This window comes from Streptomyces sp. NPDC057702, assembly GCF_042799315.1.
GTDB lineage: Bacteria > Actinomycetota > Actinomycetes > Streptomycetales > Streptomycetaceae > Streptomyces.
On record NZ_JBHVJC010000010.1, the window covers coordinates 114,503 to 214,825 of the forward strand.

The 100,323-nt window shown below is 74.3% G+C and carries 65 protein-coding genes and 5 pseudogenes (1 of these 70 running past the window's edge); 39 read left to right on the forward strand and 31 right to left on the reverse strand.

Going from position 1 to position 100,323, the window contains the following annotated elements; translation table 11 throughout:
- Positions 1-1,625 carry the 5' portion of an MMPL family transporter gene (locus tag ACFVFR_RS09710; RefSeq protein ID WP_383699271.1) on the reverse strand. 598 nt of this gene lie to the left of the window's left edge, so 1,625 of the gene's 2,223 nt are visible here — the first part of the coding sequence; the start codon lies at positions 1,623-1,625; its stop codon lies beyond the left edge, outside the window.
- Positions 1,626-1,869: 244 nt separating this feature from the next.
- Between ACFVFR_RS09710 and ACFVFR_RS09715 the strand changes: the two genes are divergently transcribed.
- Entirely contained in the window at positions 1,870-3,081 is a 1,212-nt protein-coding gene (locus tag ACFVFR_RS09715) for a sensor histidine kinase (RefSeq protein WP_383699273.1), read from the forward strand.
- On the opposite strand, the gene ACFVFR_RS09720 is transcribed toward ACFVFR_RS09715, so the two are convergent.
- The 3 genes from ACFVFR_RS09720 to ACFVFR_RS09730 all read right to left on the reverse strand — a co-directional run bounded on the left by ACFVFR_RS09720 (position 3,062) and on the right by ACFVFR_RS09730 (position 5,669).
- Positions 3,062-3,736, reverse strand: coding sequence for a response regulator (locus ACFVFR_RS09720; RefSeq protein ID WP_383699275.1), 675 nt, complete (start codon positions 3,734-3,736; stop codon positions 3,062-3,064). The genes ACFVFR_RS09715 and ACFVFR_RS09720 overlap by 20 nt on opposite strands.
- Positions 3,737-3,912: 176 nt before the next feature.
- Positions 3,913-4,767, reverse strand: a complete 855-nt coding sequence (locus tag ACFVFR_RS09725) for a helix-turn-helix domain-containing protein (RefSeq protein WP_383699277.1) — start codon at positions 4,765-4,767, stop codon at positions 3,913-3,915.
- Entirely contained in the window at positions 4,764-5,669 is a 906-nt protein-coding gene (locus ACFVFR_RS09730; protein WP_383699279.1) for a helix-turn-helix domain-containing protein, read from the reverse strand. The genes ACFVFR_RS09725 and ACFVFR_RS09730 overlap by 4 nt, the downstream gene beginning before the upstream one ends.
- A 454-nt stretch (positions 5,670-6,123) precedes the next feature.
- On the opposite strand from ACFVFR_RS09730, the gene ACFVFR_RS09735 reads away from it, so the two are divergent.
- From ACFVFR_RS09735 to ACFVFR_RS09775, 9 genes are all read left to right on the forward strand, one after another.
- Positions 6,124-6,528 carry a hypothetical protein gene (locus ACFVFR_RS09735; protein ID WP_383699281.1) on the forward strand — a complete coding sequence of 135 codons (405 nt, stop codon included), beginning with the start codon at positions 6,124-6,126 and terminating at the stop codon, positions 6,526-6,528.
- A gap of 1,817 nt (positions 6,529-8,345) precedes the next feature.
- Complete coding sequence (locus ACFVFR_RS09740) at positions 8,346-10,280, forward strand: non-ribosomal peptide synthetase (protein ID WP_383699283.1); 1,935 nt, start codon at positions 8,346-8,348, stop codon at positions 10,278-10,280.
- Positions 10,277-14,761, forward strand: a complete 4,485-nt coding sequence (locus ACFVFR_RS09745; protein WP_383699285.1) for an SDR family NAD(P)-dependent oxidoreductase — start codon at positions 10,277-10,279, stop codon at positions 14,759-14,761. The genes ACFVFR_RS09740 and ACFVFR_RS09745 overlap by 4 nt, the downstream gene beginning before the upstream one ends.
- The gene (locus ACFVFR_RS09750; protein ID WP_383699287.1) at positions 14,758-15,291 is read left to right on the forward strand and encodes a 6-pyruvoyl tetrahydropterin synthase family protein; all 534 of its coding nucleotides are present in this window, start codon (positions 14,758-14,760) and stop codon (positions 15,289-15,291) included. The genes ACFVFR_RS09745 and ACFVFR_RS09750 overlap by 4 nt, the downstream gene beginning before the upstream one ends.
- The gene (locus tag ACFVFR_RS09755) at positions 15,288-16,100 is read left to right on the forward strand and encodes an alpha/beta fold hydrolase (RefSeq protein ID WP_383699289.1); all 813 of its coding nucleotides are present in this window, start codon (positions 15,288-15,290) and stop codon (positions 16,098-16,100) included. Before ACFVFR_RS09750 ends, ACFVFR_RS09755 begins: the two co-directional genes overlap by 4 nt.
- 15 nt (positions 16,101-16,115) lie before the next feature.
- The gene (locus ACFVFR_RS09760; RefSeq protein WP_383699291.1) at positions 16,116-17,378 is read left to right on the forward strand and encodes an MFS transporter; all 1,263 of its coding nucleotides are present in this window, start codon (positions 16,116-16,118) and stop codon (positions 17,376-17,378) included.
- 21 nt (positions 17,379-17,399) lie between these two features.
- Positions 17,400-20,639 carry an amino acid adenylation domain-containing protein gene (locus ACFVFR_RS09765; RefSeq protein ID WP_383699293.1) on the forward strand — a complete coding sequence of 1,080 codons (3,240 nt, stop codon included), beginning with the start codon at positions 17,400-17,402 and terminating at the stop codon, positions 20,637-20,639.
- Complete coding sequence (locus ACFVFR_RS09770) at positions 20,636-24,703, forward strand: amino acid adenylation domain-containing protein (protein ID WP_383699295.1); 4,068 nt, start codon at positions 20,636-20,638, stop codon at positions 24,701-24,703. Before ACFVFR_RS09765 ends, ACFVFR_RS09770 begins: the two co-directional genes overlap by 4 nt.
- Before the next feature lie 230 nt (positions 24,704-24,933).
- Entirely contained in the window at positions 24,934-25,707 is a 774-nt protein-coding gene (locus tag ACFVFR_RS09775) for a glycosyltransferase family 2 protein (protein WP_383699297.1), read from the forward strand.
- A 232-nt stretch (positions 25,708-25,939) separates the two neighbouring features.
- Here ACFVFR_RS09775 and ACFVFR_RS09780 read toward each other — a convergent pair whose 3' ends face one another.
- Positions 25,940-26,551, reverse strand: coding sequence for a TetR/AcrR family transcriptional regulator (locus ACFVFR_RS09780; RefSeq protein ID WP_383699299.1), 612 nt, complete (start codon positions 26,549-26,551; stop codon positions 25,940-25,942).
- A gap of 86 nt (positions 26,552-26,637) precedes the next feature.
- Here ACFVFR_RS09780 and ACFVFR_RS09785 point away from each other — a divergent pair.
- Both ACFVFR_RS09785 and ACFVFR_RS09790 read left to right on the forward strand, forming a co-directional pair.
- Positions 26,638-27,064: pseudogene (locus tag ACFVFR_RS09785) on the forward strand (nuclear transport factor 2 family protein).
- Complete coding sequence (locus tag ACFVFR_RS09790; protein WP_383699301.1) at positions 27,061-27,900, forward strand: NAD(P)H-binding protein; 840 nt, start codon at positions 27,061-27,063, stop codon at positions 27,898-27,900. Before ACFVFR_RS09785 ends, ACFVFR_RS09790 begins: the two are co-directional and overlap by 4 nt.
- Before the next feature lie 441 nt (positions 27,901-28,341).
- On the opposite strand, the gene ACFVFR_RS09795 is transcribed toward ACFVFR_RS09790, so the two are convergent.
- A complete protein-coding gene (locus ACFVFR_RS09795; RefSeq protein WP_383699303.1) occupies positions 28,342-29,775 on the reverse strand; it encodes a lamin tail domain-containing protein in 1,434 nt (477 codons plus the stop codon).
- Positions 29,776-30,176: 401 nt separating this feature from the next.
- On the reverse strand, positions 30,177-34,103 hold the full coding sequence (locus ACFVFR_RS09800; RefSeq protein WP_383699305.1) for a protein kinase: 3,927 nt from the start codon (positions 34,101-34,103) through the stop codon (positions 30,177-30,179).
- Between the two features lie 254 nt (positions 34,104-34,357).
- Between ACFVFR_RS09800 and ACFVFR_RS09805 the strand changes: the two are divergent.
- A pseudogene (locus tag ACFVFR_RS09805) lies at positions 34,358-34,546 on the forward strand (transposase family protein); the annotation flags it as partial.
- 86 nt (positions 34,547-34,632) lie between these two features.
- On the forward strand, positions 34,633-34,866 hold the full coding sequence (locus tag ACFVFR_RS09810; RefSeq protein ID WP_383699307.1) for a hypothetical protein: 234 nt from the start codon (positions 34,633-34,635) through the stop codon (positions 34,864-34,866).
- A 324-nt stretch (positions 34,867-35,190) separates the two neighbouring features.
- On the opposite strand, the gene ACFVFR_RS09815 is transcribed toward ACFVFR_RS09810, so the two are convergent.
- From ACFVFR_RS09815 to ACFVFR_RS09845, 7 genes are all read right to left on the reverse strand, one after another.
- Positions 35,191-39,876, reverse strand: coding sequence for a glycosyl hydrolase family 18 protein (locus tag ACFVFR_RS09815; RefSeq protein ID WP_383699309.1), 4,686 nt, complete (start codon positions 39,874-39,876; stop codon positions 35,191-35,193).
- Between the two features lie 1,112 nt (positions 39,877-40,988).
- On the reverse strand, positions 40,989-41,957 hold the full coding sequence (locus ACFVFR_RS09820; protein ID WP_383699311.1) for a pirin family protein: 969 nt from the start codon (positions 41,955-41,957) through the stop codon (positions 40,989-40,991).
- A 237-nt stretch (positions 41,958-42,194) separates the two neighbouring features.
- Positions 42,195-42,962, reverse strand: a complete 768-nt coding sequence (locus ACFVFR_RS09825; protein WP_383699313.1) for a phosphatase PAP2 family protein — start codon at positions 42,960-42,962, stop codon at positions 42,195-42,197.
- A 173-nt stretch (positions 42,963-43,135) separates the two neighbouring features.
- Positions 43,136-44,068 (reverse strand): M56 family metallopeptidase, encoded by a 933-nt coding sequence (locus tag ACFVFR_RS09830; protein WP_383699315.1) that lies wholly within the window; start codon positions 44,066-44,068, stop codon positions 43,136-43,138.
- Between the two features lie 544 nt (positions 44,069-44,612).
- Complete coding sequence (locus ACFVFR_RS09835; protein ID WP_383699317.1) at positions 44,613-44,786, reverse strand: DUF6191 domain-containing protein; 174 nt, start codon at positions 44,784-44,786, stop codon at positions 44,613-44,615.
- A gap of 456 nt (positions 44,787-45,242) precedes the next feature.
- Positions 45,243-45,635 (reverse strand): VOC family protein, encoded by a 393-nt coding sequence (locus tag ACFVFR_RS09840; RefSeq protein ID WP_383699319.1) that lies wholly within the window; start codon positions 45,633-45,635, stop codon positions 45,243-45,245.
- 305 nt (positions 45,636-45,940) lie between these two features.
- The gene (locus tag ACFVFR_RS09845) at positions 45,941-46,624 is read right to left on the reverse strand and encodes a glycerophosphodiester phosphodiesterase (protein WP_383699321.1); all 684 of its coding nucleotides are present in this window, start codon (positions 46,622-46,624) and stop codon (positions 45,941-45,943) included.
- A 433-nt stretch (positions 46,625-47,057) separates the two neighbouring features.
- Here ACFVFR_RS09845 and ACFVFR_RS09850 point away from each other — a divergent pair, with 433 nt between their 5' ends.
- The 3 genes from ACFVFR_RS09850 to ACFVFR_RS09860 are packed head-to-tail and all read left to right on the forward strand — an operon-like array spanning position 47,058 to position 50,337.
- Positions 47,058-48,455 (forward strand): DUF6421 family protein, encoded by a 1,398-nt coding sequence (locus ACFVFR_RS09850; RefSeq protein WP_383699323.1) that lies wholly within the window; start codon positions 47,058-47,060, stop codon positions 48,453-48,455.
- Positions 48,456-48,490: 35 nt separating this feature from the next.
- Positions 48,491-49,270, forward strand: coding sequence for an SDR family NAD(P)-dependent oxidoreductase (locus tag ACFVFR_RS09855; RefSeq protein ID WP_383699325.1), 780 nt, complete (start codon positions 48,491-48,493; stop codon positions 49,268-49,270).
- Complete coding sequence (locus tag ACFVFR_RS09860; protein ID WP_383699398.1) at positions 49,267-50,337, forward strand: threonine aldolase family protein; 1,071 nt, start codon at positions 49,267-49,269, stop codon at positions 50,335-50,337. The genes ACFVFR_RS09855 and ACFVFR_RS09860 overlap by 4 nt, the downstream gene beginning before the upstream one ends.
- Positions 50,338-50,490: 153 nt before the next feature.
- On the opposite strand, the gene ACFVFR_RS09865 is transcribed toward ACFVFR_RS09860, so the two are convergent.
- The gene (locus ACFVFR_RS09865) at positions 50,491-51,213 is read right to left on the reverse strand and encodes a lysophospholipid acyltransferase family protein (protein ID WP_383699327.1); all 723 of its coding nucleotides are present in this window, start codon (positions 51,211-51,213) and stop codon (positions 50,491-50,493) included.
- Between the two features lie 225 nt (positions 51,214-51,438).
- Between ACFVFR_RS09865 and ACFVFR_RS09870 the strand changes: the two genes are divergently transcribed.
- The 7 genes and pseudogenes from ACFVFR_RS09870 (at position 51,439) to ACFVFR_RS09900 (ending at position 57,086) form a co-directional block, all read left to right on the forward strand.
- Entirely contained in the window at positions 51,439-51,753 is a 315-nt protein-coding gene (locus ACFVFR_RS09870) for a thioredoxin family protein (RefSeq protein WP_383699329.1), read from the forward strand.
- Positions 51,754-51,845: 92 nt separating this feature from the next.
- Positions 51,846-52,326 (forward strand): annotated as a pseudogene (locus ACFVFR_RS09875) (flavin reductase family protein); the annotation flags it as partial.
- A gap of 188 nt (positions 52,327-52,514) precedes the next feature.
- Complete coding sequence (locus ACFVFR_RS09880) at positions 52,515-53,300, forward strand: electron transfer flavoprotein subunit beta/FixA family protein (protein ID WP_383699331.1); 786 nt, start codon at positions 52,515-52,517, stop codon at positions 53,298-53,300.
- A gap of 146 nt (positions 53,301-53,446) precedes the next feature.
- Positions 53,447-54,409: an electron transfer flavoprotein subunit alpha/FixB family protein gene (locus tag ACFVFR_RS09885; RefSeq protein WP_383699333.1), complete on the forward strand. Its 963-nt coding sequence runs from the start codon at positions 53,447-53,449 to the stop codon at positions 54,407-54,409.
- Between the two features lie 310 nt (positions 54,410-54,719).
- Positions 54,720-54,965, forward strand: a pseudogene (locus ACFVFR_RS09890) (DUF6986 family protein); the annotation flags it as partial.
- An 88-nt stretch (positions 54,966-55,053) separates the two neighbouring features.
- Positions 55,054-55,260: pseudogene (locus ACFVFR_RS09895) on the forward strand (DUF6986 family protein); the annotation flags it as partial.
- A gap of 368 nt (positions 55,261-55,628) precedes the next feature.
- Positions 55,629-57,086 carry an AAA family ATPase gene (locus ACFVFR_RS09900; RefSeq protein ID WP_383699335.1) on the forward strand — a complete coding sequence of 486 codons (1,458 nt, stop codon included), beginning with the start codon at positions 55,629-55,631 and terminating at the stop codon, positions 57,084-57,086.
- A 65-nt stretch (positions 57,087-57,151) separates the two neighbouring features.
- Here ACFVFR_RS09900 and ACFVFR_RS09905 read toward each other — a convergent pair whose 3' ends face one another.
- Together ACFVFR_RS09905 and ACFVFR_RS09910 are read right to left on the reverse strand one after the other, a co-directional pair.
- Positions 57,152-57,805, reverse strand: a complete 654-nt coding sequence (locus ACFVFR_RS09905; RefSeq protein ID WP_383699337.1) for a hypothetical protein — start codon at positions 57,803-57,805, stop codon at positions 57,152-57,154.
- Between the two features lie 80 nt (positions 57,806-57,885).
- Positions 57,886-58,959 carry a LacI family DNA-binding transcriptional regulator gene (locus ACFVFR_RS09910; RefSeq protein ID WP_383699339.1) on the reverse strand — a complete coding sequence of 358 codons (1,074 nt, stop codon included), beginning with the start codon at positions 58,957-58,959 and terminating at the stop codon, positions 57,886-57,888.
- A 215-nt stretch (positions 58,960-59,174) separates the two neighbouring features.
- On the opposite strand from ACFVFR_RS09910, the gene ACFVFR_RS09915 reads away from it, so the two are divergent.
- The 3 genes from ACFVFR_RS09915 (at position 59,175) to ACFVFR_RS09925 (ending at position 64,099) form a co-directional block, all read left to right on the forward strand.
- A complete protein-coding gene (locus ACFVFR_RS09915; protein ID WP_383699341.1) occupies positions 59,175-60,158 on the forward strand; it encodes an ROK family protein in 984 nt (327 codons plus the stop codon).
- Between the two features lie 114 nt (positions 60,159-60,272).
- The gene (locus ACFVFR_RS09920; RefSeq protein ID WP_383699343.1) at positions 60,273-62,387 is read left to right on the forward strand and encodes a protein kinase; all 2,115 of its coding nucleotides are present in this window, start codon (positions 60,273-60,275) and stop codon (positions 62,385-62,387) included.
- A 662-nt stretch (positions 62,388-63,049) separates the two neighbouring features.
- Complete coding sequence (locus tag ACFVFR_RS09925) at positions 63,050-64,099, forward strand: NUDIX domain-containing protein (protein WP_383699345.1); 1,050 nt, start codon at positions 63,050-63,052, stop codon at positions 64,097-64,099.
- 1,240 nt (positions 64,100-65,339) lie between these two features.
- Here ACFVFR_RS09925 and ACFVFR_RS09930 read toward each other — a convergent pair.
- The gene (locus tag ACFVFR_RS09930) at positions 65,340-66,731 is read right to left on the reverse strand and encodes a dipeptidase (protein ID WP_383699347.1); all 1,392 of its coding nucleotides are present in this window, start codon (positions 66,729-66,731) and stop codon (positions 65,340-65,342) included.
- Between the two features lie 169 nt (positions 66,732-66,900).
- Between ACFVFR_RS09930 and ACFVFR_RS09935 the strand changes: the two genes are divergently transcribed.
- The gene (locus ACFVFR_RS09935; protein WP_383699400.1) at positions 66,901-68,112 is read left to right on the forward strand and encodes a geranylgeranyl reductase family protein; all 1,212 of its coding nucleotides are present in this window, start codon (positions 66,901-66,903) and stop codon (positions 68,110-68,112) included.
- A 337-nt stretch (positions 68,113-68,449) separates the two neighbouring features.
- Here ACFVFR_RS09935 and ACFVFR_RS09940 read toward each other — a convergent pair whose 3' ends face one another.
- Positions 68,450-69,031: a nitroreductase/quinone reductase family protein gene (locus ACFVFR_RS09940; RefSeq protein WP_383699349.1), complete on the reverse strand. Its 582-nt coding sequence runs from the start codon at positions 69,029-69,031 to the stop codon at positions 68,450-68,452.
- 161 nt (positions 69,032-69,192) lie between these two features.
- On the opposite strand from ACFVFR_RS09940, the gene ACFVFR_RS09945 reads away from it, so the two are divergent.
- Genes ACFVFR_RS09945 through ACFVFR_RS09955 form a run of 3 tightly spaced genes read left to right on the forward strand, consistent with a single transcriptional unit; the run spans position 69,193 to position 71,870 of the window.
- The gene (locus ACFVFR_RS09945; RefSeq protein WP_383699351.1) at positions 69,193-69,900 is read left to right on the forward strand and encodes a TetR/AcrR family transcriptional regulator; all 708 of its coding nucleotides are present in this window, start codon (positions 69,193-69,195) and stop codon (positions 69,898-69,900) included.
- Between the two features lie 57 nt (positions 69,901-69,957).
- The gene (locus tag ACFVFR_RS09950; protein ID WP_383699353.1) at positions 69,958-71,211 is read left to right on the forward strand and encodes a sensor histidine kinase; all 1,254 of its coding nucleotides are present in this window, start codon (positions 69,958-69,960) and stop codon (positions 71,209-71,211) included.
- The gene (locus ACFVFR_RS09955) at positions 71,208-71,870 is read left to right on the forward strand and encodes a response regulator (RefSeq protein ID WP_383699355.1); all 663 of its coding nucleotides are present in this window, start codon (positions 71,208-71,210) and stop codon (positions 71,868-71,870) included. The genes ACFVFR_RS09950 and ACFVFR_RS09955 overlap by 4 nt, the downstream gene beginning before the upstream one ends.
- 84 nt (positions 71,871-71,954) lie before the next feature.
- Here ACFVFR_RS09955 and ACFVFR_RS09960 read toward each other — a convergent pair whose 3' ends face one another.
- From ACFVFR_RS09960 to ACFVFR_RS09970, 3 genes are all read right to left on the reverse strand, one after another.
- Positions 71,955-72,881, reverse strand: a complete 927-nt coding sequence (locus ACFVFR_RS09960) for a DUF2797 domain-containing protein (protein ID WP_383699357.1) — start codon at positions 72,879-72,881, stop codon at positions 71,955-71,957.
- A gap of 644 nt (positions 72,882-73,525) precedes the next feature.
- Positions 73,526-74,305 carry a maleylpyruvate isomerase family mycothiol-dependent enzyme gene (locus ACFVFR_RS09965; protein ID WP_383699359.1) on the reverse strand — a complete coding sequence of 260 codons (780 nt, stop codon included), beginning with the start codon at positions 74,303-74,305 and terminating at the stop codon, positions 73,526-73,528.
- An 837-nt stretch (positions 74,306-75,142) separates the two neighbouring features.
- On the reverse strand, positions 75,143-76,423 hold the full coding sequence (locus tag ACFVFR_RS09970; protein WP_383699361.1) for an MFS transporter: 1,281 nt from the start codon (positions 76,421-76,423) through the stop codon (positions 75,143-75,145).
- A gap of 17 nt (positions 76,424-76,440) precedes the next feature.
- Between ACFVFR_RS09970 and ACFVFR_RS09975 the strand changes: the two genes are divergently transcribed.
- Positions 76,441-77,706, forward strand: a complete 1,266-nt coding sequence (locus ACFVFR_RS09975) for an ROK family protein (protein WP_383699363.1) — start codon at positions 76,441-76,443, stop codon at positions 77,704-77,706.
- Between the two features lie 123 nt (positions 77,707-77,829).
- Here ACFVFR_RS09975 and ACFVFR_RS09980 read toward each other — a convergent pair whose 3' ends face one another.
- Entirely contained in the window at positions 77,830-82,944 is a 5,115-nt protein-coding gene (locus ACFVFR_RS09980; protein ID WP_383699365.1) for a trypsin-like peptidase domain-containing protein, read from the reverse strand.
- A gap of 23 nt (positions 82,945-82,967) precedes the next feature.
- Positions 82,968-83,273: a trypco2 family protein gene (locus ACFVFR_RS09985; RefSeq protein ID WP_383699367.1), complete on the reverse strand. Its 306-nt coding sequence runs from the start codon at positions 83,271-83,273 to the stop codon at positions 82,968-82,970.
- Positions 83,274-83,571: 298 nt separating this feature from the next.
- Between ACFVFR_RS09985 and ACFVFR_RS09990 the strand changes: the two genes are divergently transcribed.
- The 3 genes from ACFVFR_RS09990 to ACFVFR_RS10000 are packed head-to-tail and all read left to right on the forward strand — an operon-like array spanning position 83,572 to position 87,253.
- Positions 83,572-83,871: an SHOCT domain-containing protein gene (locus ACFVFR_RS09990; RefSeq protein ID WP_383699369.1), complete on the forward strand. Its 300-nt coding sequence runs from the start codon at positions 83,572-83,574 to the stop codon at positions 83,869-83,871.
- Entirely contained in the window at positions 83,868-84,686 is an 819-nt protein-coding gene (locus ACFVFR_RS09995; RefSeq protein ID WP_383699371.1) for an ABC transporter ATP-binding protein, read from the forward strand. The genes ACFVFR_RS09990 and ACFVFR_RS09995 overlap by 4 nt, the downstream gene beginning before the upstream one ends.
- Positions 84,683-87,253, forward strand: coding sequence for an ABC transporter permease (locus ACFVFR_RS10000; protein ID WP_383699373.1), 2,571 nt, complete (start codon positions 84,683-84,685; stop codon positions 87,251-87,253). The genes ACFVFR_RS09995 and ACFVFR_RS10000 overlap by 4 nt, the downstream gene beginning before the upstream one ends.
- Before the next feature lie 64 nt (positions 87,254-87,317).
- On the opposite strand, the gene ACFVFR_RS10005 is transcribed toward ACFVFR_RS10000, so the two are convergent.
- Entirely contained in the window at positions 87,318-88,421 is a 1,104-nt protein-coding gene (locus ACFVFR_RS10005; RefSeq protein ID WP_383699375.1) for a PLP-dependent cysteine synthase family protein, read from the reverse strand.
- 180 nt (positions 88,422-88,601) lie between these two features.
- On the opposite strand from ACFVFR_RS10005, the gene ACFVFR_RS10010 reads away from it, so the two are divergent.
- Entirely contained in the window at positions 88,602-88,928 is a 327-nt protein-coding gene (locus ACFVFR_RS10010; RefSeq protein WP_383699377.1) for a hypothetical protein, read from the forward strand.
- A 181-nt stretch (positions 88,929-89,109) separates the two neighbouring features.
- Positions 89,110-89,664 carry an ATP-binding protein gene (locus ACFVFR_RS10015; RefSeq protein ID WP_383699379.1) on the forward strand — a complete coding sequence of 185 codons (555 nt, stop codon included), beginning with the start codon at positions 89,110-89,112 and terminating at the stop codon, positions 89,662-89,664.
- A gap of 263 nt (positions 89,665-89,927) precedes the next feature.
- Here ACFVFR_RS10015 and ACFVFR_RS10020 read toward each other — a convergent pair whose 3' ends face one another.
- Positions 89,928-90,767 (reverse strand): DeoR/GlpR family DNA-binding transcription regulator, encoded by an 840-nt coding sequence (locus tag ACFVFR_RS10020; RefSeq protein WP_383699381.1) that lies wholly within the window; start codon positions 90,765-90,767, stop codon positions 89,928-89,930.
- A gap of 333 nt (positions 90,768-91,100) precedes the next feature.
- Here ACFVFR_RS10020 and ACFVFR_RS10025 point away from each other — a divergent pair, with 333 nt between their 5' ends.
- A complete protein-coding gene (locus ACFVFR_RS10025; RefSeq protein WP_383699402.1) occupies positions 91,101-93,593 on the forward strand; it encodes a hypothetical protein in 2,493 nt (830 codons plus the stop codon).
- Positions 93,594-93,606: 13 nt separating this feature from the next.
- Here ACFVFR_RS10025 and ACFVFR_RS10030 read toward each other — a convergent pair whose 3' ends face one another.
- The 5 genes from ACFVFR_RS10030 to ACFVFR_RS10050 form a co-directional block, all read right to left on the reverse strand.
- The gene (locus tag ACFVFR_RS10030; protein WP_383699382.1) at positions 93,607-96,042 is read right to left on the reverse strand and encodes a right-handed parallel beta-helix repeat-containing protein; all 2,436 of its coding nucleotides are present in this window, start codon (positions 96,040-96,042) and stop codon (positions 93,607-93,609) included.
- Between the two features lie 310 nt (positions 96,043-96,352).
- On the reverse strand, positions 96,353-96,775 hold the full coding sequence (locus tag ACFVFR_RS10035; RefSeq protein ID WP_383699384.1) for an ATP-binding protein: 423 nt from the start codon (positions 96,773-96,775) through the stop codon (positions 96,353-96,355).
- Entirely contained in the window at positions 96,769-97,578 is an 810-nt protein-coding gene (locus ACFVFR_RS10040; protein WP_383699386.1) for an MEDS domain-containing protein, read from the reverse strand. The genes ACFVFR_RS10035 and ACFVFR_RS10040 overlap by 7 nt, the downstream gene beginning before the upstream one ends.
- Before the next feature lie 209 nt (positions 97,579-97,787).
- Positions 97,788-98,618 carry an MOSC domain-containing protein gene (locus ACFVFR_RS10045; RefSeq protein WP_383699388.1) on the reverse strand — a complete coding sequence of 277 codons (831 nt, stop codon included), beginning with the start codon at positions 98,616-98,618 and terminating at the stop codon, positions 97,788-97,790.
- A gap of 219 nt (positions 98,619-98,837) precedes the next feature.
- On the reverse strand, positions 98,838-99,296 hold the full coding sequence (locus ACFVFR_RS10050; protein ID WP_383699390.1) for a DUF6643 family protein: 459 nt from the start codon (positions 99,294-99,296) through the stop codon (positions 98,838-98,840).
- 206 nt (positions 99,297-99,502) lie between these two features.
- Between ACFVFR_RS10050 and ACFVFR_RS10055 the strand changes: the two genes are divergently transcribed.
- On the forward strand, positions 99,503-100,323 hold an 821-nt coding region (locus tag ACFVFR_RS10055; protein WP_383699392.1), incomplete at its 3' end, for a TerD family protein.

Below are 100,323 nucleotides of genomic sequence, written 5' to 3' on the forward strand. Positions count from 1 at the left end.
GAGCGGAACACCAGGATCAGGACCAGCACCGCCAGACCGACGACGAGCGCGAGGTAGGGGACCAGCGCCTGGCTGAACTTGTCGGAGGTGTCGATGTTGAGGGCCGTCGTCCCGGTGACCATCGAGCGTGCCCCGGCGTCCCGCTCGACGTCCTTCGCCGTCGCCCGGATGTCACCGACCAGGTCCTTGGTGGCGTCGCTGGACGGCGCGCTGGTGGGGACGACCGTGATGACGGCGGTGTCACCGGCCTCGTTGAAGACGGCCGGGGCCACGGTCGCCACGTCGGGGAGCTTCGTGAGTGCCGCGCCCATCCTCGCGGCGCCCTCGCGCGCGGCGCCCGGGTCCCGGTTGTCGACGGTCACCGTCAGCGGACCGTTGAAGCCCGGGCCGAAGGACTCCGACAGCATGTCGTACGCCTTGCGCTGGGTGGAGGAGGGGGCCTTGGAGCCGTCGTCCGGCAGGCCGAGTTCGAGCTTCGCGGCGGGGACGGCGAGCACGCCGAGGCCGACGACCGCCAGCAGCAGAACCCGTACGGGCCTGCGCAGGACGTGGGCGATCCACCGCTGCCCCAGCCCCCGGCGACCGGCGGCCTGGCGTCGCTTCGGCGGGCGGGCCCTGCCCCGCACGCGCTCGCCGAGGAAGCCGAGCAGCGCGGGGACGAGGGTGACGGCGACCAGTACGGCGACGACGACGGCGCCGGAGGCGGCGAGGCCCATGGTGGTCAGGACGGGGAGGTTCACCACGGCCAGCCCCGCCAGGGCGATCACCACGGTCAGGCCGGCGAACACGACGGCCGAGCCGGCCGTGCCGTTGGCCCGCGCCGTGGCCTGTCTGGCGTCGTACCCCGCGGCGCGTTCGGCGCGGTAGCGGGAGACGATGAACAGGGCGTAGTCGATGCCGACGGCGATACCGAGCATGGTGGCCAGCGCCGAGGTGTTGCCGCTCAGGTCCAGCGGCCCGCTCAGCACCGTGATGGCGGTCATGGTCACACCCACCCCGACCAGCGCGGTGATCAGCGGCAGCCCGGCCGCGACCAGGGAGCCGAAGGTGATGACGAGGATGACGGCGGCCATGGCGAACCCGACGGCCTCGGCCAGGTGACTCTCCTCCGGAGCCCCCAGCGCGTTGCCGGACGCCTCCACCGCCAGCCCGCGGTCGCGGCCGGACTCCAGCGCCGCGTCGAGGCCGGAGTGGTCGTCGTCGGTCAGATCCGTGTCCGCGACGGTGTACGTGACCCGCGCGTAGGCGGTGCTTCCGTCAGCGCTGACCGTCTTGTCCGCGAAGGGGGCGCTGACTTCCGCTATCCGGGGAGAGGACGCTTTGACGCCGGCCAGCGTCGCGTCCAGCGCCCGCTTGTTCCCGGCGTCGCCGACCTTCTCCCCACCGGGGGCGCGGACCACGACCCGCGCGGAGGCCCCGTCCGTGCTCGCGGTGGGAAACGTCCGCGCCAGCAGGTCGTTGGCGCGCTGTGCCTCCGTACCGGGCAGCGTGACGGACGTGTTCCGCGGGCCGGAAGCGCTGGCGGCGGCGAGACCCAGGGCGCCCAGGACGAGCACCCAGAGGAGAACGACCAGCCGACGCCGCGTGAACGCGGCCCCGCCGATCCTGTGCAGGAAGGTGGCCATGAAGGGGTGACTCTCCGTGTCGGGGTGAGGCGGACGAGCCAGTGGCGATCCGCTACCTCGGACGAGCCCCCGAGGGCGCACTGGCTGGCGGTCGGCCCTGCGAGGGGCGCGGCACCGACCGCCGTGTCCACCATGGTTCCGCCGGGCCGGGGCCCCTCGCGTCAGCCCTGCGCACCAGGTGGGCCCCGGTGTGTCGGCCGTTTGGCCGACACCCGGATCGGCCCGCGCTCGTACGCTGGTCGGTGTGGACAGGAACTCCCCGCGCCTGCTGGCCACCACCGGGCTGATCGCGATCAGCAGCGTCGCCGCGTTCACGCTCACCTGGGTCGTCGACATCGTCGTCCTGGCCAGGTACGCCCCGGCAGCCGCGCCGACGGGCTGGCTGCCGGTGCTCGTCACCGGCCCGCTGATCGCGCTGATCGCCCTGGGGCTGCCGCGCTCGGCCAGCCTGGTCGCACGGGTCGTCGGCGCCGTGGCCCTCTCCCTGGCCCTCACCCTGTGGTGCCTGGTCACCAGCGCCGATCTGAAGTGGTGGGGAGCGCTGGAGAGCTGCGGGCTGCTCTTCCTCGCCGTGCGCACCACGGCCGGTCCCTGGCGGCCGGCCCGCGCGACCGCCCACACCCTGGTCCTGGCCGTCGTGGTCCTGATGCTCCCGCTGCGCGCCGGCTCGTGGAACGCGTTCGTCGGCGGCGGCTACGTGCTGACCGTGGCGCTGTCGGTCTGCGTCGCCGTCGGCTGCGCCATCCGCGCCCAGGAGGGCCGCCGGGAGCGCGCCGTGCACGACGTCCGGCAGGCCGAGCGCCTGGCACTCGCCCGGGACCTGCACGATCTGATCGCCCACCACATGACCGGCATCATCGTCCAGGCCCACGCCGCCCTGACCATCCAGGCCACCTCCCCGGAGAAGGTGGAACCCATCCTGCGCACCATCGCCGGGTCCGGCACCGAGACGCTGGAGTCGATGCGCCGGCTCGTCCGTGTCCTGCGCGAGGACAACCACGCCGCCCTGCGCCCGGGCGACCTGCTCGGCGAACTCGGCGACCTCGTCGCCACCCACTCCGCCGCGGGCGACGGCGCCGCGGACGGGACGGCCCGGCTCGAGGTCACGGCGGCGGCCCGGACCGCCACCCTCAGCCCCGAGGTCGAGATCTCCGTGGAGCGGCTGGTCCGGGAAGCCCTCACCAACGTCGGCCGGCACGCCCCGGGGGCCCGCGCCACCGTCCGTCTCGACACGGACGACGCGTGGCTGCGGGTGACCGTCACCAACACCGCGCCCACCCACCGGGCCGCGCCCCCTGTCGGCGGGCGCGGCGGCTTCGGTCTGCTGGGGCTGCGCGAGCGGGTCGAGGCCCTCGACGGGTCGCTCAGCGCCGGCCCGTTCGCCCACGGCGGGTGGCGGGTCGAGGCGACCTTCCCGCTGTCGACGTCGGCGGACGTCAGGGCCGGGAGTCGATGACCCCGTGCTGCCAGGCCCAGGCCGCGATCTCCACGCGGTTGCGGACCCCGACCTTGCCCTGGACGCGGGCCAGATACGTCTTCACCGTCGAGGGTGACAAGTACAACTCGTCACAGATCTCCCGGTTCGTACGACCCACGGCCACCAACCGCACGATGTCCAGCTCACGCTCGCTGAGCCCGGCGGGCGCCGCGTCGGCGGGCGCCCTCAGCTCCGACCAGTCATATCGCTGGAGCAGACGTACGGTCACCGCCGGCGAGACCAGCGCGTCGCCCCGGGCCGCCGCTCGCACCGCCTCCACCAGGAGCGCCGGCGAGGCGTCCTTGAGGAGGAACCCGCAGGCGCCGAAACGCAGCGCGTCCCGCACGTAGTCGTCCTGGTCGAACGTCGTGATGACCACCACGTTCGGCGCGGGGCGCCCGGCGCGCTCCCGCACCAGGAGGCGGGTGACCTCCAGCCCGTCGAGGCGCGGCATGCGGATGTCGACCAGCACCACGCGCGGCTCCAGCCCACGGGCCAGCTCGACGCACTCGACACCGTCGCTGGCCACGCCCACGACCCGGATGCCGGGCTGCGCGTCGAGGATCATCTCGAAACCGGTGCGCACCAACTGTTCGTCGTCCGCGACCACCACGTCGATCACGTCATCAGCCACCGCCCGACCCTCCGTCCCGCGACACCGGGATGCTCTCACGCCGCGCGACCCACCGCCCGAACCGCGAGGAGGAGGCCGGCCACCATGGGCTCGTCGGCGGGCGGCCGCGGCGAACCGGCGCCGGCGAAGCGGGCGAGCGAGACGACTGGGGGTGCGCCGGAGGCGGGAGCGGGCGGTCAGGGTTCGACGCACTCCCGGCCGGAGCCGCCAGCCGGCAGGAAGCACAGGCGTAGCGCGGTGCGGTCGGGATCGCCGATCATGCGGGTGAAGCCGTAGGCCGCTCTGTCCGACGCTCGCAGGACGACCAGGCGCCGCAGGCGGGCACGGGGTGCTGTGATCTCGATGGCGTCGCCGATCCGCGCGTGCCAGATCCTGCCCCAGGCGGCGGAGCACACCGTGCTGTAGCGGACCTCCACGCGCGCGTCGGTCGCGGTGCGGTGCGGTGGGCCGAGGACGATCGCTCGGCCGGGCAGGCCGCAGAACATGTCCTCGGGGTTCTTCCCGTCACAGCCCTTCCCCTGGCAGCCCGGTGCGGGATCGAGCGCGGGGGTGGGTTGGCTCGCCGGTGGCGCGGCGCCCGGGCCGCGCACCGCCGGCACCGCCAGCAGCGCCACCGCCGCCGCTACCACGCCCACGGCGGCGGCCAGCAGCCACGGGCGCCGCGCGCTCCCGGAGCCGGCCACCCCACCGTCCGAGGCACCCGCCCCGCTCGCGCCACCCGCGCCGGTGGCCGGGGCCGGGGCGGCAGGGCTGGTCCGGTCGGCGGGCCGGGTGTGCCGGGCGCGACCGCTCCACTCCGCGTCCGCCAGCTCCCACAGGGCCAGCAGCCGCGCGGCGGGCTCGCCGGCCAACGCGCACAGCGCGTCGACCGCTTGCCGGGGCACGGGACTCTTGCCGTTGAGGTACCGCTCCCAGGAGGATTTGCTGTACGCCGTCCGCTCGGCCAAAGCCGCCAGGCTCAGCCCCGTGCGGGCCTTCATGCCGCGCAACCCCTCGGCCAGCGCCACACACTCGGGTGCGGAGCCGGTCACCTACGCAACTCCTGCCACACGTGCGGGCCCACGACGCCGTCGGGTGGCAGCCCCGTCCGCTTCTGTAGGCGCACGACGGCCGCGATGGTCTGCTGGCCGTAGATCCCGTCCACGACGCCCGGGTTCATCCGGTGGTGGCGCAGCAGGCACTGGGCCTCCACCACGTCCCACCCCGGACCCGCGAGGATCGCGGTCCGCGTGGTGCTGTACCCGGCGTGCAGCCCGCCGCCGGTGCGGTCGGCGCGAGTGACCGGGCAGGAGTACGTCCTGCCGGGTACGAAGCGGTACCGCCCCGGCCCTCCCGTGGGACCGGTCGCCGAGGTGCTCGGCAGCGGACCGGTCGCCGCCGTCCGCACCGGGGGTGGCGCGCCGTCGTCCCCGCCCCAGGGTGCGGCGATCACCATGCCGGCGCCCACCCCCACGAGGGCGGCGGTCAGTACGCCGGCCACGGCGACGGACCTGCGCACGCTCAGCACCCGCGCGGTGCCCCGCGCCACGGACGGCTCCGAGGCGGGTACGGGCTCCGCCGGCGTCGGGGCGACCTCGGCCGCCCGGTCGGACCCTGGCCTTTCCCGGTCCGGTGCCTCCCGCCGCTCCGCGTTCCCCGCGCCGGTCGGCGAAGGCGCGGAAGTCGGCTGCCGCCAGGCTTGGCTGGCCACCTCGTGGAGCACCCGCAGCCGGACCGGGTCGGCTCCCGCGGCCCGCGCCAGTTCCTCCACCGCACGCTGTGGCGGCAGCGCCTGACCGTTGAGGTAGCGATCCCAGGACGAGCGGCTGTACCCGGTCTTGGTGGCGAGCGAGGCCACGCTCAGCCCGCTGCGGTCCTTCAGTATCCGTAGCTGTACGACGAGTTGCCCAACCCGCTGGTCCTGAGAGTCGGGCAACGCCTTCCAACGCGGCATGAGTTCCCCCGTCTGTCGTCAACAGCCCTCAATGCCCTCACGGTCGTGCCTCGTTGATACACCTGGCGCGGGCCACGGAACACGGACCGCCAGGCCACACCCGACGCTTTCGGCCAGGCCGTCGGCGGGCGGGGCCGCGCGTTCCGCCGCGCGTCGTCGGGTATCCCGGGACGAGCCGGCCCGTAAGTGGGCGCGGCCGTGATCCCGGGTACGCGGGGACCGGCCCCGCGACAACCCGCGAACGCCGCGACAGGGCCTGTGTCCCGTCCCGTCAGCGCCTCATCCCGCCTGGCGTCTTCGCAGGTCAGGGTGTGTCGCGTCTCGCGATGACACCACCTGCTCGGCCGGCCTTGTGGCGGCGGCGCGGTCGCGGCCAGTCTCGGTGTCATCAGCAGGACGCCGCGGTCCACACCGCGTCGTCGTCCGCTCGATCCACGGGGAAGGACAACCGGATATGAACGTTCGCAAGCGGGTCACCGTCACCAGCCTGACGGCACTCATGAGCATCAGCAGCCTGGGGCTGGCCATGGCGCAGTCGGTCTCCGCCGAGGGCACCTGCACCGGCTGGCGCACCATCCAGGTCGACCACAACGCGGCCGGCCTCAAGTACCGGGAGTGCGACCGCTACAGCGGCTCCCGTACGCAGACCAAGGCGCAGTTGTATCTGTGGGACAACAAGACCGACGGCAAGATCGCCCAGGGGTACGTCGAGACGGGTTCGAACTCGGGTGGTTCCTGGCACCGGAGCTGGGAGCGCTACTACGCGTGGGGGGACGTGAAGCACCACAGCCCGTTGGTCGACACGGGGTGGCACAAGGGCCATGACGTGCAGGTGCTCCTCAAGGCCGTGAAGGGCTGACCCTTCGGCACGGCCCGCCGAACTCCGCGGTGTCACCGCTGCCGGCCGTGACACCGCGGAACTCCTCGCGCCCGTGGGCGCGATCGCCGGGCGGCCCCGGCGTCGGGCGCGCGGCCGGGCGGGGAGGGTCGCCGACCCGCTGGGCGAGTGCTCCCGGTCCGGCCCTTCGGCCCGGCCCCTGACGGCACGCGCGGGGGGACGGTGCGCGGCCGTACCGGCTGGGTGGATCACGGGGGTGTCCACCCAACCGCCGTACCCGCACGCGGTCCGGGGAGCGCGGTCGGCGGTCGTCGCGGGACGCGCTACGGGGCGGTTCGGGGCTTGTGCCCGGACGGTTCGCCGGCCAGGGGCGAGTGCCGGCTCGCGCCGTTCCATCCGTACCGCCCCGGGTGCCGTCAGCCAGCTCCCCGACGGGCCTCCGCCCCGCCGCTCCGCGCTCCGCTCGCCCCCTGTCCGGCCCAGGGGACCGGCTCGCCAGGCGCGACTCGTCGGCGGCCAGGGCCGCCGTGGACTCGGGGCGTGCTCTTACGCCCCGCTGGTGTGGTGTGCGACTCCTCACGAAACTCAGCCGTCGATCGGTGACGCTTTTCTGCCACGACAATCCATGCCCCTGTCGTCACAGGCGTTACGCCGTCCCGCGAACGCCAAGGCCGTGGTCGCCCGCACGCCGGGGAAGTGGCACGGCCTCCTGTCGTGTCGGTGTCCGAGATCCGTCGACCCGGCCGAGCGGGAAGTGGCGAGATAGCTCCTCTTTTCTTGTCTGCCGGGTGCGATCATCCTTGGACGGTCGACTACTCGGCCATGAATCGCACAACGGGGGGAGAGCGATGGATTCGGACGACAGCGCGCCCGTGCTCGGTACCCACGAGGCGCGACGAGTCGCACGTCGTATTCCTTCCGCGCGCGGAATGGGCGAGGCAGGCGAGACCCGTGTGCGGCCGCCGGACGGGATAGCCGAGGCGTATCAGGGGTCGCTTGTCACGTGTGGGCGCGAGGTGACGGTGAATTCCGGCACCGTCGGTTATCGCGCGGCGGCGCTGGACCGCCCCTTCTCCTTCCGGTCTCTGGGTGAGCGTCGCTTGCCGTCGCCTTTCGGAGCGCCGCACGCCGGACTCGTCCGGGTCGACCACGTTCTCGCGCCGTCGGAACGCACCGGGGGTCTCGGCGCGCGCCTTCGGGACCGGCGGGAGCGGCGGCGGGGCGCCACGGACAGTGGGCCCGAGGCGGTGCGCGGACCTCGTCCGACTCCCGGCCGTTCCGTAGCGCCCGCACCGTGTCGGGGCCGTGCCGACCACCGGGCCGCGCCTCCTCGCGCGGCGAGACCTCAACCACCACCGCGACGTAGACCCGTCCACGCGTGAGCGGCCAGGCGAAGCCGTCCGCCACGAGCGCCAGCGTGTCGGCGACCTGATCCACGCCGGCCTCGGGCGCCTCGGGCGCGTCCCCGTCGGCGGTGGTCACCCGGGCCCGGCGCGGACGCCGATACCGCCCGTGCCCCCCCGTGCGCCGGGCCGGGCGCGGAGCGGGTCGGGCCCACCAGGTGAGGGCGCGGTGAAATGACTTCCCCGCCACCCTGTCGAAAATCCCGCGAAATCCGAGCCAGAACCTCATGTAGAGTCAGGGAGCCGGTGAATAGTGTTGAGTTTCGTATGGATAACGCTGTCGAAGGCCCATGCCCATGGATAGCCCTGCGTGGCACGCCGGCTTTCGGCGGGACTTTCGCGACTTTCCCCTCTTGAGTGAACCACGGAAAGGCGTGTGTGCGCGGCGGAATCCTCGCGGCCGTACGGGAAAGGACGCGAGCGAAGGAGCGGTCCGTGTCTGAGATATTCCCGGACGCTGTACCACCTGACGTGTTCGCGTTATGTCTCGACGGCGTTCTGCCCGGTGACCGGTGGCCCGGCGAGGGAACAGCGGTCAGCGACGGAACGCGGAGTCTGACCCATCGGGAGTTGGCCGAAGAGGTGATGGTCGGTGCGGCGTCGCTCGCCGACCGAAACCTTTCGCCCGGCACGCTGGTGGGCATACCGGCCCGGAACACGGTGGACTCGGTCGTCGCCGTTCTCTCGGCGCTCGCCTCGGGGACGGCGTTCTTTCCCCTCGGGGACCCGGAGGCCGTGTCCCCACGGGTACGGGCCCTGCTCGCCGGGGTCCTCCCGGTGACCGGCGCCGCACACCAGGCGACCGCCGACGCCCTGGGCGTCCCCGCGCTCACGCTGGACCGCGCCTCGGCGGAGCGGACCCGCGCCTACGTGGCACGGCGATCCGCCGCCCCGCTCCCCGACGACACCCCCGCCTACGTCATCGCGACCTCGGGCACCTCGGGCGAACCCAAGGAGCCGATGGTGACGCGCGGTGGGCTGCGCGCGGTCTTCGCCGCCCTGCGCGGACGGTTGGACACGGTGCTGCCCGTCGGCGCCCGCTGGACCCACTCCCACCCGCTCACCTTCGGGTACGCCATCTGCGAGATCCTGGGCTGCGCGGTGTTCGGCGGCGAACTCGCCGTGGTGTCGCGTGACGGACACGACGGACAGCGGACCCTGGACCTGCTGCTCGACACGGCCGCGAACGACCCCACGCGCCCGCACGTGCTGTGCCTGACCCCCTCCGAACTCGCCCTGCTGACCGACCGGGTGCGCGCCCGACCGGGCACCCGCCTCCCCTCCCATCTGCTGCTCAGCGGCGAACCCCTGCACAAGGCGCCGCTGGAGGAGGTGTTCGCCCTGCCCGGCGGCGACCAGGTGACCCTCGTCAACACCTACGCGGCGACGGAGACGTCGGGCCAGGTCACGGTGGCGACCGTCGGCCGGGACGACCTCGCGGAGGCACGGGAGGGATGGGTGGGGTCGGTGCTGCCCGGGGTGCGCGTGCGCCTGCGGGACGCGCGCGGCCGGATCGTGCCGGAGAGGGACACGGAGGTCTCCGGCGAGATCCACGTCGCCGGGCCCACCGTCGCCGCCCGCTACCTCAGCGACGAGCAGACCGCCGCGCGCTTTCGTACCGCGCCCGAGGACGGCGGCCGTGAGTACGCGACGGGCGACCTGGGACGCTGGTCCGCGCGGGGTCTGTACGTACTCGGCCGGTCGGACCGGAGCGTCAAGATCGCCGGCCGATGGCTGAGCCTGGACGCGGTGGAGCGGTGGGCGGCCGAGGTCCCCGGCGCCGAGGAGGTCGCCGCCCTGCCGGACCGGCTGGTGGTGGACGGCGAGCCCGTGTACGACTGCGTGCACGTCATCGTGCGGCCCGGGGCGGCCGGCCCGGGACAGGAGGCACGGTTGCGGGCCCGGATCGTGGGGCAGTTGCCGTTCCGGGTCGCCGTACGCCTCACCCTCGTCGACCGGTTCCCCCGGCTGCCCAGCGGAAAGACCGACCTCCGCACGCTGGCCCGGGAGTTGGCCGCCCGGCAGGCGGACCCGGAGGTGGTCGCCGGTGACCTGCGGCGGACCGTCCTCGGCGTGTGGTCCACGGCGCTGGGCGCCGGCGTGGCGACGGACACCCCGGTCCTCGACCTGGGCGTGGACTCCCTCGGACTGACGGCGGTGGCCCGCGCGCTGACGCGGGCCCTGGGCCGCGACATCCCCGTGACCTTCCTTCTTGACCATCCACGGATCGACCTCCAGATCGCGGCGCTGGCCGGCCGCTCGGAGAGCGAGGACCTCCCCGAACAGTCCCCGCGCGCCACCCGCGCCGACCACGGCGCCCGACGGCGGTCGGCTCGGCTCGGACAGCGGCGAAATGAGGAGCACGCGTGAGTGAGCACACAGTGGCGGTCGTCGGGTACGCGTGTCGCACGCCCGGTACCCGTCGGGTGGAGGAGCTTTGGGACCTGGTGGCGCGGCGCCGCGACGTGGTCACGCGGGCCGCGACCAACATCGGCGCGACCCCGGGCGGCCGGGTGCACGCCTACGGGCTGCTGGAGGACTTCGACCTCTTCGACGACGAGTTCTTCGGCTACGCGCCCCGCGAGGCCGCCGAGATCGACCCGCAGCAGCGGCTCCTGCTGGAGTGCGCGGTGGAGGCGCTGGAGGACGGCGCGGTCCGGCTGGCGGGGCTCCCGTACGAGGTCGGGGTCTACGTCTCGGTGGGCTTGAGCAGCTACCTGCTCAACACCTGGTCACGGCCCACCGGCGGCCAGGAGAACCTGACCACCCTGATCGGCGGCGACGGACACTACGCCGCGACGCGCATCGCCTACAAGCTGGGCCTGACCGGCCCCGCGCTCTCCGTCGGCTCGGCCTGCTCGTCCTCGCTGGTGGCCATCCACTCGGCGGCCCAGGCGATCCTGGGCGGCGAGTGCGACCTGGCGCTGGCGGGCGGCATGGACATCGAGTTCCCGCAGCCCATGAGCTACCTCTACCAGGACGGGGGCATCCTGGCCCGGGACGGTGTGTGCCGACCCTTCGACCAGGAGGCGACGGGAACGGTCTTCGGCTCCGGTGGCGGCGTGGTGCTGCTGGCCCTGCCCGAGGTCGCCCGTGAGCGGGGCTGGCCCGTCCGGGCCCTGCTGCGCGGCTCGGCGATCAACAACGACGGGGCCGAGAAGGCGTCGTTCACCGCGCCGCGCGGCTCCCGCCAGCGCGACGTGGTCCGGCAGGCCCTCGACGCCGCCGACGTCGCCCCCGAGCAGGTCGGATACGTGGAGTGCCACGGCACCGGCACCCTGCTCGGAGACTCCACCGAACTCAACGCCCTGCGTGAGGTGTTCGGCGAGACCGGGCTGCCCCCGCTCGGCTCGGTCAAGGCCAACATCGGCCATCTGCGGGTCGGCGCGGGCGTCGTGAGCTTCGTCAAGGCGTGCGAGGCGGCCCGTCGGGGACAGGTCCCGCCGGCCGCCAACGTCGACCGGCCACTGGACCCGGCGGTCGTGACCGGTGAGCCCGGCCCGCTCCGTACCCGGGGCGGTGACCCGACGGCGGTGGTCGCGGTCGGTGTCAGCTCCTTCGGCTTCGGCGGCACCAACGCGCACGCCGTGCTGAGCGGCCCGGACCCGGCCACGCCCGCCCCGAGCCAGGCCACCGCCGGAAAGAGCCCGGTCGTCCTCAAGGTCTCGTCCGGCGGACCGGAATCCGCCCTGGCCACCGCGCGCGGCCTGGCCGACCACCTGACGGCCCACCCCGCCCTGTCGGTACGGGACGTCGCGCACACCCTGGACCGGGGCCGGGACGACCGCCCCTACCGGTACGCCGTCGTGGGCACCGACCGCGCGGCCCTCATCGAGGGGCTGCGCGGGCCCACGCGCGGCGTGGCCGAGGGCTGGGCCACCACGGAGCACGGCAAGGTCCTGCTCGTGCTGGGCGGTCAGGGCGGTGACGCGCTGGCCACGCCGCGCGCCCTGCACGGCTGGGAGGAGGTCTTCACCGACTCCCTGGACGGGCTGTGGGCGCGGGTGCGGCGGCTGGAGCCCGACACGCCCAGCCTCGCGGACGTCCTCGCCGGTACGGCGGGGCTGCTCGGCCGGGGCGCCGGGCACGCCCTGCTGGCGGGCACCCAGCTGGCGCTCGCCGACCAACTGCGCGCCCGTGGCCTGGTCCCCGACTTCGTCTGCGGCTACTCGCTGGGCGAGTACCCGGCCGCCGCCGTCGCCGGGGCGATGGACCCGGCGGATGTGATCGCCCTCGTCCTGGAGCGCGGCCGACTCCTGGACGCGGCCCCCGCCGGCGACATGGTCGTCCTGGACGCGACCCGCCAGGAACTCGCCGAACTGCTGCCCGGGCGGGAACCCGCGATCACCGTCTCGGACCGCCGACAGGTCCTCTCGGTGACCGCAGCGGAGCTGCCCGAACTGCTCGACCAGCTCAGCGACGCCGGGATCGGCCACCGGGCGCTGGGCCTGGACGTGCCCTACCACAGCGACCTGCTCGCCGGGCCGGCCGCGGAACTCCGGGCCCGCGCCGCCCGCTACCCCTGGACCCCCTCGGACGCCCTGCTCCTCACCGCCGGCGGCGGACTCCCGCAGGGGCCCGCCTACTGGTCGGCGCACCTGAGCGGGCCCGTCGACTTCTCGCAGGTCGGTCGGGTCGCCGGCGCGATCAGCCAGATATCGGGGTGCACGGTGGTGGACCTCAGCGGCGACGGCTCGCTGGCGCGGGCCGTGGGCGCGGGAGCGGGCGAGGAGGTGCGGGCAGCCGCGCTGACGCTGTTCCGGCCCGGCCGCGCCCTGCGCGAGAGCTATCTGCTGGCCCTGGCGTCCCTGTGGGCCCGGGGCCACTCCGTTGACCTGAGCACCCCCGGCCCGGGGGAGCGGGCCTTCACCGCGCTGCCGCCGCGCGCCTTCGAGCGTCGCCGCCACCTCAAGGACCCCGCGCCCCGTCAGGAGGCCGGCGGGAGTCAGGCGGTCCGGCGGACGATCCGGCGCGAACCGTCCCTGGAGACCTGGGCGTACTACCCGAGCTGGAAGCTGCGCCGCCGCGTCCCCGCCCGCACCGACCCCAGGGGGGAGCGCTGGCTGGTCTTCGCCGGCGACGGCGAGCACGACGCCCGGGTGATCGCCGGACTGGAGGAGCGGGGCGTGGAGGTCGCGGCCGTCCGCATGGCCACGGACGCGGCGCCGCCGACCGGCGCGGGTCCGCGCGTCGTGCCCGGTGACGAGCGGGCGACCAAGGCGTACATCGCGGAACTCGGCCTGGACGAGCGGCCCATCAGGCGGATCGTCCACCTGTGGTGCCTCGACGACGTCGACCACGGCGACCGCCTCGACACCCGGCTGGACGCCATGAACACCGAGCTGGCCAAGGGCTTCTACACCCTGCTGTACGCCATCCAGGAGATCGCCGTCCGCCAGGGGTCCGAGCCCGTCCAGGTCGACCTCGTCGCCAAGGGCGTCCACCCGCTGGGCACCCGGCCCGAGGACATCGCGCCCGAGCGGTCGCTGCTGCTGGGCCCGGCCCTGGTGATGCCGCAGGACCTCCCGTTCACCACCGCCCGCACCATCGACGTGACCGGACTCGCCTCGCGGGACCTGGCGACCGAGATCCTGGGCGAACTGCGCGCCGAACCCCTGGACCGGGCGGTGACGTTCGGCGGCGGTCAGCGCTGGAGCCGCGCCTACGAGCGGGGCGAGCTGCCCCGGCCGACCGGCGACCGGCGCCCGGCACGCCTGCGGGAGCGAGGCGTCTACCTGATCACCGGGGGCCTCGGCGGTATCGGCATGACCCTGGCCGAGTACCTGGTCACCACCTGTCGCGCCCGGTTGGTCCTGACCGCGCTGGAGTCCGTGCCCGACGCCGAGCTGTGGGAGGACCCCACCCGCGAACTCCCCGAGGACGCGGCACTGGCCGAGCGGGTGGTACGGCTGCGCAAGCTCGTCGAACTCGGCGGCGAGATCCTCGCCGTGCGCTGCGACGCCGCGTCCCACGAGCAGACCTCGCGGCTGTTCGCGCGCATCGACGAGCGCTTCGGCGCCCTGGACGGCGTCGTCCACGCGGCCGGGGTGTTCGAGGCGCAGCGCGCGTTCCGGGGGCTGGAGGACACCACCGCCGAGGACTGCGTGCGACGGCTGCGGCCCAAGGTGGACGGCACGCTCGTGCTCGCGGAGTGCCTACGCGGCCGGAAGCTGGACTTCGTCCTGATGCAGTCCTCCCTCTCCGCGCAGCTCGGCGGCCTCGGCTTCTACGCGTACACGGCGGGCAACGCCTACATGGACGCGTTCGCCGAGCGGCACCGCAGCGACGACATCCCCTGGATGAGCGTCAACTGGGACGGCTGGATCTTCCGGGAGCGGAGCGACGACGACCAGCGGCAGTCGGTGGTCGCGCCCTCGTTCGCCTCGCCCGACTTCGGCGTCGTCGCGGAGATCGCCGTACGGCCGAGCGAGGGCGCCGAGATCTACGCGCGCCTGATGGACCTCGCCGAACCGGCCCAGGTCCTCATCTCCACCGCCGACTTCGTGGCCCGCCACGACCAGTGGGTGGGCCGCCCGCTCGGCGCGCCGGGGCCGACCGCCCCGGCACCGGCCGCACCCGGGGACCCCGAACTCGCCGACGAGGTGACGACGGTGGTCGCCCGGGTCTGGCGCGAGGTACTGGGCGTCACCGAACTCACCGGCGCCAGCAACTTCTTCGACCTGGGCGGGGACTCCCTGCTCGGCGTCACCCTGGCGCACCGGCTCGGGCAGACCTTTGGCGTGGTGATGTCCGTCATCACGATGTTCGACAAACCGACGGTACAGGCGATGGCCGAGGAACTCCGTCGGCTAGGCGGCCGGGTGCCCGTGGAACTGGGAGGAAACACGTGACCGGGACGACCGAGACGGCCGAGGCGAGGGTGACGGAATCACCGGAGGTCCGCCTCCTGTCCGCCCACCGGCCGACGGCCTTCAGCGTGCGCAAGCTCTTCGACGACCTCCCGTGCTGTCACCGCTCGTGGGCCCACGCGGGCAAGTGTGCCTTTCTCCACGGCTACGAGCGGTCGTTCGTCGTCGAGTTCGGCTGCGCGCGGCTGGAGCCGGACACCGGGTTCGTCGTCGACTTCGGCGAGCTCAAGAGCGTACGGGCCGCGTTACAGGAGCAGTTCGACCACACCACGCTCGTCGCCGAGGACGACCCGCAGCGCGCGCTGTTCGAACAGCTCGCCGCCCAGGGCGTCGTCGACCTGCGGATCATGGCGAACACCGGCATGGAGGGCGCGGCGGCCTGGGTGCTCGCCACCGCCGACCGGATCATCCAGGAGAGCACCGGGGGCCGGGTCTGGGTCACGGCGGTCGAGGCGCGGGAGAGCCGGAAGAACGCGGTGACCCTCACCTCGCACCGGCACCCGACGCCATGACACCTTCGCCCGACACCACGCGGGAGCGGGCCGCGGACCTGCCCGCCGTCCTTTCCGGCTGGTCGGGGCCCACGCGCGGGCGGCTGCTGGTCCTGCACGGCTGGGGCCAGGGCGCCGCCCACTGGGCACCGGTGGCCCGCCGGACGGCCGCCGAGGGGATCACCCTGCTCTGCCCCGACCTGGCCGCCCTCGCCGACTCCTGCCAGGCCGCCGCTGGCTCGGCCGAGCGGCTCCGGGAGGTGGTCCGGCGCCTGGCGGTGGCCGCGCGCCGGGCCGAGGTCCCGGCGATCGTGGCGCACTCGGCGGGCGCCGCCGTCGGGGTGCTCCTCGCGCACGAGGTCGCCACCGTCTCGGTGCTCGTCCTGGTCGACCCGCTCGCCCACCAACTGGGCCTGGCCGCGCCGCCACCACCACGACCGGGGCCCGCCACGGCGGACCCCGGCCCGTGGCCGGGGACGCCGCTGGAACGGCTGCGCGCGCGGTACCCCTTCGCGGCCGAGGAGACCCTGCGGACCATCGCCGCCCACCCCTCCGGTGCCGACCCGCCCGACGCGGCCGGCCCCCAACGGGCCGCCACCGACCCCGACCGGGCCGCGGCCGTGCGGAGCGCGCTGCGTACGCTCCCGGCGGAACTCCTGCTGCTCCGTGGCGCGTACTCGGCCCTGCTCCCGGCCGAGGACGCCCGCCGCGTCGTGGCCGCGGCCCCCCGGGGCGGCTGCCGGCTCGTCCCCGCGGCGGGCCACTCGGTCCACGTCGACCAGCCCCGCGCCACGGCGGAGCTGCTGACGCGCGCCATGACCCACCGATAGACGACGAGGAACGACGTGTCCGAGCAAGTGACTGACCTGTCGACCGACCCCGCGCCGGAGCGCAAGCCCAAGACCCTGGAGGCCCTGAGACACCGCGACTTCCGCCTGATCTTCCTGGGTCAGGCCCTCTCGGTGGTCGGCGACGGCGCGTATCTGACCGTGCTGGCGTGGTTCACGTTCCGGATGACCGACTCGGCCGGCGCGGTGGCCGCGGTGCTCGGCGTCATCACGACCTCGAAGCTGCTGGTCCTCCTGGTGGGCGGGGCCCTCGCCGACCGGTACGACCGGCGCGCCCTCATGCTCGCCTCCGACCTGGTCCGTGGCGTCGCGGTGCTGATGCTGACGCTGGCCACCTGGCAGGGCGTGCGGTCGGTCGCGCTGCTGATCGTGATCGCCGCGCTCGTCGGCATGTTCGACTCGGTGTTCAACCCCGCCTTCATGGGCATCGTGCCCTCGCTCGTGGACAAGCCGCTCTACCCGTCGGCGAACGCGCTCATCGGCTTCGTCCGCTCCTCGCGCGGAGTGGCCGGCCCCGCCCTGGGCGGCGCGCTGTACGCCGCGCTCGGCCCCACCGCGGTTTTCGGGCTCAACGCGGCCACGTTCTTCCTCGCCGCCCTCCTGGTCTCCCGCACCCGCCCGAGCCGACAGGAGCGGCCCACCGGCGGGGGAGCGAGGAACACCTTCCGGCAGATCGCCGAGGGTTCGGCGTACGTCCGGTCGATGCCGATCCTCGCGATCTCCATCCCGGTGGCGGCCGTGGCGATGATGCTCGCCGACGCCCCGACCCAGACCCTGCTGCCCAAACTCGTCAGGGAGACCTTCGGCGGCGGGGCGCTCACCCTCGCCGCCTTCGAGACCGCCATCGGCCTCGGCATGGCCTCCGGCGCCCTGCTGTGCGCCCGGATCAACCCCACCCGCAGGCGCGCGATCGTCGTCTACGGCGCCTGGACCGCCAGCCACGTGACCTGCGCCGTGCTCGTGCTCTCGCCCTGGGTGCCGCTGGCCACCGCGCTGTTCTTCCTGCGTGGTCTCCTCACCGGCTTCGGCATCGTGTTGTGGGAGACGCTGCTCATGGAGCTGGTTCCCGCGGACAAGCTCTCGCGGGTGTTCAGCGTCGACACCTTCGGCTCCACCGGCATGCTCCCCCTCGGCTTCGCGCTCGCCGGGGTCATGGCGCCCCTGGCCGACGCCGGGGTGCTCATCGGGGTGGGCCAGGCCGTCGCCGCGGTCCTGATGATCAGCCTGCTGGCCGTCCGCCGCATTCGCAGCGTCCAGTAGCCCTCCCATGAGGAAGTGATGATGAACGACGGTGTGTACGAGAACGTCGCCGCCCTTCCCGAGGCGCAGGCGCGCGCCCTCTTCGCCCAGCTGCGCAGAGACCCGGCGACCGCGCGGAAGCTGGAACTGTCCTTCGCGCAGCGCCGGGTCTGGTTCCTCCAGCAGACGGCGCCGGGCAGCCCCGCCTTCAACCTGCCCGAGGCGTTCCGGCTCACCGGGCCCGTGGACCCGGTGGCCCTCCAGGCGGCGCTGCGCCGGGTGGTGGAGCGCCACGACGTACTGCGCTCACGCTTCCCGCACCCGGGCGGCGCGCCGGTGCGCCTGGAGTCCGCCACCCCGGTGAGCCTCGACGTCGTCACACCCGAGGTCCCCGCCGGCGAGTCCGCCGACGCCACGGCCCACCGCCTGGCCGAGGAGGAGGCCGGGCGCGCGTTCGACCTCGCGGTCGACCCGCTCATCCGCTGCCGCCTGTTCGTGCTCGCGCCCGGCGACCACGTGCTGACGGTCACCGCGCACCACATCGTGGCCGACGGCCTGTCGCTGGCCATCCTCTTTCGCGAACTGAGCGCCTTCTACGCGGAGTTCAGCGGCGGAGCGCCGGCCGGCCTGCCCGAGCCGAAGGGCCGCTACGCGCAGTACATCGCCCACCAGCGTGCGGCCACCACCGGCGAAGAGCTGGAGCGCGAACTCGACTTCTGGCGCACCACCCTGGCCGGCGCCCCCGGCAGCCTCGACCTCCCCACGGACACGGCCCGACCCGTCCGCCAGGGACTCGTCGGCGGGCTGCTGCGCCGGCCCGTACCCGCCGAGGTGATGCGGGGGCTGCGCGAGCTGGCCGGGCGCGAGCGGGCCTCGCTGTTCATGACCCTGCTCGCCGCGTACGCCGTGCTGCTGTACCGCTTCTCCGGCCAGGACGACATCCTGATCGGCACCCCGGTCGCCGGCCGGGACTCCACCACCGACGACCTCATCGGGCTCTTCGTCAACACGACCGTCATCCGGGTCGACCTCGCCGGCAACCCGTCGTTCGCCGAACTCGTGCGCCGCGTGCGGGCCGCCGCGCTCGACGTCTACGCCCACGCCGACCTGCCCCACGACCTCCTGGTCGAGCACCTGCGACCGCCGCGCGACCCCAGCCGCAACCCGCTCTTCCAGTCCTTCTTCGCCTACGAACACGGCCAGGCCACCCTCGCCGGCCTCGGCGCGACGCCCGCCACGCGCATCGAGGTGGACACCCGCATCTCGGCCCGGTTCGACCTCAGCCTGGCCGTGGCCGAGTCGGACGAGGGCGCTACCCAGGCCAAGCTGGGCTTCCCGACCGACCTCTTCCAGGACAGCACCATCACGGCGCTGCTCGACGCCTACCGGCACCTCCTCGCCGCCGTGGTCGCCGATCCCGACGCCCCGATCGACACCGTCGCCCTGCTGGCGGCCGAGGACCGCGCCGCGCTCCTGGAGCGCTGGACCGCCGACCGCGCGCTGGAGCACATCGCCCGCCCCACCCTGCACGCGCTCGTGGAACGGCAGGCACGCCGCACCCCCGAGGCCGTCGCCCTCGCCCGGGGCCAGGAACGCCTCAGCTACGCCGAACTCGACGCCGAGGCCAACCGCCTCGCCCATGTCCTGCGCGCCCGGGACATCGGAGTCGGCAGCGTGGTGGGCGTGGCCCTGGAACGCCGGCCACGGCTGGTCGTCACGCTGCTGGCCGTGCTCAAGACGGGCGCCGCCTACCTGGCGATCGACCCGCACTACCCGCTGGAGCGCTCCCGCTTCATGCTCGCGGACTCGGGCACCTCGCTCCTGGTCACCGAGGACCGCCACGCCGCCGCCTTCGAGGGCTGGGCCGGGCCGCTCCTTCGCGTCGAGGAGGTGGCCGAGGAGGCGGCCGGCCGACCCCCCACACCCCCGGCCGCCACGGGCGCGGGCGAGGACCTGGCCTACCTCGTGTACACCTCGGGCTCCACCGGCCAGCCCAAGGGCATCGCCGTGGAACACCGAGGAGTGGTCAACCTGGTGGAGGCCCGCGCCACGGTCTACGGCGCCGAACAGTTCCGCGTCACCTACGCCTCCAGCTCGATCTCCTTCGACAGCTCGGTGTCGGAACTGTTCGTGGCGCTCACCACCGGCGGCGCGGTCGTCCTCGCGGACACCCTGCTCGACCTCGTGGACACCGCGCCCGCCCTGCCGGTCACGATGCTGGAGACCGTGCCCTCCCTGCTGCGCGAACTCCTGCGCCGCACCGCGCCACCGCCCTCGGTCCGCGCGGTCTGCCTCGGCGGTGAGGCCCTGCCGGCCGACCTGGTGGAGGCGTTGTACGCCACGGGCACCGTCCAGCGCGTCTACAACACCTACGGCCCCACCGAGGCGACCGTCTCGGCCACCCGCGCGCTGGTCCCGCGCGGCGCCACCCGCCCGACCATCGGTCGGCCCATCCCCGGGGTGCGCACCTACGTGCTCGACGGCGGGGGCCACCCCGTGCCAGCCGGCCTGCCGGGCGAACTGCACATCGCCGGCGTGGGCGTGGCCCGCGGCTACCTCGGCCGGCCCCAGCTCACCGCCCGCCACTTCCTCCCCGACCCCTTCGTACCGGGCGCGCGGATGTACCGCACCGGCGACCTGGTCCGCGAGCTTCCCGACGGCGCACTCGACTGGCTCGGTCGCACCGACCGACAGGTCAAGATCCGTGGCGTGCGCGTCGAACCCGGCGAGATCGAGCAGGCGCTGCTGCGCCAGCCCGGGGTCACCGCCGCCGCCGTGGTCGCCCGCCCGGACGGAGCCGGCGCCGAACTGTGCGCGTACGTGGTCGCCGACCCGGCCCCCGACCCGGCCGCGCTCCGCGCCGGACTGCGGACCGTCGTCCCGGCGTTCCTGGTGCCGACCGTGTTCGTCACGCTGGACCGGCTGCCACTGACCCCCAGCGGCAAGCTGGACGTGGCCGGTCTGCCGAGCCCGCCGGCCCACGACCCGGTGGCCTACCGGGCGCCCACCACCGCCACCGAGACGGCCATCGCCGCCATCTGGGCCGATCTGCTCGACCAGCGGACCATCGGCGCCCGCGACGACTTCTTCGCACTCGGCGGCCACTCGCTCCTCGGTATCCAGGCCGTCTACGGGATCGAGCGGAGCCTGGGCGTCCGGGTCGACGTCGCGACCCTCTTCGAGGCGCCGACCGTGGAGAGCCTGGCCGAGGCCGTGGACACCCTGATATGGGCCCGCGACAGCACCGGCCCCGGCGAAGGCCACCAGGTGGGCGAGCTGTGAGCGCCCTGGAGCTGCTGGCCCGGGCGCGGGGCCTCGGCATCCGACTGTGGATCGACGGCGAACGGCTGCGCTACTCCGCGCCCCGGGACGTCCTCGACCCCGACCTGCTGACCGAACTCGCCGCGCACAAGGCCGACCTCGTCGACCTCCTCAACCGGGTGCGAGCCGCCCACAGCCCCGGGCTGCCGCCGCTCAGCGGCACGGGGACCGCGCCCGACGGCCCGTTCCCCCTGTCCTACGCCCAGCGCCGGATGGTCTTCCTGGACCAGCTCTGCGCCGGCCGCCCCGTCTACAGCCTCCCCACCACGCTGCGGCTCAGCGGCCCGGTCGACCCGCACGCCCTGGCCCGGGCCTTCGCCGAGCTGCTGGAGCGGCACGAGATGCTGCGCTCCCGGGTCGTCACCGAGACCGCCGGCGACGCGCAACGCGTTGTCGACGGCCCGACACCCTGGCGCGCCGTGCGGCTGACCGCCGGCACCAGCGCCGAACGGCGGGCCCGCGCCGAAGACCTGATCGCCGAGGACGCCGGCCGCCCCTTCGACCTCCGCGCGGACCCCCCGGCCCGCGCCCTGCTCGTCTCGACCACCCCCGAGGACCACCTGTTCCTCCTGAACGTCCACCACGCCGTCGCCGACGGCTGGTCCATCGACCTGCTCGTCGACGAACTGGCCCACCTGTACGAAGACGTACGCGCCGGCCGGCCGATCCCCGCGCCGTCGCCGACGGTGCGCTACGCGGACTACGCGCACTGGCAGCGGCGCACCTGGCAGGGCGCGCTCCTGGAGCGCGAACTCGCCTACTGGCGCCGGACCCTGGCCGGCGCCCCCGCCCTCATCGACCTGCCGACCGACCGGCCGCGCCCGCCGCGCCCGAGCTTCGCCGGGCACACCCGGACCCTCCCGGTGCCGGCCGCGACCAGCGCCACGCTGCGGGAACTGGCCGGGCGGGAGCGGGCCACGGAGTTCATGCTGCTGGTCGCCGCCTACGCCGTCCTGCTCCATCGCTGGTCCGGCCAGGACGACATCCTGATCGGCACCCCCACGGCCGGTCGCGGGCCGGACACCGAGCGTCTCGTCGGGCTCTTCGTCAACACCGCCGTCCTGCGCGTCGACCTCTCCGGGCGACCGGACTTCACGTCCGTGCTGCGCCGGGTGCGCCGGGCCGCGCTGGAGATGTACGAGCACGCGGAGCTGCCGTACGACCTCCTCGTCGACCACCTGCGGCCGGCACGCGACCTCGGCCGCAACCCGCTCTTCCAGGTGTTCTTCTCCCACGAACGGGCCGGGGGCGGCATGCCGGACCTGGCCGGCGCCAGTGTGGAGCGCGTCGACACGCCCCACTCCGAGGCCAAGTTCGACCTGACGCTGACCGTCCTCGAACGCGAGGGCGAGGAGACCCGCCTCGCGCTCACCGCCGCCCACGACCTCTTCGACCCCGCCACCACCGAGCGCGCGCTCGCCCAACTGGCCGGCGTGCTGGCCACCGTGGCCGCCGACCCCGCCACCCCGGTCGACCGGATCCGGCTCACGGACCGGGGCCCGGCGCGGGCCCGCGCGGTCGACGCCCGGCACGGCGCCGGGTTCGCCCCGCTGCACCAGCTCCTGGCCGAGCGGGCGGCCCGCACCCCGGACGCCGTCGCCGTGGTCGCCGAGGACGCCCGGCTCAGCTACCGCGAGCTCCTCGCGCGCGCGGACCGGCTCGCGGCGGCCCTGGTCCGCCGTGGCGCCGGGCGCGGCACCGTCGTGGCGGTCGCCGTGCCCCGCTCGGCCGAACTCGTCGTGGCCCTGTGCGCGGTGCACCGCACCGGCGCCGCCCATCTGCCGCTGGAGTGCGAACTGCCGCCCGAGCGGGCCGCGTTCATGACGCGGGACGCGGGCGCCCTGCTCACGCTGACGGCCGAGACCGTACGGGAGCTGACGGCGGAGGGCGCCACGGCCGTCGCCGCCCCCACGCTCGCCGCCTCACACCCCCAGGACACCGCCTACGTCATCCACACCTCCGGCTCCACCGGTGTGCCCAAGGCCGTCGCCGTGCCGCACGCCGCCCTGGTCAACCGGCTGCTGTGGATGCGGGACGGGTTCGGCCTCACGGCCCACGACCGGGTGCTGCACAAGGCCCCGATCGGCTTCGACGTCTCCCTGTGGGAGCTCTTCGCCCCGCTGGTCAGCGGCGGAACCCTGATCCTCGCCCGGCCCGGTGGGCACCGCGACCCCTTCTACCTGGCCCGTCTGATCGAGCGCGAGGGCGTGACCGTCGCCCACTTCGTCCCCTCGATGCTGCGCGCCTTCCTCGCCGAACCGACCCTTCCCACCACCTCCGCCCTACGCGCCGTCGTGTGCAGCGGCGAGGCCCTGCCCGCCGAGCTCCGCGACCGCTTCCACGCCCGCCTGCCCATCCCCCTGCACAACCTCTACGGCCCCACGGAGACCGCCATCGAGGTCAGCCACTGGCGGTGCGAACCGGGCGACGACACCCCCACCGTGCCGATCGGCACCCCCCTGTGGAACACGGGCCTGTACGTCCTCGACGCCGGGCTGGCCCCCGTCCCCCCGGGCGTCCTGGGAGAGCTCTACATCGCCGGAACCCAGCTCGCCCACGGCTACCCCGGCCGCTCCGCGCTCACCGCCGAACGGTTCGTGGCCGACCCGTACGGCCCACCCGGCACGCGCATGTACCGCACCGGGGACCTGGCCCGGCTGCTGCCCGACGGCGCGATCGAGTACGCCGGGCGCGCCGACGACCAGGTCAAGATCCGTGGCCTGCGGGTGGAGCCCGGTGAGACGGCGGCCGTGCTGGCCGAGTGTCCGGCCGTGGCCCAGGCCGTGGTCCTCGCCCGACCCGACGAGGACGGGAACACCCGCCTCGTCGCCTACGTCGTGCCGTCCCCCGGCGAGCCCGACCCGGTCGCCAGCGCCCGCTCGCTGGCGCGCCGCCGACTCCCCGACCACCTGGTCCCCTCGGCGTTCGTCGTCCTGGACGCGCTGCCGCTGACCGCCAACGGCAAACTCGACCGCGCCGCGCTGCCCGCGCCCAGCCGCCCGGCGGGCACCACCGGACGCGGCCCGGCCACCCCGCGCGAGGAGGTGCTGCGCGCGATCGTCGCCGAGGTGCTCGGCGTCACGGCGCCGGGTGTGGACGACAACTTCTTCGACCTGGGCTGTCACTCGCTGCTCGCCGTCACCCTCGCCCTGCGCGTACGCGAGACCTTCGGCACCTCCACGGGCGTGCGGACCGTCTTCGAGGCCCCCACCGTGGCCGCGCTGGCCGAGCGCCTGGAGGACGACGCGGGGGAGGAGGACCTCTTCGACACCCTCCTCCCGCTGCGACCCGGTGGCTCCCTGGCGCCGCTGTTCTGTCTGTCGCCGGCGGCCGGCATCGGCTGGTCGTACGCCGGACTCCTGCGCCACCTCGACCCCGACCGCCCCCTGTACGCCCTCCAGGACGCCCGGCTGGCGGGCCGTGACCCGGCGCCCGAGACCGTGGAGGCGATGGCCGACGCTTTTGTGGAGACCCTCCGCGCGGCGCGCCCCCAGGGCCCGTACCACCTGCTCGGCTGGTCCTTCGGCGGGCTGCTCGCCCACGCCGTCGCCACCCGACTGCGCGCGGCGGGCCACGAGGTGGGGGCCGTCGCCATCCTCGACACCTTCCCGGCGGACCCCACCGACACCGCCGCGTACGCGCCGCCCGACCGGCAGACGGCGCTCACCGAGATCGTGCGCTCACTGGGCCACGAACCGCGTGGGCCGGTCGCGGACGCGGCGGAGTTCATCGCGGTCCTCAGACGGGACGGCAGCGCCCTGGCCGGCCTCGGCCCCGCGCACGTCGCGGCGCTCGCCGCGTCCTTCACCAGCGCGATGGCACAGGCCCAGCGCTACCGGCCGCAGGTGTACGACGGGGACGTCGTGCTCTTCTACGACGCGGACCGGGACAGCACGGTGCCACAGCGCTGGCTGCCCTACGTCGGCGGCCGGCTGACGTCCCACCCCATTCCGGCCCGGCACGAGGACTTCACGCGACCGGAGCCGCTCGCGCGGATCGCCGCCCTGCTCGCCGCGCGGCTGTGACGCGCGCGGTCCGCCCCGGCCCCCGGTAGCGGGGCGGGCGGGCGTGATGATCGGCGTGTGCCCCTTTCGCGGTCGCCGGCCTCGGGTCTGGTGCGCCGTGCCCGGCCCACGAATGCCGACGCGCGCCGGCGACGAGCCCGTCGGGGCCGGCACCCGGCGGCCGTGGTCGGCCCTACCCGATCGCGGTGCTTGAATGGACCGTCGTTCCCGGTCGGAGAAGGAGATGCGCTGTGCCCCTGGTGTCTGTCGTGATGCCTGTGTACAACTCGGCGGCGACGTTGAGTGCGGCGGTCCGGTCGGTGCTCACCCAGACCCATACCGATCTGGAGCTGCTGGTCACCGACGACCAGTCCAGCGACGACTCCATGGACCTGCTGCGCGAGTTCGCCGCGCGGGACGAGCGCGTCCGGCCGGAGTCGGCACCCGAGCGGGGCGGCGCCGGACGGGCCCGTAACCTGGCGATCCAGCGGGCCCGTGGGGACTACGTCGCCTTCCTCGACAGCGACGACATGTGGCTGCCGGAGAAGACCGAGAAGCAGCTCGCCTTCGCCGCGCAGGGCGACGCACCGCTCACGTTCACCTCGTACTTCAAGATGGACGCCGACCACGACGGCGAGAGCACCGACTGGGTCGCGAACGGGCGGGTGGTCCACGCGCGGGCGCACGCGGACTACCGCGCGATGCTGGTCCGGGACCACATCGGCGCCCTCACCGCCATGTACGACCGCAAGGCGCTGGGCACCAGACTGATGCCGGAGATGCGCAAGCGACAGGACTACGCCCTGTGGCTGTCGATCATGCGGGACGGCGCCGTCGCCCGGGGCCTGGCCGAACCGCTCGCGGTCTACCGGGCCCACCAGGCCGGTTCCCTGTCCTCCAACAAGCTCTCGCTCGTCCCGTACAACTGGAACCTGTACCGCGAGCACGAGCACCTGTCCGTTCCGCGAGCGACACGCGCACTGGCCGGCGCCGTGTGGCAGTCGGTGCGCAACTCGCGCATCTGACCCGGGCGCGGGCCGGAGACACCGGCCCGCGCGACCGCCCCCCGTCGCGCGGAGCGTCCGGACCACCGTCGCCGCCTCCGCCCCGCTACCGGCGTCCCGCCAAGGGGGGGAAGCGGTTGCCTGACGTCGCTTCGGTGACGTCGGGGTGGGGCGGGCGGCTGGCCGGCCGGCCGCACCGTCGTTGTCGCTCCCTCGCGAGGCTTCGCCGATCAAGGACTGGCCCGCTCCCGGATCACTCCTCGGCGGTCAGCCCTCGCGGTGGACCGGAGGCCAGGACTGTGGTGGCGAAGTCGGCCAACTGTGCCCGCATCCTCTCCCGTGGCACGCGCCCTTCGGTGGCCAGGTGCTCGACGAGGTCGGCTCGTGTGGCGGCGAGCAGGGCGTGGGCGGTGAAGTCGCTGTCGGTCAGGCCGGGGATCTGCTCCAGTACGGATCGGAGCAGGCGGTGCCAGCGCGCGTAGTGCTCCGCCTGGTACGGGCTGCCGCTCCCGCCTTCCTCCAGGGCCAGCGCGAGGCGCCGGTTGTCGAGCTTGAAGCACAGGACGGCGTCGAGCAGGGCGGGTACGCGATCCCGTGGTGGGGTCGCGGGTCCCAGGGGTGGTGGGCCGGACTCGACGGCCTGCCTGACCGGTTCGAGCCGTGCCGCGTACAGCGCGCGGAGCAGTCCGGCGCGATCGCCGAAGGCCCGGAAGAGCGTGCCCTTGCCGACGCCGGCCGCTGTCGCGACGTCGGCCATGGTGATGTCCTCGGGGCTCTCGCGGCGAGTGAAGAGGGCGTCGGCGGCTGTGAGCACGGCCTCCCGGTTGCGGACGGCGTCCTTGCGGGACGACTGGCGTTCGGGCATGTCGCTCCTTCCCCTTGCACAGCGGACCCGTGGTCCATATCGTCGAAGCGGACTCAGGGTCCGGATTCTGTCACGGGAGGATACCCATGTCCGCACCGACCCGGCCGGCGGATCTCCACCGCCACAGCCTGCGACTGCTGCTCGACAAGGGCAGGGCCACCTCCCTCGCCCCGTGGGCCGAGGACGGTCTCATGGAGTTCCCCTTCGCCCCCGACGGCTGGCCCCCGGCGTCCGGGGCGCGAGGAGGCCCTCGCCGCCCACATGCGCCACTACGCCGACCACATCGACCCGTACGACTTCCGCGACCCGCGGATCCACCAGACCAACGATCCACGGACCATCGTGGTCGAGACGCGCGGCGCCGGCCGCCTGGTGGAGAGCGGCGCGCCCTTCGGCACGACCTACAACGCCGTGGTGACCGTTCGGGACGGGCGCACCGCTCCCTCCCGCGACTACCGGAACCCTCTCGCCGCCCAGAGACCCGACACCGACCTCACCGGGAGCAGCCGATGACCACCACCGGCACCACGTTGGTCATCGGCGCCACCGGCACCACCGGAAGCCGCACCGCCGCACAGCTCACAGCCGCGGGTCACCGCGTCAAAGCCGCCAGCCGCCGGGCCACCCCGATCGCCGGCGCCGAGCCGGTCCCCTTCGACTGGTACGACCCCGCCACCCACACGGCCGCCCTCGACGGCGTCGACCGCGTCTACCTCATACCGCCCCTGGGCGACTCCGACCCCGCGGCGACCATGCTGCCCTTCCTCCGACAGGCCCGCACCGCCGGCGTGCGCCGCGCGGTGCTGCTGAGCTCCTCGGCCATCCCCGAGGGCGGCCCGGCGGTGGGAGCGGTGCACCAGGTCCTGCCCGACCTCTTCGCACAGTGGGCGGTACTGCGGCCCTCGTGGTTCATGCAGAACTTCACCGGCACGCACGCGCACGCGCGCGGCATCCGGGACGAGGGCGTCATCCGGACCGCCACCGCGAGCGGTCGGGTCGGCTTCGTCGACGCCGAGAGCATCGCGGCCGTCGCCGCGCGCGCCCTCACCGACGAGCACGCCCCCAACACCGATCTCGTCCTCACCGGACCCGAGGCACTCAGCCACGACGACATCGCCGCGATCATCACCGAGGTCACCGGTCGGCCCGTGGTCCACCGCCGCCTGTCCTACGAGCGGATGCGCGACCACCTCGCGACGCGGATGCCGGTGGAGTTCGCCGCGATGCTGGCCGGCATGGACCGTGCCATCGCCGAAGGGGCGGAGGACCGCGTCACCGACACCGTCCAGCGCCTCACGGGTCGGCCCCCGCGCACCTTCCGGGCCCTCCTCGCGGACACGACCGTCTGACCAGCCATGACCAGGCCGCGGCGGATGCCGCGGCCACGCCTGCACGTCCTCACCGACCAGCAGACGAACCGGGCGCACCCCGCCGACCACACCGAGCGATGACCTCACCCCACGGACGCGCACGACCGGCCGCACCAGCGCGCCGTCCTCAGCGACCAGGACGCGACCCCGATGTTCCAGGCGTCCCACCCGTCTCCACCGGCCCCGAGCAAGCGACCACGGTCACCGTCGCGGGCCTGCTCGGCACCGGGCTCCTGGTCCGCGCCGACGACGGCACCGCTCTCTCGGCCGACGGCCTCCGACACGGCCTCCGCCTCGCCGGCGCCGCCCGACGCCGTCCGACCGCCTCGGTTCGAGGTGTTCGGGCACACGGAGCTACGGATCGAACGTGCGCCGATCCCGCTGTGCGTCGGCGTCGAGAGGGTGCCTCGCGGGGCCTGGTCAGCAGGTGACGGTGCCTCGGCGCAGGGCATGGCCGTCGTCGTTGGCGTCGTCCGACCAGTAGACGGGCTTGCGCCCGGCCACGCACTCGCCGGCGCCGGCGCCGGCGAGGGAGAATCCCTCGTTGTTGTAGTTCGGCATGCCGCTCGGCCGGTTGTAGACGGCGATGGTGGCGAACGTACCTCCGGAGTCGATCCGCAGGGTGCGGTGCTGGCCGTCGCAGGTGTCGTCGCACACCGCCCACAGACGCGAAGCCTGCGGTTCCCACTGCAGTTCCATCACACCGGACATGCCGCTGCTGAAGGAGGCCACACGGGTGTACGCGCCGGAGTCGGCCAGGACGTAGCCGTAGATCATGCCGGTGCCCTCGACGCCGACGAAGAACACGCCGCCGCTGTGCGTACCGTAGCGGGCCGGGTCGTAGGCCGCGCCCGTCGAGGCGTCCTTGAACCCGGCGCCGGTCAGCGCGGCGTCCGGGACCCAGGTGATCCCCTCGAAGCCGGCGTTGGAGCCGGTCGCGGGCAGGTCGGAGGTGAGGTTCCACTCCCTGACGGCGGTGAGCGACGACGCCGAGCCACGGACGTCGTACCTCAGCACCGACAGCCGGCTGGTGCCGGAGGCGTCGCCGTCGCGCTCGCTGGCGACGAACGCCCCGCCGGCCGAGCCCGCCCCGGTCAGGGTGACGCCCTCGCTGTCGGGACGGCCGGAGCCGCCGGGCAGGCGCAGGCTCTTGCCGGTGGACCAACCACCCGCGGTGTCCGGCTTCCAGCCGCCGGACCCGTCCCGGACCAGGCGCCACAGCTTCCCGCTGTTCTGCGCGCCCCACAGCACGCCGTCCTCCTGGTAGAGCCCGCTGAGGTCCTCGCCGAACACGTGGGAACCGTCCGCGGTCGTCACGCCGCTGCCACCGGGCCAGGCCACCGGCGTCATCGAGTCACCGCCCCCACCGCAGGCGTTCGCGCGGCCCAGGGTGACCGTGGCCACCGTCGTGAAGGCTCCCGTGCCGTTCGTACAGCGCGACCAGGACGGATCGGAGTGCTTGCTCCAGGCGAAGCGGTCGACCAGGGTCTTGCCGTCGGCGAGGTAGAGACGGGCCTCGTCCTTGGACCCCAGACCGAACGCGCCGCTGACGTCGAACGCCCGGAACCCTCCCGGAGCCAGCGTGGTCCCCGAAGCGATCGTGTAGGAGTGGCTCCTGTCGTCGTCCCTGAGGATCCAGCCCGAGACGTCGATCGTGGCGGCGCCCTTGTTGTACAGCTCGATCGAGTCGTTGACGTCACCGGTCGTGACGACCTCGTTGACGCGGATGTCGTCCGCCGTGGCGCCCGCGTGTGCCGCGGGCGCGCCGGTGAGGGCGCCCGCGGCGAGGAGCGGCGCGGCGACGAGGAGTCGGGAAAGAGCGGGGCGTCGACGACGAGCGGTCGATGCGGTCACTGGCGTCCATCCTTGAGTTGTCATGGGCAAGGCGGCCGGCCCGAGGGTCCCGGGCCCGGCCGAACGGGACTCCTCCGCCCAGGGGGACGGTTCGCGAACGATGGGCGAAATCCCCCGCCGCCGCCATCCAGCGCGGCGGCCAGACCCAGCACCGACCGTGACTCCCCTCCTTCCCCCGGCCCACCACCGAACCGGTGGTGGGCTCCCGCGCGCGCTCGATTCCGCCGCCCCCACGGCGAGTGGGTGTCCCGGGGCGACGGCTGGAGCACTTCCGGCGTCGCTGCCTCGCGGGGCCTCCGCCGCGCCGTAGGTCGCGTCCAGGTTCGCCGTGGCGCAGTGGCGGGCCCCGCCAGCGGTGGGGGCCTCGGAGGCATGACCGGCCGGGCGGGGTGAAGGTGGGCTCAGTCGCAGAGCTTCCGATAGGGGGCGTCGGGGATGTTCTGTCGCCATTCCGCTCGGGTGAGGTTGTTCGGGCGGTTCAGGCGGGTGCAGATCCTGTTGGCGAGAGTGTCCGGGTCGAGGGACATGCCGTACGAGCGGATGTTCTGGCCAGCGAGGTGGAGGTTTCCCTGGTCGTCGAAGGCCACGTCGTGGAGGGTGTCTCCGCTTCCTGGCAGGGCCGCGCCCAGCGGTCGGCGGGACGGTACGTCCCAGAGCCGGAGTTTCTCCGAGCGCTCGACGCCGGCGAGTGAGTGCCCGTCCGGGGAGAACCGCAGGAGCGTGACCGGGGGGCCGGGCATGCGGTCCAGACGTCGGGTGGCGTCCGCGTTCCAGAGGGAGATGCCGTTGGGGTCGCTGACGGCCAGGGTCTTTCCGTCAGGGCTGAACGTGACGGCGTAGAGGTCGGTGTTCCCCAGGGCGTTGCGCGTTGCTCGGCCCGTGCGCAGGTCGACCCTGTCGCTCGATGTCGTGACGAGGACCAGGTCGTCGCCGGATCCGCCGAGTGCCGTTCCGGATCCGCCGACGTCGGTCAGGGTGCGGGATATGCGGCCCGTTGTGGTGTCGATGATGTCGGTGGACCAATCGGCGCGGTCCTCGGATGCGTTTCTGCTCGCGGCGAGAGTCCGACCGTCCTCGCTGAACGCGAGCGCGGCGACCGGGCCGGCCAGGGTGACGGAACGGCGGATCTTTCCGGAGTGCGCGTCCTGGAGGACCAGGCGGTGCGGCTTTCCGGTCCGTGCCGGGCCGGAGTAGGCCAGTGTCGTGCCGTCGGGACTGAGCGCGGACCGCGTGTTCTCCCCGCCGGTCGCGCCCTGGTGTCCGTGGAGCGCGGTGGGGAAATCCCGCGTCTGCCTCGGCACCGTCGCCCTTGCCGGGGGCTCAGGGGGGTCCGCGGCGTGCGTGCCGGCGGGCACTGCCCAGGTCCGTATGCGGGAGGCTCTGTTCACGGTGTTGAAGGTCAGGAGACTTGCGGCTTTCGGGCCGTAGTGGCCGACGTCGTTCGTGGCCTGCCGGGGAAGGTCCAGCAGGCTCAGGTCCAGCGTGTGCACCACATTGCCGTCGAGGTAGCGCAGTGCGCGTGCTGCGGAGTCGATGGCGAGCGGCTGGTTGGCGTCCTCCAGCAGGCTCCCGTGGCTTTGCTCCGGGTGCAGGAGCAGTGAGGTGGCCAGGTCGTCGCTCGCGCTGACGTCGATCCAACCGTTTCCCATGACGGCCACGAACCTGCCGTCCGGGCTCATGCGCATGAGCGTTCGCTGGGTCGGGTCGTCCTGGCCCACCTCCGCCAGCGACTCGAAGGTGGTGGACAGCAGCTTCCCGGTGGAGGTGTCCCATGTGGACAGGTACCTGCCGGTGAAGACTGCCAGCCTGCCGCTGTCCGCGCTGGAGGACACCAAGGCCGCGTCGCCGCATGTGGCACCGTCCTTCATGCCCCGCAGCGGCTGCGAGCCGCCAGAGTCGACGTCGTACAGGACCGGGTCCCGCCCCTCGGGGCAGGACACGAGGTAGCGCCCGTCCTGGGTGAGGCTCGCGTCCTGTGCGTCGGGGACCTGGAGCAACGGGTCGCCGGTGCGGGTGTCGATGACGGCGAACCCGGTCTCCTGGGGGTCAAAGCTGCTGGTGAGCGCCCGCTTGCCGCCGGACGCAAGGGCGTCGATCAACCTGTCGCCGGGGTCACCGTAGACACCGACACCCGGTACTTTCCCGACAGACCTGCCAGTGTCGAGGTCCCGGACCGTATCGCCCTCCGTCGCGAACCGGCCGTCAGGTGCCAGTGACTCGATCCGGCTCCTGGACTCCGCGGGAAGTGGTCTTCCGGTACGCGCGTCGAAACGGTGCAACTCCCAGGTCTTCGACTCGCGTACCTCCGTCACGAGGACGCGGCCGTCCTCGGACAGCGAGCGGGCCATGGCCGACGTGCCGCCCTGCGGTGACTTCGTCGGATCCTGGAAGACGGTGGTCTCCTGCTGCCAGGCCGACTGGTACAGGGCCCCCCGTGCCTCCTCTGTGGGGGCGATGCGCCATGCGGCGATGCTCAGCAGGGCGGCGGTCTCCGGGTCGTCGGCACGCATGCCGTCGGCGGCCGACGCCACGTTCCGGGCGGTGGCGAGGGCCTGGTGTTCGGCGTTGGTCCGCTGGAGCTGCCAGGCGATGCCGCCTGCGGTCAACGCCAGCGCCAGGAGTACGGCGATGCCGACACGCAGCCGGTTGCGCTGGCGCTTCCTGCGGGACTCGTGGGCACGGGAGGCCGCCAGGAACGCCCGTTCCAGGTGGCTCGGGCGGAGTGCGGCCGGGGCGGTCGCGGCCTGGTCCAGGGCGGTGCGCAGGATGCCGCCGTGCTGGAGGTGGTCCGGGCTCCGCCCGGCCAGATCCCAGGCGCGGGCGTCGTCGCCCGTCCTGCGCAGCACGCGGAGGCCGTCGCGGTGCTCGGCCGTGAGTGCCCGCAAGCGGGGCCATGCCCGGTGGAGTGCCGCGCCGACCGGGCGGACCGAGGCGAGGGCGGAGGCCGGGTCCGGGCCGGCCGGGGTCGGGGGGAGGGTGGTGTTGTCAGGGGTGGTGGCGTCGGGGGCGGGGGTGCGGATCAGGATGCCTTCGGCGGCGAAGGCGTCCAAGGCCCTCTGGAGAGCGGCTTCCTCGTGGGCGGGGCGGCCGTCGAGGAGTTCGGCGTACGAGGCGGTGCGCACGCCGTCCTGGGAGCCGTCCGGGGCGTCGCCGGGCACGACAAGCCGGAGGAACAGTTCCTCGGCGGTGGCCTGGACGGCGGGCTCCAGCGCGGTGAAGACGCGCTCGGCCAGGGCACCCCACTCGGGCAGCGCGCCCATGGTGGCGGCGCCGACGCCGCCCGGGGCCGCGGCATGCGAGGGGGCTGCCGGGTACGCCGCCGCGCGGGCGCCTCGGGCGAGCAGCTCCGCGGCGGGGAGCGCGGTCGCCGGGGTCCGCGGTGTCGGGGGCCAGTGCCCGGTCTGAGTTTCCAGCTCGTGGAGGTCCGGGCCGTGGGGTCCCGAGGCCTCGGACACGGTGGCCTGGGCCTGCTCCCGGCCCCGCGATGCCTGACTGCCCGCCGGGGGCTCCGTTCGGCCCTGCGGCACCCCGGTCAACAGCCCGAGCAGCAGCTCCGACGACGTCGGCCTGGCTGCCGGGTCCTTGGACAGCGCGGCGCCCACGAGAGGTCGTATCCGCTCCGGCAGCGGGCCCAGGTCCGGCTCCAGACTTGCGATGCGGAAGACGATCTCGCCGAGGTTCTCACCGAGGAACGGCGCCCGGCCGGTCGCCGCGAAGAGCACCACGGCGCCCCACGCGAACACGTCGCTCTTCCCGTCCGCCCTGCCGCCCCGCAGCACCTCGGGTGCCATGTAGCTGGGCGTGCCCATCAGCTTGCCGGTCTCGGTCAGCGACATGTCCTGCGTACGGGCGATACCGAAATCGATGACACGGGGCCCGTCCGGACCGAGGAGCACATTGGCCGGCTTCAGGTCCCGGTGCACCACGGACGCCGCGTGGATGGCGGTCAGCGCCGTGGCGATACCGGTGGCCAGGCGGATGAGCGCGTCTCCTCCGACGGGACCGTCGTCCCGTACCACGGCCTCCAGGTCATGCCCGTTGATGAGTTCGCTGACGAGGTACGGCGGGTCCGCTTCCGCGTCGGCGTCCAGCACCCGGGCCGTGCAGAAGGAGTCCACCCGCCGCGCTGCCGCGGCCTCCTTGCGGAACCGGGACCGGGCGAAGTCGTCGGCCGCGGACCCCGTCCGCAGGATCTTCACGACGCAGCGCGCCCCGGCTCTGTCGTACGCCTCGTAGACGACCCCCTGCCCGCCGGCGCCGAGGCGTGAGGCCAGCCAGTAGGGGCCGACGCGCTGCGGGTCGTCAGATGTCAATAGTTTCCGGTTCAATGCTTCCTCGTCTGCTGCGTCCGCGACCGTCGCGGGTGTGCCTGTTACGGGTGTGGAATCCGTTGTAGGGGTCCGCTGGGTTCTCAACGGCTCAGACACCCATCAGCCCGGCTGGCGTTCCAGATTCTGGGCACTTTCGACGGGCCGCACAACGTCGGCTGGGAAGCCCATAGCCTTTGCCAACTAGCCTCGCGGGCTGACCAGTTGGTTCGACAGATGAGTGGAGCCCCTGGTGGAGGGGGCAGATCAAGAGCCGCCGGCGCCGACTCCCGGCCGGCCGTCAAGCCCTGCCGGTGTTGGCGCATCCACGGAACGGAACCACGTACGCCCAGCTCGCGGCGGGTCACAGGGTCGGGACGAGCACGGTCCACCGCTACGTCAGCGAGGTCGTGGACCTGCCGGCCGCACTGGCACCGACCCTCGACGAGGCCGTCCGGGCTGCCCCGGCTGGGCCGCCTTCATCGGCAGAGCGGCGCCCGGCCGGCCCTCTGCCCGATCCCTCGCTCGCCGGTCCCAGAGGAGGCTGTTCGTGCTGCCCCGCGAGATGACCGTTGGTGATCTCATCGCACTGCTGTCCCCCTGCGACCGGCAGGCTGTCGTCCGCCAGGCCATGAACCCGTTCTTCCCGATGGCGCACCAGCTGGCGCGGGTCGTGCAGTCCGCGGACGAGGCCGGCGAGAGCGTCGTCTATCTCGCCGAGGGACGTGCGGAGGGTACGCAGCTCGGGCATCTGCCGCCCGAGGCCGCCGTGGCCCTGACCTGACAGGGGCCCGTCCAGGCGCCAGCGCGACGCCCCCGCCGTCGCGCTCGCGGCAACTGGATCCGCACCGAGCTCTCGGAGTCGCCCTGTGCCCGGACCTCCTCCGACGCACGCGGCCCGGCGCCCCTCACTGAGAGGACGCCGGGCTGCTCGTCACCCAGGCCGGGAGGAAACGAACGCAGGTCTGCGGTCAGGACATCGCGCTGTCGTGACCGGGGCGGCCAACACCTCCGCGAAGAGCTGGGTGATTCTCATCGGTGCAGGCCAGAAGCACTCTCCGTACGGTTGATCGCGACGTGGAGTGTCAGACCGGGTGGTCGGGAACGGTCAGCCGGCGCTGCCGACCAACTTCCAGGGCTCGTGGTCGGCGTCGGCCCCGGTGCCTGGGGCGCTGGCCTTCGTCTCCCACTTGGCCTTCCACACCTTGCCGTTGTACTTGACCGTGGTCTGCTCGATCGGCTGGCTGGCCGGAGAATAGGTCTTGGTGGCGTCCCAGTTCGCGGCACTGCAGCCACCGGCCGGCGGTGTCGCCGTACCGAGTCCCTTGAGGTTGTCGGTCACCGGTGCGTACGCCGTGTCGCCGATCGACAGGCTCGTGTTCACCGGACCGGTGATCGGGAGGAAGTAGATGATCGGCAGGTCGAGCGACTTGCCGGCCGGGATGATCTGGCAGTAGTCCAGCGTCGTGCTGACCCGGTGGAACGTCGCGCCGGGCGCCAGCTTCCACTGGCCACCTTGCGCGTCGGTCTGCCAGTTGGCGTCCTTGACCAGCGGTGACGTCGAGGCCGGAATGTCGAACGACAGCTTCGTGTCCTTGCCGCCGCCGAGCGTGCGCCCGGTGTTGTTGGTGATCCGGACGGTCGGCTGCAACGGCCACAGGTTCGCCGTGGCGGTCGGGTAGTCGACCATCTCGACGCTCAGGTTGGCGGTCACCTTCGGCGCGACACCGCTGCTGCCGGTGCGCGGGTTGTTGTCGTAGGCGCCGGTGTTGCCGAGTTTCTCGTTCAGCCGGGTGGTCAGTGTGTACCCCATCCCACAGGGGGTGTCCGGTTGGACCTCCGCCGGGCAGTCGTAGTCGCCGCCGAGCTCCCACATCATCACGCCGCCCGCGCCGGTGGACTTGACCAACTCGGCGGTCGCGTCGATGCCCTGCTCGTCCTCGGTGGACAGGAACACCTTTTTCTCCGCGTTCCACAGCCACGACGTCTTCGTGGCGTCGTCCCAGTGCCGGGTGTACTGGCCCGTGCGCCGGTCGGTGCTGTCGGTCTCCGGCTTCAGCCCGACGCTGGGTGCGTAGAGCGGGGTGATGTTCTTCTCCAGGTTCTTGGTGTGCCACAACGGGTTGGTCCCGGAGCCGAGTTCGCTGCCGTTGTTGGTCTCGTCGTGCCAGATGTTGTCGATGCCGAAGGCGCCGTCACCACACGGCCGCTTGACACCCGTGCCCGGCTCGCAGCCGTTCGGCTTCCGCGAGGTGCCCCACAGGCCGTTCGTACCGCCGGTGACGTTCTTCCAGCCGCGCGTGTAGTAGGGCACACCGATGTTGACGCGTCCGGCCTGCATCGCGCCGCGCAGGTACTTCATCGCCCAGTCGGTGTTGAAGTACCCGATCTTGCCGTACTCCGGAGTGGCGTACTGATCGGCCAGTTCCGGGTCCTTGCCGTCATCGAACAGCGCCGCGTTCGGACCCACGACGTCGTTCCAGGTGCCGTGGTAGTCGTAGGCCATCAGGTTGGTGAAGTCCTGGTGGTCCAGCGAGGTCTGGTTCGCCATTCCGCGGGCCAGGTAGCCGGAGGCGGAGGACGCCGAGGTGAGCAGGTAGTACGTGCTGTCCGCGACCGAAGCCCGGTTCAACGCGTCCCGCAGCGTCTTCATCAACGCGGTGTACGCCGTGGGCAGCCCCTTGCGACGCGGATTCGACACCGCCCAGTCGGTCGGGTTGCCGGTGTCCTCCAGGACCGTGGGGTACTCGAAGTCGATGTCGGCACCGTCGAACCCGTAGGTCCGCAGGAACTCCACGACCGAGTTCGCGAACGTGTCGATTCCGCCCTGGTTGACCGAGCCGTCGGCGTTGGTGGTCATCGCGTAGAAGCCACCGGAGCCGGCCCAGCCGCCAACCGAGATCAGTGTCTTGACCCGCGGATGCAGGCGCTTGTACTTCGTCAGCAGGTTGAAGTGTCCCTTGTAGGGAAGGGAGGGGTCCATCTCGGCGCCGGCCTCGCCGGGCCACTCCTTCTGGGTGGCGTTCGCGTCGACCTTGATCTGGTTGTTCTCCACCGACGCGAAGGCGTAGTTGAGGTGGGTCACCTTCGACCACGGGATGTTCTTCACCAGGTAGTGCGGCGTGCCGTCGGCGCCCGTGCGGCCACTGTTGAAGTAGCCCACGACCCGACGGTCCCGGCCCTGACCGAGCCATTCCCGGCCGTCACTCTGGTAGACCTCGCAGTACGGCGTCGCTACGCCCGGCGTGGCCGCCAAGCCCTCTGGCCGGCAGTCGCCGGACGCGTCCGGCCGGGGGCCGCCGTCGTCGCCACCGGGGTGCGACTCCATCGGGTCACCGACACCACCGTTGACACTGAGGTCACCGGCACCGCCGTCGGTGCGGCTGCCATCGCCATAGCTGGGTACCAGCCAGCCCTCGACGTCACCGTCACCGCTGGCCACGGCCGACGTGGCGGCGGTCTTCGCCGTCGTACCGGAGCGGGCCAAGGCGAAGTCCTTGATCCCGTCGCCGTCAAGGTCGGCGAAGGCCCCGACGGTGCCTGGGAACGGATCGTCGGCGCGGATGGTGCCCAGCGATTTCCACCCGGTGGTAGCGGTCCACGGAGCGCCGGTGTTCTCCCAGGCCCGGACCTCACCGGTCATGTACTCGACCCGGACCGTGTCGGCCTTGCCGTCACCGGTGATGTCGGCGAAGGCGACCTGCGCGGCGGGTGACTCACCCGGAGTGCCAAAGCCTTCGACGTCCTCCCAACCGCCCGGTGTCGGCATGCCCTTGCCCTTGTTCAGCCAGGCGCTGGGGAAGCTCATCCGGTTCAGCGTGATCAGGTCGGCGCGGTCGTCACCGTCGAGGTCGCTGAAGTACATCTCCGGCTCGTAGCCGAGGTTGTTCGCGACGATGGTCACGCCGTCCCAGCTCACCTTGCCGCCACTGCTGGTGTTCCGGGACATCCGCATCTGAGGGACGCCCGTCGGCGAGTCGGCCTGCGGCAGGATGCGGATGTAGTCGTCCTTGCCGTCACCGTCCAGGTCGGCGAAGTAGACCTTGTCCGGATCGTTTCCGCGGTCGGCCGGGCTGATGTCGCCCAGCGAGACCGCCGGCTTACGTGGGTCGTCATTGCGCCAGCCGGTGACCTTGCCGTCCGTACCGACCACCGCGTAGTCAGCCTTGCCATCACCGTTCAGGTCGGGGAACGCGATCTTCGAGCCGGCCGGTGCGGCGTCCCGGATCTTGCCGATCGGCTCCCAGTCGTACGAGCGGCTGCTGAGCATGTGCTGCAGGACCGCGATCTTCAGGCCCTGGGCGAAGGCGTGCGCGATCTTCTGGTGTCCGGCGTCGGTCGGGTAGATCTCGTGGGTGATGTCCCGCGGGGTGACCTCGCCCAGCTCGACCAGCACCAGCCGGGCGCCGCTCTTGACCTTGGCGTAGGCGATCGTGCGGAGCGTGCTGTTGTAGTCGTCGATCCGGGCCTGGTACGTCGGGTTCGTCGACGGCGGCAGGGTCCCGAGCAGGACCGTGGTCGTCGGCGCGGCCCGGTAGATCTCCTCCAGGAAGCCCTGCGTCTTCCGGGCCGTCGCCGCACCGTCGGCACCGCCGGCGAGGTCGACCGTGCCCGCGATCAGGGTCATCACGTTCGGCCGCAGCCTACGGAGCGCGGGGATCGTCTCGGCCTTGATGTCGTCGATGCCCTTGCCGTCGAACCCCATGTGGTCGGGGTCGCCGCTCTCGCCGCTTTTCAGCTCACCGACGAGATCCGTGCGCGTGAAGAGTGCGTAAGCCGCACCACCGAGCAACGCCAGAAAGGTCATTTCCCCCGCGGAGCTCTTCAGGTCGTTCCGGAAGCCACTGTGGTTGGTGCTGTGCACACCGGCCGTGATTCCATCGCCGGTCGCCATCAGGCCGAGGGGGTGGGCCGTGGGGGTGGGGCCGTCCACGTTGAGCTGGCCATACAGGACCGGCCAGTGGTCGGAACCGCGCCCGGTCTGGACCGTGACCGACCGCGCATCGTTGTGAGTGGTGACGAAGTAGTCCAGCTCACCACCACCTTGGTGGGTCGCCCGACCCGAGTTGCGGACCCGCATGCCCAGCGGGAAGTTCGAGCGTCCGGCGAGGGTGTCCGGATCGACGTTGAAGTCGCCGCCGACCGTCACGTGATAGAGGACGTGACGTCGGTCCTCAAGCTCGTCGATCTGGTTGTCGATGGCGGCCAGCAGCGCTGCGGAGTCACCGCCACCGCCGGAGAGGCCGTGCACGGTGAAGTACCACTCGTTTCCGAACCGCGCACCGAGCGCGTTCCGGCCGGCGTCGACCGGGTTACCGACGACGATCAGCTCGTCGGGTGCCTCGCGCAGGACGAGGGCGATGTTGACCCGGCCGCCGATGAGGCGCGGGTTGGTCTGATCGTCGGTGGTCGGCAGGAAGTAGACCTCACGGGTCGGAACGGCGTTGCGGGAACCGGCGCCGATGGTCCAGGTATGGTGCAGCACGGTGTGCTGATGCGCCGCGCCCTGACTATCGACCGTGGTGAAGGTCTGGCTGGGCTGCGCGGTGCTGTTCGACGGCGGATGCGGGCCAGCCTCCTGGACCATCACGATCGGCGCCTGCGTCGCCAGCAGCCGGACCCCGTTGTTCCACTTGCCACCGTCCGCAGCGTCGTTACTGCCCCCTTGCATGTTCCAGGACATCAGGGGCGTGCGGGCCGCGGGGAAATCGGTGGCATGGGCGGTGGCGGGAACGACAAGTGCCGCTGCCAGCCCGGCGATCACCACCGTTGCGGCGACTAATCGACGGAACAAGAGTTCCTCATTTCTCCCGTAGATCGGGAACGATCGAATCGTTGGACTCCAGACAGCTTCGGCACTGTAGCCCTCGATCGCTCACGAAATCCGGTCAGCTTGCTGACCCCTTTGTGGTGCGTGTTGCCGGTGGTTTCTGGGTACACGCGTGCCCAGCGCGGCCGAGTCGGATGGGGCCGAGTCGGAGGGACGCGGGTTCAACGGTCCAGTGCGCACGGTCTGCTCGCCAGGACGGGAAGGCGCTGATCGACCGAGGCCCGAGAGGGCGGGAGGCCGGCCTGGGGCGTCGGTGGGGACGACGGGCTGCTTGCGGGCATCATCGTGCCCTCGACCCGGTCGTGGCTGGGCACTCGGAGATCCGGCGGAAGGAAGTCGTCGATCCCGGCCGTCTGCTCGATGTGCTCCGGGCTCGGCCGGATGTTCTCCGCTTCCTGGCGGGACCTGGTCCTGCGGCGGTGCCGATAGCTCGGTGAACCGAAGGTGCTCCTAGCTGGGTTGGTGGGTTCGACGGCGTGGTCGGTGAAGCGCCCTCGTTCTCCTGTGCGTAGTCCTGCGCTCGCGCCATGATCGCGCCTGACACGTTCGGGGGCTTCGACTCACACCGTCCGCAGTCGCCTTCGAGCAGGTCACATGGGTGTCGGCGGTGCTCGTCTCGTCAGTGGCGCGAGTCAAGGGGCCTGCGCTCGCGACCCTGACTCGGCGGGAGGGCGAGGGGATGAGTACCCGCCGCTGGGGCAAGGCGGCCGAAGAGAGAGCTGTTCACTTCCGACAACGCCCCCTCGGGGCGTGTTGGGCGCGTCCCGTCACGTGCGCGGCCGCCAAGCAATGGGCCGGACCGTGCCCCATGGGGGAGCGTGATCGTGAAGCCGCTTCGCGACCGAGGGCCGCTGCCGCTGCGAAAGGTCGGGAAAAGCTAGCTGACGTTGCATCAGGAAAGGCGGCGATTGGTCAGCACGTGGGCTGCCAGACACGGTTACACCGGCCTGAACTTCGGAACGTGCTACGCCCCGGCGGGGCGATGCCGGAGCCTCCGCCTCCATCGGCTCCGCCAGGGTCTCGGCGTCTGCGGCGCGCAGCCGCCGCCTCGCGGCTCACGGCACGAAAACGCCAGTTCAGCGCGTACGGCCCCATGCCTTCAACGGCACCGGTGGCAACTCCGGCGCCGGCAGCACGGCCCCTTCGTACGAGCTGACCTCGCCGAAGCGGGTGCCCGTCGTCCACTCCTCGCGGGCCCGCACGATGTCCTCGTGGGAGCGGCCGATGAAGTTCCACCACATGACGATCCGCTCGTCGAACGGTTCGCCGCCCAGCAGGACGAGGGCGCTGTCCACATCCGCCCGCAGCGGCAGTTCGCGGCGCCCGCAGCCGAGGTAGAGGAGGGACCCCGGGGCCAGTCGTACGCCGTCCACCTCGGCCTCGCCGGACATGGTCAGCGCCGCGTACTCGAAGTCGGGCTCGAGCGGCAACCGGGTGTCGGTGCCGGCGGCCAGGGTGATGTCCGCGCCCATCAGCGGGGTGAAGGTGGTGCCGGGGGAGCGCGCGCCGTCCAGTTCACCGAGGATCACCGTGGCGCTGAGCCCGCCACCCCCGCTCACCTCGGGCAACCGCGCGTGGTGCTCCCAGGCCGGGTCGGTGTGCCGGTGCGCGTCGGGCAGCGCCACCCAGAGCTGGGCGCCGTGCAACAGCCTCGCGTGCTCGCGCGGGGACTGCTCGGCGTGCGCGATGGCCCGACCCGACGTCATCAGGCCCAGTTCACGCGGCCTCAGAAGCTGCTCGCTGCCCAGGCTGTCCCGGTGCAGGATCTCCCCGTCGTGGAGCCAACTCACCGTCTGCAGGCCGATATGCGGGTGGGGCGGCACCTGCATGCCGGGCTCGCGCTCGATGTCGTCGGGGCCGTAGTGGTCGACGAAGCACCAGGCACCCACCATGCGCCGACCCATGCTCGGCAGCAGCCGGCGCACCTCGGTGCTCTCGCCCAGGGTGACCGGCTTGGCCGCGAGGAGGTCGCGGACGGGTCGCGCGGTGACGTCGGCGCGCCCACCACAGACGGTCGTCGCGGGCCGCTGATCCAGGTTGCTCATGGAAGCCACTCTGCCACGCCCCCGCCCGCCGACGTAGCCACCCCCGCCCGGCGACACAGCCACCCCCGCCCGCCGACACAGCCACCCCGGTCCGGCGACACAGCCACCCTCGGTCGGTGGACCGGCCGCCTCCTCGCGGTGGTGCCTGGCGGTGCGGGTGTGTGGACGCCGCGCCGTCACTCGACGGTCCCCCTGTCTCGACGGCCCGCCCGCGACACGCGCCCGCCCAGCCACCCGTCAGGTGGGCCCCGCCCCGCTGTCGCGAGAAGTCCCGCCGCCACCCTCGGCGGGCCCGTGGGGTGCGGGCGAGGCGTCGGACGCGTAGGGGTACAGGAAGGTCGCGCCCGTGGCGAGCGCCAGGCCGATGAGCCAGCCGGCCAGGACATCGGTGGCCCAGTGCACCCCGAGGTAGAGCCGGGTGAAGCCCACCCCGAGGACCGAGACCACCGCACTGGTCGTCGCGAGCGCCAGCCACCGGCGGCGTACGCGGTGCGCGGCGAGCAGCCACAGCAGCAGCCCACAGGCGAGGGTGGCGGTCAGCGCGTGGCCGGAGGGGAAGGCGGCGTAGTGGGCGGAGTCCACGGGGTCGGGCCAGTGCGGCCGGTCCCGGCCGACCGTGGCCTTGAGACCCTGCTGGCACGCCGTGCCGACAGCCGTGGCCGCCGCCAGCCACAGGGCGACGGGCCAGCGGCCACGCCACCACAGCCAGCCGGCCACGGCGGCCAACAGCCCGCGCATGGCCCACGGGTCCCAGACCCAGTCGGAGAGGATTCTGTTGGTCCGGGTCCAGCCGTCGTGCGTCACGGCGGAGCGGTGCAGCGCGTTCGCGATGTCCCGGTCCATCGCCATCAGCGGCCCCCAGGACGCGGCGACCAGCGGCAGCAACACCGCGAGCAGCGCCGCGCACCCGGCCACGAGCAGCACCCGGCCGCGTCGCGGGACCGGAGGGCCGGGCACGGAGTGGGTGGTGGTGCGTCGGGCTGCGGGGGGCGGCGTCGGTCGCATGGGGTGAATGATCGCGGACGAGGAGGAGACGCGGCAGCCGTCGTACCCGATGTGTCGCGCGCAGCGCCCCGACCTTGCGCTCCGACCGTTCGCCCCGGCCCGGCGCGACCGACCCGGTGTACGGCGTGACCGTCGCGGCACCTCGGCGTGGGGCAGCGGCCCGGCTTTGCCGACTAGCTCAGCGCGCGCAGCGCCGGGACGAAGGTGACCAGCACCGGCACCACCGGCACCAGGGCCGCGGCGGCCGTCATCCGCCAGCGGCGGGCCGTCGTGAAGCGTGGGCCCGGCGTGAGCAGTCGGTTGACGCGGCGGGGCACCTCGGCGACCCCGGGGCACGGTCCGAAGACGCCACGGTCCTCGTTGAGTTCGACCAGGGCGAGGGCGATGGCCAGTCGACCGAAGCGGCGCGAGGCGACGTCGTCGGCGGCCAACTCCACCAGCCGGTGCACCTGGTCGCGGAACGCGGCGAACACCGGCACCTGCGGAAAGCCGCCCGCCAGCGCCGACGAGGCGTTGAGCAGCCAGTGGTGACGCGCGTGCGCGTGCCCCTCCTCGTGTGCCAGCACCGCGTCGAGTTGGCGCTTGTTCAGCCGGCGCAGCGCGGCGGTCGTGATGACCAGTTGTGGCGCCGCGCCCGGCAGCCACCAGGCGTCGGCACGGTCCCCCTCCAGGACGACCAGCGGGTTCCCGCTGGACTCCTCACCGGGCAGCTGGGGGGAGCGGACGAGCAGGTCAGCGCGCCGCTGCTTGCGCTGCGCCCGCGAACCACGTACCTCCCGGGTCAGCATGACGACGGTCCACGCGGCCCCACAGGCCAGGGCGACGGCCACCGGCGCGGCCCACGGTCCGTAGGCGGTCAGCGCGTACGCCTCCATGACACCGTTCGGCGCGGGCGCGAAGATGTTGCCCCGGACGGCGTCCCAGGCCGCCGCCGCGCTGAGTGACATCGCCATGGCACAGCACATGATGACGCCGACCACCACGCACTGCCACACCCAGAGGGCGAGCACCGGTTCGCGGTCGGGCCAGTCGGAGCGGGTCAGTATGCGCGGCGCCAATGCCGCGGCCACAGCTCCAAGGACCAGCAGCACGAGCGGGACCATCATGTCGGCCAGCCTATGAGGGCGTGGACGCGCGCCGGTACGGTCCCAGCGCCGAAGTGACGCACGACACGCACGACCCAGGGTTGCGGAGCCCGGGACTCCGTACGGCGCCGCGACATCGGCGGCGACCCCGGCCACGCCGTGGCACGCAAGCCCGACCGCACCCGGCGGCGACACAAGGACTTGGCAGGTTCCCGTACACGGCGGTGCGCCCGGCCCGTGGACCCAGGTACGGGGTGAGCGCGGATGTGCCGCGCCGCGTGGGGCGCAGGAGCGCGGAGTCACCGGTGGCGCGGCGCGGCGCGCGGCTCCGGTGAGGTCGACGGTGGCTCGCCACGCCGGGTGTCGTGGCCGCTGCCGGGCGCTGTGCGCACGGGGCCGACCGGCGCCGGCGGCGAGCGCGCCGCCAGGACACGGCGGGGTCGCGCGCGGGCTCCGGGAGGGGCGGACTCGCGCCCTCGGGTTGCCGTACACGACCGGTCGTACGCCCTCGGTGTCACGCGGTGGTGGGGGAGCGGGTCGGGGGGTGCGCGGGCCGGGGGGCGCGTCAGGGGCCGGGGTCGGCCGTGAGTCGTATCGTCACCCGGCCCGAGGCGAGATCTATCGGGCCGCGACCCGGGTCGCCGTCGCCGATGTCGTCCACGCACAGCTCCAGCCGTTCGCGTTCGTCCTGGGCGTGCTTGCGGCCGGGCGCGAACAGCTCGTCGACCAGGTTGAACACCGCTACCTCCCCTGAGGCTCCGGCGGTCACGCGCGTGGCGCGGCGACCCTGCGCGGACGCCCTCCCTCGCGAGCGTACTCGGGGTGGCGCGGCGACCGGGAGAGCGATGCGCGGGGGAGGGGAGGAGCCGGGCGCCGTGGGGACGGGCCGGGCGGAGGCCGCCGGGGTGCCGGGCCGACCGCGTCGGTGCGGCCTGCGGGCACGGTCCGGACCGGGGGCGTCGACGTACCGGTCGAGTACCGTCGAGGACGCTCCCGCACGGCGGTGACCTGGGCGTCTTCCCCGATGCGGCGGCGTGTGTCGGAGTTCGGGTGTCCCGCGCGGCACGCCGGGGGCGTGGTGCGGAGGCGGGCCCGCGCCGTGCGGCGCGGGCCCGGTCTCGGGTGTCGCGTGACGGGGACCGCGTGAGGCCCCGCGCGGCCGGGTCGGTCGGTCGCGCGGTCTCTCAGCGGTCGCTCAGAGGCCGGGGCGGTAGCGCAACGGGTGGTCGACAGGCACCTCCACCAGGACGATCCTGACGCCGTCGGGGTCGGCGATCCACATCTCCACCAGCCCCCACGGTTCCTGTTGCGGGGGGCGCAACACCTGGGCCCCCCGCTCGGAGAGGTCCTTGTAGGCCGCCGCCACGTCCGCGACCTGGAGCCACAGTTGGAGGCCCGGGGCGGGCGGCTCGTCCGAGTGCCCGGAGACCTCGAGGAAGCCGCCGCCCAGGAAGTAGACGGTGCCCCGCTCGGGCCCGGTGCCGAATTCGCGGGCGATCTCCAGGCCGAGGACGCTTCCGTAGAACGCGCGTGAACGATCGGGGTCGGTGGGACGCAGAAGTACGCGGCTGCTCAGCACATGCACCATGTCCGCGACCCTACGCATAGGACAGCGCGAATGCGGGCGAAACCGTCAGTTGCCGTAGCGCGGCCAGAGCCGCCACCTGATGTCCTCCGCCCCGCGCGCCGCTCGCACGCCCCCGCGTCCCACCCGGGGTGACGCCCGCCCCCTACCCGCGCCCCGCCGGCGGAACGCCTCCGTCCCGCGCCGACCCTCCCGTCCCTGACGCGCCACCCGGAACGCGGGGCGCGGCGGGTGGCGCGGCGGGAAGGCGACGTGGGAGCGCGGCGGGGCGGGGACGTGCGGTGGGGGGTGCGTGGGGGAACGGGCCGCTACGCCGTGTACCGCGCCTGGTGGTTGATCTCCGGGTAGTCGGTCGTGACGCCGTCCAGCCCCATGCCGCGCGCGATCTTGAGGTGCTCGGGGGTGTTGACGGTCCAGGCGGTGACCCGCAGGTCCGCCGCGTGGGCGCGGTCCACCAGCTCCAGGGTGAGGCGGCGGATGTTCAGGGCGAGCAGGCCGGCCCGGGCGTCGAGCGCGCGGTCGATGACGTCGAGGCCGTAGCGGCTGGCGACCAGGCCGGTGCGCACCCCGGGGAGCAGGGTGGCCATCTCGGCGACGGCCTCGTCGTGGAAGGAGATGACCTCGACGCGCTCGGTCAGGTCGCGGGCGGTGAGCACGTCGGCCAGCGCCCTGGCCGCCGCCGCGTCCTTGATCTCGGCCTGGATCGGTGCCTTGACGGCGTCCACGACCTCCTCGAACACGGGGACGCGCTCACCCTGGCCGGCGTCGAGCCCGCGCAGTTCCGCCAGGGTGAGGTCACGGATGGCGCCGGAGCCGTCGGTGGTGCGGTCCACCTCCGCGTCGTGCATGACGACCAGTGCGCCGTCCTTGCTCAGGTGCAGGTCGAGCTCGATGACGTCCAGGCCCTCGTGGTCGGCGCGGACGAAGGAGCGCAGGGTGTTCTCGGGCTCGACGCCCATCACGCCGCGGTGTCCGATGGTGAGGAAGGTCAACGCGGGCTCCTTGGGAAGGTCTGCCGGGGCCGGTACGGGGTGGCGCGAACGCTGCGGTGCGCGGCCGGGCGGCGCGGCACGGGGGCGCGAGCGGTGGACCCGCCCGGGAGGGGCGGCTCCGCGGCGCGCACCGCGTACGGTCGCGCACGGCGGCGGTCAGCCTAGCGGTCCCGTTCGTACGGTCGGTGTACGGCGCGAATCCGCCGGGGAACGGCGCCGCGCCGGGCGCCGCCAGCCCATCGCGCGGGCCGGCGCCGCCCCTGGCGTACCCACGCCTCGGCCGTTCATCCTGATCTTCGAACCCGCATGAGACAGGAAAATCGGCGGTCTAAACCGGGTGTGAGCAGGATAATTTTTCGAAGGTCCACTTGAGGCGCTGATCGCTCCGTGGATACGGTGGCCCCACGCGAGGTTCTTCCGTGGAGGAGTGATCATGACGAAAATTCTCGCGCCGGAGGCGGCGTTCGATGGCGTTCTGTCCGCGGAGCGCGTGGTGGAGCACCCGGCCTGGGCCGTGCTGAAGGAGGCCGTCGAGACGATCAGGCCGTGGCAGTCCCCGGACGGCTCGGTCGATCTCACGGCGGACCAGGCCCCCACGGCCGACGCCCTGCGCGCCCAGGTCGAGCGCGTGGTTTCGGCCATCGGCGAGCTGGCTCCGCTGCTCCCGCACGACGCGGCGTACCACGAGGCGCTCGCCGCCGACCTGCGCCGCTGGGCCGACACCGGCTACGGCGTCCCGGACTTCCTGGACTCCCTGCTGGCCTTCCAGCCCGCGCGGCAGCGCGTCGACGGGCTCCAGCACCTCGTGGTCTTCCCGATGTACACGCAGAACGGCAACCCCGACCGCAACTTCGAGGCGGTCGTGCTGCGCGTGGTGTGGCCGCACTGGCTGGCGGAGCTGGAGCGCACGCGCTACGACAACCCGCTCTTCCTCGGCATCACCTTCGAGGACTTCACCGCCGGCTACGACACCAACTCCGCCGTGCTCTTCCCGGAGACCATCGCCGTGCGCCAGGCGCCCGAGCGCTTCAGCTGGGGCGGCATCTTCTGCGACCGGGAGGCCGCGCGCTTCCGCCGGGTCAGCGAGGCCGCGGTGGACACGCTGGGCATCGAGCTGCCGGCCGAGGCCCGCGACCTGCTCGCCGACCAGGAGCGCTGCCAGCAGGCGTTCGTGCTGTGGGACATGGTGCACGACCGCACGCACAGCCACGGCGACCTGCCCTTCGACCCGTTCATGATCAAGCAGCGGCAGCCGTTCTGGATGTACGGGCTGGAGGAGCTGCGCTGTGACCTGACCGCCTTCAAGGAGGCGGTGAAGCTGGAGGCCGAGGGCTACCCACAGGCGCGCGACGTGCAGTACGCCGTGATCTTCGACCGGATGTTCCGCTTCCCGGTCACCGGCGACCGGGTGCGCAACTACGACGGCCTCGGCGGCCAGCTCCTGTTCGCCTACCTCCACCGGCACGACGTCGTACGCTGGACCGACAACACCCTGCACATCGACTGGGACCGCGCGCCGCAGGTCACCAACCAGCTCTGTGGCGAGATCGAGACGCTCTACCGCGACGGGATCGACCGGCCCAAGCTCGTGCACTGGTTCAAGGCGTACGAACTGGTCGCTTCCTACCTCGCCCCGCACCCCGGCTCCACCTGGGCCAAGGGCCCCGACGCGCTCGACCTGACGCTGCCGCCGCGCAAGCTGGTGGACGACGTGCTCCCGGACGAGTTCCCGCTCAGCATGTTCTACGAGGCCCTCGCCAAGAAGCTCAAGCGCGTGATCGCCTCCACCAAGGGCATCACGGCCGAGAACGCGGACCGGGTGGCCGCGTGAGCCCGTCCGCGCAGTCCGACCAGGAGGCGACGATCATGACCGACAACACAGTGGCCGGCGGGGCGACCCCGGGGCGGGGCGCGCTGGAGGGTGCCGTCGTCGCGGTGGCCGGAGCCGCGGGCCCGGCGGGGCGCGCCACGCTGCTGCGCCTGGCGGAGGGCGGCGCCACCGTCGTCGCCGCCGACGCGGACGCGGCCCGCCTGGCCGAGGCCGTGGACGCCGCGCGGTACGCGCACGGCGGCGCCACCGTCACGGGCGACACCGTGGACCTGCTCGACCCGCTCGCCGCCCGCGAGTGGGCCACGCGGACCGAGAAGGAGTTCGGCCGCGTCGACGGCCTGGTGCACCTGGTCGGCGGCTGGCGCGGCTCCGCCACCTTCGCCGAGACCGACCTGGACGACTGGGACCTGCTGCACGACCTCCTGGTCCGCACCGTCCAGCACACCTCCCTCGCCTTCCACGACGGGCTGCGCCGCAGCGGCAACGGCCGCTACCTGCTGATCAGCGCGGCCGGAGCCAGCCAGCCCACCGCGGGCAACGCCGCCTACGCCGCGGCCAAGGCCGCCGCCGAGGCGTGGACGCTGGCGCTGGCCGACGCCTTCCGCAAGGAGGGGGGCGAGGCGGGGCCGACGTCCGCGGCTGCCATCCTGGTGGTCAAGGCGCTGGTGCACGACGCCATGCGAGCCGAGCGCCCGAACGCGAAGTTCGCGGGCTTCACGGACGTCAAGGAGCTGGCCGAGGCCATCGCCGGAGTCTGGGAGCAGCCCGCCCGAGAGGTGAACGGAAACCGCCTGTGGCTGACCGCGAAGCCCTGACGCCCCGCACGACCGACGCCCGTCGCCGCCACGACCCCGCGGTACGCGGCTTCGCCAGCGACAACTACGCCGGTGCCCCACCGGAGATCCTGGCCGCCATCGCCCTGGCCAACGAGGGCCACCAGATCGCCTACGGCGAGGACGACTACACCTCCCACCTGCAGGACGTCATGCGCGGCCACTTCGGCCCGCTGGCCGTGACGTACCCGGTGTTCAACGGCACCGGCGCCAACGTGGTCGCCCTCCAGGCGCTCACCGACCGCTGGGGCGCGGTCATCGCCGCCGACTCGGCGCACATCAACGTCGACGAGTGCGGCGCCCCCGAGCGGGTCGGCGGCCTGAAGCTGCTCACCGTGCCCACCCCGGACGGCAAGCTCACCCCCGAGCTCATCGACCGGGAGGCGTACGGCTGGGAGGACGAGCACCGGGCCATGCCCCAGGTCGTCTCGATCACCCAGAGCACAGAGTTGGGCACCGTCTACACGCCCGCCGAGGTCCGCGCCATCTGCGACCACGCCCACGAGCGCGGCATGAAGGTGCACCTGGACGGGGCGCGGATAGCCAACGCCGCCGCCTCGCTGGACGTGCCGATGCGGGCGTTCACCTACGCGGCGGGCGTGGACGTGCTGTCCTACGGCGGTACCAAGAACGGCATGCTCTTCGGCGAGGCCGTGGTCGTCCTGAACCCGGACGCCGTCCGCGCCATGAAGCACCTGCGCAAGCTGTCCATGCAGCTCGCGTCCAAGATGCGGTTCGTCTCCGTGCAGTTGGAGGCGCTGCTGGCCAAGGACCTGTGGCTGCGCCAGGCCCGTCACGCCAACACGATGGCCCAGCGACTGGCCGACGGGGTGCGGGGCGTGGACGGCGTCGAGGTGCTCCACCCGGTGCAGGCCAACGCCGTCTTCGCCCGCCTGCCGCGCGAGGTCAGCGAACGGTTGCAGAAGCGCTACCGCTTCTACTTCTGGGACGAGGCCGCCGGCGACGTGCGCTGGATGTGCTCCTTCGACACCACCGAGGAGGACGTGGACGGCTTCGTCACCGCCCTCAAGGAGGAGTTGGGCCGCTAGTCGGGCCCTCCCCGAACGCCGACGCGGCCGACCGGACACCTCGTGTCCCGTCGGCCGCGTGCGTGCTCTCCCAGACCGCGAACCCCGAGCCCGGACCGCCGGGCCACGGTCCGCCGCGCGCCGCCCGGCGACCGGTGCGGCCCGGCGTGCCGCTCAGTGACCCGCCGGCTGGACGGAGGGCGCCGGTGCGGTGCCGCCCAGGTGGGCGGGCACCCACCAGGTGTCGTCGGGGCCCTTGGGGCGCACGGGGTAGGCCCGCTGTGCCGCTTCGAGGAGTTCCTGTACGCGGGCGCGCAGCCGCTCGGTGAGGGAGTCCGCCGACTCGCCGGGCTCCGCGGCCATCGGCTCGCCCACCCGCATGGTGATGGGGAAGTGGTTGCGCCCCAGGTCGCGCTTGTGGCCCTTGGTCCACAGCCGCTGGGTGCCCCACAGCGCCATCGGCAGCAGCGGCACGCCGGCCTCCTGCGCCATGCGCGCCGCACCCGACTTGAACGTCTTGAGCGTGAAGGACGGGGAGATCGTCGCCTCCGGGAAGACGCCGATGATCTCACCGGAGCGCAGCGACTTCACCGCGTGCCGGTACGCGTCCACGCCCTGCCGGCGATCGACCGGGATGTGCTTCATCGCCCGCATCAGCGGCCCGGAGACCTTGTGCCGGAAGACCGACTCCTTGGCCATGAAGCGCACCAGACGCTTGGCGGGACGCGCGGTCAACCCGGCGAAGACGAAGTCGAGGTACCCGATGTGGTTGCTCACCAGGACCGCACCGCCCCGGCGTGGGATGTTCTCCGTGCCCTGGATGTCAAAGCGCAGATCCAGCGCCTTGAACAGGGTGCGGGCGGCGCCGATCACCGGTGGGTAGACGAGCTCTGCCATCAAGGGGACCCTTCTGCCATTCCTTGGGAGGGTTCTCCCGATGGAAGTTACGCGGCCGTAGCTACGGGCTTTCCGCTGATCGTGCCTGATGTCGGGCGTCGCGGCCAGCCTTCAGGGCGCCCGGGAGGGAGATCCTCGTCACGGGAGGCAACCAAAAGCGCCCGTGCGCGGTCTGCCCTGGCCAAAGTGCCTCCTGCCCGGCCTCGCGTGGCGCATGCTTGATGTATGACGCAACGACTGACGGCCGACGAGCTGGCGGGCGCCCCGCTCGGCGAGCGCGCCACGCTGGTCCAGTTCTCCAGCGCGTTCTGCCAGCCGTGCCGGGCCACCCGGCGGGTGCTGGCCCACGTCGCCACGCTGGTGCCCGGCGTCGCGCACGTGGAGATCGACGCGGAGGCCAGGCTCGCGCTGGTGCGGCGCCTGGAGGTGCGGCGTACCCCGACCGTCCTGGTGCTGGACGCGGCGGGGGAGGTGGTCTCGGTGGCCGAGGGGCAACCCCGCACCGCGGATGTCATCGCCGCCGTGGGGCGCGTCCTCTGACGGCCCGTGGCGTACCTCGCACCGACCGGCACGATCGCGACAGGGAGCCCCCATGACGGCCTCGCCCGGACGTCGGCGGCTCCTTCCCGCCCGCCGCCCCGGACGTCTTCCGTGCCTCCGTCCGCCGCCAGGCCACCACCGCCGCGGTGGTCACCGTGCCCGGCCCGTGCCCGGACCGTCCCCGGTGGGCCTCACCGCCACCTCGCTGTCCTCCGTCTCGGCCGAGCCCCCGCTCCTCTCCTTCGGCGGGGGCACCGGGCCGTCGAGCTGGCCGGTCCTGTCCACCGCCCGGCACGTCGGTGTCCACCCGCTGGGCGAGCACCAGCGGGCGCCGGCCACCGGGTTCGCGACCAGCGGCGCCGACCGGTTCGCCCCGCCCACCCGCTGGCGCCCGGCCCCGAGGGCGTGCCGCTCCTGGAGGGCGTGCCGGCCTGGGTGGTGTGCGAGGTGGTCGCGCGCGTGCTCGCCGGCGACCACCGGGTGCGCGTCGCCCGGGTGCGCGCCGACGACCCGGCCGGAGCGGGCCGCCCGCCGCTGTACCACCGGGGGCGCTGCAACGCGCTGCGGGACTGAGCGGGGCCTCCTCGCCGTTGGCAAGGTCACAGTTCAACGGCCTTGCGGACCAGGAGAACCGTGGGTGTACTGACGAGTAATATTTTGGTCGAGGGTGCCAGCCGCCCCGATCGGGATCTGCCCCTGAAGGCGCCTATGCTGCCAGCACACGGCAGTTTGCGAAGAGACGATGCAGTAGGAGAGCCGGCGTGAGCTTGAGGATCGTTGTCTGTGTGAAGTACGTGCCCGACGCCACCGGCGACCGGCACTTCGCCGAAGACCTGACCACCGACCGTGACGCGGTGGACGGCCTGCTGTCCGAGCTGGATGAGTACGCCGTCGAGCAGGCGCTCCAGATCTCCGAGGAAGCGGACGACGCGGAGATCACCGTACTCACCGTCGGCCCCGAGGACGCCCGGGACGCCCTGCGCAAGGCGCTGTCGATGGGCGCGGACAAGGCCGTCCACGTCGAGGACGACGACCTGCACGGCACCGACGCGCTGGGCACCTCCCTCGTGCTGGCCAAGGCCATCGAGAAGGCCGGCTACGACCTGGTCGTGTGCGGCATGGCCTCCACCGACGGCACGATGGGCGTCCTGCCCGCGCTCCTGGCCGAGCGGCTGGGCGTGCCGCAGGTGACGCTGTTGTCCGAGGTCGCCGTGGCCGACGGCAAGGTGACCGGGCGCCGCGACGGCGACACCGCCAGCGAGCAGCTGGAGGCGGCCCTGCCGGCGGTCGTGTCCGTGACCGACCAGTCGGGCGAGGCCCGCTACCCCTCGTTCAAGGGCATCATGGCGGCGAAGAAGAAGCCGGTGGAGTCCTGGGACCTGGAGGACCTGGACCTGGAGGCCGACGACCTCGGCCTTGAGGGCGCCTGGACCGCGGTCGAGGCCGTGGCCGAGCGCCCGGCGCGCACGGCGGGCACCATCGTCAAGGACGAGGGCGAGGGCGGCAAGCAGCTCGCCGAGTTCCTCGCGGGCCAGAAGTTCATCTAGGCCGCGCCCGCGCCGCCCCCGGCGGAGTGCGGACCCCGGCGGCCCCGGCCGCCGTGGGCCCGGCACCCGCCGACGCGGCCCCTGGCGGGGCGCACCGCCCGCGCCGCTCCCCCCGTCTCGTACTTTCTTCGCAGGAGAGCAGATCCATGGCTGAAGTACTCGTCTATGTCGACCACGTGGACGGCGCCGTCCGCAAGCCCACCCTCGAACTGCTGACGCTGGCCCGCCGCGTCGGCGAGCCGGTCGCCGTGCACCTGGGCCCCGGCGCGGACGCCGCCGCCAAGGTGCTGGCCGAGCACGGCGCGGTCCGGGTGCTCGCCGCCGACGTGCCGGAGTTCGCCGACTACCTGGTCGCGCCGAAGGTGGACGCGCTGCAGGCCGCGTACGAGGCCGTCTTGCCGGCCGCCGTGCTCGTCCCCTCCTCGGCCGAGGGCAAGGAGATCGCCGCGCGCCTGGCGGTGCGCGTCGGCTCCGGCATCATCACCGACGCCATCGACCTGGAGGCCGGCGACGAGGGCCCGGTGGCCACCCAGTCGGTGTTCGCCGCCGCCTTCACCACCCGCTCGCGCGTCTCCCGGGGCACCCCGATCATCACCGTCAAGCCGAACTCGGCGCCGGTGGAGGTCGCCCCGGCCGAGGGCGCGGTGGAGCAGCTCGCCGTCACCGTCGCCGACAGCTCCAGGGGCACCAAGGTCGTCTCGCGCACCGCGCGTGAGTCCAGTGGTCGTCCGGAGCTGACCGAGGCCGCGATCGTGGTCTCCGGTGGTCGTGGCGTGGGCGGTGCCGAGAACTTCCCGATCGTCGAGAACCTTGCCGACTCGCTCGGCGCGGCCGTCGGCGCCTCGCGCGCGGCCGTGGACGCCGGCTGGTACCCGCACACCAACCAGGTCGGCCAGACCGGCAAGTCGGTCTCCCCGCAGCTCTACATCGCCGCGGGCATCTCGGGCGCCATCCAGCACCGGGCCGGCATGCAGACCTCGAAGACCATCGTGGCCATCAACAAGGACGCCGAGGCCCCGATCTTCGAGCTGGTCGACTACGGCGTGGTCGGCGACCTCTTCGAGGTCGTCCCGCAGCTGACCGAGGAGGTCAAGTCCCGCAAGGGCTGACCCCGTCGGCCGGCTCTCCGGGCCGGCACCCGCGTTCACCACGGCAGGCCCCGCGCACCTCGCGCGGGGCCTGCCGCGCGTCGGTAGGGCCGTGACCGCCCCGCCGCTCGGCCGGTCGCGCGCCTGTGGCGCGGGCGGTGTCGCCCCTCTCGCGGGGCGCGGACAGCTTCGCCACGCGGACTTCACACGTCGCTTTACGGAATAAGGGTTCGCCCTACGGAAATAAGAGGGCGGGGCGGGACACGAGACGGCGGCCACGGAGCCTGGGGGCTCCGTCCACGAGGAGAGACCGGCGGCCCGACTCCCCGCCATGGACGCCGAGCTGACCCGCCGCCACCCCGGCGACACGGATGGCGATCAGCCCGGGTACACCGTCGACGCCCTCGGCGACACCCGCACCGCCGACACCGCGCGCACCTGGGGCGACCAGGCGCTGGTGACCCGGGCCGCCCACGCGCCGGACCCGGCCGCCCTCGCCGCCCTCCTCGGACTGCCGGACCGCCTCGTCACGCCCCGCTCCGCGCGGGTGCGCGCCACGCTGGAGCGCGAACCCGTCGAGGACCTGCGGTCGACCTCGGGGACGGCCGCGAACCCCGCCCGGACACCGAGGAGAACGCCGACGCCGCGCCTGCCCCCCCCGCACGGTGGCCGCCGCCCGCGTCGGTGGCGGACCCGACCAGTTCCCGCCGTACGCGGGCATCCGCGGCACACGCCCGGAGGTGGCCGGGCGCGAGCGGGCCGCGCGCACCCTGGGCGTCTTCCTCACCGGCCTGGTCGACGCCGGCGGCCCACCTGGTGGCCCGGCCCTCACGCTGCCCAAGGTCAGCCACTCCGAGCGGGGGCGCGCCACGGCCCACCTGTGCCGGAGTCCACGAGGGCGCGTGGGCGCGCCCCGGGCCGCGTCGGGTTCGAGACCCAGACCGAGACGCGGGCCGTCGTCGAACCCGACAGCCGGGCCACCACCGCCACGTCGACCGACGCCCACGCGTGACGCCGCCGTCCACGCCTCCCGCCGCGAGGGGCTGGGCGAGGCGGCCGGCCGCCTCGCGGCGTACGCGGGACGTGGGGCGGCGGAGCGCGATGGCGGGGCGTTGGCGTGCGGTGGCGGGGAAAAACCGGCGGCCCCGCCCGTGCCGCACGCCTACGATCGGCCGGGGCGGCGCCCGCCCCGGCCGGGCCGGGACGACCACGGGCGGCGCGGAGGGGGATGGGCACAGGGATGGACAACACCGAGATCGCCGCGTTCGGCAAGCTCTTCCGGGACTTTCTCGACCAGGTCGTCCACCGGGACCACGTGGACCCCGAGCGCTCGCTCGACCTGCGACTGCGCGAGCACCTCGGTCAGCCACCGGAGCGGGCGCCCATCGTCAAGGCCAGCTACCCGGCGTACGACCACGCCAACGTGCACCTGGCCGTGGAGCGTTGGTTCGCCGAGGACGGGCGCGCCCACGAGCTCATCGGGCTGGCCACCGAGACCGACCGCGGGGACTCGCTCTCGGAGATCATCGAAGGCACCCAGCGCTACGGCCGTTACGCCGTGGGCGCCGTCGACTACGCGTACCTGCCGGTCTCCACCGACGAGGAGCTGGCCTGCGTCGCGTTCGGCATCTACCTGGGCCGTGACGGTGACGAACCGTTCGTCGTCCTGTTGCGCGGGCCCGACGACGACTACAGCAGGAACAAGGTCGAACTGGAGGTGCTCGCCGCCAGCCGGGACGCCGCCAAGCGGCTGCTGGCCGGCGTGGACCGGCTGATCCGCGAGCACAACATCTTCCGTGGCAAGGTGCTGTCCTTCCAGAGCACCGACTTCGAGGACGGCATCGGCCCGTTCCGCTTCCACCCCAGGCCCGAGCTGAGCGCCGCCGACATCGTGTTGCCCGCGGGGCTGCTGGAGCGCGTGGAGCGACAGGTGGTCGGGGTGGCCCGACGTCGCGAACGGCTGCGCGCGCTCGGCCAGCACCTGCGGCGCGGGCTGCTGCTCTACGGGCCGCCCGGCACCGGCAAGACGCACAGCGTGCGCTACCTGCTCGCGCAGCTGCCCACCTTCACGGTGGTGGTGCTCTCCGGTATGAGCATCCAACGCGTGGGCGCCGCCTGCTCGTTGGCCCGCCACCTCCAGCCGGCGCTGGTGGTCCTGGAGGACTGCGACCTCATCGCCGAGTCCCGCGACCACGCGGACGGCGGACAGCCGCTGCTGTTCCAGGTGCTCAACGAGATGGACGGGCTCGGCGACGACGTCGACGTGGCCTTCCTGCTCACCACCAACCGGGCCGACATCCTGGAGCCCGCGCTGGCCCAGCGCCCCGGCCGGGTGGACATGGCCGTCGAGATCCCCCTGCCGGACGCCGAGGGCCGCCGCCGGCTGCTCGACCTGTACGGGGCGGAGCTCGGGCTTCCCGAGCACGCGGTGGTGGAGGCCGTGGCGCGGACCGAGGGCACCACCGCGTCCTTCGCCAGGGAGCTCATGCGCCGCACCACGCTGTACGCCGCCGAGCGCGAGGCCCCCCGGGCGACGGCGGAGGACCTGAGCACCGCGCTGGGCGAACTGCTCTCCGACCAGGACACGTTGACCCGACGCCTGCTGGGTGTGCCCGACCCGGAGGCCGACGCCCCGCGCGCCGGACGCGCGGACGGACGGCTGCCGGACGAGTTCGACGACGACCGCTTCCTGGACTGAGCAAGGCCGTCCCCGCGGCGGTCGCCCCGGCCCCGCCGCCCGCGACAGCGTGGCGGACGGGCCGGTCAGCGGGGCTCGCCGTGCCAGCGCCAACTGGTCAGCCGGGGGCGGCCGGGCAACTCGGCGCGACCGGTGGCCCACAGCAGGGTGCGCCAGGGGTCCTCTCCGCCGTCCCGGGGCGCGTGCGGGAAGAGCCGCGCGAGCACGCGCGCGCACGGGTCGGCGGGCGGCGCCCAGCCAAGCCCCAGCCCCTCGGCCAGGTCGTGCGTGTGCACCAGCGTCTCCACGATCCCCATCGCGGCGAAGCCCTCCGGGTCCGCGGCCCCGAAGGTGTGGTGGGCGCGCACCTCCGACGGCGTCGTCCGCACCATCGCGACCAGCAGCGCGCCGCTGGCCGCCAGCACCCGCAACAACCCGGTCGGTCCCGCCGCGCGGTCCGCGTGGATGGCGTTGGCGGGTCCGCCGGGTCGGCGGCTCTCCCAGACGAACGGCACCTCCGACTCCAACGGTGGCGAGGGCAGGGCCAGTTGGGCGGCGTACGCGAAGAGGTCGTCGCTGAGGTGCTCGACGGTCTCCCAACAGCTCCACTCCAGCGTGCCGGCCCGGCCCTCCCAGGCGGTGGCCGGTGCCTGGCGCAGCGTGTCGACGGCGGCGCGCACGGCCCGGTCCAGATCGTCGGCGGTCACGGGCGAGCGGGGTGTCTGTGATGGCTGGTCCATGCGGCGCACCCTAGTCGGCGAGCGCGGCGCCGCGTCCCGGACGTCGCGTCACCCAGGCAGCGCCGTACGCCGTGCCGCTCTCACACCGTCGCGTGGCGGTGCGCGGGTGGGATCTCCCCCGAGCCACGGGCGATCAGCCGGGTGGGGAGCACCACCTGACGGGGCTCCTCACCCGCGCCCTCCAGGCGCCGGAAGAGCAGGTTTGCGGCGGTGCGCCCGAGTTGGGCGGAGTCCTGGGCCACCACGGTCACCCCGGGCGAGAGCAGATCGGCCAGTTCGAAGTCGTCGAAGCCGACCAGTGCCGCCCGACCGGGGTGGGCCGCCAAGACCCGTACGACCGTGACCGTCACCCGGTTGTTGCCGGCGAACAGCGCGGTCACCGGCTCCGGCCCGGACAACATGGTCTCGGCCGCCGCCACCACGCGGCTCGGGTCGGTGGCGCCCAGCGACATCCACGCCTCGTCGACGGGCAGGCCGGCGGTGGCCATGGCCGCCCGGTAGCCGCGCAGCCGCTCGACGGCGGTGTGGATGCGGGGCTGGTCGCCGATGAACCCGATGCGGCGGTGCCCGTGCCCGATGAGGTGGGCCACCGCGTCGCGGGCGCCGCCGAAGCTGTCGGAGAGGACCGCGTCGCAGGCGATCCGACCGGCGGGCCGGTCCACGAAGACGGTGGCCACCCCCGCCGAGATCTCCGGCTCCAGGTAGCGGTGGTCGTCGCCGGCCGGGATGACCACCAGCCCGTCCACCCGGCGGGCGCACAGCGCCAGCACCAACTCCTGCTCGCGGGCCGGGTCCTCGGCGCTCGAACCGTTGATCAGCAGGGCCCCGTGGTCCCGGGCGACCTCCTCGACGGCGCGGCTGAGCGGTCCGTAGAAGGGATCGGCCAGGTCCTCCAGGACCAGACCGACGCTGGCGGTGCGGCCCTTGCGCAGGATGCGGGCGCTGTCGTTGCGGCGGAAGCCGAGCGCGGTGATCGCCTCCTGCACGCGGCGTTCGGTGTCGGGTGTCACCCCGGGCTCGCTGTTGACCACGCGGGAGACCGTCTTCAGGCCGACCCCCGCGCGGGCCGCGACGTCCTTCATGGTGGGCCTGTTGCCGTAGCGGGGAGCGGGGGTGCCGTTGCGTTGTGTGGTGCCCCGGGCCGGGTCAGTCACGGTGCGCTCGTCCTGTCATTGAGTTGTCTGATGGCGGCGTCGGGTTGAGCATAGCCTCTAGACAACGTTGTCAAATTCGGAGGAGACTATGACCGGAACAGGGGTCCACGCGCCGACGCCCCTGTGCCGGGCCGCGTACATTCGGCTCCCACCTGTCCCACAGGACCGCTCCGGGTACGCCAACCAGCGCCCACCGCCTGTCAGGAGACCGCCCCATGTCAGATGAGCTCGTCGCCGCGCTGGACATCGGTGGCACCAAAATCGCGGGCGCGCTCGTGGACGGGACCGGCGCACTGACCGTACGGGCACGCCAGGCCACTCCGGCCCGCGCTCCCGGGCCCACCGTGATGGCCGCGGTGCGCGCCGTACTGGAGGAGCTGACCGCGACCGCCCAGTGGTCGCGCGTGGTCGCCCTCGGGATCGGCAGCGCGGGCCCGGTGGACGCCTCGGTCGGCACCGTGAGCCCGGTCAACATTCCGGGTTGGCGCGAGTACCCGCTGGTCAGCCAGGTGCGCCGGGCGGTGGACGGGCTGCCGGTCACCCTCGTGGGCGATGGCGTCGCGATGGCCGCGGCCGAACACTGGCAGGGCGCCGCGCGCGGCTGCGCCAACGCCCTGTGCATGGTCGTCTCCACCGGCGTCGGCGGCGGGCTGATCCTCGGCGGCACCCCCTACTCCGGGCCGACCGGCAACGCCGGACACATCGGGCACATCAGCGTGGAGCTGGACGGTGACCCGTGCCCGTGCGGCAGCCGGGGTTGCGTGGAACGCATCGCCAGCGGCCCCAACATCGCGCTGCGCGCCGTCGCGGGCGGCTGGCGCCCGGGCTCCGGGGGCGCCAACGCCGCCGCCGTGGCCGCCGCCGCCCGGGCCGGTGACGCCGTCGCCCGCGCCTCCTACGAACGCGCGGCGCGGGCGCTGGCGGCCGGAATCGCGGCCACGGCCGCCCTCGTGGAGGTCGAGCGCGCGGTCATCGGTGGCGGTGTCGCGGGCGCGGGCGAGGTGCTCTTCGCGCCACTCCGCCGGGCCCTGCGCGACTACGCGCGGCTGTCCTTCGTCCGGCAACTGTCCGTCGTACCAGCTCAGATGGGTACCGATGCCGGTCTGGTGGGCGCGGCGGCGGCTGCCGCGCGGGCCATCGGCCGTACCGGCTTCGGCGCGGTGACCGACCCCCGGCCCGGTCAGTGTGTGGGGCGCTAGGGGCCGCTGAGGCCCGGGGCCTAAGCTGAGCCTCACGGGGCGCCAGCACGCGCGCGGGGGACGCGCACGGGTGAGCTGGGCGCGGCAACGGGCGCGTGAGGGGACAGCGGCACGGTGAGTACGGGGGACGGCGCGGATCTGACCGGCAGGGTGCTCGGTGGCAGATACCGGGTCACACGACAACTCGGGCGCGGTGGCATGGGCGTGGTCTGCGCGGCCGTGGACGAGGTGCTCGGCCGCGAGGTGGCGGTCAAGGTGCTCCGCGCCTTCACCGACGCCGGACCGGAGGAACTGGCCGACCTGCGGACCCGGATGCGCCGCGAGGCGCGCGCGGCGGCCCGTGTCCGGCACTCCGGCGTGATCACCGTGCACGACGTCGCGGACGAGAACGGACTGCCCGTCATCGTGATGGAGCTCGTCGACGGGCCCTCGCTGGACGACGTGCTGAGCGCCGAGGGCGTGTTGGACCCGCTGCGGGCCGCGGCGATCGGGGCGCGGGTGGCCGAGGCGCTGGGCGCCGGCCACGAGGTCGGCGTACTGCACCGGGACGTCAAGCCGGGCAACGTGCTGCTCGACCGGGCGACCGCGCCGGGAGCCCGTGGTGGCGCGGGTCCCTCCGGCACGGGTCGGGTCGTCCTGACGGACTTCGGCATCGCCAGCATGGACACACCCGACGACGGGGCCGCGACCAAACTCACCCGAAGCGGTGAACTCATCGGCTCGTTCGACTACCTCGCCCCCGAGCGGGCCCAGGGGCACGAGCCGGGCCCGGGGTCCGACGTGTGGGCGCTGGGCATGACGTTGTACGCGGCTGTCGAGGGCTCGTCCCCCTTCCGCCGCACCTCGGTGTGGTCGACGCTGACCGCCATCGTGACCGAGCCCCTGCCCGAGCCGCGCCGCGCGGGTCCGCTCACCCCGGTGCTGTGGGCCCTGATGGCCAAGGACCCGGCGGCCCGCCCGACGGCGGCCCAGGCCGCCGCGCTGCTCGACGCTGTGGCGGCCGGACACGCCTCGCCGTTCGCGTCGGGCGCGGGCGCGGCGTACGGGGCGGCGGGCGGCTCGGTGCGGGGCGCGGGCGGTGGCTGGGTCGGCGCGCCCGGTGGCGCCGGCGCGCCCGAAGGGGGCGGGCCCGCTCCGGGGAGCGTGCCCGGCGCTGCTGGTGGCCATGGCGCGTGGGGCGCGCCCGCCGCGAGCCAGGCCGGCGGGGGTGCCGGCGGGTTCGGTGCGGCGGGGGCACCGGGGACGGCCGGGGCGCACGGTGCCGCTGGCGCTACGCCGATGCCGGGAGTGGCCGGTGCCTCACCCGTGGGCGCGACTCCGGGCGGGCCCGGCGCGGTCGGGATGGCGGGTGGCGGGGCGCGGGCCACTCCGCTGGGCGGCCAGCCGGACGCGGCTGGGCACGCGGGGCAACCCGGTCAGGTCGCGTCGACGCGGGGGCGGGGCGCGGCGGGTAGCGGAGGTGCGGGGGAGACGGTGGTGGCCGACGGGAGCCGGCGCACCCGGCGGTTGCCCGCGCGCCAGCGCACACGGCGCACCACGCTGATCGCGGTGACCGCCGCCACCGTGCTGCTCGGCGGCGGCCTGACGTACGCGCTGACGGACCCGGGCGGCGACGACACCACGGCGGGCGGCGAACCGTCCGCGCGCCCCACCGGGGGGCCCGAAGGGGGCGCCGTCGACCCGAACGGCGGGGCGAAGGACCCGGCCCAGGGCGGCGGCGGGGGCAAACGGGGGGTGGCGGCCGACGTGTCCCCCACACCCACGACCTCGGACGAGCCAGCCCGCCAGCGCGAGGACGAGCCGGACCAGGGTGAGACCGGCGACGACAAGCGCGAGAAGCGGGGCAAGGACGACAAGGACCGCCAGCGCGCGGAGGACGGGCGGGAGGCCCGGGACGAGCCGACGGCCACCTCACCCGGCCCCGACGCCTCGTCCAAGCCGCCCGCACCGGCCTGTCACCCCGCGGGCGCCGGCAAGCACGACTGCACGGTCTGGAAGTCGGCCGCCTCCCACACGCGCGACGGTGCCCAGGTGGGCACGCTCAACCAGGGCACCAACTACTTCTTCTGCCAGGAGAACCTGGGGCGCCGTGTGACCTCGGGCGCCTGGACCAACGTCTGGTGGGCCAAGACCGACGACGACAGCGGCAACGCGGGCGTGTACGTGAGCGCCGTCTACCTCAAGGGCGGCGCCAACGACCAACCCGTCCCCGGACTGCCGGTGTGCTGACCGCGCGCCGTCGACCGGTGCGGTCGCGGTACTGCCCCCCTTCCTCTCCGCTCGGCGTTCGGGCGTAGCCGAGGCGGGCCCGATCGCGGGGGAGGCGTGGCGAGGTGACGCGACCTCGGGCGCGTGGGAGCAGCACCGGAGCGCAGGGGCGCGTACGAGGGAGCGCAGGCGTACGGGCCTGCGTGGATGCCTGCTCCGCCGGCCGTGGCGAAGGGCACGGCCCGCGACGGCGCGCGGGTGACGGCGGTGTGGGGTGACCGCGGCGTGCCAGCGGGCTCCGTGTCGGGCGCGCACCGCCGTGGCGGGCCGGCGTCCGCTCCGGCGAGCACCCCCGCGACCTGCGCATGGACGCCGAGCGAGCCCGCCTTGAGCCGCTGTTTGGCCAGCGGCCGGCGAGGGTGTGGCCGGTCGCTTCACCAGTGCGACGCGACGTGCCGTAGCCGCCGGCTCCTGGGCGCGGCGGGCCCGCGCTGATCAGCGGTGCGACGGCGACGAGGCATCCTGTGGCGCGGCGGTGAGGCGGCACCGGGGCCACCGCCGTGGCCCCTCCGACGCGCCCCACGGTCAACTGGCGGCACGGGCGCGCCCCCTCCGAACCGCACACGTTTTCGTGGCACGGTGATGCGGGCAACTGTCTGGGTGCTACGGAGGAGGGGGAACCCGTGATCGTCTGGCTGAACGGCACGTTCGGCGTGGGCAAGACCAGTGCGGCGCGTGAGGTGTGTGAGCTGCTGCCCGACAGCACGTTCTTCGACCCCGAACTGATCGGCGGGGGCCTGCGCAGGATGCTGCCGAGCAAGCGTTTGGCGGAGGTGAGCGACTACCAGGACCTGCCCTCCTGGCGCCGTCTGGTGGTGGACTTCGGCGCGGCCCTCCTCGCGGAGGTCGGCGGCGTGCTCGTGGCGCCCATGACCCTGCTACGCCAGGACTACCGGGACGAGATCTTCGGCGGCCTGGCCTCCCGTCGTATCCCCGTGCACCACATCGTGCTGCACGCGGAGGAAACGATCCTTCGCGAACGCATCGAGGGCCGCGTACTCACTCCCGACCGGCCCGAGGAGGACGCGGCCGTCCGGAAGTGGTGCCTGGACCACCTGGAGCCCTACCGCGCGGCGCTGCCCTGGCTCACCACCGACGCACACGTCATCCGCACCGACCGGCTGACCCCGAGCCAGACCGCCGAGCGCGTGGCCCACGCGGTACGGGAGGGCGCCGCGGTCTGTCCCATGGTCCAGACGCCGCGCCCCCGGGCGGAGACCGTGGCCTCCGGGGTGCTGCTCTTCGACGAGGACGACCGGGTACTGCTCGTGGACCCCACCTACAAGCCCGGCTGGGAGTTCCCCGGCGGCGTCGTGGAGTCCGGCGAACCCCCCACCCGGGCCGGAGTGCGCGAAGTGGTCGAGGAGTTGGGCACGCGTCTGGACGCACCGCTGCGGCTGCTGGTCCTGGACTGGGAACCACCGCGCCCGCCGGGATACGGCGGGCTGCGTCTGCTCTTCGACGGCGGGCGGCTGAGCGAGGGCCAGGTCGCCAGGTTGTCGCTGCCCGCTGACGAACTGCGTGGCTGGCGGTTCGTCACCGAGGACGAGGCCGCCGACCTGCTCCCCCCGCACCACCTGAGCCGACTGCGCTGGGCACTACGCGCCCGCGAACGCGGCTGCCCCGTCAACCTGGAGCAGGGACTCCCCGTCGGCAACCCCTTCGCGGCCTGACCCACACCTCCGGCCACGCGCTGCCCCCACTCCGCATCACGCCCCGGGCGAGCTCACGCCTCCGCCACGCCCCCGCTCCAGGCCACGCCCCCGCTTCAGGCCCGCGCCGCCCCGCGAGCCCACGACCGGGCTGGCCCTCGTCCAGGCGGGCTCCCGTGCGGATGGGGACGGTGCGCCGTGGCACCGCACCACCGAGCTCGACGGCGCATGCCTCCGCGGGGTGGGGGTGCGCCAGAGGCGGCGGGCCCGCACCTGGGTCGGCCGGTGGGCGTGTCGAGGGCCCGTTCCCGCGCCGGGCCGGTGTTTGCGTCGGGGGCCTGTTCCCGCGTCGGTCGGTGTTCGTGTGGGGCCCGCTCGCGTATCGGGTTGACGTCTACGTGGGGTCGCTCCGGCTCGGGCATGGGCTGAGTGGGCGTGCCGGGGCTCGTGCCTCTGCCGGGCATACCGGCCCGCCTGGCCTGGCGGCGCTGGGCCCGCACCCGTGTCGGTTGGTGTCTGCGTTGGGTGCCCGTTCCCGCGCCGGGCTGGGGCCTGTGTCGGGGCTCGCGCCGCTGCCGGGCGTGCCGGCGCGCTCAGCCCGGCCGCGCTGGGCCCACACCCCGCGTCGGGCCCGCACTCGTGCCGGACGCGCACCCGCGTCGGGGCCCGCTGCCTGGCCGCGGTCCGTCGTGCGCGTCGGGGGGCGTGCTTCCGTCGGGCTTCGCGAGTCCGCTGGACCGGCACTCCGGCCGGGTCCCGTACTCGAGCCGGGCCGCTCCTCGGCCCAGGCTCACACGCGGGCCGGGCTCCGCTCGCGCCGGTGTCGGGCTCGTATACGCGTCGGGGCAGGCTCCCGTCGGGCCTCGCGCGCCCGCTGGCCCGCACTTTGGCCGGGGCTCGCACCCGAGCGGGGCCCGGACCTCCTGTCAGCGGGCCCGCTGCGTCCGGGCTCGCCACTCCGCACCGGGGCCCGCCCTCGCGTCGGGCCGGCCGCTGCCGCACCAGGCCCACCCGCGCCGCGCGCGGCGACGCGACGGGTCCGGCCGCGGGGGTCGGGCCTGCTGTGGCCGGCGCGCTGGCGGCGCGCGCCGGCCGGTGCGGGAGCCGTCAGCTCCCGAACACGACGGGGCCGGGGGCCCGGGCCGGGCGTCACCCTCACGACCGGCCCACGTACGCGGGCTCGTCACGGCGACCGGCGCCGTCACCACGTCGGCGCGGAGCGCCCGGCCAGGGCCCGGTCGGGGGCGGTGCCCAGCCGTCGCTACGCGGCGGCCTTGTGCGTCGCGTAGCCGACCAGGAACAGCGCTTCCGCCAGCGAGAGCCGCTCCAACTCCTCCGGAGAGACGCTCTCGTTGACCGCGTGGATCTGCGCCTCCGGCTCGCTTAGCCCGATCAGCAGGATCTCCGCCTCCGGGTAGAGCGCCGCCAGGGTGTTGCACAGCGGAATGGAGCCGCCCATGCCGGAGATCTGCATCTCCTGGCCGTCGTACGCGCGGCGCATGGCCTCGGCCATCGACGCGTAGGCCGGGCTGCTGGTGTCGGCGCGGAACGGCTGGCCCTGGCCGACCTGCTCCACGGCGACCTTCGCGCCCCACGGCGTGCTCGCCTCCAGGTGCGCGGTCAGCAGGCCGGTCGCCTCGGCGGCGTCCACGCCCGGCGGAACCCGCAGGCTCACCAGCGCGCTCGCGCTCGCCTGCACCGAGGGCGTGGCGCCGACGACCGGCGGGCAGTCGATGCCGAGCACGGTCACCGAGGGGCGGGCCCAGACACGGTCCGCGACGGTGCCGGACCCGATGAGGCTCACGCCGTCGAGCACCTTGGCGTCCTTGCGGAAGTCCTCCTCCGTGTACTGCAAGCCCTCCCAGCTCGCGTCGGAGGCGAGGCCCCGCACCGTGGTCGAACCGTCCTCGGCACGCAGCGAGTCCAGTGCCCGGATCAGCGCGGCCAGGGCGTCCGGCGCGGCGCCGCCGAACTGCCCCGAGTGCAGATTGCCCTCCAGCGTGTCCATCTGGACACGCACCAGGGTCATGCCGCGCAGCGTCGCCGTCGCGGTCGGCAGCCCCAGCCGGAAGTTCCCCGCGTCCCCGATGACGATGGTGTCCGCCGCCAGTAGCTCCGGGTGGGCCTCCGCGTACCGCTCAAGCCCTCCGGTGCCCTGCTCCTCGGAGCCCTCGCAGATCAGCTTCACGTGAACGGGTATGCCGCCGTTCTCCTTGAGGGCCCGCAGCGCCGTCAGGTGCATGATGAGGCCGCCCTTGCAGTCGGCGGCCCCACGGCCGTACCAGCGGCCGTCGCGCTCGGTCAGCTCGAACGGCGGCGAGAGCCAGGCGGCCTCGTCCAGCGGGGGCTGCACGTCGTAGTGCGCGTACAGCAGGACCGTCGGGGCGCCCTCGGGTCCGGGGAGGTAGCCGTAGACCGACTGGGTGCCGTCCGGGGTGTCCAGGAGGGCGACGTCCTGGAAGTCCTCGTCCCGCAGCGCGCCGGCCACCCAGTTCGCCGCCGCCTCGCACTCGCTCCTGGGGAACTGCGCCGGGTCGGCGACCGACTTGAAGGCCACCAGCTCCGTCAGCTCCGCGCGGGCTCGGGGCTGGAGTGCGGCCACGGTCTCTACGAGCGCCGCGTGGTCGGGTCGGCGGACGGGGGCTTGCTCCATGGAACGCTCCTTGTGGGCGCGGCGTTGTGTCCGTACGTACGGGCGAAGGATGCACCGATCTTCCCACAGCGGGGCCGCTGAGCGGCGCGCCGTAGGATGCGAGCGGTAGCCGAAGCGAGCGGTCGAGCGGGAGTAGAAGTACATCGTGAGCAGCGACAACAGCGGCGGTATGGATCTCAGCGGCGGCGACGCGGCCGACGACGGGGAGTCGGTGTGGGACGTCGTGGTGGTGGGGGCGGGCCCGGCGGGCGCCTCCGCCGCGCACGCCGCCGCCAGCGCCGGCCGCAGAGTGCTGCTGCTGGAGAAGGCGGAGCTGCCCCGCTACAAGACCTGCGGGGGTGGGATCATCGGTCCCTCCCGTGAGGCTCTGCCGCCCGGCTTCGAGATGCCGCTGCGCGACCGCGTGCACGCCGTGACCTTCTCGCTCAACGGCAAGCTCTCGCGCACCCGCCGGTCCAAGCAGATGTTGTTCGGGTTGATCAACCGGCCCGAGTTCGACGCCGCGCTGGTGGACACGGCCACGGCCGCCGGGGCCACGCTGCGCACCGGGGTGACCGTCTCGCGCGTCGAGCAGCACGGGCCCTCGGTCCCCGATCGGCGCACCGTCGCCGTCGTCCTCACCGACGGGGAAACCGTACTGGCCAGGGCCGTCGTCGGCGCCGACGGCAGCGCGAGTCGGATAGCCGGGCACGTGGGCGTCAAGGTCGAGCAGGTGGACCTGGGGCTGGAGGCGGAGATCCCGGTGCCGCCGACTGTCGCCGAGGACTGGGCGGGGCGTGTGCAGATCGACTGGGGTCCGATTCCCGGCAGTTACGGCTGGGTCTTCCCCAAGGGCGACACCCTGACCGTGGGCGTCATCTCGGCGCGCGGCGAGGGCACCGAGACCAAGCGCTACCTCCAGGACTTCATCGCCCGACTCGGCCTCTCCGGGTTCGAGCCGAGCATCTCCTCCGGCCATCTGACGCGCTGCCGTTCCGACGACTCGCCGCTCTCCCGTGGCCGGGTGCTGGTCTGCGGGGACGCCGCGGGTCTCCTCGAACCGTGGACGCGGGAGGGCATCTCCTTCGCGCTGCGCTCGGGTCGACTGGCGGGGGAGTGGGCCGTGCGCATAGCGGAGGCACACGACGCGGTCGACGCGCGCCGGCAGGCGCTGAACTACGCCTTCGCCATCAAGTCGGGCCTCGGTGTGGAGATGGGCGTCGGCCGCCGCCTGCTGCTCGCCTACGAGCGGCGCCCCGGCATGGTGCACGCCGCGATCACCGGGCTCCGCCCGGCCTGGCGCGCGTTCGCCAAGATCACGCGTGGCACCACCACGCTCGCCGAGATCGTGCGCACGCATCCCTCGGCGCGGCGCCTGATGACGGCCCTCGACCGAGGCTGACCCGCCGCCTTCGCCGCCGGGCCCTCTCCGCGAGCCCCGCACGGCGCCTTGGGCGGCCGGCGGCAGGGCCCACCGCACTCGCCCCGACACGTGGGACGCGGGGAGGCGGGTCACGGCCCGCGCCGTCGGGTGGGTGATCGTCGCGCACCGTGTGGATCGTGCGGCTCCGGCTGCCGCCTCCGCGCTCCCGGCGGGCGTGAGGAGGCGGGGCGTACGGATGCGTGGCCAGGCCCGGACACGGGCGCGGGGTCCGGTCGGTGCCGGCGGGCGGGTGTGTCGGTCGGGGGTGGCGGCACGCGGGGGCCGGCGGTCGCCCGGTGGCGCCGGTGGTGCGCCCTCAGCGGTGGGTGGCACTGACGGGCTCGCGACGGTCGTGAGTGGGGCGCCCCGTGGTCTGCCGGTGCTCGGCGGTGGTGTCGTGGTGCGAGTCCGTGGCGGGTGCCTGCCGGAGGAAGCCTTCCCCGGCCTCCTCGTCCGCGTAGATGAGGGTGAAGATCGGGTGTCGGCGGCCGACCTCGGCCAGTTCCGCGTCGCTGGACGTGCCCGTGGCCCCGTCGAAGAACCGGCCGACCTCGAAGCCCCAACGGGCGAGGTAGGCCCGCAGCACCCGGGTCTTCTCCGGGCCGTCGGGAAGCTCTATGGCGTGGAAGGGGCGCACGCGGCGGCCTTTCCTGAGCTGGCCGCCACCCGCTGCCCGCATGTTCCGCACCCACTGGGTGGTGCCTCGGGCGGACACCAGGAAGTGCTGCCCTTCCAAGGTGAGCGGGTTGACCGGCACGCTGCGCCATTCGCCGGTGGACCGGCCGCGCACCGACAGTTCGGCACTGCCGTACACCGAGATGCCCCGCCGGGCCAGCCACGCGATCGTGCCGCCGAACACCCGGGCCTCGAACCAGCTGGGCTTCGCGTAGTGCGTCATGGGGGCCTCCCGTGGAGAAGTGGGTCCGCGACGGAGACGTCACGGGCTCGTGGCGAGAGCGGTGCTCTCTCTTGAGATCAGTGTGCACGACGGGTCGCCACGAGGCAAGAGCACTGCTCTCCTTTTTGGTTGGTGCTCTGATGTGGTGGCACACTGGCCGCATGAGTGCCATCAAAGGAGCCAGGGAGCGGGCCCGGGGCGAAGTGACCGCCGCGATCAAGGAAGAGGCGCGGCGGCAGCTCGCCCACGACGGCGCCGCCAAGCTGTCGCTGCGCGCGGTCGCCCGCGAGCTGGGCATGGTCTCCTCCGCGCTGTACCGCTACTTCCCCAGCCGGGACGACCTGCTGACCGCGCTGATCATCGACGCCTACGACGCGCTGGGCGCGGCGGCGGAGGCCGCGCTCGCGGAGGCGGGCGGGGCGGATCCGGTCCGGCGGTGGACGGCCGTCTGTCGTGCCGTCCGCGCGTGGGCGCTGGCCCACCCGCACGAGTACGCGCTGATCTACGGTTCGCCCGTGCCCGGCTACTCGGCGCCCGGCGACACCACGGGGCCCGCCGCGCGCGTCGGGCTCGCCCTGATCGCGATACTCCGCGACGCGCACGAGGCGGGAGAGCTGTCGGTGGCGACGGAGGAGGCGGCGCCGCCCCTGTCGGTGCAGGACGACGCGCGGCGGCTCGCGGACGTGCTCGACATCGACCTGCCGGCTCCGACGATGGCCGGCCTGACCGCGACCTGGGCGCAACTGTTCGGGCTGGTCAACTTCGAGGTGTTCGGGCACTTCAACCACGTGGTCGAGGCACGGGAGGCGTTCTTCGACCAGGCCACCGCGGGGCTGGCCCGCCAGATCGGCCTACTCCCCGGGGAGTAGGCTCGCACACCGCGGCGGGCTGACGCGCGAGGCCGGGGCGCGGTCTAGCGTGGCGACATGAGCACGGAACGAGTCCACCGCGTGGGCGCAGACCACACGCCTCGGCGGTGGGCGGGCACCGGTCCACCGTGGTGGCGCTGGGCCGCCCCGCCCTCCGGGCGGCTGCCCTGGGCCTCCTCGCTGGCCCTGGCGCTCTTCCAACTCGTCGGCACGCACTTCGCCGCCCACCGACAGCCCGAGCGAGCCGACCTGGACCCGCTGGCCTGGCTGCTGCTGGTGCTGGGCCCCGCGCTGTTGGTGGTGCGCCACCGCTCCCCACGAGTCACCGTCTTCGGTGTCTGCGCCGTGGTCACGGTCTACCTCGCGGCCGGCTATCCGTACGGACCGATCTTCCTGAGTGTCGCCCTCGCCTGCTTCTCCGCCGTCACCACGGGCCACCGGCGGGCCGCCTGGGCCGCGGTCGGCCTGGCCTGGGCGGCGCACGCCCTGGCGACCCACTGGCTCTACCGCTGGCTGCCGCCCGAGGGCGACACGGCGGCCGGCTGGTGGCAGGAGATGGGCATCGCCGCCTGGGTGCTGGCGATCCTCGCGCTGTCCGAACTGGCCCGGGTGCGCCGCGAGCGACTCGCCCGCGAACGCACCGAGCGGGAGGCGACCGAGCGCCGCCGCGCCGAACAGGAGCGGTTGCGCGTCGCCCGGGAGTTGCACGACGTCCTGGCTCACAGCATCTCGGTGATCAACGTGCAGGCGGGCGTGGGCCTCGCGCTGCTCGACCAGGACCCGGAGCAGGCGCGGGCCGCGCTGACCACGATCAAGGGAGCCAGCAAGGAGGCGCTGGGCGAGGTGCGTCAGGTCCTGGACAGTCTGCGTACGCCGGGCAGCGCGCCCCGCTCGCCGGCCCCCGGGCTCGACCGCGTCCCCGAACTCACCGAACAGGCCGCCGCCGCCGGTCTCCGCGTCGAGGTGCGTACCGAGGGCCGCCGGGCGGACCTGTCGCCCGGCGCCGACCTCGCGGCCTTCCGTATCGTCCAGGAGGCGCTGACCAACGTCATCCGCCACTCGGAGGCGCGCGCCGCCCGCGTCGTCCTGCGCTACGAGCCGAGCGCGCTACGCGTCAGCGTCGACGACGACGGGCCGGCCAGCTCCGACACCGCGGTCGGGCGCGCGGAGGCCGTGTCCGGCGGCAACGGGCTGGTCGGCATGCGGGAGCGGGCCGCCGCGTTCGGCGGCACCGTCGAGGCGGGACCGCGCCCCGACGGAGGGTACCGCGTGCACGCCCGCATACCCCTGCCGCACAAGGAGGCACCGTGATTCGCGTCGTGCTCGCGGACGACCAACTGCTGGTACGCGCCGGGTTCCGGGCGCTGCTGGCGGCCCAGCCCGACATCGAGGTGGTCGCCGAGGCGGCCGACGGCGAGCATGCCGTACGCCAGGTCGGCGAACTGCGGCCCGACGTCGTCCTCATGGACATCCGCATGCCCGTGCTCGACGGCCTCGCCGCCACCCGGCGGATCACGGGCGATCCGGCGCTGGGCGGGGTGCGGGTGGTCATGCTCACCACCTTCGAGCTGGACGAGTACGTCTTCGAGGCGATCCGCAACGGCGCGTCGGGCTTCCTGGTCAAGGACACCGAGCCGGCGGAGCTGCTGCGCGCCGTGCGGGCCGTGGTGAACGGCGACGCGCTGCTGTCACCGGGTGTCACGCGCCGCCTGATCGCGGAGTTCGCGGCCCGCTCCAAGGGGCCTGCCTCCGTCGGCCTGACGGAACTCACCGACCGCGAGCGCGAAGTGATGGCCCTGGTCGGCATCGGCCTGTCGAACGAGGAGATCGCCCGCCGTCTGGTCGTCAGCCCACTCACGGCGAAGACGCACGTCAGCCGGGCCATGGTCAAGCTCGGCGCCCGGGACCGCGCTCAACTGGTCGTCCTCGCCTACGAGTCGGGTCTCGTGCGACCCGGCTGGCTGGGCTGAGCCGCGCCCGACCGGAGCGCGCTGTCGACCAGCGGGCGCGCCACCCGCGCCGGGGCGCGCGCCTGGGGGACAGGGGCGCGCGGCTCAGAACAGGGCCTCCGGTCGCGGGGGCGCGCTCGCGGCCAGGTGCACCGGCGCTGTGGTGGCGCCCTTGGGGTCGGCCGCCGTCAGCGGCCACCCGGCCAGCTGGCGCGTGTCCAGCAGCAGGGCGCGGCCGTCCGCGTCGAGCAGTTCGACGTCGGGGCCCGCCACCGCCTCGACGCTGCCGACGACCGTGCGGTGCGGGGCCAGACGCACGAGCCCGACCGGACCGGGCGGGCGGCGGCGGCCGAGCGCGAAGGCCGCGTCGTGGTGCACCGGTTCACAGGGCAGCGGGCGCAACGAGTCCGGCAGCGCGGCCAGGGCGCGCGCCCGCTCGTGCAGCGCGGCGAGCTCGGCCGCCCGGTCGGCCCGGGGCGGCGCGGTGGCACGGGCCGCCCGCTTGGCCGCGTACGGAATCCGGTCGGGGACGGCGAGGGCCGCCCCCAGCACCGCCTCGGCGCGCCGTGCGGCCATCAGCGGGCCGCGCCCGAGCAGGACGTAGGACAGCGCGGCCTGTTCGAGCAGCCGGACCCCCTCGCGCTCGGTCGCGGTGATGCCCACCTTGATCGCGCCGGGGCCGAACCAGGCGAGGTAGACGTCGTAGGGGCGCGGGTCGTCGGCCCGGGTGTCGGCCGCCACGGAGTACGACCGGTCGAGTCGCGCGCACTCCGGGCACTGCGCGGACACCGCCGCCAAGGGGACCGTCGCGAGGGTGGGGCAGGCCGTGTGCCGGGCGCCCCTGCGCACCCCGACGCAGTGCCGCGCCGCGCCCGTGGTGAACGCGACGGCCCGGCCCCGGGACAGGGCGGAGGAGCGCTCGCCGTGGACGGGGTGGCGCCACAGCAGGGCGGGTTCGGCGGCGGGAGTCCAGCGCAGTCCGGCGCACCGCCAGCCAAAGTCCCCGGTGCCCGGCGCGTGGTCAGCGGTCACGGCCCACCCCCCGGTCCGCCGCGCGATCCGCGAGCCGGGCCCCGCCCGGTGGGCGGCCCGCAGGGCTCGCTTCGTGGACCGCGGCGCGCCCCGGCGAACACGCGCGCTCCCGGCCGTCCGGGCCTCCCGCCGCACGCGCCCGCACGCCCTGTCGCGCGACCGGCTCGGGCCCCTGGGCCCGTACGCGTCGGAGAGAGCCCCGTGCGCGAGTGGCCGGGGCGGGTGGCGCCTGTCGCCCGGCGACCGGATCGGCGGGAGTCCAGCGCGCGTGGCCGGGACGTGCCGGCGCCGGCTGGTATGACCGTCGACCGCACCACGGCAGGCCGCACCACCCCGCGCGGCGGCCTGCCACCCCGCAGCCCTCGCGCCGTCCGCCCCCGAGGCTCACCGATGTCGCTCACTCCGCCACCATCCCTGGCCGCCTCACCCTCGTCTCCCGAGCGCCACTCCGGGCCGAATCCACCCCGGCCATCCTCCCGCCCCCGCCACGGCCGCTCACCCGTCCCCGTCCACCCACGGCTCGCGCGCGGGGCGGCCAGCGGGTGCGCGGGCCCGGCGGGTCGACCCTCCCGCCGCCGGGCGGACCCGGCGGCCGGCCACCGGCCCGACGGCGGGCCCGGCCGGGTCGGCGTACGTCGTACACCTCAGCTGATCGCTGACGTCGCACGCCAGAGCTCGGCGAGGGAGGCGTCGCCCACTGTCCGTACGACACCGCTCGGCGGGCGGTTCCACAGCGTGAGGTAGAGGTCGGCCGTCGCACCGATCCACGCGCACTCCGCCGGGCCGAGCCGCTCGCCCGCGTCCGCCGGGGTGCGCCGGCCCGGAGTGGGCTCGTCCCGCTCCACGGTCAGCGGATCCTCGGACAGCCGGAGCGTCCAGCGCTCGCCCGTGTCCGTACCGAGCAGCCGCAGCACGCCGGGCCGCGTCGCCCGCACCCGGCTGCGCCCCTGGCCGTGGAAACCCGTCAGGAGCTCGGCTATGCCGTCGGCGGCGAAGTCCGTGTCGATGATCGAGAGGCCGCCGTCCAGGGCCAGTTCGGCGTCGACCCGGTGCACCGTGGTCTCGTGGGCCTGGCGTCGCGCCCAGAAGGCCAGCGGCGTCGGCGCGGCGAAGAAGGTCCAGCTCTCCAGGTCCTCCGGAGCGGCGCGCAGCGCCGCCACCAGTGCGGCGTGGCCGGTCCGGTACCAGGCCAGGAGGGCGGGCCCCGTCAGCTCCGGGTCCTCGGGCGCGCGGTGGGGAGCGGTCTGGGCCCGCGCGACGAACCCGGTGGCCCACCGGTGCACCCGGCCGACGTGGGTCACGAGGTCGTGCACCGTCCAGTCGGGGCAACTGGGCACCCGCGCCCGCCATCCGGCCCGCTCCGCGGCGTCACCGAGCCGCGTGCCCTCGCGGTCGAGGGTCTCGACCAGCCGTGCGATCTCCATGCGTCGAGTGTGTCAGCGGGCACTGACAATCGCCTCGTCACCGAGGCCGCCGGACCGGGTGGGCCCGGGGCGGCCCGCCCCCGAGGCCGGGGTGACGCGGTCGATTGGGCCGGGGCCGGCCACTACCGGGTCGCGCCCCACCCGCGCGCCGACGGGCGCCCGCGCGCGGCCCCGCGCCGCGCCGGCAGTCACGCGGTGTGCACCGGCCTGCGGCGCGGGCCGGCATACGGGGCGACGCGGTACGCGACGTGGGCTGGCCTACGGCGCGGGCCGCTCGGAACGTATCCGGCCAGAGCCCTGCGCGAGCCACCAGCGAGCGCCGCGCCAACAGGCCGAACCCCAGCCTTCCCCAGCGGCCCAGCGCCCCGGTGCCCCTCGCCACCCCACCCGGACGAGCCCCACTCCGACGCCCCCGCAGCCGCGCCCGCCCCCGCACGCCGCGCCCACCGCTTGGCCGCGCCCCCCGCATACCGCCACCAGGCTCAGCCTCGCGCGACGCCCCTCCCGCACCCGACCCATCCACCCGCCCTCGACCCGTCGGCCGGCCCGCCCCACCCCTTCGGGTAGCCCTCCGCCCGCCTCGGGCCCCGCTGATCCGAGTCAGCTCGCGGCCCGCCCTGGACGCCGTCCTGGTGCGATCCGTACGCCGACGCCACCGGCCGCGCCACCGCCTCTCCCACCCGGCGCCGCGCGTGATGTGAGGGCCGACGGGGGCGGGGCAGGGCGGGGGCCCGGCGGCGGGCCGGTCGCGCCCCCGTGGTCCCGCCCCGGCCGGCACCCCGCGCTGGCTGGCGGTGGTGGCGGGCACGGGGCGGGGCGTACCGGGACGGGTGAGGGTCAGCCGGCCGGTGGGTGGAGCGCGTGGCGGGCGGCGTAGGCGACGCTCGCGGCGATCGCCGCGAGCAGCGCCACCGTGGTCAGCGCCGTGGGCAGGGAGAACCAGTCGGCCAGGAACCCGATGGCCGGCGGGCCGCAGAGCATGCCGCCGTAGCCGAAGGTGGACGCGGTGGCGACGCCGCTCGGACCGGCCAGCGCCCCCGCTCGTTCGACGGCGACGGGGAAGATGTTGGCCAGGCCGAGCCCGGTGACCGCGAAGCCGAGCAGGGTCAGCCAGACGGTGGGAGCCAGGGAGCCGGCGAGCATGCCGACGGCGGCTGTCGCGCCGCCCGCCACCAGGGCGCGCGTCTGGCCCAGGCGCTCCAGCACGGCCGTGCCGGTCAGTCGGCCGAGGGTCATCGTGGCGGCGAAGACCGAGTAGCCGGCCGCGGCCAGGCCCGGATGTGCGTGGAGGTCCTGTTCCAGGTGGAGGGCGCCCCAGTCGGCCAGCGCCCCCTCGCCGTAGGCCGTACAGAGGGCGATGAGCCCGAGGACGGCGACCAGCCCCCGGGCGCGTCGGGCCGCTCGCGCGCCCGCCGCCCGCTCCGCCGCGCCCACCCCGCCGGTGGCGGCGCTCCCAGTGGTGGTTCCACCGGGTGCGGCCGGGGACGTGTGGTGGCGCGGGGGGATCGGGTGGGCGAGCAGCGCGCGGCCGGCGAACGCGGTGAGCGCCAGGCCGCACACGGTGAGCGCGGCCAGGTGCGTGGTGACCGGAACTCGTCCCGCGACCAGGCCGCCGAGGCCGGCGCCCAGCATGCCGCCGAGGCTGAACGCGGCGTGGAAGGTGGGCATGACCGGTCGGCGTAGCGCGGCCACCAGATCCACGGCCGCGCTGTTCATCGCCACGTTCAGACCGCCGTAGCCGACCCCGAAGAGGAGCAGGACCAGGCCGAGGGCGAGCGTGGAGTGGGCGTGCGCCGGCAGGGCGACGCTCAGGGACATCAGGACGGCGGCGACGACGGTCATCGGCTGGTGGCCGTAGCGCTGACAGAGCCGACCGGTGATCACCATGGTGGCCACCGCGCCGGCGGAGATGCCCAGCAGGGCGAGCCCGAGATCCCCGGTGGAGGCCCCGGTCCGGTCCTTGATGGCCGGAACGCGGACCACCCAGCCGGCGAAGACGAAGCCGTCCAGAGCGAAGAAGAGGGTGAGTGCCGCCCGCAGGCGACGGATGGCGGGGTCTACGGTGGCGTTCCTCCGCCCCCACGGAGTGGCCGTCCGTATTTTGTTTCGCGTCGGCACAAAGCCAGAATAGGTGCGTGACCCAGACACGGACAAGACTGGAGCGGGGCCGCGGAGCCCTCGGCCCGGCGCTGGAGCTCGTACACACCGGACGCGCGCCCACGCGCGCGGTCCTCACCGCCGAGCTCGGTGTGACCCGCGCCACCGCGGGAGCCGTCGCCGCCGAACTGGAGGCGCTCGGCCTGATCCGGGTGGACTCCCGCCCCGGGGCGGCGGCCGGCACCCAGGGCCGCCCCTCGCACCGGCTCACCGTCGCTCCCGACGGCCCCGTCGTACTCGCCGCACAGGTGCACGTGGACGGCTTCCGCGCGGCGCTGGTGGGCCTCGGCGGTCAGATCGTCGCCACGGCGCCGGGCTGTATGACCGTACCCGCCGACCCGGCGGCCGTGCTCGACGCCGTCGTCGCGGCCGGCGCCGGGCTGCTCCGCGAGAGCGGGCGCCGCTGCCTGGGCGCGGGGCTCGCCGTGCCCTCGGCCGTCGCCGAACCCGAGGGCACCGCGCTCAACCCGCTGCACGTCGCCTGGCAGGCGGGCGCGCCGGTGCGCGACCTGTTCCGGCGCAGCCTCGCCCGCGCGGGCGTTCCCGGGCCGGGCGGAGCGGTGGCGACCCGGTCGGGCGCGGTGACGCCCGATGCCGCCGGGGTGCCGGTCGGCCAGGCCGGCAACGACGTGAACCTGGCGGCTCTGGCCGAGTACCGACACGGCGCGGGCCGTGGCGCCCGGCAACTGCTCTGCGTGGCCACCGGCCACCGTGGTGTGGGCGGGGCCCTGGTGCTCGACGGGCGCCTGCACACCGGCAGTTCCGGGCTGGCCCTGGAGGTCGGGCACCTGACGGTGCGCGAGGAGGGCCGGGCCTGCCACTGCGGCGGCCGTGGCTGCCTGGACGTCGAGGCCGACCCGCTGGCCTTCCTGAGCGCGGCCGGGCGCACGCCCGGCCCGGAGGTCTCCCTTCTCCAACAGGCGCGCGACCTGCTCCGCGAGGAGTACGCCGACCCGACCGTGCGCGCCGCGACCGAGCTGCTCGTCGAGCGCCTGGGCCGTGGCCTGGCCGGGTTGGTCAACATCCTCAACCCGGACCGTGTCATCCTCGGCGGGCTCCACCGCGACCTGCTCGACGCCGACCCGGAGCGGCTGCGTGCCGTCGTCGCGGAGCGCAGCCTGTGGGGCCGCAGCGGCGGGGTGCCCATCCTGCCCTGCACGCTCGACTACAACAGTCTGGTGGGCGCGGCCGAACTCGCCTGGCAGCCGGTCCTGGACGACCCGCTGGCGGCCCTCGGCGGCTGAACGACCCGACCACCCACCCCCGAACGGGCGATGGAGCCCGCGCGCACCCCCGCGCTTCGCGGACCATCCCGCGCGCGGGCGGGTGGCGCCTCCGCGCCCCGCCCCATGCGCCCCCCCGCGTCGTCAGCCGCCGGCCGCTGTGCGGGTGTCGGGGGCGGGGCGTGTCGCCGGCGGCGCGGGTGGTGGCCGCTCGGCCAGGGTCGCGAGGCGGTCGGCGACGCGCTCGGTCACCGTGTGCTCCGGGTTGGCCGCGAGCCACTGGCGGGCGTACGCGGTGGCCACCCGCCACTGGGCGGGGGTGCACTCCTCGCGCTCCAGCAGCGCCGCCACCAGCGAGCCGACACCACCCACCGGCTCGCGGCCCAGCAGCCAGGCCAGACCGTGGTCGATGGCGCGCGCGGCCTGTTCGGCGGTCAGGCGCTTGCCGAGCAGCAGTCGCAGCAGCGGCTTGGCCTCGCTGGTCTCGGCACCGTCCACCTGCCGCAGGGCCCGTTCGATCGCGGCCTGTTCGTGCTCGGGCGACAGGTCGCGGGCGCGCAGCAGGGCCAGCAGCACCGGGCGGGTCTTGAACGTCCTGCCGCTGGTACGGGTCAGCAGCGTCAGCGCCTCCTCGGCCGCGTCCCACCGCTGCTCGGCGCTCAGCTCCGGCGTACGCAGCAGCTCGATGATCACCAGCCGGGCCTTGACCACCTCGGGGGAGCGCAGATACGCCAGCGCCTGGCCGGCCACGGCCCGCCGCTGCTCGGGGCGTAGCTCCTCGTTGGCCAGCAGGGCCACGAAGTCCCGCCAGCTCAGCACGGAGGTCAGCGCGGCGTGCACGGCCGAGAGCATCAGGCGCCGATCCAGCGCGCCCTCGGTCGGCCCGTCCGCGGGCCACGGGGGCGCCGGATCCGGGCCTCTCCCCTCGGGCTGTGCCGCCCCGGTCGCGTCCACCGGCCCGGGGGAGGGGGCCTCGCCCGCGCGGGCGGACGCGTCCCCATCCGCGTCGACAGGCGCGCCCGCGCCCGCCTCGCCGGAGGTGTTCCCGCCGGCCTCGGGGGGCGGACGGTGGGCCTCGTCGGGGCGGGCCAGCAGGCGGAGCAGCACGGCGCCGCGCTCGGGGTCCTCCGGGTGGGTCAGCAGCCAGGCGCGGGTCTCCTCGACGCCGCGTAACCAGGCGCCGAACGCGTCGTCGCCGTGGTCGGTCAGGAACGTCCGGACCTCCGGCGCCCACGGGCGTTCGGAGTTGACCGCGTACCAGTTCAGCGCGTGGACGTTCAGCGCCCCCCGCCGCGCGTCGGTGAGCCCGTGGCGACGGGCGAGCGCGAACAGCACCCGGGGCGCGTCGGCGGCCCGTTCGCACGCGGCGAGCCAGTCGAACCCGAGCGCGGTGGCCCGCGCCGCGTCGGCCTCGGGCAGCGCCCGGTCGAGCAGCGCGAGCAGCGGCGGCAGCACCCCGCCGACGTGCTCGGCGGCCACCAGGCGGGTGGCCTGCTCACCGGCGGTCGCCTCCTGCCGGGGGGAGAGCCGGGGTTGGCGCAGCACGGCGGTGACGGCGGCGCGCCGGGCGCGCACCGGGGTGTCCGTGTCGAGGCCGCCGGCCAGCGCCCGGTCGACCAGGAAGTCCGCCTCGGCCGCCGTCAGGTCCGGCTGGTCCAACAGCGCGGCCAGGTCGCTCAAGTCCGGGGCGGTCAGCGGCGCGTCACCCTGCGGCCAGCCTCGGGCGCCGCCGCTCCAACCGCGCTCCCGCAGCACGCGCAACCACAGGAAGCCGCGGTCCCGGTGCCGCCAGGGCTGGCCGAGCCAGTGCGTCGCATGGGCGATCGCGCGCTCCCGCCGCTCCCGCCGCGACTCGTCCGTCGCCAGCAGCGCGCGCAGGGTCGGCCCCACCTCGTCCACGGGCCCCTCCGGCGCGCCGGCCTCGGCGGCCTCCTCCTCGGCGGGGCCGGCCCCGGGCGGCGGCGTGTGGTCCGCGCCCTCGCCCGTGCCCGGCGCCGGCGCGGGCAGCGCGCCCGTGCCCGGCTCCGGCCCCCGGGGCGCGTGGTCGCGCAGCCAGACCAGGGTGGCGTCGACCGCGCGGCGCGCCTGGTCGGGGCGCAGCCCACGGCAGGAGAGGGCGGCACGGTGCACGGCGGCGCCGTCGGCGTCGCCACCGTGGGTCTCCAGCCAGTACAGGGCGAAGTCGGCGCTGCGGTGCAGCTGCTCGCCGGTCGCCGCGCCGGACAGCAGGGCGCACAGCACCGCGGCGGCCTCCGGCGCCCGTGGATGCTCCCGCGCCCAGGCCAACGCGCGCTCGGCCAGCTCGGCCGCGTGCCCGGGGACCAGCGCCCGGGCGTCCACCAGCAGCGGGCGTACGACATGGCCGGCGGTCGTGCTCGCGCCGTACGCGCACACCCACGTCCACGCCATCTCGGCCACTCGCGCGCGCTGTTCGCCGGCCAGGGCGTGGTGGGGCAGCAGCGGGCCGAACACCTGGGCCGCCGCGAGGGACTCGGCGTGGCCGTGCTGGAGCCAGAGCACCGCCTGGTCCACGGCGCGCCCCGCGCGCAGCTCCGCCAGGTCCTCCCGGCGCAACAGGGCCCGCAGCACGAACCGGGCCACCGGCTCCGCCTCGTTGTGCGCCAGCCAGGTCAACGCGATACCCGCGGTCTGCTTGTACTGCTGGCGGCTGAGTTCGGGATGGTCGACCAGCGGGGCCACCACGAAGCTGGCGACGCGCTGGACGCCGTGGCCGTGGCCGATCCAGGCCAGCGCGGCCGAGATGGCGCGCCGCGCGGCGGTGTGGTCCAGGTCGGTGCGCGAGAGCAGCCGGTGCAACACGTGGGCGGCGTCCGAGGTGTGGTGGACGTGGAGCCAGCTGAAGGCGTGCTGCCCCGCCGCCAGCAGTCGCCCGGCCGCCAGGGTCCGGTCCTCGCGCAGCAGCGCGGCGATCACGAACCGTGCCGAGCGGTGCCGCTTCCACAGCTCCAGCCAGGCCAGCGCGTAGTCCGCGACCGGCTCCTCGTCCTCCGGGGGCAGGTCGCGCCGCTCCAGCAGCGCGTGGATGACGTGGTGCGAGGAGTCCGCCCCGGACCCGCTGCGGTACAGCCAGGTCAGGGCCGCCGCCACCAGTTGCTTGGGCACCGGGGTGGTGGCCGACTCGACGGCCTGGGCCAACAGGGTGCGCGCGGTGGGGGAGTCCCTCTCGCGGTCCACCCACGGCTGCGCCAGCTCGTCCCAGACCTCGTCCACCGTCGACTGCCAGGGGCGGCGGCTGAGCAGGGTGAGCAGCGCCTGGCGGCCCTCCTCGCCGGAGCGCTTGAGCAGGGCGCCCACGCGCGGCGCGTCCCGGCGCAGCCAGTCGCCGCTGAGCCGGGCCACCCGGCGCCCGTCGGCGTCGTCGAGGTCGGCGGCCAGCCGGGCCAGGTGACCGGCGAAGCCGCCGAAGGTGCGAGCGCTGATCAGCGAGGTGGCGAACACCTCCCGCACCGCGTCCGGGTGCACCGGCCCGGCGGGCAGCAGCAGTTGGCGTACGAGCTCGTCGGTGACGATGTCGTGGACCACCATCAGCTGGTCCTCGTGCGGCTCCTCCAGCCAGCCGAGCTCGGTCAGGCTGCGCACGACGTACTCGCCGTCCAGGCCCCCGTCGCGGCCGTCCAGGAAGGCGTCCACGGCCGCGACGACCGCCTCGCGCGGCTGCGGGCAGGCGTAGGCGGCCACGGTGGCGGCCAGCTGCCGGTCGCTGGGCGGGTGCGGGGGGCCGGTGGTGTCGCCGGCCTCCCAGTCGGCCACTTCCGGGGGGCGCAGCCGGTCCTCCTGGAGCCGGGGGTCGAGCCAGGCCAACAGGTCGTCACTGCGCCAGCCGGACAGGTGCGGCAGATCCCGCCGGGCCCGGTAGCGGCGTTCGATCTGGGCGGCGACCAGCAGCGCGATGATCGGCCGGTTGCCGCACGCCGCCCGCAGCGCGGGCTGGCCCAGCCCGTCGAGGGCGCGCGGGGCGACCACCGGCAGCATCGCGTCGATCACGGCGGCCTGGTGCCCACTGTCCTGACGCAGCGTCACCTCGTCGAAGAGCTGCCGTACGCCGCGCTTGCGCAGCACCGGCAGCGTGCCCGGCCTGGTCGAGGCCACACAGGCCACCTGGATGCCGCGCTCGGCCGCGCCCAGCATGAACTCGTCCGCCAGCGCGCCCAGATCGAGCTGGGCACAGGTGTCGAGGTAGTCCAGGACCAGCAGCACGCGCGGCTGGCCGGCGTCGAGGACGGCCGCTTCGAGATGGGCCACGGTCAGCGAACGCTGGCGGTCGGTGCGCACGTGCAGGACGTGCCAGCCGCTGTCGTGCGCGGCCTGTGCCACCTCGAAGCAGGTCCGCGTCTTGCCGGTGCCCGCCGCGCCCACCAGCAGCACCCCGCGCCCGCGTTCGGGGTCCACCAGTCGCTCCAGCAGCCGCGTCGGCGCCGCCTCGCTGTGCGGCCCGGGGCTGACGAACGGCAGGTGCTCGGGCAGCAGGTAGCTGTGCGTGCCCCGCAACTTGGTCAGCACGCTCTCGTGGGTGCGCACGTTGCTGGGCAGGGCGCGCGGGGCGCCACCGGGCAGCGGGACCTCCAGCGGCTCCGGATCGACCTCGTGGGCGCGCAGGTAGCGGGCGACCTTGCCGGCGCCGGCGAGGCCGTCGACGCGGGTGGCGACGGTGGAGCGGGTCCCGGCCGGGGTGAGGTGGGAGGCGTAGACGCCGACGATCAGGTGGGGGGTGTCGGCCCCGGGCCCGCGCGGACCGAGCACCGCCGCCCCGGAGAACCCCTCCCAGGGTGAGCCGGGCCCGGCCAGCGTCTCCGGCTGCGCGGTGTCGTGCCACAGGTCGAGGCCGTCGGCGTCGGGCCGCGAGGCGAGCTGGATGGTGCCGGTGGTCTGCCGGCGGCGGGGTCGGCCGGCCTCGCGGGCGTACCGGGGAAAGCCCATGGCGTGGAAGGGCACCGTGCCCAGGGCGTTGGGCAGCCGCCCGAAGCGCATCGGCGCCAGCGTGTCCACGGCGTCGGCCAGCACCAGCAGCGCCAGGTCCCGCCCGGCGTCCGGCACCACCAACTCGACGTCGGCCTCGCTCGCGCCCCGGCGCGGCCCCGGGCGCATCACCCGGTACGCGAAGGCCCCGTCGTCCACCACGTGCCGCGCGGTCAGCACCAGCTCGCCGGTCAGCAGGAACCCCGAACCGCCGTAGTGCACGGTGCCGTCGGCCCGGTCCACCCGCACCACCTCGACGGCCCGGTCCGGCAGGTCACGCACACCATCGTCCCCCGCGACCACCGTCAGTCCGGCCGCCGTTCGGGCCGGGAGGCGATCCGCACATGGTCGCCGGTGGCCGTCTCGGCGGCCAGTTGCAACGAGAGGGAGTGCGTGGTGGTGGTCGTCGAGGAGGCGCCGCCGTCGGCCGACACCACCCAGAACCTGAGCCCCGCGTGCCCCTCGCGCGCGTTCTCCACGGCGACCTGGAGATCGAGGCTGATGGTCTCGACGCGGAACCTGATCGTCTCGTCCTCGCCGTCGGCCATCGCCTCCGCCAGCTCCGCGCGCAGCCCGCGAATGACCCGCGCGAGCCCGATCTCCGTGCCCATGCCCCAGCTCCCCTCACGCAAGAACCCTCACCGTACAACGCTGCGCGCACCCCCCATCACCCCCCGATCACTCCCGTGCGACCGTCGCCAACCCACCGCGATCGCCCGCGCGTCCGCCGGGCCGACCCCCGCCGCGCGCCCCCGTGGGCGAGGGTCGCCGCGCGCGGTAGTCGGGCGGGCCGTGGCTACTCCCCGTGGGGTACGTCAGGTGCCGCTGGCCGTACGACGACCCAGGGCCCGCCACGGAGCAGGCTCGACCGTGACAGACAGCGCCCGACCACCGAGGAGTCCGATCACGATGAACACGCTCGCGCACGCCGGGGCCGACGGCGGCGGACCCGGCCCCTGGATCCCGCTGTTCCCGCTCGTCTGGGCCCTGGTCATCGGTGGCGGCATCACCCTGCTGCGACGTGCCGGCTGGCGTGGCCGTGGCGCCCGGGTCCGGCCCGCGACGCCCGGCGGTCCCGCCGCGCACTCGCCGCTGACCGTCCTCGGCCGCAGGTTCGCGGCGGGGGAGATCGACGAGGAGGAGTACTGGCGGCGAGTGTCCGTCCTCAACGAGGAGTTCGGCCGCGACGTCGCCGGCGGTGCGGCATGAGGGCCCGCCCCACCCCCGTGCCCGCCCAGCAGCCCGCGCGGGGCACCCGCGCCGACGCCCCCGCCTACGCCGCCGGCGTGGTCGACGCCGTCCGGGTCTACGGGTCCGGCGAGACCGAGGTGCGGGCCCTGGACGGGGTGAGCGTCGGCTTCCCCGTCGGACGGTTCACCGCGATCATGGGCCCCTCCGGGTCCGGCAAGTCCACGCTGATGCACTGCGCCGCCGGCCTCGACACCCTCACCGCCGGCTCCGCCTTCGTCGCGGACACCGACCTCGGCACCCTCGACGACCGCCGCCTGACCCTGCTGCGCCGCGAACGCGTCGGCTTCGTCTTCCAGGCGTTCAACCTGGTCCCCACCCTCACCGTGGCCGAGAACATCAGCCTCCCGCGAGACCTGGCCGGCCAGCGCGCCGACCCCGACTGGCTGGCCAGCCTCATCGACGTCGTCGGCCTCGGCGGGCGGCTGCACCACCGGCCCAGCGAGCTCTCCGGCGGCCAACAGCAGCGCGTGGCCGTGGCCCGCGCCCTCGCCGGCCGCCCCGACGTGGTCTTCGCCGACGAACCCACCGGCAACCTCGACTCCCGCTCCGGCCAGGAGGTCCTCGGGCTGCTCGGCCGCGCCGTGCGCACCATGGGCCGCACCGTCGTCATGGTCACCCACGACCCGGTCGCCGCGGCCCACGCCGACGAGGTGATCATGCTGGCCGACGGGCGCCTGGTGGACCGCCTGAGCGAGCCGAGCGCCGCACGCGTGATGGACCGCCTCATGGCGCTGGACCGAGCCTCCGAGGCCACCGGGAAGGCGACCGAGTGAACGGCCACCGCGCCACCGCGCGCCTCGCCCTGGCCTCGCTGCGGGCCCACCGTCGGCGCTTCGCCGGCACCTTCGTCGCCGTACTGCTCGGCGTGGCCTTCCTCGGCGGCACCCTCGTCATGGGGGACACGCTGCGCGCCAGCTTCGACACCCTCTTCGGCAACGCCACCAGCGGCACCGACGCCGTCGTACGCGGCGCGAACGCCATCACCACCCCCGGAAACGCCGCCGGCACCCGCGAACCCGTCCCCACCTCCCTGACCCGCGCCCTTGAGCGGGTGGACGGCGTCGCGGCGGCCGAACCCACCATCCAGGGCGCCGGCCAACTCGTCGGCAAGGACGGCGAGGGCATCGGCGGCAAGGGTCCACCCACCCTGGCCGGCAACTGGATCGCCGACCCCGACCTGAACGCCTACCGACTCACCGCCGGGCGCGCCCCCAGGGCGCCGGGCGAGGCCGTCATCAACCGGGGCGCCGCCAAGGCCGGCGACCTGGCCATCGGCGACACCACCGTGCTGCGCACCCCCGAGCCCCTGCCGATCCGCATCGTGGGCCTGGCCTCCTTCGGCGGCGAGGACGGCATGGGCCAGGTCACCTTCACCGGCCTGACCCGGGCCGACGCCGAGAGGCACCTGACGGCCCGGCCCGGCCGGGCCGCCAGCATCCAGGTGCGCGCGCGGCCGGGCGTCAGCCAGCGCGACCTGGTCGAGCGGCTGGAGCGCGTGCTGCCCCGGGGCGTCGAGGCCATCACCGGCGAGCAGTCGGCCGAGGAGAACCTGGACCAGATCTCCGGCACCTTCCTCACCATGTTCACCGCGCTGCTGCTGGTCTTCGCCGGCATCGCCCTCCTGGTGGCCACCTTCAGCATCCACAACACGTTCGCCATCGTCGTGGCCCAGCGCACCCGCGAGAACGCGCTGCTACGCGCCCTCGGCGCGGCCCGCCGCCAGGTGATGGCCGGCGCGCTCCTGGAGGCGAGCGCCGTCGGCGTGCTGGCCTCGCTGGTCGGACTGCTCGGCGGCATCGGCCTCGCGGCCGGCCTGGGCGCGCTCTTCCCCGCCGTCGGCTTCCCCTTCCCCGAGGGCGACCTGGTCGTCAGGCCGCTGTCGTGGGCGCTGCCGCTGGCCGTGGGCGTGCTGGTCTGCGTGGGCTCGGCGCTGTCGCCCGCGCTGCGCGCCGGGCGCACCGCCCCGCTGGCCGCGCTGCGCGAGAGCGCCGTCGACCACTCGGGAGCCTCCCGGACCCGCGCCCTGGGCGGGGTCGCGCTGGGCGCCGCCGGCATCGGCGGCACCGCGTGGGCCGCGCTGGCGGGCGAGCCGTCGATGACGCTGACCGCCGTGGGTGCCGTCGCCACGCTGGCCGCCTTCGTGGTCCTGGGCCCGGTGGCCTGCACGCTGGTGGTCCGCGTCCTGAGCGGCCCGCTCGGCGCGCTGCGCGGGATCAGCGGCGCGCTCGCCGGACGCAACGCGCTGCGCGGCCCCCAGCGGACGGCCGCCACCGCCACCGCGCTGATGATCGGCGTCACCGTGGTGTCGCTGTTCACGGTCTTCGCCGCGTCCCTGAAGGCGACGCTCAACGACACCGTCGCGCGGACCTTCGCGGGCGACGTGGCGGTCAGCGTCCCGGCGTTCGGCGGCGGTGGCGCGGGCCTGAGCCCCACGCTCGCGCCGGCGCTGGACCGGCTGCTCGAGGTGGACACCGCCCTGGGGCTCGGCCGTGGCGTGGCGAAGGTCGACGGCGCCGGCGGCCGGGAACTCACCGTCACCGACCCGGCCGCCCTCTCCGCCGTGCTGGACCTGGGCACGATCCGTGGCGCCCTCGCCGACCTGGGCCCCACCGGCCTGGCCGTGTCGGCCAGCGAGGCCGGGGCACACCGGTGGCGGGTCGGCAGCCGCGTCGGGCTCGCCTTCACCGACGGCGCCCGACAGACGTTCACGGTGCGCGCGGTGTACGAGGAGAAGGACCTGGCGGGCGACTACCTCATCACCCGTCAGGCCTGGGCCCCGCACCGGACGCAGGACGCCGACACCCTGATCGCCGTCTCCTTCCGGGACGGCGTGCCCACCTCCGAGGGCAAGCGGGCCGTCGAGCGGGTCGCCGAGCGGCGGGGCGACCCCGAGGTGCAGACCCGCCAGGAGTGGGCGGCGTCCTCGGCGGGCGGCATCGACATGATGCTCACCCTGGTCTACGCGCTGCTGGCGCTGGCCGTGCTGATCGCCCTGCTCGGCATCGCCAACACCCTCACCCTGGCCGTGCACGAACGCACCCGCGAACTGGGCCTGCTGCGCGCCGTCGGCCAGACCCGCGCCCAACTGCGCGCGATGGTGCGCTGGGAGGCGGTGCTGGTCGCCGCGTTCGGCACCCTCGGCGGGCTCACCCTCGGCGGCTTCCTGGGCTGGGCTCTGGTACGGGTCACGGCCAGCGCGGGCGAGGGCACCTTCGCTCTCCCGCCGCTGCCGCTGGCCGTCGTGGCCCTGGTGGGCGTGAGCGCCGGCGCGCTGGCCGCGCTGCGCCCCGCCCGCCGGGCCGCCCGGCTCGACGTGCTGCGCGCCCTCGCCACCGACTAGCGCGCACCCCGCGCCGACCGCGCGAGCGGGCACCCCCGCCCGGCCGCGCGGTCGGCCACCGCCGCTACCGCCACAGGCCCTCGGCCAGGAAGTGCTCCAACGTCGCGGCGTACGGCGCGATGTCCAGGCCCTGTTCGGCCAGCCAGGCGTCGGAGTAGTACTTGTCCAGATAGCGGTCGCCCGGGTCGCACAGCAGCGTGACCACGCTGCCGGTGCGCCCCTGCGCGACCATCTCGGAGACGATCCGCAGCGCGCTCCACAGCCCGGTGCCGGTGGAACCGCCCGCCCGGCGGCCGATGGCACCCTCCAGGGTGCGCAGGGCGGCCATGCTCGCCGCGTCCGGCACCTTCATCATCCGGTCGATGACGCCGGGCACGAAACTGGGCTCCATCCGGGGACGCCCGATGCCCTCGATGCGCGAACTGCTCTCGCTGCACGCGTCGGCGTCACCGGTGACCCAGCCGTCGAAGAAGCAGGAGTTCTCCGGGTCGGCGACGCACACCAGCGTCTGGTGCTGGAGGTAGCGCACGTACCGGCCGATCGTGGCCGAGGTCCCCCCGGTGCCCGCCGTGGCCACGATCCAGCTCGGTTCCGGATAGCGCTCCAGCCGAAGCTGCTGGTAGATCGACTCGGCGATGTTGTTGTTGCCCCGCCAGTCGGTGGCCCGCTCGGCGTAGGTGAACTGGTCCATGTAGTGGCCGCCGGTGGCGGTGGCCAGCGCGGCGGACTCGGCGTACAGGGTGCGCGGGTCGTCCGCGAAGTGGCACCGGCCGCCGTGGAACTCGATCAGGCGGCACTTCTCCCGGCTGGTCGTCCGGGGCACCACGGCGATGAACGGCACCCCGATCAGGTTCGCGAAGTACGCCTCGGAGACGGCCGTGGAGCCGCTGGACGCCTCGATGACGGGCTTGCCGGGGCGGATCCAGCCGTTGCACAGCCCGTACAGGAACAGCGAGCGGGCTAGCCGGTGCTTGAGACTGCCGGTGATGTGGGTGGACTCGTCCTTGAGGTAGAGATCGATGCCCCACCGCTCGGGCAGCGGGAAGCGCAGCAGATGGGTGTCGGCCGAACGGTTGGCGTCGGCCTGGACCTTGCGTACCGCCTCGTTGAGCCACGTGCGGTAGGCGAGGTCGGTGCGGTCCACGTCGACCGTCTCGGTGTTGTCCATGCCACTCCTCGCGCTGTTCCTCGGGACCGGCGGTGGACCTGACCCGATTTCGATCATAAAGCGGCTCTGGTGCCCGGCCCGCCCGGCAGGCAGACTGCCCCTTGGACATAGGGTGAGGCGAGGCCGAACAGCGGGCGGCCGGCGGGCCCGGCGGCCCGGGGCGATGGGGAGGCGGGGATCGTGGCGGAGGCCGAGTTCAACGCGACCGGAGTGCGGATCGAACGATCGTTGCGATCGGTGACCCGTGCCGGACAGGTGCTCATCAGGGACGGCAGACTGGAGCTGCTGAACAGCTACGGCGGTGAGATCGACAGCGCGCCGCTGCGCTCGGTGCAGGCGGGCAAACCCTGGTTCGCCGCCCGTGACCAGGCGCGCGCCATCGTCAACGGTACCCGGTACGTGCTGACCCTCGGTCAGCGCGACACGGGGGCACCGGACGGCTCCGCGGCGGCCCGGCGCTTCCTGGACGTGATCCGCTCGGCGCAGGGCGAGCCGCGTACGAGCTGATCCGCGAGTTGCGCGGCGGGGTGCGGGACGCGACCCTGAACGCATCGTGGTGTCACCGAGAGTTCACCAGTGGTCACGCTGAGAACCAGCGCGCTGGTCGTGCGCGGCGGATGTCCCCGGCGCACCCCTCTCCGTCCGCACCTGATGCAGGCTAGCCCTACGTCTCCAGGGAGTCGCGGCCGTGATCAACAGCCCGAGCAGGCAGTGCACCGTGGAGCTTCAGGCTCTGCCGGAGCGGATCGGCCAGGTCCGCAGAATCGTCTCGGCGCAGTTGCGCTACTGGCATCTGGACCAGCTCGTCGAACCGGCCGCGCTCGGCGTCTCCGAGCTGTTGACCAACGTCTACCTGCACGCCGAACCCGACAAGCGCTGCACCGTCGACCTGGTCTGGCTCCTCGACCGGCTCACCGTCTCCGTACGCGACGGCGACGCCCGCGAACCCGTGAGCCCCGCGCGGGACCCGCTGGGCACCCACGGGCGCGGGCTCGCGCTGATCGCCGCGGTCAGCCAGAGCTGGGGCGTACGCCAGGCGCGCGACGGTGGCGGCAAGACCGTGTGGTTCGCGTTGCCGGCCGGCCCCGTCACCGCCCGCCCCGCCCGCGGCCCCGCCGTCGGGCGGGCCCTGCCCCAGCCGCCGGCCGGCCCGACCCCCACCGTCACCGCGCTGCGGCTGGACGCCGCCCGCACGGCGCCACCCCTGGAGCGCTCCGCCGCCACCCCGGTCGCGGCCGGCTGATCGCCCCTTCCGACCCGGTCCGGCCTGGCCTGGTCGGCGCCCCCGCGCTGAGCCCGCGTCAGCCGTGGCTGTGAGGTGGTGTCAGGCGGGAGCGGGTCGGCGACGACGGGCGGTGCGGCACGGCCGCGTCGGAGCCGGCAGGCGCGCCCGCGGTAGGCGGGCGCGGGATGTCCGGGCGCCGGTCAGGCGAAGGCGCCGACGGCGGGCGGGTGTGCCGGAGGAGCCGGGTGGGGGCGGTGGCGGCGCCGGGGCGTCGCGCTGGGCTACTCGCCGGCCAGGACCAGCTCGCGCAGGTGCTCGGCCGTCTCCTCGCGCGCCGCGCGCGAGAGACCCGCGTCGGTCACCAGCACGTCCACCTCGCCCAGCGTGGCGAACGAACTCAGGCCCACCTTGCCCCACTTGGTGTGGTCCGCGACCACCACCACCCGTCGGGCGGAGCGGATGAAGTGCCGGTTGGTCTCGGCCTCGGCCAGGTTCGGCGTCGAGAGACCGGCCTCGGCCGAGACGCCGTGCACACCGAGGAAGAGCACGTCGAAGTGGAGCGAGCGGATCGCCGCGTCGGCCACCGGGCCCACCAGCGCGTCCGACGGCGTCCGCACCCCACCGGTCAGCACCACCGTCGCCGCGCCGAACGACCGCTCCCGGCCCCCGCCCCCCTCGCCCGCGGCGTCGGCGGCCCGCCGCGCGCTGTGGAAGACGTCGGCGATGCGCATCGAGTTGGTCACCACGGTCAGCCCCGGCACGTCCACCAGGTGCTGCGCCAGCGCGTACGTCGTCGTGCCGCCGGACAGCGCGATCGCCGAGCCCGGCGCCGCGAGCGGAGCCGCCGCGCGGGCGATGTCCTCCTTCGCGCTCAGCTCCATCCCGGACTTCGCCTCGAACCCCGGCTCGTGCGTGCTCGCCTCGGCGATCGGCACGGCCCCGCCGTGCACCTTCTCCACCACACCGAGCCGCGCCAGCGCGTCCAGGTCCCGGCGCACCGTCATGTCCGACACCTTGAGCTTGCGCGTGAGTTCGTTGACCCTCGCGCCGCCGTGTCGCCTGACCTCATCGAGAATCAGGGCGCGCCGCTGCTCCGCGAGGAGGTTCTGACTCTCGCTCACCCCGCCCGTCCCTTCCGACCAGCCGCCGATGTCCGCGCACATCTTCGCACGCGGGTACGCGACCCCCGGACCGGGCACAATCGCCTCAGCGGGGGACCCCACGGCCTGTTGACGGCGAGGTGCCGCAACCGCCGCCACCCGGGCCGACGTCCCACCGAGCGCAGCCCTCCTGCACCAGACACCGGATCGGGGGACACGGTGGCGCCGACGAAGCAGCCCAAGGACGAGACCAACCAGGCCAACCCGCCCAGCCCACGCGAAACGACCCACCCCAGCACCGCGAGCCCACCCGGCGCCACCCCGCCGCTGGCGCCCGCAGCGCCACCCGAGCCCGTGGCACCACGTGAGCCCACCCCGCCACCCGGCGCGGAGGCGCCGCCCACCCCGCAGGCCGTACCCGCCCCGGACGCGCTGGCGCTCGAACTGCTGGTGCACGGCGTCGGCGGCGCCACTCCCACCAGGATGCTCGACGGCGACCCGCGCACCCGGCGCGTCGGCGGCGACGAGACCGCGGGCCTCTACCGCCGTACCGAGGACGTCGACGCGGAGGCGCGCCCGGCCGACTACCGCGACCGCCCGGTGCCCGAGGCGTACTGCTGGTCCGGCCTGACCTCGGGCGACGGCAGCCGCGCGCTGTGGCTGCTGCTCCTTCCGTTCATGGTCATCAACCTCGCCCACTGGTCCCGGCCGGCCGCCGACCGTCGCGAGGGCACCGTGCGGCTGTACGGCCTGCTGGTGCGGCTGATCGCCCTCACTCTGACCGTGCTGTTCGTCGCCGCCGTGTGCGAGGTGGCGCTCGACCTGACGGCCTGGCAGTGCGCGGGGTCGGCCGCCTGCGCCGACGGGCGTTCCTGGCTGGCGTTCGCCACGCCCAGCGGCGGCGGCTGGTGGAGCCAGCCCGGCCGCCGGATCGCCCTGGCCTCGGTGGCGCCGCTGGCCGTCATCGCCCTGCTGTGGCTGCTGTCCACCCGCACCTGGAGCGCGTACGAGTCCGCTCCGCCCGTCGAGCACCCGCTCAACGAGGACGACCCCTCCGTCGCCCACCGCCCGGCCCTGCACCTGCCCGGATTCTGGTACGGCCGCCGGCTGGTGGCCCGGCTGCGGGCCGTACACACCGCCGCCGGCTTCCTCACCGTCGCCGCCGCCCTGACCGTGGCCGCCACCCGCTACGACCACACCGTCGGCGACTCGGCGTTCCTGACGGTCAGCGGCTGGACGCTGCTGGCGCTGATCCAGGTCAACATGCTCGGCGTGCTCTACGTGGTGTGCCGCAGGGGCCGCAGCGAGTCCACGTTGGACCACGCGCTGGACCGCGTCACGGTGGGGGTCGTCCCCGGCGCCTCGCTCGCCCTGCTGGTTCTCTCGATCGTGCACGCCGGCTGGTCACGGCCGGGCTGGACATCGGGCGGACGGCTGCCGGGCCACCAGGTCTTCGGCGTCCTGGTCCTGACCCAGATCGCCCTCATCGGCGCGCTGGCCGTCGTGGCCGCCGTGCTCTACCGCTCCGCCGCCCGCGCCGGCCACACCGGCGGCCTCGACCCCCGGGACGGCCACGCGCCGGTCCCCGCCTCGCGGGTGCGCACACCGCTGGCCGGGCTCGCCGGCCCCGCCGTCGCGGTGCTCGCCTGCGCCATCGCCGGAGTGCTCACCGGCGGGGTGGCGCAGCGCTTCGCGGACTGGCTGGACGGCGGCGCCACCCCGGGCATGGGTGGCGGCCCGATCGCGGGGCCGCCGGTCGTCCTGTCCTGGCACGCCGCGGTGATCCCGCCGCTCCTGGTGATCCTGGTGCTGATGCTCGCGGTGTTCTCCTGGCGCGTCGGTCGGGTGCGCGGACGCCTGGTGCGCACGGTGCCCGACGGCTACCCCGACGAGCGGCCCGACACCGTGCGGACGAGGAGGATCGCCGGCACCATCGCCCGCGCCGGCGTCACCGACTCCGTGCCCTGGATCATCGGCCCCGTCGCCCTGTTGACGCTGTTCCTGGGCTGCCTCGCGGTGTTCGGCGCCTGGACCACCGGCGAGGTGCCCGGCAAGGCCGCCGACGGAGCGCCCGCGCTCGTCGACGGCGCCGCGCGGTGGGCCCAGGCGACGGGTTCCTGGCTGGTGGGGGTGGCCTTCGCGGTGCTCCTCGCCTCAGGCCGCCGGGCCTACCGGGACCAGGGGGCCCGGCGCACGGTGGGCATCCTGTGGGACGTCGGCACCTTCTGGCCGCGCGCGGCGCACCCGTTCGCGCCGCCCTGCTACGCCGAGCGCGCGGTGCCCGACCTGACCTGGCGCATGCAGTCCTGGACCGCCAGGACCGGTGGCCGCCTGGTGATCTCGGGCCACTCGCAGGGCAGTGTGCTGGCCGCGGCGGCCGTGTGGCAGCTCGACTGGCGCACCCGGGGCCGGGTCGCCCTGCTGACCTACGGCTCCCCGTTGGAGCGGCTGTACGGGCGCTGGTTCCCGGCGTACTTCGGCCCGGCCCAGCTGACCGCGCTCCACCGGGAGGTGCACTGCTGGCGCAACCTGTGGCGGTACACCGACCCCATCGGTGGGCCCATCGAGCCCCCGGCCCTGACCGAGGCCCCGCACGCGGACGGCCGGCCGCCCATCGACCGGGGCGCGCTCAGGGACCCGCTCGTCTACGGCCGCACCGCCGAACACCCGCTGCCCGCGCCGATCCTCGGCCACTCCGACTACCAGGCGGACCCGGCCTTCGCGCGGGAGCGGGCCGGACTGCTGGCCCGGCTGGGCGGGTCGGGGGTGCCCCGCCCCAGGGTGACGCCGCGCGACGGCGGCCCGAGGGCGGGCCGGGGTGAGGCCGTAGGGCCCGACGCGCCGTGACGGGCAGGCGCGCTCAGGGCAGTTCGGGCAGGTCCTGCGGGTAGAGCAGGGTGAGGTCGTCGGTGCTCGGGTCCGGGTGTTGCGCCACCCGACCCGCGTGCCGCTCGACCATCGCCTCGAACGTCTGGCGCGCGGTGCGACCGTTGCCGAACGCCGCGCCCTTGGGGAAGGCCGTGAAGTACTTGAGCAGCGACTCGCCCGTGCCCTCGCCCAGCCGGTACTCGTGCTCCTCGGTCTGCTGCTCCACGATCCGCAGCAACTCCTCCGGCCCGTAGTCGCCGAAGGTGATGGTCCGCGAGAAGCGCGAGGCCACCCCCGGGTTGACGGACAGGAAGCGGGCCATCTCCTCGGTGTAGCCGGCCACGATCACCACGACCGCCTCCCGGTGGTCCTCCATGAGCTTGACCAGCGTGTCGATGGCCTCGCGCCCGAAGTCGCGCCCCGAGTCCTCGGGCGAGAGGGCGTACGCCTCGTCGATGAACAGCACCCCGCCCCGGGCCCGCTCGAACGCCTCCTGGGTGCGGATCGCGGTGGAGCCGATGTGTTCGCCGACCAGGTCCACGCGGGAGACCTCCACCAGGTGCCCGCGCTCCAGCACGCCCAGCGAGGCCAGGATCTCCCCGTAGAGACGGGCGACGGTGGTCTTGCCCGTGCCGGGTGATCCGGTGAAGACCAGGTGGCGGCGGACGGAGGCGGCCTTGAGCCCCGCCTGCTGCCGGCGCCGACCCACCTCGATCATGTCGATCAGTGCCCGCACCTCGCGCTTGACGCTCTCCAGGCCGACCAGCGTGTCCAGTTCGCCCAGCACGTCGTCGGACGGCCGGGCCGGCGCGGGCTCGACGACGGGCGCGGGGGCCGCCGGGTCGGCGGCGCGCTGGCCGGGCAGGCCGCCCAGCAGCCCGACCGTCTGCACCGCGGGCTGTCCCGCGCCACCGGCGAGGCCCGCCCCGCCGGCGACGGTGGGTGGCGGCGGGGCGTGGGTGGCGCTCTCGTCGCTGGTGCACTCCTCGCTGAGCGGCCCCGGCTCGGCGAACTCGTAACCGCCCCGCGCGCAGCGCTCCGTACGGCACCGGGTCAGCGTGGAGCGGCAGCCGTCGATGATGTGGAAGCCGTAGCCGCCGCTGCCGGTGACCCGGCAGTTGTGGAAGGAGCCCCGGCCCTCGGCCGAGACGTAGAACCCGGCCTCGGTGGGGGAGGTCACGGTGCAGCGCTCGACGGTGGGGTCGGCGCCCTTGGTGACGATCACCCCGGTGGCCACGGAGTCGATGGTGCAGCCGGAGAGCGTGCCGCCGCTGCCGTGGTCGCGGAACCAGGCCCCGGTCGCGGCCTCCCGCACCCGGCAGTCGTCGAGCTGGGCGCTGGCGCCGTCGCTGACCGAGACGGCCGTGTTGCGCACCTGGGAGAGGTCGCTGTCCACGACGTCGACGCGCGAGCCGCGATCCAGCACGAACAGCGCGTCCGGCACGTCGTGCACCCGGCACGCGTCGAGCACCGCCGCCGCCCCGTCGCTCACCCACACCGCCGGGTAGTCGCCCGTGCTGTCGTGGATCTCGCACTGGTTGGCGTCCACCCGGGTGCCCGGGTCCCACACCGAGAGCCCGTTGCGCCCGAAACGCCGCACCGTGGAACGGGTGAGGGTGAGCACCGAACGCGAGCGCAGGTCTATCGCGTTCTCCGGTACGTCGTGCAGGTCGCAGTCGGCCAGCGTAAGCACCGCGTCGGTGTCCAGGTTGACCCCGTCGGCCGTGGTGCGGTGCACCTGGCAGTCCGTCAGCAGCGCGGTGGCGCGGGCGGAGACCTGCACGCCCGAGCCCTTGATCTCGTACACCTCGCAGCCCACGGCCTCCAGCGTGGTGCCCTCGCCGGTGACCGAGAGGCCGGCCCCGTTGGCGTGGTGGACGCGGCAGCGCTCCAGGCGCGGGTGGGCCCCGCCGCGCACCGAGACGCCGGACTGGCCGGCCGCGACCACCTCGCACTCCTCGAAGACCCCGGCCGCGCCGTCCAGGACGCTCATCCCGACACCCGCCGGGTTGTCCACGGTGCACCCGCGCACGGTGGGCCGGGCGCTGCCGCGCACCTCGATGCCCACGGCCGAGCGCGTGGCCACCCGCACGTCCGCCACATCCGGCGTCCCGTCCTCGATCAGCAGCGCCGGGGCCGCCGAGTCCTGGCCCTCGATGTGCAGGTCGCGGACGACGGCGGAGGCCCGCACGGTCAGCGCGACGCCCTCGCTCGGCGCGATCCGCACCGCGCCCCGCGCGCCCTCCGGGCCGCGCAGCGTGACCGCCCGGGTCAGGACCACGTTCTCCCGGTAGGTGCCCGGGGCCACGGTCAGCAGGTCGCCGTCCCCCGCGGCTTCGAGGGCCGCCGTGAGCGAGGCGTACTCTCCCGTGCGCCGCCGCCACCGCGACGTGCCGCTGTGCGTCACCTGGACCGAGCCCTGAGCCATGGTGTTGTCGTGCCCCCACCTCGTGCGTGCGTCGACCGGATACGGCCGTGTGGTGTACCGGGAGGAACACCGTAGCGTGCGCCGTGTGGGGGAGTTGACCAGTGCGCGTCCGGTGCCCGGCATGCCCCGATCCGGGGCGGCTCGCCCGTGGTGGCGGCCCGCTTCGGCGCGCCCTCGCCGTGCCACCGTGCGCCGCTCCCGACGCCGCCCGCGCACGTGCCGGACCGGGTCGGCCGATGGCCGCCGACCGGGTGCGGGGCGCCGGTCGGCGGGTGTCGCACGGGCGGGTGTCCGCGAGGTCGGGCGCGGGTCAGCGAACGCGCATCGCGAGCGTGACGACGGCGCCGACGGTCCCCGCGCTGACCGCGAGCCGGTCGGAGACGAGGCGACTCAGCCACAGACCGCGCCCGCTGTGCGCGCCGTCCAGCCCCGGCAGCACGTCCGGGATGACCTCCTCGCTGAAGCCGGGGCCGCTGTCGCTGATCCGGCACTCCAGCTCGTGGCCGACGCGGCGCAACACCAGGTGGCCCCGGCCGCCCGCGTGCTCGATCGCGTTGGTGGCGATCTCGTCCACGGCCAGGACGAAGTCACCGCGCCGGGCCTCGGGGAGCCCGGCCCACGCCGCGCGTTCCTCCACCAGCACCCGCAGCAGCGGCAGGTCGCGCGCGGTGAAGTGACGGTCCAGCAGGCGTCCGTCCGCCTCGCCGTGGGGGCGGCGGAAATCGGCTAGCACTGACGGCTCACCTCGATCAACGCGAGCTGGGGGAGGGCGTCGGAACCCAGGCGGCGCAGGGTGCGCGCCACGAGCGGGCTACAGGCGACCGAGACCCGTGGCCCGTCCAGGGCCGCCAGCGTCAGCAGGTCACTCGCGCATCCCAGCGAGAGGAAGTGCAGCCGCGACAGGTCGATCCGCAGCAGCGCCGCCCGGTCGGTGCGCGCCAGCGCGGCCCGTACGCCGCCGGCGAAGCGCGCCCGGCCGCTGATGTCGGCCTCGCCGATCACGAGCAGGGTGTCGTCGGCGGCGCTGATGCTGAGCACGCCGAGCCGGTCGAGCAGCTGACAGGGATGGGCCTTCGACATCCGGTCGAGCACGTCCGGTGCGAACCATCGGCGGTCGTAGGCGCAGATCTCGCTGTAGGGGCGGCCGGCGAACAGGTGGTCGGAGTGGCTCTCGCGGTGGACGACCACCGCGATGTCGGCGCCCAGGTCACGTACCCAGGCCATGTCGATGAAGGCACGGAAGCCGGTGTAGCCCTGGTGTAGCGCGCGCTCGGTCTCCTCGACCAGCCGGGTGTGCTGGCGGCGGACGGTGAACTCGCGGTCCGGGTCGAGCAGGGCGCGCATCGTGCTGAACTCCACCTGCCCACGGCTCAGGGCGGGGGCCATGGAGGGCCCGCGCGCGTGCACCGCGTGCCGCATCTCCCGCTCGTCCAGCCGGGGGTCGGCGTAGACCGTCACCTTCTCGCCCCGTACGACGCCGAGCCAGGCGAAGGTCGCCATGATCTGCGCACGGGACTCGCGGTCTCCGTAGCTCACGAAGGCATGGTCTCCAGGTCGCATGTGGTGCACGGGCATCAGTCGGCTGCCCTCCGCGTCCGAGGTAGGCATCTGTCCCTGGGCCCCCTGTCAGCGTCGGCAGCACGGCTGGCGTCGTCGCCCCCACGGGGCGTTCCCAGCGGGAGCCGACACTACGGCGTGCGTGACGATGCGCCTCGGTTTTGACCTGAATTGCCCATAATTGGTCACTACTCAAGGATCTTGACCGGGTCGCCTATCCGTACGGTTCCGGTGTGTTCGGGGACCAGGTTCTGGCCGAAGACCACCTTGTTGCCCAGCCGGTGGTGGCGGGCCAGGGTGCGCAGCGGCTCCTTGCCGCGCTCGGCCGTCCGCTGGTCGGTCGTGGTGATCACGCACCGGGTGCTCGGCTTGGCCACGCGGAAGGCCACGTCGCCGATCAACAGCCGGTGCCAACCGTCCTCGGCCCAGGGTTCGACGCCGTCCACGACGACGTTGGGCCGGAAGCGGTTCATCGGCAGCGGGCCCTCGTGCGCGTGGTCGCCCTGGGCGATCAGCGAGTTGAGGGCCGCGAGGGAGGCGGTCGTGGTGACCAGGAAGGGCATGCTGTCGGCGAGGCTGACGGTCTCGCCGGGGCGCGCGTAACGCGGGTTGATCGGACGGCGCCACGCGGGCTCGTCGAGATGGGCCAGGAACACCTGGCGGCCCAGCAGTTCACTGAACCACGCGCTGCCCTCCCCCTCGGTCCACACCAGGTCGACCGGGTCCGCGAACACGCGCACCGGGGCGATCCGGTGTGCCGCCGGGTCGGGTACCGGCACGGTCAGCGGCCCAAGGCCTTCGGCGCTCAGGGCGATGCCGCCGTCGGGCAGCGGTCGGGCGGTGCCCAGCGCCATGCGCGGCACGTGCCGCTGCGTCAGGAAGGTGCCGTCGGGCTCGACAAGCAGCCAGCGTCGATCGCCGGCCAGTCCCCACGGTTCGACGGCGGCCTCGCCGAGCGCGGACCCGCCCACGGACTTGACGGGATAGACGTGGATCGCGCTGAGCTGTGCTTCGGACATGCGCCCATCTTGCCAGCCCGGCCCGGACGGGTCGGTGCGTGGTGGCCACCGCGCGACTGTCGCACGTGACGTACGACACCCGGTACGCGGTGACCGACTCCCTCGTGCGGTCGCCGGAGATGCTTTCCCGCGTCGCCCGCGGTCCCCTCGCGAGCGAGGCCGACCGCGGCGGCGGCGCGGTCGGCTGGGCGCGGATGGGCCGTCCCCGGTGGGTGGTGCCTAGTAGCCCTGGCCGGGGTGCGGGCGGCCGTACTGCTCCGGGTAGGGCGCCGGGTTGGGGCGCGGGGCCGCGGGGCGGGCCGCGATCGGGCGCATCGCCTCGTACCCGTTGGGGGCCGCCGGGCGCGGCTGCTGGGCCTGCTGCGGACCCGGGTAGCCGCGCGGGCCGGCCGCCTGCGGCGGGATGTAGGGCGCCGGCGCCTGCTGGAGAGCGGGCTGCGCGGGGGCCTGCTGGCCGTAGGGCGGCGGGGTGTGCTGCGAGGGACCGGCCGGCAGCGCGGGCAGCGCCGTGGGCAGGGCCGGGGGGAAGTGGCCGCCCGCGTCGTACGGCGAGGGGACGCGGATGGGAGCGATCTGTGGAGTGCCCCGCTCGGCGACAAGGCTGTCGTAGATCGGGGTGTCGGTAAAGTTCGGCGCGGAGTAGTAGCCGCCGCCGTAGCCGCTGCGGGGGAGGGTCATAGCCCTTAAGTTAAGCCCACCATGTGCTGGTTGGGGAGCCCGACAAGAGGGTTGTTTCACGGGTTCCGAGCGGACGTGGCTCCTAATCCGAGTGAATTCGGGAAAATCGGTCGCCGGGGTACGTTGAGATCCTGTAAAGAGCGCGTTCTGGACGGGTTGCCGGTTGTTGTCCTGGGGCCCGGCGAGTGAAAGGAAAGTGGGGGAACATGACGATGCGCAAGGGCATGAACGTGCCTGTCCCGGCCTCGGCGGTACGGATCGAACTGGGCTGGCGAGGCGGAGCGGGCGTTCCTGACGTGGACGCGTCGGCCCTGCTGCTGGCCGGTGGAAAGGTCCGCTCGGACGCGGACTTCGTCTTCTACAACCAGGCCCAGCACAGCTCCGGCGCCGTGCGCCACGAGGGCAAGCGCACCGGAGCCGAGGTCACCGACAGCCTGTCGGTGAACCTGGAGCGGGTCGAGCCGGCCATCGAGACCATCGTGCTGGCCGCCTCGGCCGACGGCGGCACCTTCGGTCAGGTCCCCGGGCTGCACATCCGGCTGCTCGACGCGGCGGGCGGGGCCGAACTGGCCCGGTTCGAGAGCGACGACGCCTCCGTGGAGACCGCGTTCGTCCTCGGCGAGCTCTACCGACGCCAGGGCGCCTGGAAGTTCCGCGCCGTGGGCCAGGGGTACGACAGCGGGCTCGGTGGCCTGGCCACCGACTTCGGTATCACCGTCGACGAGCCGCAGCCCGGCCCGGCCGACGCCGCCGCCGCGCCCGCCGCGCCCGTGGCGGCCCCGGTGACCGCGCCGCCCCCGCCGCCCGCCGCCCCCGCGGAGCCGAGCGCCAAGGTGCGGGCACTGGATCGTCTGGTGGGTACCTGGCAGGTGAGCGGCGGCGTCGAAGGCACGGTCAGATACGAGTGGGCCTCCGGGAAGTTCTTCCTCCTCCAGCACGTGGAGCTCCGTCAGGACGGCATGGACATCCGCGGCCTGGAGGTCATCGGCCACCTCTTCAACCCGTTCGCGGGACACGAGGCACCCAG

What these genes read in the sequence shown, in the direction of transcription:
- ACFVFR_RS09730 (WP_383699279.1), bottom strand. Translation starts at nt 5,669, where the DNA reads ATGCCGCGTTGGAAGGCGTTGCCCGACTCTCAGGACCAGCGGGTTGGG.
- ACFVFR_RS09735 (WP_383699281.1), top strand. Translation starts at nt 6,124, where the DNA reads ATGAACGTTCGCAAGCGGGTCACCGTCACCAGCCTGACGGCACTCATG.
- ACFVFR_RS09755 (WP_383699289.1), top strand. Translation starts at nt 15,288, where the DNA reads ATGACACCTTCGCCCGACACCACGCGGGAGCGGGCCGCGGACCTGCCC.
- ACFVFR_RS09765 (WP_383699293.1), top strand. Translation starts at nt 17,400, where the DNA reads ATGAACGACGGTGTGTACGAGAACGTCGCCGCCCTTCCCGAGGCGCAG.
- ACFVFR_RS09780 (WP_383699299.1), bottom strand. Translation starts at nt 26,551, where the DNA reads ATGCCCGAACGCCAGTCGTCCCGCAAGGACGCCGTCCGCAACCGGGAG.
- ACFVFR_RS09790 (WP_383699301.1), top strand. Translation starts at nt 27,061, where the DNA reads ATGACCACCACCGGCACCACGTTGGTCATCGGCGCCACCGGCACCACC.
- ACFVFR_RS09820 (WP_383699311.1), bottom strand. Translation starts at nt 41,957, where the DNA reads ATGAGCAACCTGGATCAGCGGCCCGCGACGACCGTCTGTGGTGGGCGC.
- ACFVFR_RS09825 (WP_383699313.1), bottom strand. Translation starts at nt 42,962, where the DNA reads ATGCGACCGACGCCGCCCCCCGCAGCCCGACGCACCACCACCCACTCC.
- ACFVFR_RS09830 (WP_383699315.1), bottom strand. Translation starts at nt 44,068, where the DNA reads ATGATGGTCCCGCTCGTGCTGCTGGTCCTTGGAGCTGTGGCCGCGGCA.
- ACFVFR_RS09840 (WP_383699319.1), bottom strand. Translation starts at nt 45,635, where the DNA reads ATGGTGCATGTGCTGAGCAGCCGCGTACTTCTGCGTCCCACCGACCCC.
- ACFVFR_RS09850 (WP_383699323.1), top strand. Translation starts at nt 47,058, where the DNA reads ATGACGAAAATTCTCGCGCCGGAGGCGGCGTTCGATGGCGTTCTGTCC.
- ACFVFR_RS09855 (WP_383699325.1), top strand. Translation starts at nt 48,491, where the DNA reads ATGACCGACAACACAGTGGCCGGCGGGGCGACCCCGGGGCGGGGCGCG.
- ACFVFR_RS09865 (WP_383699327.1), bottom strand. Translation starts at nt 51,213, where the DNA reads ATGGCAGAGCTCGTCTACCCACCGGTGATCGGCGCCGCCCGCACCCTG.
- ACFVFR_RS09870 (WP_383699329.1), top strand. Translation starts at nt 51,439, where the DNA reads ATGACGCAACGACTGACGGCCGACGAGCTGGCGGGCGCCCCGCTCGGC.
- ACFVFR_RS09885 (WP_383699333.1), top strand. Translation starts at nt 53,447, where the DNA reads ATGGCTGAAGTACTCGTCTATGTCGACCACGTGGACGGCGCCGTCCGC.
- ACFVFR_RS09900 (WP_383699335.1), top strand. Translation starts at nt 55,629, where the DNA reads ATGGACAACACCGAGATCGCCGCGTTCGGCAAGCTCTTCCGGGACTTT.
- ACFVFR_RS09905 (WP_383699337.1), bottom strand. Translation starts at nt 57,805, where the DNA reads ATGGACCAGCCATCACAGACACCCCGCTCGCCCGTGACCGCCGACGAT.
- ACFVFR_RS09915 (WP_383699341.1), top strand. Translation starts at nt 59,175, where the DNA reads ATGTCAGATGAGCTCGTCGCCGCGCTGGACATCGGTGGCACCAAAATC.
- ACFVFR_RS09930 (WP_383699347.1), bottom strand. Translation starts at nt 66,731, where the DNA reads ATGGAGCAAGCCCCCGTCCGCCGACCCGACCACGCGGCGCTCGTAGAG.
- ACFVFR_RS09935 (WP_383699400.1), top strand. Translation starts at nt 66,901, where the DNA reads ATGGATCTCAGCGGCGGCGACGCGGCCGACGACGGGGAGTCGGTGTGG.
- ACFVFR_RS09940 (WP_383699349.1), bottom strand. Translation starts at nt 69,031, where the DNA reads ATGACGCACTACGCGAAGCCCAGCTGGTTCGAGGCCCGGGTGTTCGGC.
- ACFVFR_RS09945 (WP_383699351.1), top strand. Translation starts at nt 69,193, where the DNA reads ATGAGTGCCATCAAAGGAGCCAGGGAGCGGGCCCGGGGCGAAGTGACC.
- ACFVFR_RS09950 (WP_383699353.1), top strand. Translation starts at nt 69,958, where the DNA reads ATGAGCACGGAACGAGTCCACCGCGTGGGCGCAGACCACACGCCTCGG.
- ACFVFR_RS09965 (WP_383699359.1), bottom strand. Translation starts at nt 74,305, where the DNA reads ATGGAGATCGCACGGCTGGTCGAGACCCTCGACCGCGAGGGCACGCGG.
- ACFVFR_RS09985 (WP_383699367.1), bottom strand. Translation starts at nt 83,273, where the DNA reads ATGGGCACGGAGATCGGGCTCGCGCGGGTCATTCGCGGGCTGCGCGCG.
- ACFVFR_RS09990 (WP_383699369.1), top strand. Translation starts at nt 83,572, where the DNA reads ATGAACACGCTCGCGCACGCCGGGGCCGACGGCGGCGGACCCGGCCCC.
- ACFVFR_RS09995 (WP_383699371.1), top strand. Translation starts at nt 83,868, where the DNA reads ATGAGGGCCCGCCCCACCCCCGTGCCCGCCCAGCAGCCCGCGCGGGGC.
- ACFVFR_RS10005 (WP_383699375.1), bottom strand. Translation starts at nt 88,421, where the DNA reads ATGGACAACACCGAGACGGTCGACGTGGACCGCACCGACCTCGCCTAC.
- ACFVFR_RS10030 (WP_383699382.1), bottom strand. Translation starts at nt 96,042, where the DNA reads ATGGCTCAGGGCTCGGTCCAGGTGACGCACAGCGGCACGTCGCGGTGG.
- ACFVFR_RS10045 (WP_383699388.1), bottom strand. Translation starts at nt 98,618, where the DNA reads ATGTCCGAAGCACAGCTCAGCGCGATCCACGTCTATCCCGTCAAGTCC.
- ACFVFR_RS10050 (WP_383699390.1), bottom strand. Translation starts at nt 99,296, where the DNA reads ATGACCCTCCCCCGCAGCGGCTACGGCGGCGGCTACTACTCCGCGCCG.